This is a genomic window from Bacillus sp. AFS012607 (genome assembly GCF_002558005.1).
GTDB classification, from domain to species: domain Bacteria; phylum Bacillota; class Bacilli; order Bacillales; family Bacillaceae_G; genus Bacillus_A; species Bacillus_A thuringiensis_S.
The window spans coordinates 1-115,343 of the sequence record NZ_NTVM01000006.1; the positions used below are offsets into that span (position 1 = coordinate 1).

The following is a 115,343-nucleotide window of genomic DNA, read 5'->3' on the forward strand; positions in this document are numbered from 1 at the left end:
CTTAGCTTGATAGCGATGTGTATTGCCCCCATAATTAAATTACCTATAATTTTTGATTTTTCTCTCTGCATAACGTTCTCCTTCTAAATATATTTATATAAGATTATAAACCGGACGGTTCGGTCCGGAACCTAATGATACTATAAGTTTCTAGTTTTTTAAACCCTTTTTATAAAGTATTAACAAAATCCAAATGGAAAAAAAGCAAATATATTTATATCTCAGTTTCTTTGGTACAATTTAATTCCAGTAATCATTAATGATTACCCTTTTATAGAATGAAGTGAAAGTGGGGATAGTTCAAACACTTTAGCTAAACATATTAATCAAAATTATATATAATAATCATATGTCTATACGTTAAATTTAACTATATATTTTTACACCTACTACGAAGTTAGGTGAAATTAGTTGTATAACATGACTGAATTAAATAATTGGTCATGTTAATTTTGACAGAAAATTCATTTGAATGATATAGATAATACAATTTGATTAATCTCTTTTCAAACTGTATTGTTTGAGGTTCACATAATATAGGGGTTGATAAGATATTTTCGCTTCAAACTTCTTTATACTTACAAAAAAATTCAAGAAAATAGATGGTAAATATCACCTGGAATATTAAGCTCGTTTTTATTAGGAGGATTACAAAGCATGACTAAAGTTGATAAGGTTAAAGAAAAAATTATTGAAACATCTTTATATTTATTTAATACTAATGGGATAACTCGCACATCCATCCAGGATATAATGACAGCTACTGAACTACCTAAAGGATCTATTTATCGTAGATTCAAAAGTAAAGAAGAAATTGTCCTTGCTGCCTACGACAAAAGTGGTGAGATTATGTGGAGTCATTTTCATAAAGCAATGGAAAATAAAAAGACAGCAATCGATAAAATCCTTGCAATTTTCCTTGTATATCAAGATGCAGCTAATAATCCTCCTATTGCTGGAGGCTGTCCATTACTTAATAGCGCAATTGAAAGTACTGGAGTATTTCCAGAATTACAAAAAGCAGCAGCAAAAGGTTATGATGATACAGTAATGTTAATGGCTTCTCTCATAAAAGAAGGAATAGAGAAACAAGAACTTAAAGAAGATATAGAGGTTATATCACTTGCTTCCTTTCTTGCATCTTCAATGGAGGGGGCTATTATGGCAAGTCGAGTATCTAACGATAATATACACCATCATTATTTTATTGAACAAATAAAACATCATCTTTTCACTTATTCTAAATAAGTGGGAACTTGCATTGTTTTCATCCAATTTTTATAAAATTAAATTGAATACATACCCCTTATAACCAGTATCTTCTGTTTATAAGGGGTATTTGAATAGTTTTTAGACGATGGTTTATGTTTCTTATTGAACGGTTTCATTGTATATAATAAGTGGAATATAAGTTCAGTTAGATAAAATTCGGTAGTCGAATTTTTTTGCATAAAGCTGTATAATGCTTGTAACGAAAGGGAAATACAGGAAGGGATTTGTAATGAGTTACTATGGAAAAAGATAAACAACAATTAAGCGTTGAAGTTGCAAGATTATATTATCAATCAGATTATAGTCAGCAAGAAATTGCTAACAAATTAAATATTTCAAGACCGACGATTTCTAGATTGTTAAAGTACGCGAAAGAAAAAGGGTTTGTTCAAATTAGCATCGCCGATCCATTTGCGGATTTAGATAACGTTGGGAATTTACTAAAAGAAAAGTACAACTTGTTAGAGGCACATGTTGTGTTTTCTCCAGTGCCAGAATATGCAACGATTACAGAGTATATTAGTAAATATGCAGCTGAGTATATGGAAAAGACGGTTAAAAATGGTGATATCGTTGGTGTAAGCTGGGGAATGACAATGTATGAAATCGCTAGAAAAATCGTACCGCAACATGTAAAAGGGATAGAGGTTGTCCAGCTAAAAGGTGGCATTAGTCATTCGAGTGTAAATACATATGCGAATGAGACGATAGCTTTATTTGCAGATGCTTTTCAAACGACGCCAAGAAATCTACCTCTTCCAGTTATATTTGATAATGCAGTGACAAAAGAATTAGTAGAGCAGGATCGACATATTCATCACATTATCGAAATGGGGAAGCAAGCGAATATTGCAATTTTTACTGTAGGAACAGTGCGAGATGAAGCGCTATTATTCCGATTAGGTTATTTCGATAAGGAGGAAACAAGTTTACTCAAAAAACAATCGGTCGGTGACATTTGTTCACGTTTCTTTGATGGAGACGGAAATATTAGTAGTGAAGAAATTAATAAGCGGACCATTGGAATTGAGTTAGAGGAACTGAAATTAAAGAAACGCTCTATTTTAGTTGCAGGTGGTAATAGAAAAATAAAAGCAATTGATGGTGCGTTACGTGGCGGGTATGCAAATGTATTAATTATCGATCAGCATACAGCAAAAGAATTGTTACATTATCAAAAAGATTAGAAATAAAAGGCGTTCTCAAANNTTTGAGAACGCCTTTTATTTTGTTATGTATGAATGATAGGTGTTTTTTTGAACACAAATTGCCTTTTTAAAAATAATTATGGATATGGAGATACATACTACCATTGTTAATATAAAAGTTTTGATTTTAAATAGGAATTGTTTCTTAGTTAGAATGCGCTTTATTTACTACAAGAAAATTCCTTTTAAAAAAGAATGAACAAAATTTCAAAAGTGTATTTACATTTGTTCAACTAAGAGTTAGAATGAAGTTGTTAAAAGATATGAGGAGTGAAGATAATGAACATTGCAAAGTTAATTGACCATACAATTTTAAAAGCTAATACTACTAAAGAAGATGTTATGAAAGTAATCGAAGAAGCAAAGGAATATAAATTCGCTTCTGTTTGTATTAACCCAACATGGGTAAAATTAGCGGCTGATGAACTAGCTGGACATGATGTAGACGTTTGTACTGTAATCGGTTTCCCATTAGGAGCAAGCACTACTGAAACAAAAGCATTTGAAACAAAAGATGCTATCGCAAAAGGTGCAACTGAAGTTGATATGGTAATCAACGTAGGCGCTTTAAAAGATGGCGACAACGAACTTGTTGAAAAAGATATTTATGAAGTAGTACAAGCAGCAAAAGGAAAAGCTCTTGTAAAAGTAATCATTGAAACTTGTCTATTAACAGATGAAGAAAAAGTACGCGCTTGTGAATTATCAGTAAAAGCTGGTGCTGACTTCGTAAAAACTTCAACTGGATTCTCAACTGGCGGAGCAACTGCTGAAGATATCGCATTAATGCGTAAAACAGTAGGACCAAACGTTGGTGTAAAAGCATCTGGCGGTGTTCGTACACGTGAAGATGCAGATAAAATGGTAGCTGCTGGAGCTTCTCGCGTTGGAGCAAGTGCTAGTGTTGCAATCGTATTAAATGATGCAAAAGGTGCTACAGATAACTACTAATCGATAAAAGGTTAAAGCAATAGATATACGTTTAAAGTATATCTATTGCTTTAACAATTAAAGAAAATGTAAGCGGATACGAATGGGAGGAAACGGCTTATGAAATACTTAATCGGTGTTTTTGGCCTCGTATTGATTTTAGGTATCGCTTGGCTTGCTAGTAATGATAGAAAGAAAGTCAAATATCGTCCAATCATAACGATGGTTATATTACAATTCATTTTGGGGTTTCTATTATTAAATACAAGTATAGGGAATATATTAATTAGCGGAATAGCAGATGGTTTTGGAGAGTTATTAAAATATGCCGCTGACGGTGTGAATTTCGTATTTGGTGGATTAGTAAATCAAAAAGAGTTTTCGTTCTTTTTAAGTGTATTAATGCCAATCGTATTTATATCAGCCTTAATCGGTATTTTGCAACATATTAAAGTATTACCTATTATTGTGAAATCTATCGGTCTAGCATTAAGTAAAGTAAATGGAATGGGGAAACTAGAATCATATAATGCTGTTGCTTCTGCGATTTTAGGACAATCTGAAGTATTTATATCAGTTAAGAAACAACTAGGGTTATTGCCAGAGAAAAGAATGTATACATTATGTGCATCGGCAATGTCTACAGTTTCTATGTCTATCGTTGGATCATATATGGTGTTATTAAAACCACAATATGTTGTAACCGCTTTAGTGCTTAACTTATTCGGTGGCTTCATCATCGCTTCTATCATTAACCCGTATGAAGTTACTGAGGAAGAAGATATGTTAGAAGTACAAGAAGAAGAGAAAAAGACCTTCTTTGAAGTATTAGGGGAATACATTATTGATGGATTTAAAGTTGCGATTACAGTAGCAGCTATGTTAGTCGGTTTCGTTGCTCTTATCGCATTTATTAATGCAGTATTTAAAGGTGTAATCGGTATTTCATTCCAAGAAATTCTTGGTTATGCATTTGCACCATTTGCATTTATTATGGGTGTACCTTGGCATGAAGCAGTTAATGCCGGAAATATTATGGCAACAAAATTAGTATCAAATGAATTTGTCGCAATGACAGATTTAGCACAAGGAAACTTTAATTTCTCAGATAGAACGACAGCAATTATATCTGTATTCTTAGTTTCATTTGCAAACTTCTCTTCAATTGGAATTATTGCAGGTGCAGTTAAGAGCTTAAATGAAAAGCAAGGGAATGTAGTCGCAAGATTTGGTTTGAAATTACTATTCGGTGCAACGTTAGTAAGTTTCTTATCAGCAACAATCGTTGGCTTATTATTTTAATAGATTCATATAATATAAAAAGGAATGGTGATTGTAATGAGAATGGTAGATATTATCGCAAAAAAACGTGACGGCAAAGAACTAACGACTGAAGAAATCAAATTCTTTATTAATGGATATACAGACGGAAGTATTCCTGATTATCAAGTGAGTGCGCTTGCAATGGCAATCTTCTTTAAAGATATGACAGATCGCGAACGTGCAGATTTAACGATGGCGATGGTTGAGTCTGGAGAAACGATCGACTTATCAGCAATTGAAGGAATTAAAGTAGACAAACATTCAACTGGCGGTGTTGGTGATACAACAACTTTAGTATTAGGACCATTAGTTGCTGCTTTAGATGTACCAGTAGCAAAAATGTCTGGTCGTGGTTTAGGACATACAGGCGGAACAATTGATAAATTAGAAGCGGTAGAAGGATTCCACGTTGAAATTACGAAAGAACAATTCATTGATATTGTAAACCGTGACAAAGTAGCTGTTATTGGACAAACAGGAAACTTAACACCTGCAGATAAAAAGATTTATGCATTACGCGACGTAACAGGAACTGTTAACTCAATTCCTTTAATCGCAAGTTCAATTATGAGTAAAAAAATTGCAGCTGGTGCTGACGCAATTGTACTTGATGTAAAAACAGGTGCTGGTGCATTTATGAAAACAGAAGAAGATGCAAAAGAATTAGCACATGCAATGGTACGTATCGGAAATAATGTAGGACGTCAAACTATGGCTGTTATTTCGGACATGTCACAACCGCTTGGTTTTGCGATTGGTAACGCTCTAGAAGTAAAAGAAGCGATTGACACGTTAAAAGGTGAAGGTCCAGAAGATTTAACAGAATTAGTACTTGTATTAGGTAGCCAAATGGTCGTACTTGCGAAAAAAGCAAATACGTTAGAAGAAGCTCGTGAAATGCTAATTGAAGTGATGAAAAACGGAAAAGCAACTGAGAAATTTAAAGAGTTCTTAAGCAATCAAGGCGGAGATAGCTCAATTGTAGACAATCCAGAAAAAATGCCACAAGCGAAGTATGTAATTGATGTACCTGCAAAAACTTCAGGTGTTATTTCTAACATTGTTGCAGATGAAATCGGTATCGCAGCTATGTTACTAGGTGCTGGCCGCGCGACAAAAGAAGATGAAATCGATTTAGCGGTAGGATTAATGTTACGTAAAAAAGTTGGCGATGCAGTAAAAGAAGGCGAGCCATTCGTAACAATCTATGCAAACCGTGAAAATGTAGAAGATGTAAAAGCAAAAATCTATGAGAACATTTCTATCGCTGAAACAGCAGTGGCTCCTAAATTAGTTCATACAGTTATTACTGACTAATCATCATTACATTATTTTAAGGGGGAAATAATATGGATAAGAAAAAATATATTGAAGAAGCAAATAAGATGTTAGCAAAAGCATATATTCCGTATTCAAAATTTCCTGTTGGTGCAGCATTAGTTACGAAAGAAGGTAAAATCTATACTGGTTGTAATATAGAAAATGCTTCTTACGGTCTATGTAACTGCGCAGAAAGAACAGCGATCTTTAAAGCAGTATCAGAAGGGGAGCGTGACTTTAGTTACTTAGTTATTACAGGCGAAACAGACGGACCGATTTCACCATGTGGTGCTTGTAGACAAGTAATTGCTGAATTCTGTGAACCGAAAATGCAAGTTTTACTAACGAATGTAAAAGGTGATGAAAAGGAAGTGACTGTTGAGCAATTACTTCCAGGTGCTTTCTCAATAGAAGATTTAAAATAAGTTGAAAAGTGAACTGCACCTCCAGTTGTTAGACACGAATAACAATTGGAGGTGCAGTTTTTTACTTTATATTGCGGTGAATTATTTACTGATATTTCGTCCCCTTTTTCATCAATTTATTATTTTACCACATGTGAAATTTTAAAAAATAAATATTAAATATTAATGTAGTGTAAGTACAATATAAATTCCCAATTAATATTAAAAGATGATAGGCTATTTTTATAATTGAATTACCTTTCGTACTCTAAAAAACGCCCTACCAACTGAAGTGAAGTGAAGTGAACCCGAATAATGGTACATGAAAAAAACACCTCCTGAATTCGCATACTAAGTATGCAAATTCAATGGAGGTGTTTTTGGTTTGAAGACAAGAGTTCATTACCCAGAAGAAATAAAGTGGAAAGTGATTGAAATGAAAAAGGATGGATATTCCAATCGGACCATTATGGAGAAGTTTGGAATTAAAAATGTTTCCCAAATTAAGACATGGATGAAGTGGTATCGTACCAGTCAAACGTACCGTTTTCAACAACCTGTAGGAAAGCAATATTCTTATGGAAAAGGGCCAAAAGAGTTAAATGCATTGGAACAGCTACGGTTAGAAAATAAACAGTTAAAAACAAAATTACTGATATGGGGAAAGTATCTGGAAATCGAAAGGAGTTGAACCTGGAAACTGTAGTTACTTTATGGACCGATTTCAAAACAAAACTAACGGTAAAAGAATTGTGTAATGTATTAGAATTACCCCGGTCTACATTTTATCGTTGGTTACAACGAACAGTGGACCTAAGAGATGAGATAGAAGAGAAAATAAAGGATGCTTGTCTTCGGCATAAATTACGATATGGATATCGAAGAGTGACCGCAACTCTTCGGAAAATGGGACTGTGTGTGAATCATAAAAAAGTATTACGAATCATGAGACAAAATCAGATTCTCTCAAAAGTTCGTCGAAAGAAAAAGAAATATATCAGTGGTGCGGAGCCAGTAGTAGCCCCTCATCGATTGGAACGCCAATTCGATGCATCCGCACCAAATGAAAAGTGGTTTACGGATGTGACGTATCTATTATTTGGAGAGCGTACCTTGTATGTATCAACGATTATGGATGCCTTTAATCGTGAAATTATTAGTTATGTCATCAGCGAGTCCCAAGCACTGCCATTAGCAATGAAGACATTAAAACAAGCAATGAGAGGGCGAAAAGTAAAAGATGTCCTTCTTCACTCAGATCAAGGAAGTATTTATACAGCGAAGGAATTTCAAGCATATGCCAAAGAAAATGGCATTATCACCAGCATGTCCCGGAGAGGAAATTGCCATGATAATGCCGTCATGGAAAGCTTCTTTGGTCATTTGAAAAGTGAAGCCTTCTATTCACAAGAGATAACAAAAGTATCCAACACAACTGTGCGAAAGATTGTGCTAGAATACATTCATTACTACAATTGTGTGCGAATTCAAGAAAAATTAAACCACCTATCCCCTAAAGAATTTAGGGAACAAGTGGTTTAGGTGTTTTGATAGGTGCCCCGTTTTCAGGGTTCACTTCAAACAAAGGTTCTCTATCAATATAAAAATCTATACTAATATGGTATAATTTTCATGCTCTATTAAGTATAGAAGGGGTTTATACGATGGGACAATTTCAAAGTAATTTTCAAAGCGCTACACAAATCGCAACGCAAATGAGGGCAGCTTCAGATACAATCCAAAACGCAACAAATCGTTCTATAAAAAAGGCGACACGTACTACGCTTTCAGTTAATTCAAAAGCACAAGAAGCGAACCAACAAGTTTTAGATTTGACGAAACAATTTTCCACCGTCTTTCAACAAGCGGTCGATAATATTCATTCGGTAGCCAAAGAGTTTGAGAGAATGGATCACGAGCTTCACAATACTTTCCGCTAATATGACCACCTTCGTAAAGATAAAACGGTAGGAGGAAAAAATGGATCGAGATATCAAAAACCAAATTAAACAGTTAAATCAAAAATTACGAAGTGTATTTGAAGAACAGGACCGAAATCAATCCGCGCTTCGAACTCAGGAACAAGCGGAAGCTGATTTTCACGAATTGAAAAATCGAAGCAACCGCTTATTTAACCGTATTTTAGAAACTTGGCACAACGATAAAGAGTTATCTCATTTCTTTATAAATATCCGTCAAGAAGCACAACACATTGAGCGAAAACTTACATTTAAATTAGAAAATCAAAAAGAAACATTACTTAAAGAAAGACGAGACCTTAGTGATTCAGAAAACGACCTATCCTACCAGCAACAACAATTAGCAAGGGAGGTCAATGCATGAGTTTAAATATGTATTTGGGAGAAGTACAAAGCCAAACTCAAAGCATGAATGCTGTATGTACAGCTACCATTCAAGGTATGGAACAAGCCATTCAATCGATTGATGCTTTTACAAGTGATACCGTTCTACAAGGGCAAACTTACGATAGTGCAAAAGCATTTTTCGCAGAAACCTTTCGCCCTTTAGCACAAGGAATCATATACTTATGTGAAGAATTAATCCGTCAGAACGATGCATTTCCAAGTCAATTTCAATCACAAGTAGCTCAGGCAGATGTAATTGAACAAGAAATATTAGAACAAATTCGAGAGATTGACCGAATGAAAGCAAGTATGGAAGCCATTACTCAAACTATGCCAATACCAGGTATAGACGCTATGGCAAATCTTTTTACTGTCATGAGGAAAAAACTTCAAGAAAAGTTAGACCATCTACATGAATTTAATCAAACGTCTAGCAATAACTATGCTACAGCAATTCAATTAGCTACTAGTATTGCTACAGGTCTTGCAGAAGTACAAAGTGGAAAAGGTTTTAGTCCTGCAAGTGGTATATTTAGTACACAAGGATTGAATATGGAGTGGACGACTTCTATCCAGGCGATTACAGAAGATAGGAATCGTCAGGCTGATAATTCAATTGAAGAAGGTGCAATGTGCGGTAAAATTTCGCCTAAATCTGACTTCGAAAAGGCTTGGGAAAGAGAGAAAAAGGATCTAAGTGATGCATGGACTGGTATTTCTACAGGTTTTGTAGATGGTGCTGTAGATGCATGGGAAGGATTCGTAGCTTTAGGCGATAAAGAAACGTGGTTAAACATGCGAGATGCAATTATTAATTATAAAGAAACACTTCCTGCTGCATGGAATACTTTATCAGATTCATTCATTAATGATTTCTGGAACGGAGATATGGAAAGTAGAGAGCACTATGCTGCCTATGGTGTAGCATCATTATTAACAGGTTTTATTGGTGATAAAGGTCTTAGTAAAGCAGGACAAGCAGGGAAGTTAGCAATCGCTGGCAACCTAGCAAAAGGAAAGTCGTTTATGACTAATTCTGCTGCATATAGAAATGTATTAACTGATTTTAAGTTGAACACTGGAAACCGTTTGGCTTATGCTGATGTTGGAGGAAGTTCTATAAAATATGAACTTGGTGGGGCATACCAAGAAGCGAAAGACTTATTAAATCAATTTGCGGTTTCAAAAGAGGAATATAAAGATTTAAGAAAGAGAACACCCAATAATAGGATAAGAAAAAGCGTAAATACAGATGTACCCAAAATTGACCCTGTATATGGTTATGAAGTGGAAAAACTTGAAGCTGACCACATTGTTTCAATGAAAGAAATAACGGACATGGAAGGTTTTGACCTATTACCGAGAGAACAACAAATAGAAGTGCTTAATATGGATGTAAACTTTGTTGGACTTGGAAAACCAACAAATGCTTCTAAGAATGCAAAAGATTGGAGTACATGGCCGGGGCACCCTAAATACGGTAAGGTTCCGGAAATTATAAGACTAGAAATGTTAGAACGTGAAGCAGTGGCTAGAGAAGCTTTGAAAAAATCAATAAAAGAGAGGTTACAACCCATTGAAAACAATAGTTAAAAATATAGGTGGTAAAAAGATAATAGCTACAGCAGAAGAACATTTAGGCCCCCAGATAGAAAAGTTATTGTATTTGCTAACTAAAGTAGAAGATAATAAATTAGTTGATAGATTTTCTATGCAAGTTGGTTGGTCTATTTTTGTTCTATCCAAACGTGAAGATGGGTATCACATTATTGCCCCAGATTATACAAAAAATCCATTTAAGGATACTACAGATGATCTAACAATTGCTTTATGGGTGCAATTAGAACAAGTACATTGTTTACGTCAGTTAAATATTGACGGTGAAACAATAAAGTTTAGCGATAAAATAGTGACTTCAAAAAATGTGTTACAACTAGATGAGGTTTATTTACAAAGAGCTAGGGATTGTGATAAAGGTGATTCTGGTTGGTATATCGGTCCTGTCGATGAAACAGAAGAAACTGACGGTGAATTAGAAGCATATTACGCATATCAGCTACTAAAAATTAGACCTTCAATTATTCAAGTTTTAGCCTTACCTTATGAATATCTGGTAGTTTTTGAGAAAGATAAAATCAAAGCCATTTTAGATGATAATGATGTCGATGTTTGGAATGGAGTTGCAAACTGAGATTAGTTAAGTTCTAAAATAATTGAGAGGGCTTAACCGCATGAACTCAAAAATCCCGGAAATTCTAGGAATATTAGACGGTTATGAGAAAAGGGTAATTTTAGTAATTATAGAAACTGAAGCAATGGTTTAAATTAAACTAGAAACTTACAGGATGGAAAATAATCAATAATGAATAAATTATAAAAGAGCATCCCACCATTAAAAACTGCACCTCCAATTGTTAGACACAGTCTAACAATTGGAGGTGCAGTTTTTCTATGGTTAAATTCACAACTGATGAAAAAATATACATCGTTCAACGTTATTTGAACGGAAATGAAAGTTACCGAGAAATTAGTAAAGCTATTGATATAAGAGACACCGTAATTTTGAAATGGGTAAACCAATATAAACAAAATGGTTTTTTATTTGAAAATAGGATGTAATATTTTATTCATATTCCGTTCATAAACTTTCCGTAAAATGATTGTAGCGAATATGGAAAGTTTACAATAGGAGGAATAAAATGAAGAATTTATATAATGCATCATTCATTTACTTAATTATCGGTTTATTATCAGGAGTATTTGCAAGAGAGTATTCGAAAGCACAAGGAATTAAAGGATCCACAATGTTGCAATTAGTACATACACATGTACTAGTGCTTGGTTTCTTATTTTTTTTAATTGCTTTCGCTTTATGTAAAGTGTTTCATGTACAAGAAACAAAGAGCTTTCGTGCATGGTTTATTGTTTATAATGTAGGATTAATTTTTAATATTGCAACAATGCTATTTAGAGGTCTATTACAAGTAAACGGAACTGACTTTAACGGTTTAAGCCATATGGCTGGGGTAGGTCACGTTATTATAAGTGTAGGGCTCATTTGGTTTATGGTTTTGTTAAAAAAGTCATTTAAATAGATAGGAGTGGAAAGTATGATAGCACTTTTATCAAGTGTCGTAGCAGTTTGTATGGCTGTTGGGGTAATGTTTCTACGTTTTAAAGCAGCGAAAAAGCCGGTAACGAAAAAGAAAATTATATTGCCGCCAATTTTTATGAGTACAGGCGCGATGATGTACTTTTTACCAGAGTTTCGATTAACATCGTTAGAAATAGTCGAGGCAATTAGTATAGGGCTTATTTTCTCTATTTTTCTTATTAAAACAACTAAGTTCGAAATAAAAGGCGAACATATATTTATGAAACCGTCAAAAGCATTCATATTCATTTTAGTAGGCTTATTAGCTGTACGCGTGGCATTAAAGTCATATTTAAGCCAATCAATTGATTTGGCAGAGTTAAGCGGAATGTTTTTCTTACTTGCATTTGCGATGATTGTGTCGTGGAGAATTGCGATGTATCGCTCGTTTACTAAATTAGAAAAGACAATAAACAGAGCTGGAATTTCTATATAGGAAATCCAGCTCTGTTTATGTTTTATTAAAATTCTTTAGCGCGGAACTCATTTGCTTAATTTTAAACGTATTTGAGCATCTTGTAATGCGGCTGGTGTAACGTTAAGACCATTTTGATCAACAATTTTTGTGTTTAATAAAATGGAATCTAAGCTTCCACGAAATGTTTGTGTATAGTTTTGACGCAACATTTGTTGTTCTTGTTTTTCATCAACTGTTAATCCAGTTGCTTTTTCTTTTTTTGACAATTCGTTAATACGGAATAAAATGTTTTGCATTTTGTTCACCTCTTATTTAAATTTAAATTAGTAACTTATTAATTTATAGTTATTGTAACTTGTTTAGTTGTCTGTGTCAATACTATCTAAAATTTAGTTAAAAATTGACGAAAAATTATAACAATAATAGAATGAAGTGTATTGAATAATTAGTTTCACAATTATACATAAAACGCTAGGGGGATTATTATGAAATCAACATTTTTTGCTCAAAATAGAGAACGATTAGCAAACACATTACCAGAGGAATCCATTACGATTTTATTTGCTGGACAAGCACCTCATATGTCAGCCGATGCACATTATAAATTTGTACCGAATCGTAATTTTTACTACTTAACGGGAATCGGTGAACCAAATGTTATTTTTATGCTGAAAAAGTTTGGGAATAGTGTAGAAGAGACACTTTTCATTGAAAAATCAGATCCAGTAATGGAAAAATGGGTTGGGAAAACAGTTTCTAACGAAGAAGCAGAGGGAATTTCAGGTATAAAGAAAGTTGTATATTTAGATAGCTTTGAAAAGACAATGTCAAATATACTTTTTACAGAAAATGCGAAGCATCTATATTTAGATATAGAAAGTCGTGAGTGGAATGGTATGGAGACAAAAACATTAGCATTTGCTAAACATGTAAGAGAAAAATTCCCACACGTAACAATTGGTAATGTATATCCGAACATTTGTGAATTACGAGTATTTAAAACAGAAGAAGAAATTGAAATTATTAAAGAAGCGATTGCTATAACGAAAGACGGTATTTACAACGTACTTAAGCATGCAAAAGCAGACATGATGGAGTATGAATTAGAAGCACAATTTGATTTTACACTGAAATCATCTGGCATTAAGCACCATGCATTCAATACAATTTTGGCGAGTGGGAAAAATGCTACAGTTCTTCATTATGAAGATAATGATGCACAAATTCAAAATGGTGATTTAGTATTGCTAGATTTAGGCGCTCAAAAAGACTACTATAACGCTGATATTAGTTATACATTCCCGGCAAATGGAACATTCTCTAGTCGCCAAAAACAAATTTATAATATTGTATTAAAAGCATTAAAAGAAACAACAGAGATTATTAAGCCAGGATTAAAGTTCGCTGCATTAAATGAGCATACAAAAAAGGTACTGGCAGAAGAGTGTAAAGCAATTGGTTTAATTCAAGAAGATGAAGAGTTATCAAAATACTATTATCATGGTGTCAGCCATTTCCTTGGTTTAGATACACATGATGTAGGAACATATAAAGATAGAGTGTTAGAAGAAGGTATGGTTATAACAATTGAACCAGGTCTTTATATTGAGGAAGAGTCAATTGGTATTCGAATAGAAGATGATATTCTTGTAACGAAAGACGGGTATGAAAACTTGTCAAAAGATATCATTAGAGAAGTTGAAGAAATTGAAGAATTTATGAGTATAAATAATGAACATGTAAAAGGAAACCAAGCTGTAGTTAAATAATAAAAAGTCATCACTAATTTATTTGAACTTTATCTCGAATGGCGGACAATTAAAAAATCCATGATTCGGGATAGGGTTCTTTTATCTTCGAAATACTAATCTTTAATTATTAATCCTAATAAAGTTGCAAACTGAACAGCTTGATATGTTGATACTTTACATCCTCTTAAATCGTTCACTGAAACTGTAATCGTATCAAAGCTAGAAGAACTAATATCTATCCCCTTCAGTGATGTCTGATCAAAATTAGCTTCATCAAGACTACATAATTGGAATTCAACTTTTTTAAGTTTACAGTCAAAAAAATCTGCAATATTTAATGAAGTTTCATTGAAGATGATTTTTTCTAGTTTGGAATTTCCAAATGCCGCTAAATTCAAAATTGAATTCTCAAATTTAACATTTCCTAAGCTAGATTCTGTGAAATTTACTCCGATTAATTTACTGTTTTTAAATTCGACTCTGTGAACAGAAGAATTGCTTAAATTAACATTTGATAAATCACAGTTTTCAAAACAAACATCTGTAATATCAATATTGCTAAAGTCTGTATTAGTAAACTTACAGTTTTTTATCACCGCATCATATAATCGTACTCTATCTACAGATTCATTTTCGAAAGTGGAGTCTATAATTTCACACACTTCCAATGTTGGATCTTCTTCATAAAAAATATCTTGAAAATTCTTTGAAGATAACTCTGGTGAAATTTTTGGTCTATCAATTTTCATCGTATATCAATCCTCTTCTATTTGATATATTTGTGTAATTTGAGTCTATTGTCTGTGAAGAACATTAGTTCTTATTATACAAAAATCTAAGTTCTTTTGTGAAGAGCATTTTAGCTACATTTTTCTTATTTAATAATAGAAGTGTTATTGTTTCTTAAGAAATAACGTCAAAACAAATACGAGAACGGCTAATATAGTCGCTACAAGGAAAGCATTTTGTATTTCTAAAATATTCGCCTCTTGTAATGTCTCCACTTTTAGTAATCTTCCAATTAGCTTACGTAAAATCTAATTACATCTCCTTATTTTCTTGAAAATCAACTTCTATAATGATTTTGAAAAAGGAGGGATTTTCCATGAAGCGATTTGTATTAAAAGCTGTTACGGTCTCTGTAATATTTTTAATTGCTGCATGTTCTTTGGCCACAAATACAACAAATGATCATAAAAATATGAAAGATAAAAAAACAATACAGACTGAAACAGCTACAAAACCATTGAAGGTTGAAAAAGGACCAGAAGTTACTTTAATAGCGAAAGAAGAAAAGCAAAAGTTAAGTAACGGTGTTATTGTTCCAGTCTGGACATTTAATGGATCATCTCCTGGTCCAGAAATTCGGGTGAAAAAAGGTGAAAAGGTGAAAGTGACATTAAAAAATGAATTATCTGCACCAGTATCTATTCATTGGCATGGATATCCTGTCCCAAATAACATGGATGGAATTCCAGGCGTGACACAAGATGCAGTTGAACCAGGAAAAAGTTTCACTTACGAATTTGAAGCGAACGTACCAGGAACGTACTGGTATCACTCGCATCAAGATTCTGTAAATCAATTAGATAGAGGTTTGTATGGAGCGCTCATTGTAGAAGATACAAAGGAAAAATATGATAAAGATTACACATTAATGTTGGATGAATGGGTTACAGATAAAGAAGAAATGAATAAGCAGTTAAAAGAAATGACAAAAGGGCAAATAGGTAATAAATCTAAAGGTAATGAAAATGAGGAAAAGAATGATGATAAGAACGGCATGGATCATTCTGGTATGGACGTGGGCAGTGATCAAAAAGACTCTAGTAATATGGAAGGAATGGACCATGGAAATATGAAGATGGAAGGTCATGATATGAGTATGTATGATTTATTCACAATCAATGGAAAAAGCGGTGATTTAGTAGTGCCATTGAAAGTGAATAAGGGAGATAAAGTTCGTTTTCGACTCGTTAATGCTGGTTATCTATCACATGATATACATGTTCACGGTCATGATATAAAAGTAATTGCGACAGATGGTCAACCAATAAACGATCCAAAAGTTATAAAGGATAAAGTAATTTCAATCGCACCGGGCGAACGTTATGATATTGAATTTACTGCTAATAAAACTGGGAAATGGTATGTTGAAGACCATTCGAAAAATAAAGGTGCAAAAGGAATGAAAGCTGTTATTGAATATGATGGCAGCAAAGAGATGAAAGATAAAGCAGACGAAAAAGAAAAATTACCGAAAGTAGATATAATGAAATATGGTACTAAAAAATTAGGTAGTTTCACGTTAAATCAAGAGTATACTGCCACATATAATATGGACTTAAATACGCAAATGAATGGAAATGAAATGGTATATACAATTAACGGAAAGGTATTTCCGGATATTGACCCAATTCAAGTAAAAAAGGGTGATTTAGTAAAAGTGAAGTTGGTAAATCGTTCTAAAATGGATGATCACCCAATGCATTTACACGGGCACTTCTTTCAGGTGTTGAGTAAAGATGGAAAACCGATAAAAGGTTCTCCAATTGTAAAAGATACATTGAACTTAAAACCAGGAGAAGAATATGAAGTAGCCTTTGTAGCAGACAATCCCGGTGAGTGGATGTTCCACTGTCACGACCTACATCATGCTTCAGCAGGGATGGTAACGGAAGTGAACTATACAGATTATAAATCTGACTATGTTCCAAACCAAAATATTCCTAATAAGCCAGAATAATAGGAAGCAGTTATCCTATGGATAGCTGCTTATTCATTTTTGTTGCAAGTACTAATGTATATGTTGATTATGCCCAGGTGCAGGAGTATGATCTGGGAATGTCGCGAATACGGCAACGATAATTACTACACTAATTGAAAGTAATAACAAAAAACGCTGTTGGATAAAAGTAGAAAAGTTCTCCGATAACAATTGAATCACACAGGACATAGTAATCGTTATAGTAAGTAAAAGGCTAATGAACAATATACTATGAGCTTGTTGAGCGTTTAACATTTCTGTAATCATTGCTCCCATCATACTTGCCATTAATCCAGAGAACATTCCTTCTAAAGCAGTATATAGGTGAAAACGTAGACCCACTAAAAAACCGATAAAACCACTAATTAAAATAGCAAGTAAAGTAGAATATAGTAATTCCCCCTTAAAGAGAATGCCTAAATAAAAACCAATACTTAAACCGATACTCATACTAAAAGACATAATAAATACCATATACTCCATTAGGGTACCCTTACGTTTAGAAATATAGGATGTAATAAGAATCGAGGTACAGCAAAGTGTTAAGGTAGTTAACGTATAAGCAAACATTATGATACCTCCTTGTCCTATCGTTCATTTCATCATATGTTTATATGGAGAGTACTTATGCTTATTAATATCTGCATATTATCTGCACAATTTCATAGATGTAAGCAAAGGAACGCTTGATTTTTTAGGGCGTCTTTTTTAATTGTAAGCATGTGAAAGAAATTGTTATATTATGAGTTTCTATTGTGAAGCCATAAAGAATAAGCGTATAATATTATAGGTCTCACATTTGCGAGACAAACCGCGAATGATAAATAAGATTGTTGTTTTATCATCGCTTCTAAACATATATACAATGAAAGTAACACTGGAATACAGATAGGGAGTTATAAAATGAAATTAATTATTGCCGAGAAACCAGATCAAGGGTTGGCTCTTGTTTCACAGTTTAAATATCGCCGGAAAGATGGATATTTAGAAGTAGAAGCGAATGAGTTATTTCCAAATGGAGCGTACTGTACATGGGCAATTGGTCATTTGACGCAGTTATGTAATCCAGAGCATTATCACGCAGAGTGGAAAAAATGGTCACTTAATACGTTACCGATGATTCCAGAGCGTTTTCAATTTGAAGTTACAAAGTCAAAGTATAAGCAATTTAACGTTGTGAAACAGCTGTTACATAATCCACAGGTAACAGAAATTATTCACGCAGGCGATGCTGGGCGTGAAGGGGAACTGATCGTACGAAATATTATTAATCTTTGTAACGTGCAAAAGCCTATGAAGCGTCTATGGATTTCGTCTTTAACGAAGCAAGCTATTTATCAAGGGTTTAAAAATTTACTTGATGAATCAGATACAATTAATACGTATTACGAAGCATACACAAGATCTTGTGCTGACTGGGTTGTTGGCATGAATGCATCACGTGTGTTTAGTATTTTGTTAAAGAAAAAAGGAATGAATGATGTATTTTCTGCTGGTCGTGTCCAAACACCAACGTTAGCATTGATTGTAAAGCGTGAGAAAGAAATTGAAAACTTTAAGTCAGAGCCTTTCTGGGAAGTGTTTGCAACCTTTAATATAGAAGGAAAGAAATATGACGGGAAATGGGAGAAGGATAATGAATCCCGCTTAAAAGACCCTGATATGGCGAATAAAATTGCGGCATTTTGCCAAGGGAAACCGGCTGTTGTGAAGGAAATGAAAACGGAGCGTAAAGAGTTTCAGCCGCCGCTTTTATTCAACTTATCATCACTGCAAGCAACGGCAAATAAAGCCTTTAAGTTTTCACCGAAAAAGACGCTTGATATAACGCAAGCACTCTATCAAAAAGGGATTGTTTCTTATCCACGTTCAGATTCTAACTATGTTACTCAAGGAGAAGCAGCGACTTTCCCTGATATTTTACAGAAGTTAAGTCAGTTTGATGAATATAAAGGTTTATTACCGGCTCCGGTTGAATCCATTATGAACAATAAGCGTTATGTAAATGAAAAGAAAGTAACAGATCACTACGCGATTATTCCGACAGAGCAAGTTACAAACCCAAGCAGACTATCAGGTGATGAAAAGAAAATATACGATATGATCGTAAGAAGGCTTATTGCAGCTCATTATGAAGTTGCAATCTTTGACTATACAACGATTGTAACGCTTGTAGATGAACGTGCTGAATTCATTTCAAAAGGAAAACAGCAAATTCAAGAAGGTTGGCGTAAAGTTATTTTCCAAGACGATAAAGATGACGAAACCATTCTTCCAATTGTAGCTGAAGGTGAAGAAGGAAAAGTTGTAAAGGTGAAAGTGAAAGAAGGAAAAACACAGCCACCGAAGCGTTATACAGAAGGACAACTTATTACGTTAATGAAAACAGCCGGTAAGTATTTAGAGAATGAAGAGCTAGAGAAGGTATTGAAGAAAACAGAAGGTTTAGGTACGGAAGCGACCCGCGCGGGTATTATTACGATGCTGAAAGACCGTAAATATATAGATGTAAAGAAAAACCAAGTGTATGCGACTGATAAAGGAAAAGTATTAATTACCGCAATTGGTGACAAAATACTAGCTTCACCGGAAATGACTGCGAAATGGGAACAACGTCTTGCGGAAATTGGTGAAGGTACAGCTTCACCAGCTACATTTATGGAACAGACGAAAAAGCTATCAGCTAAAATTATTGAAGACGCAGTGGAAATGTCTGAGAAGTGGGATTTCACGGGACTACATGTTGAATCGATTGAACGAAAAGGATCGAAATTTACAACGGGTAAAAAGGTTGGTAGCTGTAAAAAATGTGATGGCGATGTAATTGATAAGTCAACGTTTTACGGTTGTTCTAACTATAATACAACGCAATGTGATTTCACCATTTCAAAGAAGATATTAAGTAAAACAATTTCGCAAAAGAATATGACAAAGCTCTTAAAAGGTGAAAAGACTGATTTAATTAAAGGCTTTAAAAAGGGCGAGAAAACGTTTGATGCGAAATTAGAGTGGAAAGATAATAAGATTAATTTTGTATTTGAGAATTAATTTGTTAAAAGAGCATGACAGTTTTATGTCATGCTCTTTTGTTTTTTCTTTTATATAAAATTTAACGATAAAAAAAATCCTTTAAATAATAATTTTTTATTGTAAAACGATAAATTTTGTATTAAAATCAAAATCATAATAAATGAGTGAGGTGCTTTTGTTAAAAGGTAACAACCTTATTTTTAAAATTAGAGGAGGTATAACTATGAACATTAACAATTTGATTGTTAAACATATGGATAACCCCCATGAGTTGGAGAAGATGTATAGAAAAGATCCGAAAGCTTTTAAAAAAGCATTCTCACAAGCATGGGACCAAAACCCTGATTCTCAAATTCTAGGTGCTTGGTATGAAAGGTTGCATTTTAAGGAGAAAGTAAATAAAGAAAAAACATCTTTGTTTCAAAAAGGTTTCTTATTCATGGGCCTTTTAGCTATTCTGGCCGGCATAAGCACTAGAATCATTTTCCACTTTGTTGAGCAGGAAGCAATTGCTCCAATTAATTTGGCTTTTGGTGTAATTCCCTTTATTGCTGCTTATTTTGTTTACAATAATAAGCCGAAAAAAAGTATTATTTATTCCCTTATAGCGTTATTCCTAGTTTCCGGGGTGTATCTTAATACGTTGCCAATAAATTATAAAGACAGTACCATCCTTGCGTATTTACATCTTCCTATATTTTTATGGGTCTTAGTAGGGCTTGCATTTACAGGAAATGAATATTCAAAAGGCAGTACAAGATTAGCCTATATTAAATTTAATTTAGAATATTGTCTTCTCTACGGGAGCATGGCAGTGAGCGGAATGATACTAGCAATATTCACCATGCGTTTATTTAGCTTTGTTGACTTAGATATAGGAGAATTCTATTTTAGTAATGTTGTTTTATTTGGAGCAGCGGCTCTCGCTATTGTGACTGCATACTTAGTATCAATGAATCTTAAGCTTGCTAAAAATATTACACCATACATATCTAAAATTTTTAGTCCTCTCGTCCTGATTACCTTGCTTATCTATCTTATAACGGTAATTTTGGTCGGGAAAAATCCATTCTTGGATCGCAATTTCCTAATGGCCTTCAACGGAATACTGCTTGGTGTATTGGCTGTTACTATATTTTCTATCGTTGAGAGTGACTCAGACGAGAAAAAGAGTATTTCAGATTATATAAATTTTGCCTTAATTGTTCTGGCACTTATTATTGATATTGTTGCATTGTCAGCCATCGTATTTAGACTTTCTTCTTACGGGATTACACCTAATAGACTAGCTGTTTTAGGTGTAAACATACTGATCTGGGCAAATCTAATTTGGATTATGTTTTCCTATATGCGTTTCTTGCAAAATAAATCAGGACCAAAAGCTATCCAAGATGCCGTTACGAAGTATTTGCCAATATACGGACTTTGGGCAGCTTTCGTCATATTTACGTTTCCTATCATTTTTAATTAGAAAGGATCTGTTAATGCGGGAGTGGTGAGGGCTAATAATCATTGGGGGATGAACAAAACCCCCAATGATTAAAGTTTCACTTTATTATAATTGGTATTATTATGTTTGTAGTTTCGGTAATTTCATTTGTAATGATAAATAAGAAATAAGTGTTGTATGTAATCTTTCCATAATAAAAAACGTCCCAAAATGGGACGTTTTTTATTATGCGTATTGCCGTTTTTTCTTAATAAGCAACAAAACTTGTGACACACCAGCTAGTACTGGTAACTCAATCAATGGTCCAATAACGAGTGCAAGTGCGATAAGAGGCTCATCTGGAAAAGCGGTCACAGCGATAGCGAGTGCAACAGGTGAGTTTCTTGCTAACGTTGTTAAGCTTAGACTTACTGTATCTTTGTAAGATAAATGCATCATGCGCCCGATAAATTGTCCTAGTAAAAAATTAATGATGAAGAACAATAGAACAGGAACGAGTAATAATAAAACGACATTCATATTTTGCAGTAAATATTTACCTTGTGATGCAAACATCGCTACTATTGCTAAACTTAAAAATACAATTTGAGCAGAGCTGAAAAACGGAATGAGTTTATTCTCGAGAGTTTCAGCTTTTTTCATTTTATTCATAATGAATTTTGTAGCGTGTGCAAGTATAAATGGTAAGACGATTACGATAACAATACTTTCTACTAAAACAAAAACCGCTACAGTTTTCATGACACCAGCAAATAAAAATAAATAAATTGGAAGGAGTAGAACTTGCAAAATTAAATTTACAGGTAAAATTGCAGTAGAAAGTGCTACATTTCCTTTCGCTATTTCAGTAAAGATTAAGTACCAATCTGTGCATGGAGTAACCATTAACATTATAAATCCAACCCAAAGTGCTGGATGATCTGAAAGAAATAGTGCCCCTAACCCCCAAGCGAGTAAAGGTGTCCATAAGAAGTTAATAGTAAGACTTGTTCCAGCAAATTTTAAATTGCGAAATCCGTTTTTTATTTCTTTTAATGGGATGCTGAGGAATAATCCATATAGCATAAAAAATAAGAAGGGAACAATAAACTTGTCTGAATACGTATGTATCATATTAAATTGTCCGAGTACGATGCCGCATGTAACAGCAAAAAGAATAATAAAAGTTTGAATCTTTTCTATAGTGCTCATGAATAAATCCTTTCTATATATGAATTTTCCTCTCTAAGTTTATTATACAAGTAATAAAGATGTATTTGGTGTTCAATTGTATTTTAGTTAATATTTTTAAATTGAGATTTTGTTTTTTATTAAAAGTTACTTGACTAAAGTAAGTTGATATATTACAATCACTTACATAAGGTAATTAAATAACAAAAAGTTTTGATTGGCTTTACTTAAGGTATCAATTGGAACTTTTTATTAGAATAAGAATTTTTATGATGATGAATAATGAATATGATAAGAAAGTTTAGGTGAAGAAAATGGGATTATTTAGCTCGTTATTTGGTAAAAAAGAAGAAAATAAGAATGTAGAGGGGAATAAAAAAATGTCAAAAGTATTATTTGTAAAAGCAAACGATCGTCCAGCGGAGCAAGCAGTTAGTTCAAAAATGTATGAAACATTTGTAAGTACTTATAAAGAAGCAAATCCAAATACAGAAATTACGGAATTAGATTTATTTGCATTAGATCTTCCTTATTACGGAAATATCGCGATTTCAGGTGGATATAAACGTAGCCAAGGCATGGAGTTAACAGCTGAAGAAGAGAAGGCAGTTGCTACAGTAGATCAATATTTAAATCAGTTTTTAGAAGCTGATAAGGTTGTATTTGCATTCCCATTATGGAACTTTACAGTACCAGCACCATTAATCACATATATTTCATACTTATCTCAAGCTGGAAAAACGTTTAAATATACAGCAAATGGCCCAGAAGGTTTAGTTGGTGGTAAAAAAGTAGTTGTGTTAGGTGCTCGTGGTTCAGATTACTCTTCAGAACAAATGGCTCCTATGGAAATGGCAGTTAATTACGTAACAACTGTACTTGGATTCTGGGGAATTACAAATCCAGAGACAGTTGTAATTGAAGGGCACAATCAATATCCAGATCGTTCACAACAAATTGTTGAAGAAGGTCTAGAAAACGTTAAAAAAGTAGCAGCGAAATTTTAATTCATGATAGTAAATGGAAAAACCAACATGGATGACCATGTTGGTTTTTTAGTCTATTTTTCATGTTAAAAAATGTATATTTATAAAATAAAAGAAAAGTTCGAAAATAGTATTGCAAAATATTATATAGCAAACTATAATGAGTTCAAGAATAGTTGATACTTAAATTAAATATTCAGAAAATTCAATTAGTTAAAATTGGAAAATGAGATAAGGAAATTTGAATGGGGGTTATATTATGGCGAATAAAGTACCGTTTTCGTTCATAGTAGTTATTGGATTAATGTTATTTGCACTATTTTTTGGAGCGGGAAATTTAATTTTCCCAGCGATGCTTGGTCAATCAGCAGGAGAGAATGTATGGATTGCTAACGCTGGATTTTTAGTAACTGGTGTTGGACTACCATTACTAGGTGTACTAGCATTTGGTTTTTCAGGTAAAGATGATTTGCAGTCATTAGCAAGTCGCGCTCACCCAGTGTTCGGGATTGTGTTTACAACAGTTTTATACTTAGCGATCGGTCCGTTATTTGCAATACCGAGAACAGGAAATGTATCTTATGAAATTGGTCTTAAGCCGTTTATGCCAGAGGGAGTAGGTTCTACACCTTTAATTCTTTTCACAATTATATTCTTTAGCATCACTTGTTTTTTTTCGCTAAATCCCGCGAAAATTGTCGATATTGTTGGAAAAATTTTAACGCCAATTAAGTTGACTTTCATCGGTATTTTAGTAATCGTTGCTTTTATACATCCGATTGGAGATATGCAAGCACCAGTGGAAGCTTATACATCACATGCATTCTTTAAAGGATTCCAAGAAGGATACTTAACGATGGATACGCTCGCATCATTCGTATTCGGGATTATTATCATTAATGCAATTAAAGAAAAAGGTGCAAAAACGAAAACACAAATTATGGTCGTTTGTGCAAAAGCGACCATAATTGCAGCATCTATTTTAGCAATTATCTATACAGCTCTTTCTTATATGGGTGCTTCAAGTGTTGCAAAGCTTGGACATTTAGAGAACGGTGGAGAAGTATTAGCGAAAGTTTCTAACTACTATTTTGGATCATACGGCGGAGTATTATTAGGATTAATGATTACAGTAGCGTGTTTAACAACTAGTGTGGGACTTGTATCAGCATGTTCTTCATTCTTCCATAAGTTATTCCCAAATGTTCCTTACAAAGCAATTGCAATCACGCTCTGTGTATTTAGTGCCATTGTTGCAAACGTAGGATTAACACAATTAATCGCAGTTTCTGTTCCAGTATTAACAGCAATTTATCCACTAGCAATCGTATTGATTTTCTTAACATTCTTCCATTCATTATTTAAAGGAAGAGCGGAAGTTTATCAAGTAAGCTTGATCGTAACATTTATCATCAGCTTATTCGATGGATTAAGTGCAGCTGGAGTTAACATTGAAGTAGTAAGCCAAGTGTTCACTAAATTCCTTCCGATGCAGGAAGTAGGACTAGGCTGGATCTTCCCAGCGATTATCGGTGGATTTATCGGATATGGCATTAGCATTTTAAAAGTGAAAAACCAAGTTCAACCAGCAACTAGAGCAGATAAGAAAATAGGTTAAATAAAAAAAGTTATAGACTTGTTTCTATAGCTTTTTTTGTTACTATTAATAATGAGAAAAAATAAAGTAGTAGGGGAAATAAAATGAAAAAAACAATTGATCATATCGGAATCGCAGTTCGTGATATAGATAGTACGATACGTTTTTATGAAAATGTGTTACTAGGAACTTTAATAGATCGTTACGTAAGTGAAGCTCCTGGTGTGGAAAGCGAAGTAGCCATTCTTGAAGTAGATGGAGATAGAATTGAATTACTTGCACCGACGAATAATACGACATCTCCAATTGCCCGTTTTATTAAACAAAAAGGTAAAGGTGTTCATCACGTTGCGTATCGAGTAGATGATTTAGATGTGGCTTTAGAGGAATTGAAAGAACAAGGTATTCGAACGTTAAAGCATACACTTCGAATTAATAAACACGGCAGAAGATTAATCTATCTTAACCCAGCGGATACAGAGGGAACAATCATAGAGTATTGTGATTATCCGGAAGAGAAATAGAAGAGGGATATTTTTTTAAAGGTGTTACGTAATAACGTAATACCTTTTTATTTATGTATTTCACACTTTCTTCACAAATGATTCACGATAACTTTTCTTCTTCAGGAACTTACGTAAATATATTTTATGATATAATAACAATCGACTTTAAAAATGTAAGTAGTATCTATGAAGGTAGTTACTATTATATTGGAAGTTTAGAGGTGAGAGAGAAATAAATAGTTATACTGTATAGAAGATTATATTTAATAAGGTTAATATTTCGCCCGATAATCAAACTTGGAAAGTTAAAGGAATGGAAGTATAGCGATGAGTAAGAAAGAAGTGAAGTGATTGTGAAAGTAATGAGAAAGTTAGTGCCATGGTTATTAATTGCATGTGTGCTTATCATATCGATACCGAAAAGTACATCTGCTCATGCGTACGTTGTGAAATCAAACCCTGTTGAAAATGAAACTTTGAAGAAGGCACCATCTGTTGTGAAAATCGAATTCGATGAGGACATACAAGTTTCAAGTTTTAATACATTGTACGTGAGGGATACATCAGGTAAAAGGGTCGATTTGAAAGATGCTCATATTGATAAAAAAAACAAAAAACTATTAGAAGCAGGGTTAAAAGAAAATCTGAAAAACGGACTCTACTCTATTCAGTGGAAAGTGATTTCAGCTGATGGACATCCAATGCAAGGAGTTATTCCGTTCCGAATTGGGTCAGCGGAAGCGGGAGCAGATGATGTACAAGTAGAAGAGATGGGGTATGTCCCGCAAATAGATATGATTATGGAACGTGGGGTTCTATATACAAGTTTCTCACTATTTATAGGAGTGCTATTCTTTAATCTTATTATGTATAAAGGGAATGCAACCTCGGTTCGATCAAGGAGTAAGAACATAATATGGATTTCCTTATTTGGGATATTTATTAGCTTGTTATTCAATCTACCACTACAAGCAAAAATAAATGCAGATGTTTCATGGCTAGAAGCATTCAATCCTTTACTCTTAAAAGAAACGTTACAGCTTTCTGTTTTTGGATATGTATGGATTACTCAAATGGTTCTTATTAGTTCACTTATAATTGTTACGTATTTTGCGATGAAGTGTGGGAAGCTATCGTCGTTTAAAGTATGGAGTATTCCAATAGTATTGTTTATCGGGATACTTGTTATGAAAGCCTTTAATAGTCATGCATATGGTTTGAAGTTTAAAGAGATTGCTGTCGTTATGGATTTTCTGCATTTATTTGCAGCTTCATTATGGATTGGCGGTCTATCATCCATTATTCTTCTTTTACGTAAAGAGGATGACAAGTGGAGTATGTATTGGGATATGATTAAGCGTTTTTCACCGTGGGCAACAGGTGCTGTCATCGTGATTTTAATAACAGGTCTTTTTAACAGTACATTTTTTATTCCAACAATCCACTCTTTATTTGATACGAAGTATGGATTAGCTTTATTAGCAAAAATACTTTTATTCATTTTCATGGGGATATTGGGAATTGTACATTATGTGAAAGGGAAAATGAGAGCGCAGAAGGGATTAGGCGCTACGGTGAAAGTAGAGTTTATCATCGGAATTATCATTTTTGTCATCGTAGCTTTTATGACAAACGTACAAACACCACCGATGCCTCCTACTGGACCTTTTACAGAAAGTAAGCAACTGGATAATGGGTATGAACTTACTTTACATGTAAGTCCTAATAAAGTAGGACAAAATACATTTCATATTACTTTAAAGGATGAAAACGGACAACCTGTTACTGATATGGAGCAAATTATTTTAACTACTCAATCATTAGATATGAATATGGGAAAAGGTTCATTTAAAGTTTCAGCAGTTTCACCGGGAGAATATGAAGCAGAAGGTATGTATATTAACATGACAGGAAACTGGAATATACATGTTCATGGATTAACAAAATCTCTGGATAGCTTCGATACAGATTATAAATTTATTGTAGGTGGCAGATAAAGAGGCGTTATAGATGAAAGGGAGTTAATAGAAAATGAAACGTATAAAAAAATTAGGAACAACAATGATCGCAACAATAATTGTAATGGGAATCTTTTCGTTACCTGTTAGTGCTCATGTGACGGTAAAGCCAGAAACTTCTGATGTTAATTCATGGGAGACTTACACAATAAAGGTACCAGTTGAAAAAAATATAGCAACAACAAAAGTCACACTAAAAATACCGTCTGGCGTTGAGTTTCAACAGTATGAGCCAGTGCCAGGGTGGAAAGTGGAAGCGCAAAAAGATAGTGCTGGAAAAGTGAAAACTGTAGTATGGGAAGCGACAGGAGAAGGGATTTTAACCGGTCAATTCCAACGATTTACTTTCGTCGCTAAAAATCCGGATAAAGAGCAAAAAATAGCTTGGGACGCATATCAACAATATAAAGATGGAGAAATTGTTGAATGGACAGGCGATGAAAAAGCTGAAAAACCACATTCACTTACTACAATTGCAAAAGGTACGTCATTAACAGGAGAACATGGTGAAGTGTCTAGTGTAGAAAAGAATGAAGGCACTAGTAATATGCAAGTAATAGCGATTGTCTTATCTATTTTGGCGATTGTATCGTCGGTTGGTGCGTGTGTTTTTGTAGTACGTCGTAAAAAGTAAGACGTAAGAAAGAGCCTACAAACAGTAGGCTCTTTCTTACGTTTATTTCAATTCAACTTGCTGCCTTATAGCAAGTGCTTTTGGTTTTATATTTACAAAACAAATGCTCACAACAATAAATAATAGCCCAATAAATAAGCTCATTGTAATGGCCTCATGTAAGAAAATTGAACTTACAATAATAGCGATTAGTGGAATGAGGAATGTATAAGCCCCAACTTTACTTGCTTCACCAGCTCCAACAAGTGTGAAGTATGCAAGCCACCCCATTGCAATAACGAAGAACGAAATAAAGAGAAGTACGCTAACAAATGGTATACTCCAAGCGATACTAGACCAGCTTTCAAACTCTGAACCAAATCCAATTAAGCAAAGCCCGCCAATAATGAGCTGAAGTGTTACCATCCAAATGGAATTAACGCGGTGCCCAGTCTTCTTAATAAATACTGTTCCAAGTGCCCAGCCAATAGCGCATCCTATCGCGAGAAGGATTCCGATAATAGAGATATGTCCAGTTAAACTACTAGAGCTAATGACACCCACGCCAATAAATCCAAGAACAAGCCCAAAAATTTTTAAGCCGTACATAGATTCTTCAAGCCAAATCCATGAGAAAACGCCGAGTAAAACAGGTTGTAGAAATACAATGGCGGAAAATAACCCAGCTGGCATATATTGAAGGCCTACAGTTTGTAATCCGTAAAATATAATGATGTTAAGTAAAGAAGAAATAACGTATAAATGCCAAGTTTCTTTTAAGTGTAACTCTTTGTATTTCGGTAATGCGAAAAGGAGTAAAATGAATCCTCCAATTAAAGTTCGAACGCCTGCAAATAAAACGGGTGGTGTATAATGCAGGGCAAACTTAGATAAAGGCCAATTGATTCCCCACATGAAAACGAGAAAGGTAAGGATTATGGCCGTCTTAGTTCGAGAAAGCTGTGTCACGGTAAGACCTCCTTGTTGTTATTCATTTCACTATGATATGATATCGACTGTAATAAATAAAATGAATCTTTTTTATGGGGAGTATAAGTGATTAGTTATGACCATTACACAACTGCAAGTATTAATAAAAACCGTTGAGTTAGGTAGTTTTACGAAGGCAGCTCGGGTGTTAAATATGACGCAGCCAGCTGTTAGTCATGCGATTTCAAGTATTGAGTCAGAGATAGGAGTTACGATTCTTATACGTGATAAACGAAAAGGATTAATTGTTACGGATGTAGGAAACAGAATTCTTGTACATATTAGAGAGATTTTGAACGGTGTAGAGAAGATTGAACAAGAAGTTGCGATGGAGAAAGGGCACGAAGTTGGGACGATTCGAATTGGGAGTTTTCCGAGCGCTTCTGCACATTTCTTACCCAAAATGATAAACCTTTTTAAGGAGAAGTATCCGAACTTAGAAGTCGTTCTTTGTGAAGGAACGATTAAAGAAGTTGAAGATTGGTTAGTATCGAGGGTTATTGATATAGGAATTGTTATTTTGCCTAATAAAGATATGGAGATTGTTCCATTAACGAAGGGGAAAATGGTTGTTATCTTAAGAGAGGATCATCCTCTCTGTAAGAAGGACGCTCTTACAATTTGTGATTTAGAGAATGAACCGATCATATTATGTAAGGGTGGATACGAACCACCCATTATTGATATGTTTAAACAAGCAAACGTACCACTTCGGGCTGAATATGTAATTTCGACAGTTACTACAGCTTTAAATATGATTCAAGAAGGATTGGGCATTGCAATATTAGCTGAATTATCTTTAACGAATTTACCAAAAAATGTGCAAACGAGAGAATTGGAACCACAAGTATGGAGAGAAATTGCTTTAGCTGTTCCTTCATTAAAGGATTCTTCAATCGCTGTGCAGCTATTTATTGAAGAATTTCAATCGCTATTTGCAGAATAAAAAGAGGTGTCTCATATATCATAATGGGACACTTTTTAATTTACTTATAAAAAATCTATGAAAAGGATTGACTTATTTTTTAGTTGTAACTATAATGATTACATCGAGGTGGTGATTACGATGAAAATTAGTAGCCGCTTTTCCATAGCTGTTCATATTTTATCTATTTTGAAAAACAATCCATCTTCACTTTGTACTTCAGACTATATGGCTGAGAGTGTCAATACAAATCCAGTAGTCATTCGTAAAATCATGTCGTACTTGAAACAAGCTGGCTTTGTTTACGTAAATCGTGGACCGGGTGGCGCGGGATTACTAAAGGATTTATATGAAATCACATTGTTAGATGTGTATCATGCAGTGAACGTAGTCGAAGAAGACAAGCTATTTCATATTCACGAGCAACCGAATCCAGATTGTCCAATTGGGGCGAATATTCAAGCGGTGTTAGAAATTATTTTAATTCAAGCACAATCCGCGATGGAAGAAGTTTTGAGAAATATTACAATGGGGCAGTTGTTTGAAACTTTGCAAGAAAAAATGAATGCTTAAATCCTATTTATATTTTTTTGTCATTAATGTAACTGATTTGATTACAACAATAAAGGTAAGGTGTAAAAGTTATGACTGTAAAAATGAAAGTATACTCAGATTTTATATGTCCGTTTTGTTTTTTAGCAAAAGGTCCATTAGATGAGGTAGCGAAAGAGAAAGATGTAGAGATTGAATGGATGCCATTTGAATTACGTCCAAGTCCATATTCAAAAATAGATCCATGGAATGAACCAGAAAAATTAGGTTCATGGGATGCTTTCATTCTTCCGACAGCGAAGAAGTTAGGAATTGATATGCGCTTGCCACGTGTTTCACCACATCCATATACACATTTAGCTTTCGAAGGATGTCAATTTGCGAAAGAACGTGGACTAGGTAATGAGTATCATCACCGCGTATTCACAGCATTTTTCCAAGAAGAGCAAAACATTGAAGATATTGATGTGTTAACAAAATTAGCGGTAGAAGTAGGACTTCCTGAGGCGGAATTTAAAGATGCTTTAGTAACTCGTAAATATAAAGAAAAGCATCAAGAAGCAATTCAACACGCATATGATGAAGCGAATATTATGGCTGTTCCAACTGTCATGATTGGAGATGAAGTCATTCAAGGGCTTGCTAGTAAAGAAACACTAGAAAGGGTCATTGATAAAGAAATTGAAAAGGATAAAACAAATTCATTTGAAGGTATGCAATGTAATACCGATGGATATTGCTAATTCGCTTGTTATGAAATAACAAAATAAATTATAAAACAAACATTTGGAGGAATTAAAATGTCAGCAACTACAACAAACTTAAAAGAAGCAATTGTGAATCGCCGTTCAATTCGTAAAGTAGCAAAAAACGATGCAATTACGAAAGAAAGAATTGAAGAAGTGTTAAAAACAGCTTTACACGCACCAACATCTTTCAATATGCAAAGTGGTCGTATGGTTGTATTAATGGATGGAGAGCATGAAAAGTTTTGGGATATTGTTAAAGAAACACTAAGAGCTCGCGTACCAGCAGAAAACTTTGAAGCGACTGTAGAAAGACTAAAAGGCTTCCATGCAGGTGTAGGAACAGTTCTATTCTTTGAAGATCAAGCAACTGTACAAAAAATGCAAGAAAATGCGCCATTATATAAAGATCAGTTCCCATTCTGGTCTCATCAAGGAAATGCGATGTTACAACATACTGTGTGGATGCTATTATCTGCTGAAGGAATTGGAGCGTCATTACAACATTACAACCCAATCGTAGATGCTGAAGTGAAAGAAACTTGGAACATTCCAGCAGAGTGGAGCTTAGTAGGTCAAATGCCATTTGGTGAACCAAACGAACAACCAGCAGAAAGAACGTTCTTGCCTACTGAAGATGTAGTGAAATTTTATTAAGAAATACAATATGTAACGAGAAGGAAGCTGTGCTTAAAAACAGCTTCCTTTTTTGTAGTGGTGTTAATTTATGTGCATTTAGGGAAGAAATATAAGAAATAATCCGGTGAGAAGGGAATTAGAAAAATGAATGATGAGAAAAAATATACAGTGGTAGGTACTGATGTTGAGGAAGTAAAGCGTTTAAATAAAAATTCAGGGTTAACGTATAATCAAGTGAAAGAAATGTTAGCAAAGCAAATGCAAAAAAGAAGTAATTAGATTGAAATCTTTCATTTTTTCATTTAGCATTTTGATTGGAGAGAGTTAAGTAAAAGGTAACTCTCTTTTTCGTGTAACGAAGCACCTTATAGAGTGGAGGAAGCAACATGAAGAAATGGGTAAAGGTAACGCTGTCTATCGCTGGAGGCATTGTCTTATTAGCGTGTGTCGGCGGATATTACGTGTATAAAAATTATTTTCCAAAGGAACCTGAGCGTATTGTATATGATAAAGAAAGAGTGCTACAACCGATACATAATCAGCTTAAAGGAATCAATATAGAAAATGTAAAAATAAAAGAAAAAGAAGTCGTAAATGCGACTGTAGATGAGCTTCAAAAAATGATTGATGATGGAAAGTTGTCATATGAAGAATTAACGAGCATTTATCTCTTTAGAATACAAGAACATGATCAAAATGGAATAACATTAAATTCTGTTACAGAGATAAATCCTAATGCGATGGAAGAAGCAAGAAAGTTAGATCAAGAGCGGGGTAGAAACAAAAATTCGAATTTATATGGTATTCCTGTCGTTGTAAAAGATAATGTACAGACGGAAAAAGTGATGCCGACTAGTGCAGGAACTTATGTATTAAAAGATTGGATTGCAGATCAAGACGCAACAATTGTGAAGCAGTTGAAAGAAGAAGGAGCATTTGTTTTAGGAAAAGCGAATATGTCTGAGTGGGCGAACTATTTATCTTTTACAATGCCAAGCGGGTATAGCGGGAAGAAAGGACAAAATTTAAACCCGTACGGTCCGATTACATTCGATACTTCAGGATCAAGTTCAGGATCTGCTACAGTAGTTGCGGCAGATTTTGCGCCGCTTGCAATTGGAACAGAAACGACGGGATCGATTGTTGCACCAGCGGCGCAGCAATCAGTAGTTGGGTTACGTCCATCTTTAGGTATGGTAAGTAGAACAGGAATTATTCCATTAGCTGAAACTCTTGATACAGCAGGACCTATGGCAAGAACAGTAAAAGATGCAGCAACGTTATTTAATGCAATGATAGGTTATGACGAAAAAGATGTTATGACAGAAAAAATGAAAGATAAAGAAAGAATTGATTATACAAAGGATTTATCAATAGATGGATTAAAAGGGAAAAAGATAGGGCTTCTTTTTTCTGTAGACCAACAAGATGAAAATAGAAAAACAGTAGCAGAAAAAATTAGAAAAGACCTTCAAGATGCAGGTGCGATATTAGCTGATAATATCCAGTTAAGTGCTGAGGGTGTAGATAATTTGCAAACATTAGAATATGAGTTCAAGCATAATGTAAACGACTATTTTTCACAGCAAAAAAATATACCGGTAAAATCGTTAGAAGAGATTATAGCGTTTAATAAAAAGGATAGTAAAAGACGAATAAAATACGGACAAACATTAATTGAGGGGTCTGAAAAATCTGCTATAACGAAAGAAGAGTTCGAAAACGTAGTACAAACGAGTCAAGCAAATGCAAAAAAAGAGCTAGATAGGTATTTAGTAGAAAAAGGTTTGGATGCTCTAGTTATGATTAATAACGATGAAATTCTTCTATCAGCTGTAGCTGGTTATCCGGAATTAGCGGTTCCTGCTGGATATGATAAAAATGGAGAACCAATCGGTGTAGTGTTTGTAGGGAAACAGTTTGGTGAAAGAGAGCTTTTCAATATGGGATATGCGTATGAACAGCAGTCTAAAAATAGAAAATCACCTAGTTTATAAAAAGATTATATGAAAAATAACTGGAGTCCACCGAAATATGTTGGTGGATTCCAGTTAAACGAATCTAACAATATGAAAAGAAAAAAAGGATTCTTCTCAATTAGTAAGAAAGATTGTCTATAGGAGTTCATAAAATGTAATAGGTTCAATTTCCATCCATTGGAGGGGGAGGTTAATTCTTAATGAATGAAGTAAAGAGTTTTTTTCGAAGTAGAGGGTTTCAACGGTTTCTCGTTTTAATAATAGTAGCGCTTGTATTATATGCATTAAAAAGTATGATCAATTTAATATTAATTACGTTTATACTGACGTTTTTAATGGATCGATTTCAACGTTTTATTTCAAGGGAATTGAAAGTAAACCGGAAAATTGTTATTGCATGTTTGTATATAATACTAGTTTCCTTTATAGGCACAACGTTATATAAATATTTACCTGTGCTGACGATACAAATTTCACAATTAATTTATCAATTTAAACTATTTTTTCAAAATCCACCTGATAATGAAATCGTTAAATATGTACTTTCGACAATTAATGGGATGGAAGTATCAAAATATATAGAACAAGGTGTAGATGTTATATATCAATCAATAGCAAATATAGGGAAGGTAAGTTTACAAATATTATTATCTCTAATTTTAAGCTTATTTTTCTTATTAGAAAAAGAGCGTATTATTACATTTACATCTAAGTTTAAAGATAGTAAGTTAAAAATCTTTTATGAGGAAATTGCATATTTTGGTGAAAGATTTGCAAGATCGTTCGGAAAAGTAATTGAAGCTCAGTTTTTAATTGCCGTTGTAAATTGTATTCTTACTGTCATTGCATTAATTGTTTTAGGATTTCCACAGCTACTTGTATTAGCTGTTATGGTTTTCTTACTAGGGTTGATTCCTGTTGCAGGTGTGATTATTTCTTTGTTTCCACTTTGTATCATTGCTTACAACGTAGGCGGAGTTATGTACGTAGTATACATACTCGTGTTCATAACAGTAATCCACGCTCTTGAAAGTTATTTTTTAAATCCGAAGTTTATGTCTGCAAAAACAAATTTACCAATCTTTTATACATTTATGATTCTCATCTTCTCAGAGCATTTCCTCGGAATATGGGGGCTTATTATCGGGATACCAATCTTTATCTTTTTATTAGATGTACTTGATATAAATAATGAGGATGCGACTAAAAAATAAGAAATGATAGAAAATCATTAAAAGGTCATAGGGGATAATTAAGATAAAAAAGCAANNTTGCTTTTTTATCTTAATTAAAGAACCGGAGCCATTGTTTCTTTTAATACTTGAACAGAGTGATCGAATTTTAATTCTTCTTCTTCACTTAATTCAACCTCTAAAATTTCACGAACACCGCCGCGATTTAAAACAGCAGGCACCCCGATATAAACATCTTTTTGACCATATTGACCTTCTAAGTAAGCTGATACAGTTAATACACTATTTTCGTCGTTTAAAATTGCTTTTGTAACACGTAGAAGTGACATACCGATACCATAATAAGTTGCGCCTTTACGCTCAATAATATGGTAAGCTGCATCACGGACGTTTATGAAAATTTTGTCTAAATCTTCTTGATTATACGTGTTGTCTTTTTCAAGCAGTGTTTGTAGTTTTTGGATACCAACGGAAACATGACTCCAAACAGGAAGTTCAGTATCGCCGTGTTCTCCGATAATATAAGCGTGAATGTTGTGTGGACCAATATCGAAGTACTCACCTAACATATAGCGGAAACGAGCAGAATCAAGCGTTGTACCAGAACCGATTACACGTTCTTTCGGTAAACCAGATTCTTTCCAAGTTACGTAAGTTAAAATATCTACAGGGTTTGTTGCGATTAAGAAGATGCCATCAAATCCGCTATCCATAATACTGCGAACGATTTGTTTAAAGATTTTAGCGTTTTTCTCAACTAAATCTAAACGTGTTTCGCCTGGTTTTTGTGGTAATCCAGCTGTAATAACTACAAGGTCAGCATCTTTACAATCTTCGTAGCTGCCTTTCCATACTCTAGTTGGAGCTGGTGCGAATGGAACAGCATGACTTAAATCCATTGCCTCCCCTTCAGCTTTTGCCTCATTTACATCGACTAAAACAAATTCTTCAGCTACGGCTTGGTTAATCATGCAGTAAGCATAACTACATCCAACTGCTCCTGTTCCTACTAATACAACACGGTTAATACCTTTTTTCATTTCAAAATTCCTCGCAATTTCATTGATTTTATTATGTAAGATAATACGTCTTACTTCTATAGAGTCATATCTAGTTTATTACATTTTATAAAAGATATTCAAGTATTTGAAAATGTATCCGTGCAAATCCGCGAACAAAACATAGGAATTCAGTGAACCGAATATAATTCAGTAAAATCCTTTGTAAAAGGGGAAATGGCATGGGGAACCCATTAGCAATGGAAGAAATGCTTCATATTATTCATGCAGGGCTTGTCAAAAAGAATAACCCAAAACGGATTACGATTGCAGGTGCAGGGATTTCTGGATTAGTTGCAGGTTCTTTATTAAAAGAGGCTGGGCACGAAGTAACGATTATAGAAGCAAATAACAGAATAGGTGGCAGGGTGTATACGATTCGGGAACCATTTAGTGTGGGTTTATATTTTAATGCGGGACCGATGAGAATCCCTGACACCCATAAGTTAACCTTAGCGTATATTCATAAATTTAAACTACCTTTAAACCTTTTTATAAATAAAACTTTTGCAGATATCATTTATACGAATAACATTCAAACGAGATTGAATGTGTTTGAAAATGATCCAAGTGTACTTGAATATCCGGTTTTGGATAAAGAAAGAGGAAAAACGGCAGAAGAGCTAATGATTGAGGTATTAGAACCAATACTAAATTATATTAAGAAGGATCCTGATAAAAACTGGCTTATCGTTGAAAAAAAGTATAAAACGTATTCGCTTGGTTTATTTTTAATGGAGTATTATTCAGATGGTGCAATAGATATGATTGGGGTACTTCTTGATATGGAAGCTTATATGGGAATGTCCTTAATTGAAGTATTACGTGAAATGATTTTCTTTACTTCAACGACGAAATATTATGAAATAACTGGTGGAATGGATAAGTTATCGAATGCATTCTTACCACAATTAAGAGAACATATTTTAATGCCATATAAGGTTGATAAAATTATACAAGAAGATAATAAAGTAATGTTACAAGGAAATCATGAACAAACGTTAGAGCAATTTACAATAACAAGTGATTTTGCTATTATTACAATTCCATTTTCAGCGTTAAGATTTGTAGAAGTTCAGCCATACTATTTATTCTCTTATTTTAAAAAAAGAGCAATTCGTGAATTAAATTATATTGCTGCAACTAAAATTGCAATAGAGTTTAAAAGTAGATTTTGGGAGAAAGCGGGACAGTGTGGCGGTAAATCTATTACTGATTTACCGATACGGTTTACATACTATCCGAGTTATGGCATTCATACTCCAGGACCAGCTATCGTAATAGCAAGTTATACGTGGGCAGATGAGGCGTTAACATGGGATAGTCTCCCGCAAAGAGATCGTATTCGTTACGCATTAAAAAATTTAGCGGAAATATACGGTGACATCGTCTATAGTGAGTTTGTCACTGGAACATCTTTTAGCTGGAGTAAAAATCCGTATTCTTGCGGTGCATTTACAGCTTTCGAACCAGGCCAAGAGCTCGAGTTATTTCCGTATATTACACCACCATCTGGAAAAGTACATTTTGCAGGAGAGCATACGACATTAACACATGGATGGATGCAAGGGGCAATTGAGTCTGGAGTAAGAGTTGCATATGAAGTAAATGAACAGTGAATCTCTTATATTTACAAATGGTCATTCTTTTAATAAAATGATAAATATAAATCGTAATTATTACGCTTTGAATACATTTGAAGTAAAGAAATGGATGGTCGGTTGAATGAATAAAGTGGAGATTCATATATTAGGTGGTTTTTTAGGTAGTGGAAAATCAACATTATTACAAAATTTATTGTTAGCAGAGAAAAAGAAGAATAGAAAAGTTGCAGTATTAATGAATGAAATTGGTGAATACTCGGTAGATACAGATATTATTGGAAAAGAGAATGTTTTAAGAGAACTTCTTAAAGGCTGTATTTGTTGTACGTTAAAAGAAGAGCTTGAAATACAATTACATTCGTTATACCAACAAGAAAGACCAGATGTCATTTATATAGAAACGACAGGTGTTGCGCATCCAATTGAAGTGTTAGACGCGTGTGTCTCGCCAATTTTAGCTCCTTTCCTGGAAGTGAAATCAATTGTAGTCGTTTTAGATGCAGTAAGGTGGTTAAACAAAAGTATATTAAGTGCAAATGTACAACAGCTATTGCATGAGCAACTGAAATTTGGTAGTCACATTCTTGTTAATAAAGCAGATTTACTAACAGATGAAGATAAGAACATAGTACTTGAAGAAGTAAAGACAATAAATGATCATGCGAAAATGTATGAGACAAAGTATTGTAATATATCTTTAAAAGATATAGAAGAAGCAGAATTTCCAAATGATGAGGAACATGAGACACTACACGTTAAACAGCATTTACATATACAAACAATGACGTATCAATTTACGAAACCGATTGATCAAGACAAATTATATGAATGGCTTTCGAATTTACCAGATAGTATTTATCGAGTGAAAGGCTTTGTGAAATTCCATGGAGATAAATACCCTCACCTATTCCAATATTCGTTCGGAGTACCGACTTTACTGGAACAAGATTTCGGTTTCCCAACAAACTTAGTAGTAATTGGAGAAGGAATAGATAAGAAACGATTGGCTGAAGGGTTAGAGAAAGTAGAACTTAACTCTAATTAAGGTGAAAAGACTAACTTAAAAAATAAGTTAGTCTTTTTGTATGGCCATTACTAAAATGAAACAGTATTTTCAATTGGATTGCAGAATATATATTGATTGTATGTCCGTTTCCATTACATAGGAAGGTGATTATATATTTGTGCCGAATGTAGAGGGTACTACAAGAGTTTTCCATTATCTATCGTATTAGTTAGTCATGATTACGGACAGGGGATTTTGGCGTGTTTGATTCTATCAGAAAGTAAAGTATGGGGAGGATCACAATGTCGATGAAAAAACGTAAGTGGCTAAAGACAATGTTTACTGGTTGTGTTTTAGGTTCGTTATTAATAACGGCAGCTTGTTCAGGAAAGAAAACAAGTACAGAAGATGAAAAAACGATTAAGGTAGGAGTCCTTGCTTCTTTAACAGGACCGCTAGAATCGTATGGAAAACAAACAGTGAACGGATTTGAATTAGGGTTAGACTATGCAACTGGTGGGACTGGGAAAGTAGATGGGAAAAAGATTAAGTTTGTTGTAGAAGATACAGAAACGAAAGCGGATGTAGCAGTGAAGAAAGCTACGAAGTTATTAGAAGAAGAGAAAGTTGATTTTTTAGTTGGATCGTCTAGTTCAAGTGATACGTTAGCGGTTTTACCACTGGCAGAAGAATATGAAAAGATTATGGTTGTAGAACCGGCAGTTGCGGATAGTATTACCGGGAAGAACTGGAATAAATATATTTTTAGAACTGGAAGAAGTTCCTCACAAGATGCGATTGCAGGAGCAGCAGCAATTGCGAAAAAAGATGTAAAGATTGCGACATTTGCCCCAGATAACGCTTTTGGTCGTGAAGGGATTGCTGCATTTAAAGCGGGTGCGAAAAAATTAGGTGCGAACATTGTGAATGAGCAATACGCGGATACAAATTCAACAGATTTTACAGCGAATATTCAAAATATCATTAGTTCAAAACCAGATTATTTATTTATCGTTTGGGCAGGGGCAAATTCACCTTGGAAACAGTTGAAAGATATGAATGTGGAAGCGCAAGGTATTAAAATTTCTACAGGTGCGCCAGATATACCAGCATTAAAAACAATGGATGCATTAGTAGGTATGCAAGGTTTTTCTGTATATTATCACACACTTCCAAAAAATAAAGTGAATGATTGGCTAGTTGAAGAGCATAAAAAACGTTTTAATGGTGCAGTGCCAGATTTGTTTACAGCGGGAGGAATGTCAGCAGCAATTTCTATTGTAGAAGCCTTAAAGAAAACAAAAGGTGATACAGATGTAGATACCTTGATTAAGAAAATGGAAGGAATGGAATTTGATACACCAAAAGGAAAGATGAAGTTTAGAGAGAAGGATCACCAAGCGATGCAGACACTGTATTCTATCACATTGAAAAAGCAAGACGGTGTTGATTATCCGGTGCCAGTGTTAGAGCGAGAATTAACGATGAAAGAAACAGAACCACCAGTTCAAAATAAATAGACTGAATTTTCTGTTGTTTTTGTATAAAGAGGGGGGACCCTCTTTATACATATTTCTTTCATACTCACGGCTTTAAAGGGAGGGGATTTCGTGACACATTTGTTAGAGACGAAAAATCTTAGCGTATCTTTTGGTGAAGATCATGTTATTAAAGATGTAAATTTAACTGTCCAAAAAGGAAAACTCATTTCTATTATCGGGCCAAATGGTGCGGGGAAGACAACATTATTTAATTTACTAAGTGGACAGATTTCACCCACAACAGGTGAAGTGTATTTTAAAGGGCAAGATATTACAAAACTATCGATTTCAGATCGAACACGCTTAGGAATCGGTCGCTCTTTTCAGCTTACAAACATATTCCCAGAATTAACGGTACTTGAAAATGTCCGTTTAAGTGTTCAATCATTCGTACAAGATTACTATAGTTTTTTCCCGAGTCCAGCAAAATTAAAGCAACAAGTTGGAGAGGCGAGACGTTTCTTAAAAACAGTATTACTTCACGAGAAAGAGAACGTATTAGCGAAAGATTTGGCACATGGAGAGAAAAGAAAGCTAGAACTTGCGATGTTATTAGCTTTAAAAACGGATGTGTTATTACTTGATGAGCCGACGGCAGGTATTTCGGTTGAGGAAGTCCCTGCTATATTACAAGTGATTGAAAATATTAAGAAACATCCAGAGAGCACAATTGTACTTATCGAACACAAAATGGATATGATACTAGGTTTGTCAGATCATCTTATCGTTTTATTTCATGGAGAGTTATTGGCTGAAGGATTGCCAGAAGAAATTATAAAAGATGAGCGTGTACAAAGTGCTTATTTAGGGGGATTATATAGTGGCACTATTACAAGTGAATAATATAGAAACGTATTTAGATCAGTTTCATATTTTGCAAGGAGTATCTCTTACTGTTGAGAAAGGGACGATTACTGTACTGTTTGGTAGAAACGGGGCAGGGAAAACAACGACATTACGCTCAGTTATGGGGTTTCACCGGATTGCAGATGGTGAAATTTATTATGATAGTGCAAAAGTAAGTGGATTACCTACACATTTAATTTCAAGGAAAGGAATAGGGTATGTACCAGAAAATCAAGGTATTTTTCATGATTTGACAGTAGAAGAAACATTCGCTCTTGCTAGGGGGAAAGGTGAAGAAGTAGAAGGGAAAATAGAGTGGATGCTGGAACTATTTCCGGATTTAAAGCAGTTTTGGAATAAGAAAAGTGGGCTCTTGAGCGGAGGGCAAAAGCAAATGTTGGCTATTTCAAGAGCGTTTATTAATAGTGATGGATTATTACTTATTGATGAACCGAGCAAAGGGCTATCCCCGATAATGGTGGAGAAATTAATGGTAGCTATTTTGAAGATGAAAGAGAAAACAACAGTTTTACTTGTTGAGCAAAATTTTATGATGGCTAGTCAAATTGGCGATTATTTTTACATTATGGATAACGGACGAATTGTTCATAACGGTTTTATGAATGAATTAAAAAAGGATAAGGAAATGTGTCATAAATATTTAGGAATCTCTTAACATGAACCCGAGGTGAAAAGGATGGATGTGTTAATAAATTTATTTGTAAATGGGATTTCAACAGGGATGCTCATTTTTTTGTTAGCATCAGGTCTTTCACTTATTTTCGGTCTAATGAGCGTTTTAAACTTTGCACACGGTGGTTTATTTGCGTGGGGAGCATTTACAGGTGTTTGGTTATTTAATATGACAGGAAGTTATATATTAGCTTTAGTTGGAGCAGTAGCTATGGGAATGTTCCTAGGATTTATTTTAGAAAGGTTTCTTATTAGACCAGTATATGGAAATCATGTTCGACAGCTGCTCGTTACGCTTGGAGGAATGCTCGTTCTTAGTGAGTGTATTAAAATATTTTGGGGGCCAAACCCTATTAGTGCAAAATTACCGTTATGGTTACAAGGAAGTTTTACATCCGGAGGTATTATATTAATTAAATATCGTCTATTCGTTATTTTGATTGGGATAATTATTTACATTGCACTACTATTATTACTCAAAAAGACGAAGATAGGTCTTATGATCCGTGCTGGTGTAATGGATAAAGAAATGGTTCAAGCGCTTGGTATTAATGTAAAAGCGATATTTTCTTTCGTCTTTTTATTAGGAGCAGGGATGGCAGCTTTGGGAGGATTCTTATTAGCACCGTATTCGGGCGTTATTTTCGCCGAGATGGGCATGCAGTATGCAATTTTAGCATTTATAGTAGTAATTATCGGTGGATTAGGAAGCGTACAAGGTTCAGCTATTGCTTCTTTAATTGTCGGATTAGCTGGTGCTTTTACAGCGTATTTTATACCAGATTTATCACTTGCAATTAATATGTTAATGTTACTATTTTTCTTAATAGTGAAGCCAACTGGACTTGTTGGTGAAAAGGGGTGAAATGGTGAACAACACATCGGACCGAATTAAAGTATACTCCGGAGTATGTATGCTCATTTGTTTAAGTGTATTTCCGTTCGTAAATGATTCACGGAGCCTGTTAATTTTGTTCACTCAAATCTTCATCTTTGCTATTTTTGCAATGAGTTTTGATGTATTGCTTGGGTATACAGGAATTGTATCGTTCGGTCATTGTATGTTCTTTGGGATAGGAGCATATGGGGTAGCGCTTTTATTTGATCGACAAGGCGTATCAATAACGAACTTTTTAATTGGAATAGTAGCTGCAATTATCGTTTCAGCAATCGTTAGTTATATAATTGGTTTGCTTTCTTTACGATTGAAAAGTCATTTTTATGCAATGTTAACACTTGCTATTTCACAGTTGTTTTTCGTACTTGCTGAAAAATGGCGTGGGCTTACTCACGGAGGAGATGGTTTTACATTTGGGGTACCAGAAATATTCCGTGATCGTTTTACTTTTTATTATGTATCACTTGTATGTTTATGCTTCATTTTTATTCTATTACGTCTTTTTACAAAGTCTTCTATTGGGAAAGTATTAAAGGCAATTTCACAAAATGAACAACGTGTTGAAGCACTTGGATATAAAGTCCTCCATTATAAAATAATCGCAAGTGTAGTCGCAGGAATAGTAGCTGCAATTAGCGGTGGTTTATTTGTTATTACATTACGCTTTGTCAATACGACTGTATTTTCAATTGAAATGACACTAAATGCACTCTTAATGACAATGATTGGAGGAGTCGGAACATTAATTGGAGCTATTGCTGGGTCTGGGATTATTGAATCACTAAAATATTATTTATCAGAACTAGCGACGGAATATCCGATTTTTGAAAGATGGACGATTATTCTAGGTTTATTGTATATTATCGTGCTACTCGTTTTTCCGAAAGGATTGGTTGGGACGGTTAAGAAATTGAAGAGTTTTAAAAGGAATAAAAAGGAGAAAAGTACAGAAGTGGAGCAAAACGTGTGAAAAATCAATTGTATACAAAATAAAAATCCCTCTTGTATATTCGTTAAAGAGGGATTTTTATTTTGAAAAAAGTTTGTAATCAAAGTCATTTTATTAATCAAATAGTTCATCAGGGATATGCTTGATAAAGGTTTGATTCGTAAAAAAATGAACAGCTAAATTCTCAAGGGGAACATCTTCAATTATTACTAATGTATCATTTTTAATCGGTAAAAAAGCTATTCCTTTTCCATCAGCAATAAACTCTTCCATAAGCGAATAAGAATCCAACTGTTGAAGTTGTCGCTGAGATAGATTGTTTTCTTTTAGAAATTGTATTGTCTTATTCCTAAAAGGGCACTTTTTGTCATTGCTAACGAAGAAAATTTCTTTTGAATAATCAATGGTACATTTTTCTTTCGCTTTTAATAAGCCTACAGAAATTGAGGTTGTGAACACTTTTTTAAACGATGCGTCAGGATAATCCTCATAAGTTATGACCATATCAACTTTTTGTTGCTGCAGTAATTTTTGCAAATGACTACTACTTTCTACATATATTTGATAATTTCTGAAATTTACTTTAATACGCTTACTTAAATAATTTGTCAAAATAGATTGTGACGTCGCTATTATATAAGAAGAACCACTCGTTTTAATTTCATCTTTTACTTCTTCTAATAGAGTTAATATTTTATTCGTGTAATCTAATAAAATGTCACCAGCAGGTAACAAGGAAACACCTTTGTTATCTCTATGTAGTAAAGGCGTTTCTAATTCTTGTTCTAATTTTTTGATTCGCTCAGTTACGTTCGGTTGAACATATCCTAACTCTTTAGCAGCTTTACTAATAGAACCCTCACTGGCCACAGTTTTGAATATAATAAGATCATTTATTTCCATGTATCTCAGCCCCTTATGCACTATCATTATAAATGATACCAAACATAATTTATACCTATTTTACGTTAGCCGCTTATCGATTTATCATAATGTATATAAGATTGAAAGCGAGTGATAAACATGATTGGAATGCAATATAAGGTCATTTTTCCAAAGGATTATGACATGGAAATTATTAAGAAAAGGGTAAAGGATAATGGCTATAAAACTGATGGTTTCCAAGAACTAAATTTTAAAGCTTATTTAATTACGGAAACGGAGAAAGACGGGAATTTTTATAACTGCTATGCACCTTTATATATTTGGAATGGTCATGAAGGGATGAATAAATTTATCTTTGAAGGGTATTACGATAACATTTTACAATCTTTTGGATGGCAACAAATACATATAGGTGTTCCATTAGTGGTTAATCTAAGTGATGGATTTAAGAAAAGTAGATATGTTGTTGAATATGCAGGAAGTATTTCTCAAAGTAAAACGTTGATTGGGACTCAATTAAACACGATAAATGAAAATGTACAAAACAATGAAAAGTGTTTAGGGAATGTAATCGTTTATAATCCGGATAAATGGGGATACAGTAGGTTTGAGTTTTATGAAGAGAAGCCTGAAATGGTAACAAATAAAGGTGTTACAGTATATGAGATTTTGCACATTTCACGATGAAAACTTGTTGAAATTAAATTAAGAAAAAGGAATGAAAATGTATGCCTTTTGTGAACGTTTATTATCATGAAAATATATTAAATAAAGAAGAGCTGAAAAAGATAGGTGAATGTATTCATCTGTCATTAATTGAACATTTTAACATCCCTGAAAATGATTTTTTTCAAATGTTTTTACCTTATCAACAAAATCACTTTTTATATAATCCATATTATTTATTAGAAAGAGGAGAAAAGAGAACGGAGAATATGATTTATGTTTCTATTACATGTGGACCGGAAAGAACGATAAAACAAAAAAGGAATTTATATCAGTCGATATCCTTGAAGGTTTCTAAATGCTCGGGGATAAAAAGTGCAGATATTTTTATTACGCTAAATGAGACATCTGCTGAAAATTGGTCATTTGGTCAAGGATTGGCACAATTGGTAAAAGTGAAGGGTGAGTGAAATGATGAATGAATCAATTGAATATTGTATTCAAGAGAAAATGAGAGAAAAGGCACCTGCATTTGCTCATTATAGTGAAGAGATATTGTTTGAGGAAGTGTGGCGGGATGATACTTTAACATTAAGAGAAAGAAGTTTATGTACAGTGTCGGCATTAATCAGTCTTGGTCATACAGAACAATTATTATTTCATTTGCAGTTGGCCAAACAAAATGGAATTGCAGAAAATGAAATGATTGCATTAATAACGCATATGGCTTTTTATGTTGGCTGGCCCAAAGCAGTAACAGCTTTAAATATAGTAATGAATGAAATGAAAAGTTAAGAATAATGATAAGTAAGAATTNNAATTCTTACTTATCATTATTTATGCAATACTCTATCGCTATATTTATTACATTTTATCTTGCTTTTTTATCACTTGCGTAGTAAATTGATAGTAAGATGAACGCTAGGAAGTGATGAAACATGCGTGATAATACGATAGGATCATTAATATGGTTACGTTTAATACGATTTACGAACCAAAGTAATCAAATGTCAAATGAGTTTTTAAAACGTTTTGATTTAACGACAGCTCAATTTGATGTGCTTTTGCAAATACGTACGTATCAACCACTAACACAAATGGAGTTAGCTGAAAAGGTAACTGTTACACAAGGTGGCATTTCTCGAATGTTAACTCGTCTTGAAAAAGAAGGATATATTGTACGAAAACAAGATTGGAAAACGAAAACAATTAGTCTTACAGAGCAAGGAGAAGCAGCTTTAGAGAGAGCATTGCCAGAGCAACTTGCATTTCAATCTTCGTTTTTTGATGATGTATTAAATGAAGAAGAGCAGAAAATATTATACGAGCTGATGACGAAAGTTCATAAGCATAGCGAAAAAAAAGAATTACCGCAAGAGTAATTTTTTTTACATCATCAATTGACTAATCAAGTGATGAGATAGGTAATACGGAGATATACTTGACTTACCAACGTTTTTAGAAGAGAAACTAATATTACTTCATTAAAGGAGAGAGTAACTATGGAAAAATACCGTATAGATACAAGAAAAGGAATTGAGTTTGGATTATATTCAATTGGTGATCATGTTTTAAATCCACATAATGGGGAGAAAATTACGCCAGAGAAAAGAATTCACGAACTAATTGAAACAGCTAAGTTAGCAGATGAGGCAGGGCTTGATGTGTTTGCTGTAGGTGAAAGTCATCAAACGCATTTTACAACGCAAGCTCATACAGTTATTTTAGGTGCGGTCGCGCAAGCTACGAAAAATATAAAAATTGCAAGTTCCGCAACGATATTAAGTACATCTGACCCAGTTCGAGTATATGAGGATTTCGCTACCATTGACTTGATTTCTAATGGTCGTGCTGAAATCGTAGCTGGTCGTGGATCTCGTATTGGAGGATATAGTTTACTTGGTTATGACGTGAATGATTATGAAGAATTATTTGAAGAGAAGATGGATCTTTTATTAAAAATTAATAACGAGGAACATGTAACATGGAATGGACAGTTCAGAGCACCGCTCGCACATGCATCGGTTATTCCAAGAGCGAAAAATAATAACTTACCAATTTGGCGTGCAGTTGGAGGTCCACCAGCTAGTGCAATTAAAGCAGGACGTGCAGGTGTGCCAATGATGATAACAACACTTGGTGGTCCAGCAATTAACTTTAAAGTGTCAGTAGATGCTTACCGCGAGGCTGCTCAGCAAAGTGGATTTGATCCAGCTAGTTTACCAGTTGCGACAACGAGTTTATTTTATACGGCAAAAAATTCACAAGATGCACTTAGTGAATATTATCCTCACATTAATGCTGGTATGCTTACACTGCGCGGTGGTGGGTATCCGAAACAGCAATTTACAAATGCAATAGATTACCGTGATGCTTTAATGGTTGGTAGCCCACAACAAATCATTGAGAAAATGCTTTACCAATATGAATTGTTTGGCCAACAACGCTTTATGGCACAAATTGATTTTGGCGGTGTACCATTTGATAAAATTGAGAAAAATATTGAATTAATTGCTACTGAAATATTACCAGCCGTTAGAAAACATACAGCAAAATAAATAAAAAAACTGGGAGTCTAATTGACTCTCAGTTTTTTATTTGTTATGGAAAAATGACAAAAAAATGAACTTTTAGTCGAGGGAGAGGGAAGTTGTTTTCTATTTTTGAATAACATTATTTCGAGTTTGAATTTTGAAAATACATTTTTCTCTTGACAAAAAATAAGCATTTATCGAGGGTAGTTTCGAGGACATTTTTTCGGTTGAAAGTCAAGTGTATGAAGAAAAAACGATTGTTTTATAGATATAAAAGTAAGAAGTATATTGAAAAAACACATTTTGCTAATGAAAAAAATCTGATTCAAAAAAATGACAAAAGACATATTTCAGACAAAATGATGTCAATAATACGTCAAAAATAACCTGAATTTACTATGCAGGTATATTATACAATTCGATTAACGAATAAAACACTACAGAAATAGTGAAAAGGTAAAAATTAGCATTGCAATAGTTTGAAAAACTGAAACTTCATATTTTTCGACAATACATACAAAATGTTTTTGTCTTTTCGTATTTCTTAATAATTGAGTTTGATAAGATTGCTCAATTAACTTTTATTATAAAAACTATGAAGGAAGTGATTTTAGTATGGAAACGCTCGAATTGGCACGAATACAGTTCGCATCAACAACGATTTTCCATTACTTTTTTGTTCCGCTGTCAATTGGTTTAGCTTTTATTATTGCGATCATGCAAACGTTGTATGTGGTAAAAGGGCAAGAAGTATATAAGAAGATGGCAAAGTTTTGGACGCAATTATTCCTTATTAACTTTGCAGTAGGTGTAGTAACAGGTATTTTACAAGAATTTCAGTTTGGTATGAACTGGTCAACGTATTCACGTTTTGTAGGTGATGTATTTGGTCCCTCGCTTGCAATTGAAGGATTACTGGCATTTTTCATTGAGTCTACATTCCTAGGTTTATGGGTATTCGGTGAGGATAAATTACCGAAGCGAATTCACTTAATGTGTATTTGGCTCCTTTCAATTGGAACGATGTTATCAGCATTCTGGATTTTAACTGCAAGTGCATTTATGCAGTCACCTGTCGGGTATGAAATGGCAGCTGATGGTCGTGCACAAATGAATGATTTCTTAGCCATTATTCAAAACCCACAACTATGGGTACAATTCCCGCATACAATTACAGCAGCAATTGCAACAGGTGCATTCTTTATTGCGGGTGTAAGTGCATGGAAAATTACAAAAGGACAAGAAACTGTAGTATTTAAAAAATCTTTCCGCATTTCTATCATTGTTGGAACAATTACAACGGCGCTTGTATTATTCTTCGGTCATGCACAAGCGCAACAATTAATTAAGACACATCCAATGAAGATGGCGGCAGCTGAAGCACTATGGAATACAAGTGAGGATCCAGCGCCATTTACAGTATTTTCGAAAATTGATACAGAGAAGAAAGAAAATTCGTTTGAAATTCAAATCCCTTATATGCTAAGTCTATTATCGTATGATAAGTTTAGCGGTCAAGTTGAAGGGATGAATCAAATTCAAAAACAATATGAAGAAAAATATGGACCTGGGGATTATATTCCTCCAGTGCATACAATGTTTTGGAGTTTTAGAGCGATGGTAATGAGTGGAACATTCATGCTTCTTCTAGGAGCTTACGGATGGTTCTTATCAAGAAAAGATCGTTTAGCTGAAAAAACGTGGTATTTAAAATTAATGGTGTATGCAATTTCTCTTCCATTCATCGGTAATACAGTAGGGTGGATTATGACTGAAATGGGTCGTCAACCTTGGGTTGTATTTGGTGTAATGAAAACAGAAGATGCTGTATCACCAAATGTAACATTCGGTGAAGTATTATTCTCACTTATTTCATTCACATCAATGTATTTAATTATGGGTGGAATTTGTGTGTACTTATTTGTTCGTACCATTAAGGGCCACACGAATAAGAAAACGAAAAAGGATTATCAAAGCCATGATCCATTTGATAAGGAGGAAGAGTATGTTATCTCTTAATGAGTTATGGTTTTTAGTTATTGCAATCTTATTTGTTGGATTCTTCGTACTGGAAGGTTTCGACTTTGGGGTAGGAATGGTTTCGAGGTTTTTAGGAAAGAATGATTTTGAAAAACGAGTTTACTTAAATACAATAGGACCGTTCTGGCACGCGAATGAAGTATGGCTTGTTTGTGCTGGTGGAGCCATGTTTGCGGCATTTCCGCACTGGTATGCAACTTTATTTAGTGGTTTTTATATTCCGTTTGTATTTATGCTTCTTGCTTTAATTTTAAGAGGTGTTTCCTTTAAATTTCGTGCGAAAATAGATAATCATAAATGGAAGAGTGCGTGGGATTGGGGGATGTTTATTGGAAGTATGTTACCTCCTATCCTTTGGGGAGTTGCGATTGCAAACTTTATGGTAGGTGTACCTATTGATGAGAGTAAAAATGTTGTAGGTGGATTCCTGCAATTACTTCATCCATTTGCGTTACTTGGGGGAGTAATGTTTCTCCTACTATGTATTGTTCACGGATTACAATTTCTTACGATACGTACAACTGGTAAATTGAGAGAACGTGCACGAATTGCTGCAATAAAAATTGCACCATTTTCATTAATTACACTTCTTGTTTTTGCTGGTGTGGGGTTATGGAAAACCGACATTTTCACTGCTCATGGAACAGAATGGATTATGGTACCAATCGGAGCTTTTGTAGCACTATTAGTGTCCACTTTATTAAATAAAAGAAGAAGAGATGGTTGGGCTTTCTTTATGACGAGTTTAACAATCATTTTACTAAGTGCGAGTGTATTTATCGGTATGTTCCCACGTGTTATGATTAGCTCTTTAGGAGCAATGAATGATTTGACAATTTACAACGCAGCATCAGGAGCTTATGCATTAAAACTTATGACTTACTTTGCGATTGCTATTTTGCCTTTCGTTATCGGAAGTCAAATATGGAGTTATTATGTATTTAGACAACCTGTTAAGTCAGACAACGATTTGGAGTACTAATGAAAAGAAAAAGAGGACTTCCGTCTTATCCCGGTAGCCGTATTTTATATGTAGCGTTAACGATTATTAGTATTTTAGAAGCTTTTAGTATTATTGCGCAAACAATCTTTTTAGCACGAGCTATTACGTTTTTATTTCATGGAGAGACAGTACAAACAATATTAAGTGAAATTGTTTATTTTGGTATCGCGTTTGCAGCGCGTCACATAGTAGTTCGAACATCACAAATATTAGTGGAACGTTTTGCCGAAAAAACAGGGTCGTTACTAAGAAAACAATTGATAGAGGCATATTTCACATTAGGTCCAAGGTATGTTCAAACGGTTGGAACTGGTCATCTGGTTACCTTATCAATTGAGGGGATTGAGAAATTTAAAACATATATTGAATTAACGATTCCTAAAATGATTAGAAGCAGTATCGTTCCAGGTCTAATTGTACTATATGTTTTTACGCTAGATATTGAGTCTGGAATCATTTTAGTTGTAACGATTCCTATCGTGATCATATTTATGATTCTTCTCGGATTAGCAGCGCAAAAAATGGCAGATAGTCAGTATGAGATATATCGTGTACTTTCGAACCATTTTGTAGATACGTTAAAAGGTTTAGAAACATTAAAGTATTTAGGGAAAAGTGAACAGCACGAAGGAAAGATTGAAAAAGTAAGTAAAAGATATAGAAAAGCAACGATGCGTACTTTGCGAGTTGCTTTTCTTTCTTCTTTTGCATTAGATTTCTTTACGAGTTTATCAATCGCGTTTGTGGCAGTTGGATTAGGGATACGCTTAATAGATGGAACGATTATACTATTACCAGCCCTTACAATTTTGATTTTAGCTCCGGAATATTTTCTGCCGATTAAACAAGTGGGAGCAAATTATCATGCGACATTAGATGGACAAATTGCGATGGAGCAAATAGAAGAGATTTTGCAACAACAAAAAGGAATAGAAAAGAAAGATTTAAATGAAGATATAGTATGGAATGCCTCTAGTAGCTTGAAATTACAAGATATCAAAGTTAATAATACTGAATCTGAGAAGGCTATATTAGAAAGGATTAATTTTACTTGGGAAGGTAACGGTGCTATTGGTGTTATTGGTGAAAGTGGTGCGGGGAAATCGACGTTAATCGACGTATTAGCCGGGTTTTTATCTCCTTCGAGTGGAAAGATGTTAGTAAATGGTCTAGAAGTTGATGGATCTACTCGTGAAGATTGGCAAAAAAATATTGCTTACATTCCGCAGCAACCTTATATTTTTCCGCTTTCATTAAAGGATAACATTCGTTTTTATGAAACAAAAGCAACAGATGAAGAAGTTGAAAGAGTTATTAATGAAGTCGGCCTTCGTTCACTCGTTACATCACTTCCAAATGGGATGCACGAAAGAATTGGGGAAGGTGGACGTATGCTAAGTGGCGGACAAGAACAGCGTGTTGCTATGGCGCGTGCACTTTTAAGTAAAAAACCAATCATTTTATTAGATGAGCCTACGGCACATCTTGATATTGAAACCGAATTTGAAATAAAGCAAGCGATGTTACGTCTATTTAATGGAAAGTTAGTATTTTTAGCAACTCACCGTCTACATTGGATGAAACAAATGGACCATATCCTTATTTTAAATAAAGGGGAAATGAAAGAAAGTGGGACGTATGAAGAACTTTTAGAGAGTGAGACATTACATTTTCATAGGGAAGAGAGGGGAGAGAAATGAGTAACTGGGTTAAACCTTATATAAAACAAAATAAAGGTAGAATGACTTTAACTATTTTCCTTGGTCTTCTTGGAGTTAGTTCAGGAGCGATGTTACTTTTTATTTCAGGTTATTTAATCTCAAAATCTGCCCTTAGACCAGAAAATGTAATGGCTGTATATGTTCCTATTGTTGCAACAAGAGCGTTTAGTATAGGGCAAGCTGTGTTTCATTATATAGAGCGCTTAGTCGGACATGATGTCGTACTACGTATATTAGAAAAAATGAGAACGAAGCTATATAGAATAGTAGAACCACAGGCGTTATTTTTCCGTTCTCGATTTCAAACGGGTGATATGTTAGGAGTGTTATCCGAAGATATAGAGCATTTGCAAAACCTATATTTACGTACAATATTTCCTAGTATATTAGCGCTAGTTGTTTATAGTATCTTCGTACTTGTTATCGGTGCATTTGACCTTGTGTTTGCACTTATTGTAGGTTGTATGTTAGCTATTATCGTGTTTCTTCTTCCATTTGTATCATTACTTTTGATGAAGAAACACCATGTTACTTTAAAGCAAGGCAGAAGCCGTTTGTATCAACAACTGACGGATGCTGTTTTTGGATTATCTGATTGGCAGGCAAGTGGTCGTAAAGGTGAATTTATTAATGAGTATGTAAAACAAAATGATCAGTTGTTAAAAATCGAAAAGAGAGTGAAACGCTGGTATCATATTCGGGACAGTATCATTCAATCAGTAGTAGGTATTGTAGTTATTTCGATGATTATATGGACTGGAAATGAAGCGGCAAGTGAGCAAATTGCTCCTACAGTTATCGCAGCTTTCGTATTAATGACTTTATCTGTAACGAATGCGCTTATTCCTATTGCAGATGCCATCGATCGAATCCCGTCGTATGTAGAATCTACCCATCGTCTTAATGGCGTAGAAAGTGATATTGTTTTACATGATAAAATGGATTTGTATGGAGATAATGATTACGTTGAACCAAGACATGTAGATATTGAACTGAATCACGTATCGTATAGTTATCCAGATAGTAATGAGATTGTATTAAAAGACGTATCATTACAAATAAAAGCAGGGAAGAAAATTGCTATTTTAGGCAGAAGTGGGACAGGGAAATCTACTTTACTAAAATTGTTAACAGGGGCGTTAAGCCCAGTAAACGGCCAAGTTGTATTGAATGGTGAACGAGCTCATACGAATCTTTTATCTAAATATATTTCTGTATTAAATCAAAAGCCCCATTTGTTTGATACGACAATTGGAAATAATGTACGAATTGGCAAACCAGAGGCGACGGATGAAGAGATATGGAAAGCTTTAGAGAAAGCACAATTAGCTTCACATATTACTTCTCTTCCGGACGGATTACAAACAAAAATGCATGAAATGGGAAAGCGGTTTTCTGGTGGTGAAAGACAAAGGGTTGCTTTTGCTAGAACTCTTATGCAAGAAACACCCATCATTGTACTTGATGAACCGACTATCGGTTTAGATCCGAAAACAGAATTGTCTTTAATTGAAACAATGTTTTCTGCAACGGAAGAAAAGACGGTTATTTGGATTACGCACCATCTTGTAGGAATAGAACATGTAGACGAAGTTATATTCCTTGATCGTGGCCAAATTGTCATGCAAGGTAGTCATAAACAACTTCTGAAAGAAAATGAAAAGTATCGTAAACTTTATGAGTTAGATAAAGGAATATGATTTGAATAAGCAATAATTGTAAAAATAGCTACGCCTAATGGTGGAGCTATTTTTTTGTTAGATTGCAGGTGTATATGATTGTTACGAATTAAAAATGAATTTCATATTATACATATAATGGAGGGGATGTACATGAAGGAGCAGTATAAAATCATTGTTTTAAGTGATGAATTATCCGGGGAGAGGATTCGAAATACATTAGACAAAAATAAATGTAAAACAATAGTTCATGTTGTAGACGTTTCAGATGTTGTTCGAATAGAAAATTCTTTTCAATATATAGTCATTTGGAGAGTGGAAGCAGAAAAACTTACAAATGACTTGATAAATAGGGGCGTGCAAAGTTCAAAAATTATTAATTTAACAAAATACATGTATGAATGGAAGGATAAATTAATTTCTATCTATCAAATAAATCCAGAGCTTATGTCTTTATACATTTCTATGAAAAAAGCAAAGAGTGATCCGACGTATGAATTGTTTGCTACCGGTTTGTCTTATCCACATTGTGGCATAAGTACGGAGCTCCTCTCAAAAAAGTCAATAAAATTAACACTTCCATCGCAAGATCTATACTATGATTATTTAATAGCGTCACAACTTCTATCAAACACTCATTCATTTCAATATTGTTTAATAGGAATAGCCTATTTTTCATTTTTCTTTGATATGTCGTTATCATCTGAATCATATAGAATTCACAAAGTATATTATCCATTGTTTCAAGATGGTCATCATACTGTAGTTCATTCTCCTCTACCCACTGATGGATTCTCACATCTAAATACTCCGAAACCACTTCTTTCTATTTTTAATTTGCATTTTGAATATATTTTATTAGATGAACTAAAAGATGAATCATTGGTACTGCCTTGGATAAATGCTGAATGGAATACTACTCCTCTTTACATTCCTTTTGAAGAACACGGGAAAATAAGAGCAGCTTCACACGCTAAATTGGCGTATCCTCATACTTTAGTTGAAAATAAAATGATTTTTAAGAAATATTTAGAATTACTATTAAAAAACGATATAAAGCCATTAATTGTTGTATTCCCTGTTACTTCACATTATTTCAATTGTAGTAGTAAGAAATTAAAAGAAGATTTTTATAAAGTTATAAATGAGTTTCAAACTCAATATTCTTTTCAAATCATAGATCTATTTGATTCGCCATTATTTTGTGAGGATGATTTTTATGATAGTGATCATATGAATAAAAAAGGTGCAAATAAAATGTCCGCGTTATTAAATATGTTTATTCAGGAACGAAAAGTATGATATTTTGTTTCATGTTTGCATAAAAGTATATAGGCTCCATACAGTTAAAGTAATGTGATTTTTGTGTCGCGTATATAAATAATATGCGAAGAGGTGAGAGAGTTAAAATGAGAAATCGTATTGAAAGAATTGAAGAGGTCGTAGAGCAACTTCCGTTGGTAAGTGTGTTAATTCCTACGTATAATCGTCCTCGCTACTTTGAAAAGGCGTTATGTAGTGTGTTAGAACAAACGTACCCTAATATAGAAATTATAGTTGGAGATGACAGCACGAATGACGAAACAGAAAAGGTGTTACAAAAATATTTATGTGATCATTTAAATATTATTTATATAAAAAACAGATCAACTCTCGGACAATTTGAAAATGCGCTAATGTTATTTCATGAAGCGAACGGTGAGTATATAAATTTTTTAATGGATGATGATATATTTCATGTGAATAAAATTGAAAAGATGATGAAGTATTTTTTCAATGATCTAGATAATGAAATTAAGCTAGTAACATCTCATCGTCAAGTAATTGATGATAAAGGGAAAGAACTACGACATATTTATTCAACTGTCCGTTTATTTGAAGAGGATACGATTATAGAGGGAATAGAATTAGGAAATAAGGTAATTGTGGATCAAAAAAATTATATTGGAGAACCAACAACAGTTTTATTTCGTAAAAATGAGTTACAAGAACCGTATGGGATTTTTGATAAGAGGCGGTATTTATGTAATGTAGATATAGCTTCATGGTTATCTTTATTAAGTGAAGGAAAAGCAGTATATATAGCAGAGACACTTAGTTACTTTCGATTACATCCAGATCAACAGTTAAATGAATCTAATAAAATGATGGATGGGTTAGAAGATTTTTCACACAGTATTATAGCGGGAGAAAAATATGGTTTCTTATCCAACGAAAAAGATTTAGACAAAGCGATAACTAATTTTCTAGATTATGCAAGAAGGATAGTTCCATCATCGATATTATATACATTAGACTATTACCAAAAAATTAGAGGAAAGAAAATAAATATAGAAAAGAAAAAACAGCATATAAATAATAATTCTTCTTTACCGAAAGTAAGTATACTTATTCCTGCATACAATAGACCTTATTACTTGGAATTAGCGCTCAACAGTGCTCTGAATCAAACATATGAAAATATAGAAATTATTATTTCTGACGACAGTACAAATAATGAAGTCAATGTTATGATTCAACCGTACTTACGTGAATATGAGTGTATTACATATGTTGAAAATGAAACGCCATTAGTTGCTGAAAACTTTAATAAGTGTATAGAACTTGCGAATGGGGATTATATAAACTTTTTATTAGATGATGACTTATTTCATCATGAAAAGATCGAGAGAATGATGAAATACTTTTTGGCATTAGAAAACATTTCATTTGTGACGTCATATCGTGAACTGATTGATGAGAATGGAGAGATATTACCACCTTCAACATTGAATATGAAAATCGCGAAAGAAACAACACTTTTTGAAGGAAAAGAATTAGGGAATTATATGTTAAAAAACTTAAAAAATATAGTTGGTGAGCCGACAACTGTTTTGTTTAATCGGGATTTGTTTGAAGGTAAGTTTGGGTATTTTAAAGGAAAGGCTTATTCTGCTATTAATGATATTGCAACTTGGATAGATATGATGAGAAAAGGAAAAGTAGTTTATATACAAGAACCTCTTAGTTATTTTAGACAACATAGTGGACAAAATCAAAAACAAATGCATTTTATGTTAATGACAATTGAAGAGTGGATTGAATTAATTATAGATGCATATAATAGTGGATTTTTAAGTTCTGAAAGTGAGTATAAAGAGAGTTTATCTTATTGTTTAGAAAATGCGGGATTTATAGTTAAGGATGCAGTAAGAAACGGCGAAATAGATCAAATTTATAATGAAAAGATAAAAAAAGGGTTACACAAATTAGTTGCTCACATGTTTGAGAAAGAATTCTGTTATTGTCAATATTGCAATCAACAATTTGAAAAATTTTCACCTTGGCCAGCACATTATGATTTTCCGAAATATAAATTTGAGATGTGGAATAAAGATACAGGGATATGTCCAGTTTGTAATTCGATGGATCGTGAAAGATTGTATCGTACATACATTGAAACGGAAACAGACTTGTTAAATAGAAACTATACTATGCTTCATATTGCACCTGAAGCGAAGTTAAGAGATTGGTTTAACGAGTATAAAAATATTACGTACGTATGTGGTGACTTAGAACCAAAGGATCCATTAATGAAGGAAATTGATGTTACAAGGATTACATATGATAGTAATACCTTTGATGTAATATTATGTAGCCATGTGTTAGAACACGTTCCTGATGATGACAAAGCAATGCGAGAGTTATATAGAGTGTTAAAGCCAAATGGATGGGGAATTATTCAAGTACCAATCGTAATGAATGTAGATTTTATTGTAGAGAATGAATTAATTGTAACACCACAATTGAGGAAATTAGCTTTTGGTCAAGAAGATCATGTGAGAATTTATAATCAATCGGGATTTATTCAACGATTAATGAATGCAGGATTTAAGGTGGAATTATATAACATAGCGGAAAAACAAGGAATGAAAAGTGCTAGGAGATTTGGATTATCTGAAACGGATATGCTCTATATTGTCCGAAAATGATAGGAAGGAATAGATAGATATGGAGAATATTCCTTTTTTACGTGCTTCAACTGTACCTGTAATTGAGTATTTGGACGAATTGAAGGAAATTGATACATCTCACATATATACGAATTATGGACCTATAAATCAACGTTTTGAGGAAACAATTATGTCGGTATTTTTTCAAAACAGGGGAGCTGTTACAACAGTAGCAAACGCAACGTTAGGGTTAATGGCGGCTATTCAACTAAAGAAAAGAAGAAAGGGAAAGTATGCTCTCATGCCTAGCTTTACATTCCCTGCGACTGCCTTAGCCGCTATTTGGTGTGGATTGGAACCTTACTTTATTGATATTTCAATAGATGATTGGTATATGGATAAAACCGTACTTTTGGATAAGATAGAAGAATTAAAAGAAGAGGTTGCGATTGTTGTCCCGTACGCCACTTTTGGATCATGGATGAACTTAGAAGAATATGAAGAATTAGAGAAGAAGGGGATTCCGGTTGTCGTAGATGCGGCACCGGGATTTGGATTAATGAATAGAGGGATGCATTACGGTCAAGATTTTAGTGGAATGATCGTATATAGCTTTCATGCAACAAAGCCTTTCGGAATTGGTGAAGGAGGGCTCATATATAGTAAAAACGAAGAAGATATACAACGTATTAAAAGAATGGGGAATTTCGGATTTGATAAAAATCGTGAATGCACGATGATGGGGTTTAATTGCAAAATGTCTGAATACGCAGCGGCTATTGGGATTGCGACTATAAAAAAGTGGGATCAAAAATTAAAAGAACGAACCCGTATTTCTAAATGGTATAAACAGTTGTTACAAAGTACTGGGTTAATGAAAAAAGGGTGGGGAGTTCAAAAGACAGAAGCAGTTATTCACCAATTTATGCCTATCATTTGTCCAGAAGAAGTTCACAACATACAAGTAATAGAAGAGCTGAAAAAACAGAAAATAGAAGCTAGATTATACTTTTCACCATCTTGCCACCAACAAGTTCTTTTTAGAAAATATAAGTCTACAGATTTAACAAAAACGAATAAAATAGCAAAACGAATCGTAAGTTTACCTTTATGGGAAGGAATGACGAAAGAACTAGTAGAGCAAATTGTAATCTGTTTAGAGCAGAAGGTGGTGTCGGTAGATGAATAGTTTTTATAGTCAAGAAGAGCTAAAGAAAATTGGGTTTTTATCTGTTGGGAAAAATGTATTGATTAGTAAAAAAGCAAGTATATATAATCCGGGTGCTATATCAATTGGTAATCATGTAAGAATTGATGATTTTTGCATTTTAAGTGGCAAAATCACAATTGGAAGTTATTCGCACATATCAGCGTATACAGCGTTATATGGAGGGGAAGTTGGGATTGAAATGCATGATTTTGCAAACATCTCAGCTAAAACAATTGTATATGCAGTACTTGATGATTTCAGTGGAAATACATTAATGGGGCCAACCGTCCCGAATCAATATAGGGATGTGAAAGCAGAAAAAGTTATTTTAAAAAAACATGTGATTATTGGTGCTAATTCTATTGTTTTTCCAAATGTAACTGTAGGAGAAGGTACGGCAGTCGGCGCGATGAGTATGGTAAAAGAGAGTTTAGATGATTGGTATATTTACGCTGGAGTTCCCGTAAGGAAAGTAAAACCTCGTCAAAAAAAGATGCTAGAGTTAGAAATTGATTTTTTAAAAAGCATTCATTCTTAACAAAAAAGAATGAATGCTTTTTATTTTTATCCCGCTATTTGCCGGTAAAGATTCGACTGGTGAGGGCTAATTAAAGTTTCACTTTATGATAGAGCAGAGTGTATCTTAACTTATTATGTTTTAAATTTTGCTGACCAAGGCAATACTGAGCCATAGTGAATGTAAAGTTGGAGGGCGAGCGTATATGTTTGATGAGGATGGGATTGTATTAATTATGGAACCAGCTGATGAAAGAAACTTGAGGAGATTTATTTTTTCAGTGCCAAAGTCAGTGTATGAAAAGAAGGGGCTTACATTACACTATGGAACAGCTATAGGACAAGGATATATGGATATAATTGAAGATATTATAAGCGTACATATAGAAATAGATGTTGTAACGATAATAGGGCATGTAAGAGGATAAATAGCTATTTGAAAAAGGTTATAAACAATTTAGCTAGAAGTTATGTATAGAGAAAACTACAGACAATTATAAAGACGAAGGGAGTCTAAAATGAAAATAAAATCAATTTTATTAGTATTTATAGTTTCAATTGGTTTAATGGGATGTTCAATAGTGGAGGAAGGAAAGAACTCGATAGATTATGCTCAAAAGGCGACAGACTATGTAAATGAAATAAGTGCATTTGCAAATGATGCACCAGCATTAGCAGAAAAGGCCGTTAATGATAGTGAGGCTCGAAAAGAATTAGAAACGAAGCTTAGTGAAATTAAACAAGATATACCCGCATTCAATGAATTAACGCCACCTGATGTAGCAAAGGATCTTCATCAACAAATCGTCGGATATAACGAAAAGTTAAATACGTTAATTGATACGGCGATGACAAAGATAGAAGAAGGGAAAGTGGATGTAGAGCAATTTAAAAACTCAGAGCTTATGCAGACGGTAGATCAAGTTCGAGATTTGAAAGATAAGGTGCAAAATTTAGGTCAATAGTAAAAAGCTCCGTTTGTGATAAACGGAGCTTTTTACTATTGGATACAATAAACGATTACACCAACGATAATAATCATGTTACCGATGAGTTTACGTTTCGTTATTTTTTCCCCTAGGAAATACCAACCGAAAATTAATATGATGATATAACTTAAGGATTCTAATGCTGATGCTTGTTTTAATTCCATGCCCTTCATGGCGATTACATTTAATCCAGCGTTAAGTACAAATAAAGAGTAGCCGATAATAACATAAGGATTCACATATTCTTTTATTCTAGAATCGTATTGTTGTAAAGTAGCTTTTTTTAATAATATTTGTGAGTAATTAGCTAAAATTATCCCGAAAATAAATAATAACATATAACTATTCATCTTTTGTCACCACCACAATTCCGACGATAATAATAGCTGCACCAAGTAAATGATTCCACTGAATCGTATCTCCAAATAGAAATACTGACCAAAGCATTGACCATAGTATAATAATCCCGCGATGTGAATATGCTTTTGAAATTTCGAAATGTTTAATTACTTGTTGCCATAAAATTGCATATCCGAATAAAAGTACAACTAGTCCGAAATAAGCAATAAAAAATGAGATTGAAGCAATTGGAAATTGAGCTGCCCATTTCATGTAAACCATAATGATAGAATATATCAAAAAAGCTACATGTAAAAATACATAATTTTTAATAGTTGGTTTCATTTATTCACTCTCTTTTGCATATAAATATATATTTATACCTAATTTTTCTAATGATAGATATTGGAACGTATTTTGTTTAATCTTTCACATTCCAAAGTATATAGTATCATGGCTTTTATTGTAAAACAATAGAAGCCATGCATTCATTTTTTCCAAGGTTCTACAATATGTATCGTTTTATTTGTTGCATCTAACTCTACTTGAACACCGATAGGCATGGTAATCATTGGATGTGTATGACAACAATCGAAGTCGGCTAGAAAAGGAATTCTTTGATTTTGAAGTACTTCTAATAGTATTTCAAAAGGTTTTCAATTTGTACCACAATCATCAAATTGCTCATGTTTTCCAAGAATGATACCTGAAATTTTATCGAATACACCGTTAATTTTAAGGAATGAAAAGCTTCTTTCGATAGTAGCTGCATCTTTTGAACTGTCCTCAATAAAGAGAATATCGCCCTCTTGAATATGTGGCATATAGGGGCTACCAAAAATTCCTTGTATCGTGTTTAAATTCCCGCCAATAATACGCCCAGTAGCTTTTCCATCAATTACTGAAATCCAATTGTTTGGTCGAAGTTCTTTCTCCTTCGTCTTTTTTTCCCAATTAATAAATTCATCTGACCAAAATAATGGTTGTTTTATATGATAAGGAAGAGATTGATCATGTAGTAAAGTTTCTGCAAAATATTTGTATGTGCAATTAACAAAAGGTTCAAATTCGCCAAAGGAAGGGACGAGAGCTGGCCCATAAAATGTAGGAATTCCTGTTTTAACATAAATTCCTAGTAATAAAGCAGTTGCATCTGAATATCCAATCATTATTTTAGGGTTATTTAGAAAAGCATCATAATCAATATAAGGTAATAGTGAATTTGAATTCATCCCACCAATTGTTGACATAATACAAGAAATATTAGGATTTCTTATCAAGGCATTTAGTTCCTCAGCGCGCTCTTGTATACTACCAGAACGATAAAAATCATATCGACCTGTTAATGAACCTTCTAATATATGAAACCCTTTCTGTTGTAAGTAAGATTTTGCTCGTTCAAATCTTTTTAGAGAAGTGTAAGTTACTGGTGAAGAAGGGGAATAGATCCCAATTGTGTCTCCGTATTGCAATGATTTTGGAAGTAGCATTTGAATGAATCCCTTCTATTAAATAGTTTATTTACAAGATTTTATTGTTGAATATTCTTATATTTCAGTATTATAAGTGAAACATAAACAAATTAAAATAATAATTACTGTATATGAATAAATATACTTTTTACCTTGACTGTATAAAGGAATTGTTGTTAAGGTTAAATGTGAGTGTATAAAAGGTTTGCTAAAGGAGTTTTGAAATGAATCGGTTAAAATGGGGAAGGATGACAGTCCTATTAGTCATTATTTTAGGGATATGTTGGTTCTTATTCCAAGGAAATCAAAAGAGCGTAGCGAATGTAGAAGGACAACCTTTGCAAGTGGCAGAACTACCTAAAGCAGGATTTACTGAAAAAGTAGTCCCGCCAAAGTACATCCCACCAGAAATTAACGCAAAAGCGGCTATGATTATCGATGCGAGTGATGGAGATATTATTTATCAATATAATGAAAATGAAGCTTTTGCACCGGCTAGTATGTCTAAGATGATGACAGCGTATCTCCTACTAGAGAGTATACATAACGGGAAAGTTCGCTGGGAAGATCCAGTTAAAATGAGTGCGAAGGCGGCACAAACAGAGGGAGCGAGAATCCCAGTACAAGTTAATGACACATTAACTGTTAAAGATTTATATCATGCATTAATGATTGAGTCAGCTAATAATTCAGCTGTGGCTTTAGCAGAACATATGGCAAAATCGGAGAAAGATTTCGTTCAGCTTATGGATGCAAAAGCGAAACAGTTAAAAATGTCGGAACATGCTAAATTTGCAAATGCTTCTGGATTACAAGAGCCAGATGGAAGTGAAACAAAAATGACGGCTGCTGATGTAGCACAATTGGCGTATCATCTTATAAAAGATTATCCGGAAATATTAGAAGTGACTCACTTGCGTCAAAGTCAGCTAGCATTTAATAATATTAATGTTATAAGCACAAACGACATGTTAAACAAAAATAATAAAAGTTTATATATAGAAGGAATGGACGGACTAAAAACAGGATTTACAGATAGTGCAGGATATTGTTTTACTGGGACTGCCAAGCAAGGTGATAACAGAATGATTACAGTAGTCATGGGGACCTCAAGTAAAACAAAACGTTTTACAGAGACGAATAAGTTAATGTCGTATGCATTTGGATTAGTTAATTAAGTAAGTAAAATACCAATCTAGATCGCTACATAAGTAAGGCTGTTTGTTGTTACTAATTTTAGATAACAATAAACAGTCTTTTTATTTTAACTTTAAAAAGGAAAAAGATTCTAAATACAAGTGTTATCATTTGAGTTTATTTGTTGCTGTGATATTATAAAGTTATAAGCTTATTAATAATAAGTTTGAGGGGCGTAATATGATGTATACATATGAAATAGCCTCAATTGAAAATTGGAGGGAATTATGATGGCAAAAGATTTTTACTCAGCAATTGAAGACAGAAGATCTATTTATGCAATTAGTAAAGAGCAAGTAGTTTCTGATGAGAAAATTCAAGAAGTGATTTATCATGCTGTAAAACATACACCTTCAGCTTTTAATTCTCAAAGTGCTCGTGTTGTTGTTTTATTAGGAGAACAACATGATAAATTATGGGATATTACGAAAGAAACGTTAAGAAAAATTGTACCTGAAAATAACTTTGCACCTACTGAAGAAAAAATGAATGCATTTAAAAGTGGTTATGGAACGGTTTTATATTTTGAAGACAGTGAAGTAGTGGAAGGCCTTCAAGCAAACTTTGCATTATATAAAGATAATTTCCCAACTTGGTCTCAGCAATCATCAGGAATGTTACAATTTGCAATTTGGACAGCTTTAGAAATTGAAGGGTTTGGTGCTACGTTACAGCATTACAATCCGCTAATTGATGAAAAAGTGAGAAAAGAGTGGGATATTCCAGAAAATTGGAGACTAACTGCGCAAATGCCATTTGGTAAACCGGTAGTACAGGCTGGTGAAAAAGAATTCCAACCGTTAGAAAACCGTGTGAAAATTTATAAATAATTTGATAAAAGGTGAACAGGAATATAACCTGTTCACCTTTTATAAGTAGTAAGGGTTTTTTTGTTCGGCATTTTTCATCTGATTCTTTAATTCATTTTTACGTGTTTCAATTGCTGATACTTTTTGTAATGTTATCATTGAAACGAATTGAATAAAAGCATAGTATAGCTCTATATTTTTTTGTATTGGATCATCTATTATATTTCTCACAAATATGCCTCCTCTTTTTATTCAAATAAAACTCCGCATTAATGGGCAACCCGAGTGGTGAGGGTTAATAATTAGCGGAGGATGTATAAACCCCTTACTGATTAAAGTTTCATTTTATAAGGGAATGAAACTTTAATCAGTTCGCTAAAATTCTTTTTTATTAAGATATGTATATAATACTATAAACGTCCTGTAAATTCGATTATTGGAAAAAGAGAACAGTTGATATAGTGTGTGTTTTCTTTAAAGGAGAAATGACTTTTGTGAAATAAATCTTACAATTCGTCAAATTATTTCAAAATTGTAGATAGTATAGAAAATTAGTTTTCTAAAAATATTATACTATTGATAAATAGAGTGATTTTTGTCATGATGAAAGTATACTTCATGTAAGGAGCTTTATAAGGAAATACATACTTTAGTTTGTATTAGGTTAATAGAATTTTTTGTAATAGATAGAAAAGGGATATTTTATATTAAAATATTAAATAGAATGTCGAATTTTCATGCGATATATAAGAAATTTGAAAAAACCATTGCAAAAACACTATATTTAATGATAAAGTTCACATGAAGTTCACGCGGATTTCACTTTGTTCATTTAAAATGAACTCTGTGTGAAAAATAAAACTCTTGCTAAAAAATGGAACTGGATGAATATTTTACTTTGATAATATTGTAAAGTATTAAAGTTTTAAGTTTTTTTTAAGAGGATAGTAGGGAAAGGAAGTAAAGACAACTTATGAAAAAAGTAATTGCAGGTTTAGCAGCAGCTTCTGTAGCTGGCGTTGCAGTTCCAGGAATGGATTCTGCTCATGCACAAGTTTCAAATGAAGCGCTAAAAGAAATTAATGGACAAACTCAAACTCAAACTCAAACGACTGTAACTGAAACAAAAACTGTAGAAACAACTTCTGAATTAAAATACACAGTAACTGCTGATGTATTAAATGTTCGTTCAGGTGCTGGTACAGGACATAACGTTATTTCTAAAGTGAAATCAGGTCAAGTGCTACAAGTAGTTGGACAAGAAAATGGTTGGTTCAAAGTAAACGTAAATGGTCAAACAGGTTATGTAAGTGGTGACTTCGTAACGACTGGTGGCAAAACAGGAACGACTGTTCAACAAGGAACAGGTACTTACACAGTAAACGTTTCTTCACTTAACGTACGTACAGGCCCAAGTACATCTCATACAGTATTAGGTTCTGTAAACAAAGGTAAAACAGTACAAGTTGTAGGTGAAGTACAAGATTGGTTTAAAATCAACTTCAATGGTGGAACTGGATACGTAAGCAAAGACTTCGTAACAAAAGGTGGTTCTGCTGTATCTAACGAAACACAACAACCAACTACAAACAACAATACTACAACAGTTCAAACTGGTGGTTCTTATGTTGTTAACACTGGTGCTTTAAAAGTACGTACAGGCCCAGCTACATACAACGCTGTAATCGGTGGAGTAACAAATGGTAAAGTATTAAACGTTACTGGTGCTGAAAATGGCTGGTACAAAATTAACCATAACGGCCGCACGGGTTACGTAAGTGCAGACTTCGTTAAGTTTGTAAAAGGTGGAGTAAACAACGTTACAAATAACGTTCAAAAACCAACAACAGGTGGAGATACATCTTCAATCGTTGGATTCGCTAGATCTTTAGATCATTCAAAATATGTATTCGGTGGTGAAACTCCTGATGGTTTCGATTGCAGTGGATTCATTCACTACGTATTAAATCAAACTGGTCATAAAGGCGCTCGTCAAACAGTTGCTGGATACTGGAGCTCTAAAACAAAAACTAGCAATCCACAACCAGGTGATTTAGTATACTTCTCTAATACTTATAAAAAAGGTCTTTCTCACATGGGTATTTATTTAGGAAATGGTCAGTTCATTAGTGCGGAGAATGACCAAGTTGGTGTAAGAATTAGTTCAATTAATAACTCTTACTGGGCTAAACATCTAACTGGTTACACAAAAGCATATTAAGAAAAAGTAGTTTATATACTTTTCGTATAGAGAAAAGGCTTTCCAAGGAAACTTGGGAAGCCTTTTTATAGTTGAATGAATTGGAAGTTTAATAGTTTTTATTTTAACTTTCCATTTAAAAATCGATCATATAAGTCGTGGAAATAGTTAGGACGAAATAAGTTAGCTGCATGTCCTGCTAAAGGTATTTCCTTGTATAGAACGTTAGGTAAAATAGATTTCAAATCAAATAGACAAGATTTATAGAGATGATCATGCTCTCCCATTACCCATAGTATAGGGTGAGGAAGTGATTTTAATTTAGACTTTAAATCGAATTCTAACCGATGTCGTAATGACTGGGCGATAATGGATGAATGTAATTGTAATCCGAAACGGTAGTAAATATTTCTTGAAATGACTGCAAACGGATTTGATTTTAGTATACCACTTGGAAAAATAGTATTTGCGTATTGAGAGAGCCATTTAGAGTATTCATCTCCTCGTTTCTCCCAAAATTTTTGGAATACGTTATATAAGCGAGAAGGGTTATTGTAATGTCCTCCAATATGACAAATACTTAATACTTTTTCTGGATGCATTTGTGCAAAAATTGTAGAAATGTAACAGCCGTAACTTAGCGCACAAATATGAGCTTTTTTAATACCTTCTTGTTCATATAAGTTTAATAATTGATCTACGAGGCGCTGTAATGAAAAGTCGATTGCTTCTCCTTTATCATCACCGTGACCTAATAAGTCATAAGTTATAATGTTGTAGGAGGCAGAAAATCGTTTTTGCTCCTTTTTGAAGGCGCGACGATTGCCAACTAATCCATGAATAAAAATAATTGTTTCCTTTTCAGAATGTATATTTGTTTGCAAAAAGGATACTCCTTTCACTAACTGGAGATTTATATCGTGTTGTAAATTATTTATAATTTACATAGAATAATATTAAGTACCAGGTAATAATATCAGATGTTTATATCTGTTGTAAAGATGAGTTTTTATGTATATTTTGTAAAAATAGAAAAAGTGTGTTTACATTCAGTTTACATTTGTATCGTATTCTAATTTTAGAAAGAACAGATTTGTTTAACACGAGGAGATGAACAGGAATGGAAGTTAGAAATGAAATGAAGAAAAAAGGGAGTTGGAGGCAGTTTTTACGCCTTATTCAAGATACAAATCCTCCGAAAGGAATTTTAGTTTTTGCATTATTAATGAGTTTGCTTTCTACGGGAGCGAGTTTATTTATTCCCATGCTAACAAAAGGATTAGTAGATAATTTTTCGCTTTCTTCAATTAGTGCAGGACAAATTGTTGGGTTAGTTGCTTTCTTTGTAATGCAAACTATTGCGGCAGGGTTATCTATATATTTACTAAATTACATCGGTCAGAAGATTGTAGCGGGACTAAGAGAACGTTTGTGGAAAAAGGTACTTATCTTGCCGGTATCTTATTACGATCAAAATAGAACAGGTGATACGATTAGCCGTATGACGAATGATACAGGTGTTGTGAAAACGTTAATTTCTGAGCATTTGTCAAACTTATTAACAGGTGGTATTTCAATTGTTGGATCGTTAATTGTATTATTTGTGTTAGATTGGAAAATGACTGCGTTACTTTTAACGGTTATTCCGTTGTCTGTATTAATTTTAGTTCCACTTGGACGAAAAATGTATAAGATTTCAAAAGCGCTTCAAGATGAAACGGCATCTTTTACAAGTGTGTTAACGCAAGTGTTATCAGAAATTCGTTTAGTGAAATCTTCAAATACAGAAAAAAGAGAATATGAAACGGGTAATACAGGTATACAAAAGTTATTACAATTTGGTTTGAAAGAAGGAAAAGTGCAAGCATTAATTTCGCCAGTTATGTCGTTTGTTTTAATGGCACTACTTGTTATTATCGTAGGATATGGCGGGATGAGAGTTTCTAGCGGTGCATTAACAACTGGTGAACTTGTAGCGTTTATTTTATATTTAGTTCAAATTATAATGCCGATGAGTCAATTATCTATGTTCTTTACACAATTTCAAAAGGCAATTGGTGCAACTGAAAGAATTAGTACGATTTTAGAATATGAAGTAGAAGATCATGAAACTGGTGTGAAAGTGACAAATGCTAAGCAGCCGATCGTTCTTGAAAATGTACATTTTGAGTATAACGAAGAAGAGCAAGTTTTGAAAAATATTGATTTCACAATTGAATCTGGAAAAGTGACAGCGATTGTAGGACCAAGTGGTAGTGGGAAAACAACGTTATTCTCATTACTGGAACGTTTTTATGAGCCAACTAGCGGTGCCATTAAATTAGGAAAAGAATCAATTACGAGTTATTCATTACAGTCATGGCGACGTCAAATTGGTTACGTATCACAAGATAGTCCGTTAATCGATGGAACGATTCGTGATAATATTTGTTACGGCGTTGAAGGCGAAGTAACGGATGAAGAAATTGAAAAAGTAGCAGCAATGGCATATGTTGATGCATTTATTCATGACTTACCAAACGGTTATGCAACAGAAGTTGGAGAACGCGGTGTGAAGCTTTCTGGTGGACAAAGACAGCGAATTGCCATTGCCCGGGCGTTACTTCGAAATCCGCAAATTCTTATGCTCGATGAGGCAACTTCAAGCTTAGATAGTAAATCTGAGTCTGTCGTTCAAAAAGCGTTAAATAACTTAATGAAAGGCAGAACAACGTTAGTGATCGCGCATAGACTTTCTACTGTTGTAGATGCAGATAAAATTATCTTTATTGAAAAAGGGAATCTTACAGGTAGTGGTACGCATGATGAATTATTACAGACGCATGATATGTATCGCGAGTTTGCAACGCAACAATTGAAAATTAAAGAGGGTGCATTATAAAATGAATCATCAGTGGGATTTTACTCCACTGATGATTCATTTAAAAAAATATATTAGATGCTAAGTAGAAAGGAAATGGTTCCTTTGATACCTAAAATTTTAATAGTAGACGACGATCCACACATTAGGGAACTCGTTTCTGTATTTTTAGAACGAGAAGGTTTTCAAACATATGAGGCAATCGATGGAGTAGATGCACTTCGGAAAATGGATGACGTAAAAATCGATATGGTTATTCTTGATATCATGATGCCAAATATGGATGGATTTGATGTGTGTTTTGAATTAAGAAAATACTATGATATCCCGGTTCTGATGCTAACTGCCAAAGGGGAAACATCACAAAAAGTAAAAGGATTTCACCTTGGGACAGATGATTATCTTGTAAAGCCATTTGACCCTATAGAACTAGTAGTGAGAGTACAGGCATTATTGAAACGTTACCAAATTACAGTTTCACAATTGATTCAAGTTGGAAATGTATTATTAAATCGTAAAACATTCGAAGTTACATCTGGAGAACAAACGGTTACGTTACCGTTAAAAGAATTTGAGCTGCTCTTTACTTTAGGGTCTAAATCGGGAAGAACTTGTTCGAGAGAGCAATTAATTGAAGAAATATGGGGATATGATTTTGAAGGGAATGAACGTACACTAGACGTTCATATTAATCGGTTACGTGAGAAGTTTCAAGAAGAGCAGTCGAAATTTAGTATTAAAACAATAAGAGGATTAGGGTATCGCTTAGAGGTAAGTAAATGAGAAAAGGAAAACGAATGAGTAAGTTGAAGATGCTGAAAGTATTTGGAGCGGTATTAGCGCTCTTTTCTTTTCTTACTATCATTCGGTCTATCGCATTTTATGTAGCAACTAGTATATTGAATGCTTTTGACGTAAACGTATCGCCGTTTGTTGCCTTTCTAATTAGTGATATGGTCGGTTTTGTATTTATTATTCTTATTTGGACATTAATTGGAATATTAATGAGGCCAAAACGAGAGGCAATGATTTGGACTATTATTGAACCGATACAAAAAATTGCAAAAGGAGATTTCTCCGTAAAAATACGAAATGAAGAAAAGTATGATGGAGAAATTGGCGTGCTCGTAAAAAGTATAAATGATATGACAGATGAACTGAATACGATGGAGAAAATGAGACAAGAATTTGTATCGAATGTTTCTCATGAAATACAGTCACCATTAACTTCTATAAAAGGGTTTGCTAGAGCACTACAAGACGATAATCTTTCTGAGAAAAAAAGAAAGCATTATCTTACCATTATTGAAACTGAAACAACGAGATTAGCTAAACTAAGTCAAAACTTATTAAAGCTAACTCTTTTAGAATCAGAAGAGTATATACCAGAAAGAGTGAGTTATCGATTAGATCAGCAGTTAAAGCAAATTGTGTTAAATAGTGAACCACTCTGGGCTGAAAAAGAAATTGAGTTAGAACTAGATTTAGAAAAAGTACATGTTATTGCTGATCAAGAAAGTATGAGTCAAGTGTGGATTAATTTAATTCATAATAGTATTAAATTTACTCCAAGCGGTGGTACGATTATTATTCAGTTAAAGGAACATGAAACAGTAGTGGAAGTGCGTATCCGTGATTCAGGAATTGGTATATCTGAAGAACAGAAACAACATATTTTTGAGCGTTTTTATAAAGCGGATTCTTCACGAAATCGTGCCTATGGAGGAAGTGGCTTAGGTTTAGCTATTGTAAAGAAAGTACTCGACCTTCATCAAGGAGAGATAAAAGTGGAGAGTGAGGAAGGAAAAGGTACTGAATTTATTGTGCGTATTCCTAATTATGAAGAAAAATAGTGTAGTGATAAAGAACCATTTTTTATTTCATACGCAGACACTCTTTTATGAGGAGGGTGTCTTTATTTTGCATGAATAATGATAAATACGTGCAATGAATGCATAGTAATTTTCTATAGTTACCTAAAAGTAACCTACGCACATGAAAGTGCATCATTGCCTTTTTACATAAACATAGATACAATTTTAATATAATACATAACTGAGATGATTAAGGAGTGTTATACTTGGCAGAATTATTACAAGGCAAAAATGCTTTAATTACAGGAGCAGGTAGAGGGATTGGTCGCGCTGTCGCAATTGCATTAGCGAAAGAAGGCGTAAATGTAGGCCTATTAGCTCGTTCAGAAGAAAACTTAAAAGCTGTAGCGAAAGAAGTAGAAGCAGAAGGCGTAAAAGCTGTTATTGCAACTGCTGATGTTTCTTCATACGAAGAAGTGACTACTGCGATTGAAACGTTAAAAAATGGTTTAGGATTTATCGATATTTTAATTAATAACGCTGGTATTTCTAAGTTTGGTAAGTTTTTAGAACTAGACGTTGCTGATTGGGAAAAAATCATTCAAGTAAACTTAATGGGTGTATACTATGCAACTCGTGCTGCTTTACCGAGCATGATTGAACAACAATCTGGTGATATCATTAACATTTCATCTACAGCAGGACAAAAAGGTGCACCTGTAACAAGTGCATATAGTGCTTCTAAATTTGGTGTTCTTGGTTTAACTGAATCGTTAGCGATGGAAGTTCGTAAGCATAACATTCGTGTAACGGCTTTAACACCAAGTACAGTAGCAACAGATATGGCTGTTGATTTAGGATTAACTGATGGAAACCCTGATAAAGTAATGCAAGCAGAAGATATTGCAGAATTTATCGTAGCGCAGCTAAAATTAAATAAACGTACATTTATTAAATCTGCTGGGCTTTGGTCTACTAATCCATAGGAATTAAATTTAACTTTAAAAGAAGGGATATCTATTCTGTAAGGGGGAGATGTCCCTTCTTTACTTTTTGTATTCGAGACAGAATTTTCGGTATAATTAAAAGTGAATGGTAGAAAGCATTGGGAAATTGAAAGGGATGGTATTTACATGAGTACAATTGAGAAATGGACGGCTGTTGATCAATATATGAGTGATGTATTAATACCGAAAGATTCTACATTAGAAAGGGTCCTTCAAGCGAATGCTGCAGCTAATTTACCGGCACATGATGTATCGCCAACGCAAGGGAAGTTTTTACAACTATTAGTACAAATTCAAGGAGCTCGAAACATTTTGGAAATTGGTACTCCAGGCGGATATAGCACGATATGGATTGCAAGGGGCTTACCATCTGGAGGCCAAGTTGTTACATTGGAAGCAAATGAAAAACATGCAGAAATTGCACGTAGCAATATTGAACGTGCTAATTTGAATGATAAAATTGAAATACGAACAGGATTAGCGTTAGATTCTTTACAACAAATAGAAAACGAGAAGTATGAACCGTTTGATTTTATCCCGTATTAACGGGCAGTAAGACTCCCACCTCAAAGGTCGGCTGGAGCAAAGAAGTTAGGTGGGAGATCAACTGCCCGTAAACGCCCGATTGGTTCAACTAATAATCAGTGGGGATGCCCCCCACTGATTAAAGTTTCACTTTATTTTCATAGATGCTGATAAACAAAATAATCCGACTTATTTTTGAATGGGCACTGAAACTATCACGCCCTGGTACCGTAATTATTGGAGATAATGTAGTACGTGAAGGAGAAGTTATTAATGATACTAGTAACTATCCTCGTGTACAAGGGATACGTCGTTTCTATGAATTAATAGCTGCAGAGCCACGTGTTAGTGCTACAGCGCTTCAAACTGTCGGAAGTAAGGGATACGATGGATTTGTAATGGCAATCGTAAAAGAATGATGTAAGGAGACAGATGGAATGAAAAAGATGTTTGAAAAATTATAACTTGTATCGTGTATAACGAGATTAGCTCGTGGCCCTCCAGTATAGCACTATATTATATATTAAAAAATTGGAGGTTGTGAGTAGATGAGAACTGAAAAAGAAATGCTAGACTTAATTATTAATACAGCAAAAGAGGATGGAAGAATTCGAGCAGTTATCATGAATGGATCGCGTGTAAATCCAAATGTGAAAAGAGATTGTTTTCAAGACTATGATATTATGTATGTTGTAAATGATATACAATCTTTTACGTCTAATCATAATTGGATTCATAGATTTGGAGAAATAATGATAGTACAAATGCCAGAAGAAATGTCGTTAGTTCAACCAGATGAAGATGGGAAGTTTCCGTATTTGATGCAGTTCATGGATGGGAATCGGATTGATTTAACGCTAGTTCCAGTTGAGTTAATAAAAAAGTTCGTTGGACAAGATAGTTTAAGTAAATTACTTCTCAATAAAGATAATTGTATGGAAGGATTCCCGCCAGCAAGCGATAAAGATTACTTAATAAAAAAGCCTACAGAAAAAGAGTTTTTGGATTGCTGTAATGAATTTTGGTGGTGTAGTACGAATGTAGGGAAAGGACTATGGAGAGAAGAACTTTCTTATGCGAAAGGGATGCTTGATGGTCCAGTACGAGATATGTTCATCGTAATGCTAGAATGGCATGTTGGTATGAAAACAGATTTTACAGTTAATGCAGGTAAGTTTGGAAAGCATTTCGAGCAATATATTGAAGAAGATATGTGGGTGCAATTTAAAAGAACATTTTCTAATGCAGAATATGAAAACATATGGGAGTCATTCTTTGTCATGGGTGATTTATTTAGGGAAGTGGCGAATGAAATTGCTAACACATATGGATATCAATATCCGCAAGATGATGATGATGATAAAGTGACGAACTATTTAAAACATGTGAAAGCTTTGCCAAAAGATAGTACATCGATTTATTAATAATATAAAGCAGTAAGACTGTCCTGTTAACGGACAGTCTTATTTTTGCTTATGAATAACAATTTCTCTAACAAAGTGCAGATGAATCACATATGAAAATTTAGGGAGGTTTTTATCATGTATTATTTTTATTCGCCAGAAATGTTCGTTCCATATCAATGGGGACTAGAACGAGATGTTTCGTATGCTTATATGCCATATAACTCATTTTATTATGGAGACTATAAAAGCTCATTACCTTACGTATATACCCCTCAAAATTATGAAGTATCAATGAAAGCATATGAGCGTGGATCATGGACACCATTTTCGTGGGTCGAAAAATATGCGTATGCATTTTCAGGTTCTTACAATAAAGCGGAAGTAGCCCTTACATTTGATGATGGGCCAGATTTAGTCTTTACGCCAAAAATATTAGATAAGTTAAAACAACATAATGTGAAAGCGACTTTCTTCCTGCTTGGTGAAAACGCAGAAAAGTATCCAAACGTAGTAAAGCGTATTGCAAATGAAGGGCATGTAATTGGTAATCATACGTATAGTCATCCAAATTTAGCGAAAGTAAATGAGGATGAGTACCGTAATCAAATTATAAAAACAGAAGAAATATTAAATCGTTTAGCTGGTTATGCACCAAAGTTTATACGTCCGCCATACGGTGAAATACTTGAAAATCAATTGAAGTGGGCGACAGAGCAAAATTTTATGATTGTACAGTGGAGTGTTGATACAGTTGATTGGAAAGGTGTAAGCGCTGATACGATTACAAATAATGTATTAGGGAATTCATTTCCAGGAAGTGTCATCCTTCAGCATTCAACACCAGGTGGGCATCTACAAGGATCTGTAGATGCACTAGACAAAATCATTCCGCAGTTAAAAACGAAAGGGGCACGTTTTGTAACACTTCCGAGTATGTTCCAGACATCAAAAGAAAGAAATTGAAGGTGTTATAAATTGGAAAAAAAGGGGTCGTGTCGTATAATGAGGGTGTAAGTTAGGGGGGGTATAATTGATCTATGCATTAGTAAACGTAGGAATAAGCATATTGATCGGTGTTATATTTATACTTGCTGCAATTATCCTTCAAAAAAATCCACCAACGGATATTAACGCAGCATATGGTTATCGTACGAAACGATCCATGAAAAATAAGGAATTATGGGATGCGGGTAATAGGTATAGTGCAGAAGTGATGAAGCAAAACGGATTCATCATGATGTTAATTGGAAGTATTATTAGTATACTGTTTAGATATCCACATACAACAGCAGTGATTATGGCGGTCATGGTATTGTTAATCATTCACTTATTTAGGCGAGTAGAGAAGAGATTAAAGACAATTGAACAATGATGATAAGGAAAATAGGACTCTCAGTCAACGATAGATAGGAGTCCTATTATATTTACAAACTATTATTTTTTAGTAGTTCTTTTCCTTGTTCAACAACAAATTCATAGTATGCAAGATCATACGGATAAATATCTTCAAATGTTATCGTAATCGGTTTATTGTTTAGGACTGAAATCGTCGTTAAAGATGAAATCTCTCCTTTTAATAGTTGTAGAAAAGGAGTTGTATGTACTTTCATCACATCGTCTACTTCTTCACCTGGTGCGAATGGAAGTGGATTGTTGACATTGTGAAAATACATATGACAAAATTCACGATCAGTAAGATTTGAAATTTCATAATCTATTTTAAAGATGCCTTTGTATATTAAATCAGTAGTTTGAAAGGAAAGCCCCAATTCTTCTTCGATTTCACGAAGGCCACCAATTTGTACATCTTCATCATGCATAATATGTCCAGCTGAAGTAATATCCCATATACATGGAGCTTCTTTTTTATTTTTAGAGCGTAATTGGAAATATAAGAACATATCTTCATTATCTTTTTCTACAAACCAACAATGAAATGTTTCGTGCCAATCACCGTCACGATGCACTTCGTCACGTAATTTCTTCCCAAGTGTATTTCTTTCAGGATCAAATATTGTTAACCACTCTGTCATTTTAATTCCCCTTTCCTCAAATTTTATTATACAATATTGGTATTGAATTTTGGGAAAATAAAGAAAAAGGAGTGGTTATAAGTGGAGATAGAGCGTATGGAAATAAAATCGATTATTTCAACAGAGGAAGAGTTACGGAAAATATTGGGGCAACCAAGTGAGCGAGCATTGAAAAAAGTTATTTCATCATTAGACCACCATTGCATAGATTTTCTTTCTAAATCTCCTTTTCTAGTATTATCTACTGCAAATAAGTTGGGGGAGTGTGACGCCTCGCCGAGAGGAGACGCACCTGGATTTGTTTACATATTAAATAATAGTAAAATTATTATTCCGGAAAGACCAGGAAACCGCCGTATAGACTCCATTTTGAATATTATTTCCAATCCAAGTGTAGGATTAATCTTTTTTATTCCAGGTCTTGGGGAGACACTCAGAATAAATGGCCGAGCGTATATTACAAACGACGAAGAAGTTTTGAAAGAAATGCAGGCGAATGGACGTAATCCATTGCTTGGAATTGTTGTTGAAATAGAAGAGTGTTATATTCATTGTGCAAAAGCTTTTATTCGTTCTAAGATGTGGGATCCAGAATCTTGGTTAAATAAAAAAGAGTTACCTTCAGCAGCAAAAATGTTACTGGAGCATGCGAAAGTGAATACTTCAGAAGAAGATGTTGCACGTTCTTTAGAAGAAAGTTATACAAAAAGATTGTATTAAAAATTTTATTGATATAGTTTTGTGGAGCGGATATGTACGGGTTTTAGAATGGGGAATTTATATACGAACCGTTGATTTACAAACTGGAGAAATAACAAAATAGATAAATTGAGTGGCAGTTGCATAATGCTATTGTGAAATATAATAAAAAAATTTCTTAAAAATAGTTAGTAAAAATAGGCTTGCTTTTTAAAAAGTTGATAACTATAATAAGTTAACAAATAGACATGAACGAAAAAGTAACGATAAGGACATGGAATCATTTTTACGGTTTACAGAGAGGGAAGCCAAGGGTGTGAGCTTCCTAACACGAGAAATGATTTTACCACCTTTGAACTTCAATAGTGAACGAGTAATCTAGTAATTATTGACGGAATCAGCCGTTATCTGAACTTGAGCAATCTAGGGAGAAATACGCCTAGGTTGGAACAAGGGTGGAACCACGAAAACACATTCGTCCCTTTCCTAGGGATGAGTGTGTTTTTTATTACTTTGAAGGGAGGTGCGGTAACATGAAACTATTTATACGTATGGAAATAACCACCACCTGCATAATTAAAAAGCAGAGCAAGGTGATTGATAGAGATAAATAATAAAATTGTAGGAGGAGATTAGAAGATGAATAACGTTATAAATGTTGGGGTATTAGGTTTAGGTACGGTCGGAAGTGGTGTTGTTCATATTTTGAAAGAACATTATAAAAAAATCGCTCTTGATACAGGATACGAAGTGAAAGCGAAAACAGTCGTTGTACGTGATTTAGAAAAAGAACGCGATGTTTGTATTGATGGAATTGCAGTAACAAGCCATGTAGATGAAGTTCTAAATGATTCGAATATTGATATTGTAGTAGAGGTAATGGGTGGAATTGAAGAAGCAAAACAGCATATTGTTAAGGCTTTACGAAATAAGAAACATGTCGTAACAGCAAATAAAGATTTAATGGCTGTATACGGTGCAGAGCTTCTCAAATTAGCGAACGAAAATGATTGTGATCTATGTTATGAAGCAAGTGTAGCGGGTGGTATTCCAGTGTTAAGAGGATTAACTGACGGGCTAGCATCAGATCAAATTGAAAAAATAATGGGAATTGTAAATGGTACAACAAATTATATGTTAACAAAAATGAGTCAAAATGGGTGGTCTTATGAAGAGGCTTTACAGGAAGCGCAAAAATTAGGTTTTGCAGAATCGGATCCGACAGCAGATGTAGATGGACTAGATGCGGCGAGAAAGGTAGCAATTCTTGCAAACTTAGGTTTTTCGATGAATGTTTCATTAGATGATGTGCAAGTAAGAGGGATTCGAAAGGTCGAAAAAGAAGATTTACAAATGGCTGAAAAGTTAGGATTTACTATGAAGTTAATTGGTAAGGCAGAAAAACAAGGACCAGCCATTCATTTAAGTGTAGAACCGACGCTTTTACCGAGACGGCATCCATTATCGAATGTAAATAATGAATTTAATGCAGTATATGTTCATGGTCAAGCGGTAGGAGAAGTAATGTTTTACGGACCTGGAGCTGGAAAGTTGCCAACTGGTTCTGCCGTAGTAAGTGATATTATTTCCATCGTTAAAAATATGAATCAAGTTCCGAAAAATAAAAGTGCATTAAAAGAACCAGTTCCTTATGAATTACAAGGTGATGAAGAAGTAGTTTCGAAATATTTCTTGCGTATTTCATTACGAGATGAGCCTGGGATGTTGCAAAAAATAACAGAATGTTTCGTTAATTACTCTGTAAGTTTAAAAGAAGTTATTCAATTACCTTTAAACCGTGAACTGGCAGAAGTTGTTGTTGTGACACATCGAACTTCCAAGTATCAATTCGAACGAGTTTTAGGAGCGATAGAAGCTGTCGCAAGTGAAATAAACAGTTACTACATTATTGAGGAGGAAAAACAATATGTATAAAGGACTATTAAAACAGTATGCTTCTTATTTACCGGTGAATGAAAAAACACCTGATGTGAGCTTAATGGAAGGAAACACACCTCTTATTCCGTTATTAAATATATCAAAGCAATTAGGGGTTCAGCTATATGGTAAGTACGAAGGAGCGAATCCGACAGGTTCTTTTAAAGATCGTGGTATGGTGATGGCAGTTGCTAAGGCGAAAGAAGAAGGTTCAGAAGCAATCATTTGTGCATCAACAGGTAATACATCAGCATCAGCTGCAGCATATGCGGCACGTCTTGGGATGAAATGTATAATCGTCATACCTGAAGGAAAGATTGCACATGGGAAATTAGCGCAAGCGGTCGCTTATGGAGCTGAAATTATTTCAATAGAAGGGAATTTCGATGATGCACTTAAGGCTGTAAGAAATATTGCTGCAGAAGAGCCGATTACGTTAGTAAACTCAGTAAATCCTTATCGAATTGAGGGGCAAAAAACGGCAGCATTTGAAATTTGTGACCAATTGCGAAATGCACCAGATGTTCTAGCTATCCCTGTTGGGAACGCAGGAAATATTACAGCATATTGGAAAGGTTTCTGTGAATATGAGAAAGAAAAAGGTTATAAGAAGCCAAGAATTCATGGCTTTGAAGCGGAAGGAGCAGCTGCAATTGTAAAAGGGCATGTAATTGAAGAGCCTGAAACAATTGCAACAGCGATTCGAATCGGTAACCCGGCAAGTTGGTCATACGCAGTAGAGGCTGCCGAGCAGTCTTGTGGTGAAATAGATATGGTATCAGATGAAGAAATTTTATATGCGTATAGGTTATTAGCAAAAACTGAAGGAGTTTTCGCTGAACCAGGATCAAATGCTTCATTAGCCGGCGTAATTAAACATGTTCAATCTGGAAAAATAAAAGAGGGAGAAACAGTTGTTGCGGTATTAACTGGAAGTGGTTTGAAGGATCCGGATATTGCTATTTCTTCAAATCAACTAGACATCGCAAGTGTGTCAAATGATATAGAACAAATTAAAAATCATATTAAAGGGGTGATTATGTCGTGATACCATTAAGCGTTCGTGTCCCTGCTAGTACGGCGAATGTTGGTCCTGGATTTGATTCAGTTGGAATAGCTTTGTCATTGTATTTAGATGTGGTGGTTAAAGAAAAAGCTGATAAGTGGCAAGTAATCCATTCCTTTGAAGAATCAATTCCGACAGACGATAAAAATTTAATCGTTAGCACGGCATGTAAAGTATGTCCTTCTATATCACCCCATATAATAGAAGTTACTAGCAATATCCCATTAACGAGAGGGCTAGGAAGTAGTGCATCAGCGATTGTAGCTGGGATAGAGCTTGCGAATCAACTAGGTGATTTGAACTTAACTGCTGATCAAAAAGTTCAAATTGCTACAAATTTTGAAGGACATCCTGATAATGTTGCTGCTTCTATATTAGGTGGAACTGTAATCGGAGCACTTGATGGAAAGGATATTTCCGTCGTAAGAATTGAGAGCAAGGAATTAGGGGTAATTTCTCTTATTCCGAATGAAGAATTAAATACAGATGAAAGTCGATCTGTATTACCAAAGATGTTTCCGTTTCATGAGGCAGTTAAAGCTAGTGCGATAAGTAACGTATTAGTAGCTGCATTATGTCAAAAGCGGTGGGAAGTTGTAGGTGAAATGATGGAGAGAGACCATTTTCACGAGCCATATCGTTTAGAACTCGTACCGTTATTACCATCTATTCGTAAATGCGCAAAAGAATTTGGTGCGTACGGCACAGCACTTAGCGGTGCGGGACCATCTATTTTTATATTAACGCCATATGAGAAACGTCAAGAAATCGCTGAGCAATTAGCGAGAGTATTTACAGATATGAAAGTATGTGAGCTTGAAATCGACCATAAAGGTATTATTGTAAATAAGGAAGAGCATATTGGATTATAAAGAAAGCTGGCATGGCTAGCTTTCTTTACGTTGCAAACCTATTTTAAATTGGGTTTTTTCGGAAAAAAATATAAAACAAATGTTGATTTTGAATAATGTAAGTAAAGAGTGCATTCATTTTGGAGGTGATTAAATGAATAAAGAGTCACCAGAAGAAAAAAGAGAGCGTATGAGACAAAGTGAATTAAAAAGTAATCCTACGGGTTCTTTACATGACGGACTCAATAGAGCGGAAACAGGTAGTTCAGTTGATATAGCAGGTGGTATGAATTGGAAAGGTACAGGGATAATCATTTTAGTACTACTTTTAGGATACATTGTATACACTTATTTTTTCAGTTAAAGAATGCTTGTTAAAATTTTGATTTGTTTAGTTTCATAATTGTTGAGAAAAAATGCAGTTACTGTATTACATATCTTCTAAGCGAATTATAGTTGTTCATATCAACTTTTAATACTCCAAATAGAGCTAGCAAAATGCTAGCTCTATTATTTTTTGCCACATTTCTGTAACAAACCACCTGTATATTCATTGGTGGAGGTGCAGAGGATGAAAAAAATGATAGCGATATGTCTTCTAACAACTATGCCATTTTCGACTTTAGTCGGTTGTGACGTAAAAGGTAGTAATGCTGTACAAGAGTCTAAAATAAAGAAAGCGACGTATAAAGATTTTACTTATGATGTAAATCCAGAAACATTCACAGTAACTGTAGAACATGAGGGTGTAAAGGAACAGGCATCACAACCCCTACCGAAAATGAAGGTATCGAATGTAAAAAAAGAAAAGGATCGTACATCGTGGGAATATCCAGATCAAAAAGTAAAAATAAAATTAGAAAAGAAAAAAGACCACTTAAACATTGAAGTGGAATCGACTGGTGCAGAAAGTTTTACATGGCCGAAAGTAGAAGCTGAAAATTATACACTTCCGTTATGGGAGGGTAAGCAAATTCCGAGCAATGATGAGAATTGGAAGAAGTTTTTAAAGGATGATGCATATTCATTTGCTGAATCATTTTCTATGAAGTTTTTCGCATTAAATGGTTCGAAATATTCAATTGTATATATTGCAAACAATATGTTTAATAATGAATTGAAATTTCATTCGGATCCGAAAATAGGATTTGATTTTACACATGAATTTCCGAGCATAAATAAAAATAAAACATATGGATTTCAATTATATGTGACAAATAATGATGCGGTAAGCATTGCTAAACTGTATAAGGATGATATTGTTCGAAAAGGTGAATTTAAAACATTACAAGAAAAGGCTAGAAAAAATAAAGAAATCGAAAAGTTATATGGAGCGGCGCATTTTTATTTTTGGAATCAAAATGGTTTATCAGAAAGTAATATAAATTGGCCAAAACTAAGAGAGCAAATAAATAGCCCGCTGTTTAGCCATATAAAAGAACTTATTCAAAAGAACAGTTCAGAGCCTGGGGAACTGAATGTATTAGATCAAGTAAGTAAACAAGATTTCATTGATAAGTATCAAAAAAATGTTATTTTACGTTATATAAACGAAGTATTATCTATGAAGGAATTTTATAAAGAGGATATTTTTCAAAACGTTGATCAGGAAGCTAGTGTGCTATTAAAGAAAGGTGTAGGTCACTTAACGAATACAGAATTGTATAGCTTAAATAAGCATTCATTAAAGTCGCTACTTGGTGATGCGGTTGAAGAGGTAAGTAAATGGGGTAATGCAGATGGAACGGATATACTAAAGGAAATGAAAGAGGCAGGAATAGAAAAAGCGTGGATTGGTCTGCCGAACTGGGAACAAGGATTTATGCAACCTAATTTCGTGACAAAAGCTAAGGAAATGGGGTATTTAGTTGGTCCGTATGATTCATATCATTCCATTCACGAAAAAAGTGATAAAAATTGGAACACAGCATCCTTTAATGACCCGTCATTATATGAAGAGGCTACTGTAACGAAGAAAAACGGAGAAAAGGTGCAAGGCTTTTTAGGAAGAGGTCGCAAGTTAAATCCGACTTTATCGCTGCCTAGTGTAAAGGAACGCATGAATGATATATTACAAAATGGTCCTAAATATAATTCATGGTTTATTGATTGTGATGCGACAGGTGAAATTTACGATGACTATTCAGCGAAACATATAACGACGCAAGAGCAAGATTTAAAAGCACGTTTAAAACGAATGGACTACATTGCGCAAGAAAAGGGTATGGTCGTTGGTTCTGAAGGCGGAAATGATTTTGCTAGTAGTACGATTGCATTTGCACATGGAATTGAAACACCTGTTATTAAATGGGACGATGAAGATATGCGGAAAAATAAAACAAGTCCGTATTATGTCGGTGGATATTGGTCACCAAATCAAAATGTGCCTGAAAAATATGCAAAACAAGTACCATTGAAAGAAGAATATAAACAAGTATATTTAAACCCAGTATATTCGGTACCATTATATAAATTAGTATACAATGATTCCGTTATTACAACGCATCATTGGGAATGGGGAAGTTTAAAGGTAAAAGATGAAGTTGGAAATCGAATGCTGTCTGAATTATTGTATAATGTTCCTCCGTTGTACCATTTAGATGAAGTAGAGTGGAATAAGCATAAAAAAGAAATTACAGAGCATCTAAAAGTTTGGAATGAAGTTCATGAAAAAGCAGTAAAAGAAGAGATGACGAATTTTGCGTATTTGTCAGAAGATAAGCTAGTACAATCTGTTTCTTATGGAAAAGATATTAAAATCATTGTGAACTTCTCAAATGAAGACATGGAAGTAGAAAAAACGAAAATAAAAGCAAAGTCGGCTTACATTGATAATCAGGGGAAGAAAAGCGTGTATACGCCGTTTGAGAAATAATAACGTCAAATATACTGTATTCATAGAGATTTTATAATTAGCTGGATTCTTTATTCATATCGTTTGTTAAGAAAAAGACATCCTAATTTAAAATGAAAGAGTTAATAAATTTGTAAATTCATATGTTGCGAAGTGCTAAATTTTTAAAATTGGTAAATAGTGACTTGCCAAAAATAAGTACGAGAGTATAATGTGAAATGGAATACGTATTGGGTTTAAGTAGTAACCTTACAAAATTGTAAGGTTAGTGAAAGGAAATTCAATATGAAGATAAATAGACTTACATTATACTTGGTAAAGAGAAAGAGAGGCGAATGGGTATGAGCTCTGAATTAGAACAAAATACGAGAAGTAATAAAAAGCGTTCTAAAAGAAAGTCAATAAAATGGTTCATATTAATTCCATTTTTCCTACTTATTTTTGGAGGAGTAGGATATGGTTCGTTTATATATAATAAAGCAAAAGCAGTTGTAAATGATGCATATGCAAAAATTGAAAAGTCATCAAAGCGTGATAAAGAAGTTGAACCTTTAAAGGATAATATTTCAATATTAATCATGGGTGTAGATGGAAGTGAAATGAGAAAAAGCCAATATGGCGAAGCAGTTCGAACAGATGCACTTTTATTAGCAACAATTAATAAAGATGATAAGTCTGTTAAGCTAGTAAGTATTCCACGTGATTCACGTGTTTATATTCCAACTAGAAAAAAATTAGATAAAATTACTCATGCTCACGTATTTGGTGGCGTAGAAAGCACACGCGATACGGTGGAAAGATTTTTAAATGTCCCTGTTGATTATTATGTGAAGTTTAACTTTGAATCATTCGTACAAATTGTCGATTCAATTGGTGGTATTGATATTGATGTACCAGTTACTTTCACTGAACAAGATAGTAAAGACCAAGCTGGTATGATCCATTTAGAAAAAGGTTACCAACATTTAAATGGAGAACAAGCACTTGCACTTGCAAGAACGCGTAAAATTGATAGTGACGCAATGCGTGGACAGAGACAGCAAATTGTAATAGAAGCAATTGCCAAAAAAGCGATGTCTGTTCAATCAATTAGCAAAATGGGCTCTTTACTAGATGCGGTTGATAAAAATATGAAAACGAACTTAACATTTGACGATATGCTTGCCATTACAAAAAATATGGCAGGAACTAATTTGGAAATGGAAAAAATGCAAATAGAAGGTACAGATAAACGTATCGGTGGTATTTATTATTACATTCCAAATGAAAAAAATATAAAAGATATTTCAAAAAAATTAAATGATCATTTAGGTGTAACGCCAAAATCAGTTCGAAACGAATAATAAAAAAAGATTGGCTTTTGCCAATCTTTTTTTTGAAGTGGATTAGCAACTTTTTAATAACGTTTTTTTGTTCTAGAAAAATTATACTAAAATCATTTTAATTTATATAAACAAAAGGTGTAATTATACGATATACTAGAGGGGACTATTTGGAAATTAGCTCCTAAAGTTGAAGGAAAGGAAATTCAATTTATCACTATTTATAGAACAATTGAATTGGTGGAAATTGAAACAGGTTAAAGAAAGACTGTTCAAAATGCAATTACATATTCATACACATTGAAGCGATTAAGGTGAAAGATGAAGAGATAGTAATTGCGAAAGATCATTTATCATATATTGACCAGCTATTTTGCCAGATTAATAATTATGTAATAGGTGAAAATATGGTTTAGCTATCGTCAAAAAATGGTGGATCTTCATGGAGATACGTTGAGTCTTATAAGCACATGGAACAATACTTTTGATAAAACTCCCAGTATAATACAAAAAAATCTGTTTACATGGTGAAATAAAAATAAATAGATGTATAATTATATTGGGCGATTTATATATAAGATTAATAGGGAGAGGAATTCGATAGAATGGAAAAAGCTTTAAAAATTAAACAAATAGTAGTCGTTTTAATAGCGATTGCCGCAGTAGCTATTGGGTATTACATGTTCCAATCAATTACTTCACCAGCAAAAGCTGTTGCGAAACAAGAAAATGTAGTGCAGCTTGCAAGTGAACAGCCGAAAGTTGAAATGAATAAAACGGCACCAAGTCGTTTTAATGGAAAAGAAAGAAAAGTTGCTTATCTTACATTTGACGATGGGCCAGGGAAATATACGGCTGAATTATTAAATACGCTAAAACAACATGATGCGAAGGCGACGTTCTTTTTAATTGGAGCGAATGTCAAAGAATTTCCTGATTTAGTGAAACGTGAAAATGCTGAGGGTCATTATGTAGGCATGCATAGTATGACACATAATTTCGCAAAGTTATATAAAAATGGCGAGTATGTAAATGAGATGAAAGAAGATCAAGGTTTAATCGCTAATATTATTGGGAAATCACCTAAATTAACACGTCCTCCATATGGTTCGATGCCTGGATTGAATGAAGGTCTTCGAAATAAAGTGGTAGAAAGCGGATTTAAAGTATGGGATTGGACAATTGATTCATCAGATTGGAAATACAATAAAATGCCAATTGATGCAGCTGCAGCACAAATTGCTCAAAATGTATTAACAAACGCAACAAAACCACAAGAAGTAATTTTAATGCATGATATTCACCCGCAATCAGTTGCTGCTGTGCCAGCAATTTTAAAGGGGCTAAAAGAAAAGGGTTATGAGTTTGAAGCTTATCATGAAGAGAATCACTTCCCAGTGAACCTCTGGCATGATAACCGTATGTAATGGAGGAATGAACGTTGAAGTATGGAAAAGTAGCAGTAGTAGGAGTATTATCAGTAGGACTTTTAACAGGTTGTTTCGGTGAAAAGCCAGAAGAAAATCTATATACAGCTTTTGAAACAGCAGCAACACAAGAAAAATCTTTAGTGGATGAAGCAAAAAAATTAGATCAGTTAGAGAAACAAGGGCAAGAATTATATGCTCAAATTTTGCAAGAAGGTAAAGATCATAATGAAGCAGTTGTGAAGAAAATAGAGCAAGCTACTGCAAATGTAGATGATCGTGAAAAAGTATTGAAAAGTGAAAAAGAAATGTTAGAAAAAGCACAGAAGGAAACAAAATCTGTTCAAAGTAATATAGAGAAGATTGAAGATAAGAAGTTACAAAAACAAGCAAAAGCAGTAGAAGAGTCGTATAAAAACCGTTATGATGCATTCAAAAAGATGAATGAAAATTACACGAAAGTGTTAGCGACTGAAAAAGAACTGTATGAAAAATTAAAAGTAAAAGAAACGAAATTAAAAGAAATCGGTGAAAAAGTTAAAACTGTTAATGAATTAAATGTGGAAGCACAAAAATCGAAAGAGCAGTTTAACAAATTTACAAAAGAGTATAATGACAGTAAATTAGCATTCTACAAAGATGCAGAGATTAAGATTAAAGATCAGAAATAAAGAAGAATCTTAAGCATAATAAAAAGCCGGAGAAACATCGTTACAAATGTTTTTTCGGTTTTTTATGTTGAATGAATAGAAAAGACTGGAATTGATATCATAAAAGAGTTATAGTGAATTATTCCAAGGGAAATATTGTAAAGTAAGGAGAATGGAAATATGTCATATGAATTTTTACTCAAATTAGGTTTAGCACTCTTTTTAGGATTATTCATCGGGATAGATAGGCAGCTAAAGAATAAACCGCTTGGTGTGAAAACAAGTATGGTTATTTCTGTAGCAAGTTGTTTAATTACGATGGTTTCAATTGAAGCCGTACATGTATATTCTGTTCCAGGGCATACAAATATGGATCCAATGCGTCTAGCTGCTCAAATTGTGAGTGGGATTGGTTTTCTTGGGGCAGGTGTTATTTTACGAAGAAGTAATGATGTTATTTCTGGATTAACGACAGCTTCTATGGTGTGGGCTGCTTCAGCTTTAGGTATAGCAATTGGGGCAGGCTTTTATTTACAAGCGACGGTTGCTATGATTTTAATTATTTTAGCAATTAACGTACTTCCACAACTTGTGAAAATTGCAGGTCCGTATTCATTACGACAAAAGGATTTATCTATAAAAATTACTGTAAAAGAGCATCATGAGTTAGATGGTATATTTAAGCAAATTAAAAATTTAGGTATGCATGTGAAACGAGTGAAAATTAAAGATATAGATAGTGGAGCATTTCAGCAATTGGAAATGGTTATTTTAGCTCCAGAAGATTTATATACAACAGAATTATATAGCTCCCTGAAAGAGATTGATCGTGTTGTTTCAGTGGAAGTGGAAAGTAGATAATTATGATAAAAAAGAGTGAAGTGCATTCGCTCTTTTTTTATTTGGATTTTTAAGGAAATAAATTGATATAATGATGAATAACAAGGGGGAGAAATGATGGAAATACATATTAGAAGAGCTATAAAAGATGATATACGAGGTATAGCAAAGGTGCATGTTGATAGCTGGAAAACAACGTATAAAGGTATATTTGCTGACGAATTTTTAGAAAATATAACATATGAGCAACGAGAAAAACAATGGGAAAACATTTTTCAACAAGAAGATACATGCCAATATAGATTTGTAGCAGAGACGTTAAATGGAACGATAGTCGGATTTATTGATGGGGGAGTTGAAAGAAGCGGTGCATATAATTGTGATGGGGAATTATATGCAATCTATCTTTTACAACAGTATCAAGGATTGAAAATAGGCCAAAAGTTATTTCAAGCGTTACTATCAGAATGTGTAAAGAATGATATGCAATCTCTTTTAGTTTGGGTCGTTACGAATAATCCTTCTAAAAAGTTTTATGAAAAATTCAACCCTGAAAAAATTGATACGAAATTTTTAGAGAGAGTAAAGGTAGAAGAAACAGCGTATTGTTGGAGAGATTTGAATTTGTTACAAAAACAAACAGCTATATAGATTGATGCATATAATAGTATTATGTAAACATATCATAAGGAAAGGTATACCTCATTTGGTGTACCTTTTTATTAATCCATCAAAAAATGGATTAATAAAAGTAGGTAATTAGTTTGAAAACAAGAATTTTTCTAGTGTACTTTTAACTAGATTAAAGAAAAGAAAGAAAAAAAGAAAAATTTTATTTGATAAAAAAATTCTGAAATATACTCTTGAATTGAATATCATTATCAATTAGAATCATAATTGATAACGACATTCAATTATCGTTTATTATATAAAATTTCGATAGCTTTAATATAAAGAGGAGGACCAACATGCAGCATGCGAAACAAATCGCAGAACATGCAACATTACAAAGCTTTTTAAACTGTTATTTAAGAGAAACAGGGAGTGGAGAATGGATTACAGAGGATGAAAGAATGAAGAGTATCTTCAGTAATACGTTGAATAGAGATACAGTCCCCACATATTTATGTTGTCGGCTATCGGCACAGAACGTTACTTTGTATGGAGAAGTTATATATAAATCATCAACAGATCGCCATTTGTTTGGAGAAAAATTTTATTATCAAATTGGAGATAGTAATTCTGTTATTAAAGCAGATTACGTTACAGTTATTACATTTTTAATAAAAGAGATGTCTATCAACTACGGAGAAGGAACGAATCCTGCGGAACTTATGCTTCGAGTCATTCGTAGTTGTCAAAATATTGAGGAATTTATAAAAGAGAGAATAGAAGATACATCCGCATTATACGGTTTCCATACAACTTTTATAGAAGCGGAGCAGTCTTTATTATTTGGGCATTTAACTCATCCTACACCAAAGAGTAGACAGGGGATATTGGATTGGAAAAGTGAAATGTATTCTCCAGAATTAAAAGGAGAATGTCAGCTTCATTATTTTCGGGCACATAAAAGTATAGTAAATGAAAAATCATTATTATCAGCTTCTACAACAACGATTATAAAAGAAGAATTAAGTAATGATGAGATGGTTAGTAAGGAATTTATAGCGAAGTACTGTAAGGAAGATCAATATGCATTAATTCCAATTCATCCGCTTCAGGCAGAATGGCTCTTGCATCAAGCTTACGTACAGGATTGGATATTTCAAGAATTGCTTGAGTATATTGGACCTGTAGGTAAGTATTTTATGGCAACATCATCACTAAGGACGCTGTATCATCCCGATTCGAAGTATATGCTTAAGTTTTCATTTCCGGTGAAAGTAACGAATTCAATGCGTATTAATAAACTGAAAGAACTTGAGAGTGGTCTTGAAGGGAAGGAAATGTTAAATACGGCTATTGGTGAAGTACGAGAAAGATTTCCAGGCTTTGATTTTATTTGTGATCCAGCCTATATTACATTAAATTATGGAACACAAGAATCTGGATTTGAAGTGATTATTCGCGAGAACCCTTTTTATAGTGAACATGCAAACGACGCAACATTAATTGCTGGGCTAGTTCAAGATGCTATACCTGGAGAGCGTACGCGGTTATCGAATATTATTCATCGCCTAGCAGATTTAGAAAGTAAAAGCTGTGAAGAAGTAAGCTTAGAGTGGTTTAGAAGATATATGAATATTTCTTTAAAGCCAATGGTATGGATGTATTTACAGTATGGTGTTGCATTAGAAGCTCATCAGCAAAATAGCGTTGTTCAGCTAAAAGATGGTTATCCGGTCAAATATTATTTCCGTGATAATCAAGGATTTTATTTCTGTAATTCAATGAAAGAGATGCTTAATAATGAATTAGCTGGTATTGGAGAACGTACTGGAAATTTATATGACGACTATATTGTGGATGAGAGATTTCGTTACTACTTAATTTTCAATCATATGTTTGGCCTCATTAATGGTTTTGGCACAGCAGGATTAATTAAGGAGGAAATTCTTCTCTCGGAATTAAGGTCTGTACTTGAATCATTCCTTCCGTATAACCGGGAACCTTCAACATTTTTAAGAGAATTATTGGACGAAGATAAGTTAGCGTGTAAAGCAAATTTACTAACGAGATTTTTCGATGTCGATGAGTTAAGTAATCCATTAGAGCAAGCAATTTATGTGCAAGTACATAATCCGCTCGTTAGAGAAGTGGCTGTTCGTTCATAAATAGCGTTAAAATTTCACGTAATACAAATAATGGTATTTTGTCATAAGGTGGAGGGTTTTATGAGAGTGGACATGTATCATACGAAAGTATTGAAGGCGCTCGAATCAGAAGATTACATTTCAGTACGAAGAAGAGTGCTACGTCAATTAGTAGAATCGTTAATTTATGAGGGGATTATTACACCGGTTCGCATAGAAAAAGAAGAACAAATTCTTTTTATAATACAAGGACTTGATGAAGAAGACAAAAGTGTCACGTACAAATGCTATGGCAGGGAACGGATGACATTTGGACGTATTTCTTTAGACTCATTAATAGTAAGAGTCCAAGATGAACAGCAAGAAATACAATCTGTCTCGCAATTTCTAGAAGAAGTTTTTCGAGTTGCTAGTGTAGAACAAGCCAAATTAGATTCTTTTATGCACGAATTAGAACAAACAATATTTAAAGACACGATTGCACAATATGAAAGAAATAATAAGAAAGAATACAATCAAAAATCTTACGATGAGTTTGAAAGCCATTTAATAGACGGCCATCCATATCACCCTAGTTATAAAGCTCGTATTGGATTTCAATATCGTGACAATTTTCAATATGGATATGAATTTATGCAGCCAATAAAACTCATATGGATTGCAGCGCATAAAAAATACTCCAGTGAAGGGTATGAGAATGAAGTAATTTATGACGAAATTTTAATAGAGGAGATTGGTGAGCGTAAATTAGAAGAGTTTATGGAGCGAATTTGTAATCGGGGATGTAATCCAAAACAGTACGTGTTTATACCTGTTCATCCTTGGCAGTGGGAGAATTTCATCATTTCAAATTATGCGGATCATATACAGGGTAAATTTATTATTTATTTAGGAACATCAGAGGATGAGTATTGCGCACAACAGTCAATGAGAACGGTAAGAAATATTACGAATCCAAAGAAACCGTACGTTAAATTATCGATGAATTTACTCAACACTTCAACACTCCGTACGTTGAAACCGTATTCTGTTGTGAGTGCACCAGCAATATCAAATTGGTTAAGTGATGTTGTAAGTAATGACGCCTATTTAAGCGATGAAGCACGTTTAATCTTGTTAAAGGAGTTTTCCAGTGTAACGTATGACACAAATAAGAAAGCTATATATGGTTCATTAGGATGTATTTGGCGCGAAAGCGTTCACAAGTATTTAGATGCACAAGAGGACGCAATTCCTTTTAATGGTTTATACGCTAAAGAGAAAGATGGTACACCAATTATTGATGCATGGTTGAACAAATATGGAATGAAGGATTGGCTACAATTACTTATTCAAAAAGCGATAATACCAGTTATACATCTTGTTGTAGAGCATGGCATCGCACTGGAATCACATGGACAAAATATGATTCTAGTCCATAAAGAAGGGGTGCCTGTTCGTATTGCGTTAAAGGATTTTCATGAAGGGCTTGAGTTTTATCGTCCATATTTGAAAGAAGTTGATAAATGTCCCGACTTTACTAAAATGCATAGAACATATGCGAATGGAAAAATGAATGATTTCTTTGAAATGGATCGCATCGAATGTTTGCAAGAGATGGTATTAGATGCACTTTTCCTGTTTAATTTAGGAGAATTAGCGTTCGTACTTGCGGATGAATATGGATTGAAAGAAGAACGTTTTTGGATAATGGTTGTTGAAGAAATTGAAAATCATTTAAGAATATATCCACATTTGAAAGGTAGATTTGAAAATATTCAATTATATGCACCTACATTCTATGCTGAACAATTAACGAAACGTCGATTATATATGGATGTGGAATCGCTTGTTCATGAAGTTCCAAATCCATTGTATAGAGTAAGACAACTTATGAAACAAAAATCAGTTGTTACAGGGGGAAATTATGCTAATCGTTAATAAACAAGAGTATAGCAAAAGTGATTTTGAATTGAGATTACAAGTTTATGCAGAAATGGAACAATTTCAAAAAGCAGAAGGAAATAGATTTGCACTTTGTCTGAAAGATCCATTCGATATTATTACGCTTGTGTTTTTCTTAAAAGAAAAGAAATCATCAGTATTACTTATACATGAAGATACGCCAAAAGAAACAGCTATTGAAATGGCAAAGCGTGCAAATTGTGTAGGAATTTTATATGGAGAATATGGGGATTTTACAAAATTAGAAGTAGGGAACTTTTTACTAGAAGAGCCTTCTTTATTGCAATATAGTTCTGGAACTACAGGGGAACCGAAATTGATTCGTAGAGCATGGACAGAAGTTGATACGGAAATTACCGCTTATAATGAAGCTTTAAACTGTGGAGTAGATGAAGTGCCAATCGTTATGGCTCCTGTTTCACATTCATACGGACTAATATGTGGTACGTTATCAGCAATTAAGAGGGGGAGCAAGCCTGTAATCATTACGAACAAAAATCCTAAATTCGCATTAAATATAGTTCGTAATACAGAAAAACATATCATATATGCAGTGCCACTTATGTTACACATTATGGGGAGTTTTCCATTAGGAACGTTTCGGTTTCATAAAATTATGACATCCGGATCGCCTTTGCCAGAAGCACTATTTTATAAACTAAAAGAAATGACAACATTTATGATGCAGCAATATGGTTGTTCTGAAGCAGGTTGTATTAGTATATGTCATGATATGACAAGCCATTTAGATTTAGGGAACCCTCTACCTCATGCGAGTATAAGCATAGGTTCAGATGAAAATGCACCGGAAGAAATCGTCGTGAAAATGAACGATAAGGAAATTTTCACGAAAGATTTAGGGTATAAATCTGAGCGCGGCCTTCATTTTATGGGGCGTATGGATGATGTAATTAACGTTTCAGGATTAAAAGTCTTTCCTATAGAGGTAGAAGAAACAATGCTTCGATTGGAAGGTGTTCAAGAGGCAATTGTATATCGAGGGAAACATCCTGTGATGGGCGAAATAGTTAAAGCGAAAGTGATCTCTCATCTTGATCCAGTGCAAATAAGAGGATGGTGTATTCAGCACTTACCTTCTTATAAAGTTCCGCATGAAATTGAAAGTGTAAATGAAATTCCTAAAAATAAAACGGGAAAAGTAAGTAGAAAGTTACTAGAGATGGGAGAGGTTACAACATGAGACGGGAAGCGTTAAAGAATGCCGTGTTAAAAATTATGATAGAAAAAATGGAACTGAAAAATGTAACGCATTTAGAAGAAACGATGCGCTTAAATCAAGATTTATATATAGATTCGGTAATGATGTTACAGCTTATTGTATACATAGAAATGGATTTAAAGCTATGCGTTCCAGAGGATGAGGTAGATCCAAAAGCATTTCTTACTGTAGGATCTTTGCTTGATTTTATGGAGGAGTTACAGCCGTTACAGGAAGTAAATGTGAATAACTAACCTTTAGGAAAGTGGATGAGAGTATGACTTCAATTAAAGTGCACTGTTTAGTGAGTTGTTTTTGTGAAATTATAAAAAGGCGTAGCGACATTGATTTTCGTCCATTTTATTTTGGACTATGGGATGGAGATTTTGATATAACAGAAGGCGGAATTATTTCATATCACTCTGAAAACATTAACCATGATCATTATTTACTTTGGTTTGAAAAATTGTACGGTATTAAAGTAAACGAATGGTATGATCATGCAAAAGATAAAGATAGCAATGTAGAAATGTTTTTAGAATTAGTAGAAAACAAGCCGGAAAATCGTTATATCATTGTAATGGTTGATATGTCTTTATTGCCAGAGAGGGAAAATAAATTTCATCAAAAACCGTTTCCGCATTATTTAATGATATCAAAAACAGAGAAAGAAGAAGAGTGGTTCATGCTAGATCCTGATTTTCGTTGGGAAGGGAGTATGGAAAGAGAAAAAGTACTTCACTCTGTTCAAGATAACCCATTTGGTGGAGGGTATTTCATTGATATAGAAAGAATTGGGGAGCCAACGCAAGAAACAGTAGCTAGTTATTTCACAGAAACATTCAAAAAGAACGACAATGAACTGACTATGGAACTAAAAAATGTAATTGTAAAAATGGCAAATGAGGAAGAAGGGTATACGCTTTCTGGACTTGTAGCAGCAGTAAAACAAATACCAGTACTTGCAATTCGTAAATATAGTTATGAGCATGCCTTTGCATACTTCCGTGAAACGTTGCAATATTCGGAGCAAGAATTTGATTATTGGTGTGATCGGGTAGAGGATATTGTACAAGGATTTACAAATGTACAGTATCGTGCAATTAAAATGGCAATGACGAATAATAAAGGTATGCTAGTATCGATTATTGAAAAACTGGATGAAATGAATGCAATTGAACTGCAAATTAAGAAGGAATTAGAGAGACAGTTTCTATCATGGAAAGGTATGAAAACAAATCAGTCTGTCGTAACTCTTTAATAAGCTAACTGAATTTAAGATAGGGGAGTTTAATGCTATGAAATATTCGCTATGTACCATTTCATTTCGTCATCAATTAATTTCATTTACTGATATTGTTCAATTTGCATATGAAAACGGTTTTGAAGGAATTGAATTATGGGGGACGCATGCACAAAATTTGTACATGCAAGAACGTGAAACGACAGAACGAGAATTGAATTTTCTAAAGGATAAAAACTTAGAAATTACGATGATAAGTGATTACTTAGATATATCATTATCAGCAGATTTTGAAAAAACGATAGAGAAAAGTGAACAACTTGTAGTACTAGCTAATTGGTTTAATACGAATAAAATTCGCACGTTTGCTGGGCAAAAAGGGAGCGAGGACTTCTCGGAACAAGAGAGAAAAGAGTATGTGAAGCGAATACATAAGATTTGTGATGTGTTTGCTCAGCACAATATGTATGTGCTGTTAGAAACACATCCCAATACACTAACGGACACATTGCCTGCTACTATAGAACTATTAGAAGAAGTAAATCATCCGAATTTAAAAATAAATCTTGATTTTCTTCATATATGGGAGTCTGGCGCAGATCCAATAGACAGTTTCCATCAATTAAAGCCGTGGACATTACATTACCATTTTAAGAATATATCTTCAGCGAATTATTTGCATGTGTTTGAACCTAATAATGTATATGCTGCAGCAGGAAGTCGTATTGGTATGGTTCCGTTATTTGAAGGTATTGTAAATTATGATGAGATTATTCAGGAAGTGAGGGATACGAATCTTTTTGCTTCTTTAGAATGGTTTGGACATAACTCAAAGGAGATATTAAAAGAAGAAATGAAAGTATTAATAAATAGAAATTTAGAAGTAGTAACTTCATAATGTGAAATGATGTGAGAGTCTCGTTTAGAGGCTCTTTTTTTATCGTGAAATAATAACCAAAAATTTCCATGTATTTTAATTTGAATTTTACACAATTTATATATAAATAAGGAGGTGATTGGTAATGGCTAGAAATCGTAATTCTAATCAATTAGCATCACATGGAGCACAAGCGGCTTTAGATCAAATGAAGTATGAAATTGCACAAGAGTTCGGTGTACAACTGGGAGCTGATACTTCTTCACGTGCAAACGGTTCTGTAGGCGGTGAAATCACAAAACGCCTAGTAGCGATGGCAGAACAACAGCTTGGTGGCGGATATACTCGCTAAATGTAGAAGGTTATAGGAGAAAGGAAGGATTCTTCCTTTCTTTTTTTTTCAATTAATTGGTATGGATATATAGCGAACAGAGTTCAAAGAATAGAAGTAATACTATATTTTACCCAATTTCTTTTGTTGTGAATGGGAAGTATTAAAGATGTAATAGCCCTGGTGGAATGAAAATTATGTTCCAGCAGGGCTATTATATGGTAAGAAATATATGATGAAAGGTTCCGAAATCAACATGTTAAAAAAAGAAAACTGTTGTTTAATTGCGCTTGCATCAGTTCCACTTGTCATGACATTAGGGAATTCAATGCTTATTCCAATCTTGCCGACAATTGAAAAGAAATTACATATTTCATCGTTTCAAGTATCCATGATTATTACAATTTACTCTATCGTAGCCATTTTACTTATACCGATTGCTGGTTATTTATCAGATAGATGGGGACGAAAGATGGTAATGGTTCCGAGTTTGCTGATTGCGGCTATAGGAGGAGCGATAACTGGCTGGGTATCTTGGAAAGTTGATAATCCCTACATTTGGATACTAATGGGTAGAGCGATTCAAGGTATTGGTGCTGCTGGTGCAATGCCGGTTGTTATACCGTGTGTTGGTGATTTATACAAAGATGAAAAACAAGTTAGTACAGGTTTGGGAATCATTGAGACATCCAATACATTTGGAAAAGTGCTGAGCCCTATTTTAGGATCTGCTCTTGCTGCCATTGTATGGTTCTTACCATTTTGGGCGATTCCAGTTTTATGTGTCGTATCAATTGTTTTATTGCTGGTATTAGTAAAGGCAAAAAAACAAGAAGGGGAAGTACCACCACTAAAAGAGTTTATTCAATCTATTATCTCTACGTTTCGAGAAAAGGGAAGATGGTTAATTGCCATTTTTGCATTAGGTGCAATTATTATGCTTATTTTATTCGGAATTCTCTTTTATTTGTCGACTATACTGGAATCAAAGTATGACATTCATGGTATATGGAAAGGGTGTGTGCTTGCTATCCCGTTACTTGTACTGTCACTTAGTTCATATATGGCCGGTAAAAAAATTGGAGATAATCAAAATGTTATGAAGAAGTGTATTTATATTGGTTTTTTAATGGCAGCTGCATCAGTCATCATTCCTTTATTTATAAAAGGGATTTATTTACTACTTCTTTGTCTTGTTATTATGGGGATAGGAATTGGTATGGCACTCCCATGTTTAGATGCCCTCATTACACAAGGAATTGAAAAGGAGCAAAGGGGAACGGTTACGTCATTTTATAGTTCAATGCGATTTATCGGTGTAGCAGCTGGACCACCTTTATATTCTTTTTTTATGAAAGGGGCGGACCATGAAGTGTTTTATTTGACAAGTATTTTTGCTGCCATTGGTGCTGTTATAGCAATCATTTGGATTAAACCAGCAAAAGATGAAAAGACGGTAAAACAGAAACCGGAACCTACTTCATAATTTATAAGAGAATTGCATGATGTTTTCAGTAACATGCAATTCTCTTACGTTCATTAAGAATAAATAACTTGTTTTAACATATAAAGCGCGACACCCCATATGATGAGACCAGAAAATTTATTTAATAATAAGATTGCCTTTCCGGTTGAGTCTAGTCTTTTTAGAAATTTCCCCGCTAAAGCTAAGCTTATAAACCAAATCCAAGAAACGATAATAGTTGCAAGTGTGAAAGCCCATTTTTCACTTCCTATGTATTGAATAGAATTTGTTCCAATTACACCGATTGTGTCTAAAATTGCATGTGGATTTAATAATGAGACTGATGCTGCGAAAAGGATTTGCTTTTTTAAGGGCATACTTTTTTCTTGTTTTACATCGTTGGAAGGGTTACTTCTCCAAATAACAAAGCCCATATATAGGAGAAAGAAAAATCCAATTATATATAACGAGTTAGTTAGCCAAGAAAAAGTAAGGAGTACAAGGGAGACACCTTGCACCGCAATCAATATGAGTAACGTATCACATATAGAGGCAGTTAATACTACAGGGGCTGCCCTCCAAATGTTTGGTTGGCTCGCACCTTGGTTAAAGACAAAAACATTTTGTACACCTAATGGAATGATAAGTCCAAATGCAAGAATGATACCATGAATAATTGCTTCACTCATCATATTACCTCCTATTTTAATTCATTATGATAGTGTATATTGTATAGAAGAAATGAAAATTTGTATCCATCCATATGGTTGGGGAGGTTACCAACCAAAAAGAATATAAGGTGATATGATGGAAAGATTCGTTTGGAAACCGAATATGTCTCTAGCGACGCCGCTGTATAAACAAATAGAAACGTATATAAAAGAAAGGATCGTTAATGGAGAATGGACCGTTGGAACAAAATTACCTTCACAAAGAGATTTGGCCCATACATTTGGTGTGAATCGAAGCACAATTGTAATGGCTTTCGATGAACTAGTTGCGAAGGGATATATTGAAGGGAATGGCAGGAAAGGAACAATTGTTGTAAATAATAATGAGAATGCTTCAACTTACGCACCCCCGCCTAATTGGCAGTCTTATGTAGAAACAGGAGTTCATTATCCGAATCTCCCAGCTATTCAAGAGATTAATCAAGCTGAATTTTATCCACATGTAATTCGGTTAGGAACAGGTGAGCTCGCGCCGAGTCTCTTACCTGAGACAAAGATGAAAGAAATTATGAATAAGCTTTTAAAGTCAAATGTGACGCTTGGGTATGAAGAGCCGAAAGGAAATCTTTATTTAAGGGAAAAGATTTCCGAATACTTAAAGGGGCATGGTGTATATGTATCTCCTGACTCTATATTAATTGTTTCGGGAGCAATTCAAGCGCTGCAACTTATTTCTATGGGGCTTCTTTCGAAAGGGGCATCAATCTTATTAGAGAAACCATCCTATTTATATTCACTTAATGTTTTTCAATCAGCAGGAATACGTTTAATTGGAATCCCAATGGATGAGAGTGGCTTACATCCATCATTTATTGAGAAATATAAGAAGCAATTTAATGCCTCTATTTTATATACAATTCCGTCTTTTCATAATCCGACGAATTTTAGTATGGATACTAAGAGGCGAAAAGAAATAATGGAAGTATGTAATGAAATTGGATTACCTATTATAGAGGACGCAGTGTATCAAGACTTATGGTTTGATGCACCTTGTTCAAAACCTTTAAAAGCCTATGATAAAAATGGAATCGTATTACATATTGGAAGCATGTCCAAAGTAATTAGTCCAGGTTTAAGAATTGGATGGATTGTTGGACCCGAGCCAGTAATTCAAAGATTGTCAGACATAAAAATGCAAACAGATTATGGTTCAAGCTCTATATCCCAGCAAATTGCAGCAGAGTGGTTTACAAATGGTCTATATGATGAGCATTTACGATTTGTAAGAAGTGAATTGAAAAAACGAAGAGATTTTATGTTACTAATGTTAGATAAATATCTTCGTGAAATAGCAACTTGGCATGAATCAACAGGTGGGTTTTATATATGGGTACATATAAAAGTACCCATTTCATATCGTAGTTTATTTGATAAAGCTCTGCGAGAAAAGGTTTTATTAAACCCAGGTACTTTGTATGATAGAAGTGCAAATCAATTTTTGCGCCTATCATATTCATATGCAACGTTAGAAGAAATTGAAATAGGTATAAAAAAACTTGCACAACTAATGAAAAAGTAAGAGGAGAAAGTCATGAAACAATATGTAATTTGCCAAATGATTGGTGGACATAAATACTTAGCTGCTTATGCGGAGACGAAGCAAGAGGCGATTGAAAAAGCAGAACTGTTAGGATTAAGAACGGGAAATCGTTACATAGTTATTACTGCAGAAGAAGCCGAAGGGTTAACGTATCCTTAAACAATGTACGAGATTATATAGGAAGTAAATAAGCCTAGTAATATAAGAAATTACTAGGCTTATTTACTATTAGGTTGTTAAACGTTCTCGTATTTATATGCAAAGTAATAATATTATGAGTCAAGTTGACGGAAGAATCGATTTGTCTTTCGGTCTTGATTCCCTTTTCTATATTCATCAATATATTGCCTAAAGTTCCAAGCTTGTAAAAATTTATTAGCAGAGTTATAGCCAGAATTGTAAAGCCATTCTTTTTCTTCCTTTGTCAGTTCAAAATTAGTACTTGTAATCGTTCCTGTTGGAATTGTAATGGTTCTTGCTTTTGATTCCTTATCTAAATGACGTAAATCATGGGCTTGCATCATTGTTTTAAATAGTCCTTTGAACATGGAAATAGGCTCGTTATAGCGAGCAGGGTCAGCTTGAATTTCATCCTTTACAAAATGAAATCCGAAAGTCGGCCAGCGAGGAGCGGTAGGTGAATCGAAGATCCAAATTGGATAATTACTTAGAATTCCTCCATCAACCATATAACAAGGCTGCTTCCATTTTGGAGTTCTCCATTTTACGGGTTCAAAGAAGAAGGGGATTGTACTACTCATTCTTACCGCTTTAGCAATAGAGAAGCGATAATTTAAAAATCCGTAGTTTGGTAAGTCGTCAGGAAAGACAACCATTTTACCATTACTAATATCAGAGGCGATGATTTTGAGTTTGTTTAGATCTGGTAAATCAGTAAATAAATGAACACCTTTTTTTCGAAGTAATTCTTCAATCCATTCTTCTATAAATACATTAGAGTATATACCTAGAGTAGTCCATGCACTTAGTCCCTTACCGATAAAAGGAATTCTATCAATAAAAGTTCTTTTCATAAATTTATTATAATCAATATCAGTTATAATCGTTTTTAACTCTGAACAAGAATATCCTGCCGCTAGGAGCGCTGCAATAATCGAACCAGCCGATGTACCAGCTACACGTTCCCATTCATAACCTTTTTCGGCTAACGCGCAAATTGCCCCAACATGCGCAATACCGCGCACACCGCCTCCTTCAAAAACACCATCAATCTTCATTAAACATACTTCCTTTCGAATAAAAGATTTGGAAATGGCAAAAAAGCACGTATTGTACGTGCTTTTTTGCAATAGTTTTTAAGTTTACTAGCAGCCTACAAAGCCGCCCCAACAACTAGCTCCGATGATGATTAGAAGGATAAATAAAACGATTAATAAAGCGAAACCTCCGTAACCACAACCGCCGCCACCACCGTATCCGTAACCACAGCAACTATATCCGTAACCCATGTGGAATTCCTCCTTATATTTAAAAATGAACGAGGGGAAAATGTACTGGAAGAACTAAAGAATTATCGTGTTTGTAGGAACAATGTATAGTATGCTTATTTAAACTTGTTCGCGTACGAAGGATAAGCCCGTTTTTTGGAGGCTTGTTGATTTTGTAAAGAATGAAGTATAATCTTTGTACTAAGATACAAATAAGTATGTAAATGTAAGGAGAATTTATGAATAAAAAAATTGAAGTATTAATTGATAAATATGAACTAACACACTTGAAAGAGGAACTTATTAATACTATATTTCCTTGTATAAAAGTTGTGCCAAAGCAGCAGGAAACTGTTGCGATAGGTAGTTCGAAAATGGGGGGATTTCCAGATTTACCAGCTTTATTTGAATATCCAAAGCATAAAGGAAATCCACTACAATTTATCGCGCAATTTAACTTAAGTGATTTACAAAATGTTGGTATGGATCACAATCTTCCTAAAACGGGGATGCTGTATTTCTTTTGCATTGAAAATTATTTTGAAGAAAATGTGAACCTAACAGAAGCTGGGCATGTACTTTATTATGATATTCCTGTAGAGCAATTACGAAGAGAAAATCAAATACAAGCGAAATATAACCAGTGTGCAATTACTTTTGAACTGACATACAAATTACCAGAACTTTTCATTGAAGATGAGGCTGATTCAGATCATTTCTTGCAATTACTTGAAGAGCTAATTCCGGATAACTACGATAACCATCAAATGTTTGGTGAGCCATTCTCTGTACAAGAAGAAGTGTTATATGAGACAGGAGAATATATGGGAGTAGACCCGCAGCAAATGACTCTTTTATTCCAAATTGATTCAGATCATAAAAATTGTAATATGGTTTGGGGAGAACTAGGAATGCTATATTTCTGCATTAGTAATGAAGATTTGAAAAATCGACGTTTTGAAAATACATGCTGCGTATTACAAACTTGCTAATTCACATAAAAAGGTTGTTCTTTTTAAAAGAACAACCTTTTTATGTGAATTAGTTAATATGCATAATCTCATATGACCTATACGAAAAAGTATTGTATACTCTGAAACTATACGATACTTTTTCGTATAGTTATAGAATATAAGGAGTGACAAGATGGGAAAGACAAGTAAGTATGTGACAGCTGCCGCACTTTGTTCAACTATAGTAATGGGAGGCTTACAAGCGTCATCTGTATCTTATGCAGCTACAAATCCGACTACAGTGACAGCACAATCAGATGTAAAGTTATTAGATGATTTCAGAAAAGAATTAAAAAAACAGATTGATAATCGAGAAGAAAATATTACAATCACATATAAAACAAAAGATAGAAATGCTAGAAATATTATGGATCAATTGTATGGTGAGTTTAATAAAATTGTAGATGCTGATGAGTATGTAAAATATAATGTAGCGTCTACTAGATATTCTATTAAAGGAATGCCAGGGGACTATACGTTTACACTGCAAGTAAAATACCGTGAATCAAAAGAACAAACTCAATATGTAAAAGCTCAGACGAAAGCAATTGTTGGATCAATTGTAAAACCAGGGATGGATGAGCATGAGAAAGTAAAAGCTATTCACGATTACGTTGTTAAGCATGTGTCTTATGATACGTCTTATCAAGCGTATACGGCATATGAAGCATTAGCGAATCGTTCTGCCGTTTGCCAAGGATATACACTATTAACGTATGAGTTGTTAAAAGAGGCAGGTATTCAAAATCATATTGTAACAGGCACAGGAAACGGACAAGCTCACGCGTGGAATTTAGTAAACATTGAAAACAAATGGTATCACCTAGATACTACATTTGATGATCCAGTACCAGATAAAGCAGGGCGTGTAACTTACTCATATTTTAATATGTCTGACGAACAGTTAAGTAAAGATCACGACTGGGATCGTAGTAAATATCCAGCAGCAACTACAAGTTATTTTGGTGAATTAACAAATAAAATAAAAGCTGGTAGCTCAAAAACTGTCGTATATGAGCAAATGTTAAAAGAAACAAATTTACAATACTTATCTGCGGAATACGGAGCAGAAAATTATAATGAATTTAAGAAAAAGTTACAGCAACAGTTTGCAGCCAAACCAGAAAAAGTAGAAGTACGATATAAGCAGTCCATGGATGGAGCGATGCAAGATATAAAGAAAGTATTAAATGAAATAAATTGGCCAAAAGGTGCAAAGCGTGTGTCTTATCAAGTAGCACCATATAGTGCAATGGCCGGTTATTCATTAGCGACAATTACATTTACGTATTAAGTAATGAGAAAGAGCATCTGTAAAAGATGCTCTTTTTATATTTGTTGTTTAATTTAAAAAATTGTTAATTATGTGATAAAATAAAAAGGAGAAGATGTGAATGCTGAATGAACTTGTTCGAAAGTAATATATTTACATTGATATATACTTGTTTAGTAATCAGACTTATCGTTTTGTTTTTCATATCATTTACTTTGTTTATTAGAAGAGTATTACAAAGCAGCGCTGCAAAGAAACACTATGTAATTAATATGAACCAGAAGCTAGATCGAATTATTGAGTTGCTTGAAAAAGATAAGAAATAGTGATAGAAGTATGAAAAGGGGAAAGAGAATGGCCAACTATATAAAAGAATTACGTGAAAAAGTAGGGCATGATTATGTTTTCTTAAATTTTGCCGGTGGTTGTGTATTTAATAAAGAGGGAGAAGTATTATTGCAAAAAAGAGGAGACTTTAACGCTTGGGGATTTCCAGGTGGCGCAATGGAGATAGGAGAATCGGCTGCGGAAACTGCGATTCGAGAAATAAAAGAAGAAACCGGGTATGATGTAGAAATAAATGAGCTTATTGGAGTGTATACAAAATATTTTCAATCATATCCAAATGGAGATAAGGCACAGTCAATTGTGATGTGTTTTTCATGCTCAATAGTTGGAGGCGACAAAAAAGTAGATGGTGATGAAACGTTAGATTTGAAGTTTTTCCCGTTAGACGACATGCCACCGTTATTTTGTAAACAACATGAAGATTGCTTGCAAGATTTATTGGAGAAAAGAGTAGGGGTATATCGCTAACATAAAAAAAGAAGCTAAAAGATTAGCTTCTTTTTTTATGTTCTATTTCCACCAATCATCAAACATTGACGCTGGTACTTGTCTTTTATGCTCACTTACTGTGTAACGTTTTTCAATTTTCTCTGCAACGTCAGCTGGAACTGCTTTACCTTCTAAATAATCATCTAATTGATCATAAGTAATACCTAACTCTGTTTCATCAGCTTGACCCGGTTTTTCATCTAATAAATCAGCTGTTGGCATTTTTAAGTACAGTCGCTCGTCTGCACCTAACTCTTGTAATAATGCACGTCCCTGGCGCTTCGTTAATCCCGTTAATGGTAATAAATCTGCACCACCATCTCCGAATTTTGTAAAGAACCCTGTTACAGCTTCTGCAGCGTGATCTGTTCCGATAACAAGTAGCCCTTTTTGTCCACCAATTGCATATTGTGTAACCATACGGATACGAGCTTTCACGTTACCTTTATTGAAATCAGTTAATGATTCACCTAATAAGTTCTCGTATTGATTTGAAAAAGCATCAACGGTTGAAGCGATATCAAATGCAGTTGATTGATCAGCTTGAATAAATTGTAACGCTAATTGTGCGTCATCTTCATCCTTTTGTACTTTATAAGGAAGACGTACAGCGATAAACGTTGCGTTACCACCTTCGTTACGAATTTCTTCAACTGCAAGTTGTGCTAAGCGTCCTGCTAATGTAGAGTCTTGGCCGCCGCTAATCCCAAGTACAAATCCTTTTGCACCTGTTTTTTTTACATAATCTTTTAAGAAATCAACTCGTTTACGAATTTCAACTTTTGGATCAATTACAGGCTGAACATGTAATGCTTTCATAATCTGTTCTTGTAATGTCATTATATTTTCCTCCTATTCATATTAAAGCGGTAAAAAAAATTATGTATTATATTGGTACATACTTCTATCCTTTATTATTTCGCAAAACTAACGAATATACAATAGGATGTGTGTATGAATATGAATGTAGTCATTATAAATAAAGTACTACGCATAATCAATTTTTTTAAACCTTTCAAAAATGTAAGGTTTTTGTCATTTGAATCGATGGAAGGTATTTCCGTACTTTACTAATATAAAAACATAGTTAGTAGAAAGAAGGGCGGAGAAGTAATATGAACATTAGAGAACTCGCATATCGGAATGTAACGCGAAATAGACGGACATACTCAGCCTATTTTTTAAGTAGTGCATTTGCAATTATGGCCTTTTTTGTGTATTCATTTTTTGCGTTTCATCCGGCATTAAGTGCAGGAGAATTGGGGCAGTACGTATTCGTAAGTATGTCTTTTGCACAGTCTATTATTTACTTATTTACATTCTTCTTTATTTTATATTCGATGGGAATGTTTTTAAAAACGAGAAAGCGTGAGCTAGGAATTTTAATGATGCTAGGTATGACGAAATATCAATTAAAGCGTCTTATCTTTTTTGAAAATATTATGATTGGAATAGGGGCAATTATTTTTGGTATTCTTTCAGGTATGTTATTTTCAGGGGTATTACTATTTGTCGCCCCGATGATATTAAAACTAGATATCTCCTTATCCTATTACATACCGATGAAAGCAATTGTTGTAACGAGTATTATGTTTTTCATATTATTTATGATCATATCATTGTTTAGTGCAGGAATGATTCGTAAAAATAAAATTATGAAGTTGTTTAGAGGATCAGCAGAGGCAAAACCGGAACCGAAAGCATCAATCATTTCTTCAATATTAGCAGTAGTGTTGCTTAGTGCTGGCTATATAGGAGCTCTTCTATCGCATGGCGCAATGGTATTTATTATGATGATTCCTGTTACAACGGTAGTTACTATTGGGACGTATTTGTTGTACAAGCAGCTGAGTGTCTTTATTATTCGATTATGTAAAAAAAGTAAACGTTTCTATTGGACACAGACTAATATTATTACGTTATCAGATTTAGCGTATCGCATGAGAGATAACGCAAGAATGTTCTTTATTGTAACCATTATTTCTACTGTAGCATTTTCAGCAATAGGGACATTAGTTGGCTTCGCATCCATGACGAAAGGGATAATGGAGAGACCAATTGCGTTTCATTACCATTCTAAGCAAGGGAATAGTAACGAATCACAACATATACAAATGATTGACAAAGGATTAAAGAAACATAATATAGCAGCTTCAAAAACTAATATTTCGACAAAGAAAACGGAGGAACAGTCGTTAAGAAGCGCCACTTTTATAAAAGAATCAGACTATAAGGAATATGCAAAGTTAACAGGAGAACCATTTAATACTGTAGCAAATAAAGAGGTTGTATTTTTGTCAGCTAATATACCAGGGCCGGCGATGAAAGAAAGAAAAGAAATTACTTTACCCAATATGAATGAACATTTAAAGGTGAAAAAAGTTACTTCATCTTCATTGGGGAAAATATTAAGAGGAAATGTTTATGTAATCTCTAATAATCAATATGATTCATTACAAGATGGATTTATAGAGACAAAAGATTATATGTATAAAACTGAAAGAATGAAAGATGAGATTGAAATTGGTAAAGAGCTTACGCATCAAATTAAACCGCATCAAGAACATTCAACGTTTAGTGCGGAAGAGTACGAACAAAACCAAAGTTTACAAATTGCAGGACCGATTTTATTTGTAGGTTTCTTTATTGGTATAGTATTTTTCGTTTGCGCAGGAAGTTTCCTTTACTTCCGTTTATTCTCCGATTTGGAGGATGATGTTCGCTTGTTCGAAATGATTCGAAAAGTTGGATTGACGAGTGGGGAATTATCGAAGGTAGTTACAATTCGATTGGCGCTTTTATTCTTCGTTCCAATTGGTGTTGCAACATTACATGGGGCAGTAGCCTTAACGGCGTTAGGGCAAATGTTTGAGTACTCATTGTTTAAAGAAAATACAGTTGTATTAAGTATTTTCATAGGTATTCAAGTTGTATACTTCTTACTTATAAGATCCCGTTATGTAAAACAATTGAAAGAGAGATTACGTATGCATTAAATGTGTTTTTTTAACTCGAGTACAAAATTTTCTAAAAAGAGGCAAGTATTGTCAAAAAGTGATAAAATGGAAAAAGCGAGGTGGAAAAATTAATAGAGAGTAAGGGGGGAGAACTATGAAAGCAACAGGAGTTATTCGAAAAGTAGACGAATTAGGACGAATTGTTATCCCTAAAGAATTACGCGATGTATTGGGAATACAAATCAAATCACCGCTTGAAATTTTTGTAGAAGCAGATAAAATCATTTTGCAAAAATATCAACCTTACAATGCTTGCCAAATCACAGGTGATGTTTCAGAACAGAACATATCATTAGCAAATGGAAATATTACTGTTGGGATAGAGGGAGCGGAATATTTAGTAAAAGAAATAGAAAAGTTTTTAAACAAGAGTGAGGTTTAGTCTTAATTTATATTATTTTTCAAATTACATATCATTTTTTTAAAAGACTGTAAGAGGACCATTAATTGGTCCTCTTATTTTGGTTATTAGTTGAACGACACGGGCTGTTACTTCCTACAAATCATAGGGGAAATAAAAAAGTAGTATAGAGTTAGTTAATGATGTTGAGAAATATTTGAAAAGAAGGAAAACAAAAAGAATAAAACGAATGTTACATTTACAAGTATTCAAAAGTGGTCTGAAATGAAAATAATACATTTTCAGGAGGGATTACGATGAGTAGTACAGTGAATAAGCAAAAAGGTATACAATTGATTCCGTTTACCGTAAATAAGGTGGTAGAGCAAGTAAATGAAATTCCACCAGGTGTACAACTGATTCACGCTCCACAAGTATGGGAAAAGAGTGTGAAGGGGCAAGATGTAGTCGTTGCCGTATTAGATACAGGGTGTGATACCAATCATATAGATTTAAAGGATCGTATTATCGGCGGAAGAAATTTCACAAAAGATTATGAAGCTGATCCAAATGTGTATCTTGATAATAACGGACATGGTACTCATGTAGCGGGCACGATTGCTGCGACTGAAAATGGTGTCGGTGTATTGGGAGTTGCACCACTTGCTAAAATGTTAGTATTAAAAGTTTTAGCGGGAGATGGTTCTGGAAGTTATGAGCAAATTATTGAGGCAATTCATTATGCTGTAAATTGGAGAGGGCCGAATCAAGAGAAAGTGAGAATTATTTCAATGTCACTTGGTGGTCCGCAAGATGTTCCAGAATTACATGAAGCAATTCAAAATGCGGTAAATCAGGATGTTCTCGTTGTATGTGCTGCTGGAAATAATGGAGATTGCGATGATGAAACAGAGGAATTAGATTTCCCAGGTGCTTATTCTGAGGTAATTGAAGTTGGTGCTGTTAATTTAGAGCGGAAGATTACATGTTTTAGTAATTCAAATCAAGAAATTGATCTAGTAGCGCCAGGTGATGAAATATTATCTACGTATCCAGATGGGAAATATGCTGTGTTAAGTGGAACTTCCATGGCGACGCCGCATGTTGCTGGAGCGCTCGCCTTGCTCATTAAACAGTGTGAGAAAGAATATGGTCGAAAGTTATCGGAGCCGGAAATATATGCACAACTCATTAAAAGAACTGTACCTTTAGGGTACGAACGTACATCTGAAGGAAATGGATTAATAGATTTATTAAAAGAATAGCCATATTAAAAAACATCTCATATTCATATGAGATGTTTTTTAATATGGCTCTGTCGCATGTAATACAACTTGTAACAAACCTGGGAATCTAGCATTTAAATCTTCTTCACGAATTGAAATGAAACGTTGTGTTCCTTCAAGGCGCGTGTACATAACACCTGACTCACGTAAAACTTTGAAATGGTGAGATAAAGTTGATTTCGCAATAGGAATGTTTAAAGCTCCACAAGATTGTTCGTTTTTCTCTAGTAACATATTTACAATTTGTAAACGAATTTGATCGCTAAGTGCATATAAGACAGAAGAAAATTGAATTTCTTCTCGATTTGGATGATAGAGTGTACGCATATTTCACCTGCTTGTATAAGTTGAGATATTTGCACTATAACATATAAAGTGGTATATTTCTATTGTTCGAATATATTAGAACAATAGAAATATAGGGGGAGAAGAAATGAAGTATACAAAATTGCAAAAGGCAGGATTAAATATTTCAAAGTTGGGTTTAGGTACAAATGCAGTAGGGGGACATAATTTATATGCTGATGTGAATGAAGAAGAAGGAAAGCAATTAGTAGAAGAAGCTATTCAGCAAGGGATTACATTTTTTGATACAGCAGATTCATATGGTGTCGGTAGATCTGAGGAAATGGTAGGAGAAGTATTAAAGGGAAAACGCCATAAGCTTATACTTGCTACAAAAGGTGGAATTCAACCGTTATTAAATGGAGAAACTTATATTAACAATGAACCAAGTTATTTAAGAAATGCTGTGGAGAATAGCTTAAGAAGGTTACAGACTGATTATATTGATTTATATTATTTGCATTTTACAAATTCTGAAACAAGTTACATAGATTCAATCGGAGAGCTTACTCGTTTAAAAGAAGAAGGGAAAATTCGTTCAATTGGAATATCGAACGTAAACATAGAACAATTAAAAGAAGCGAACCAACATGGTCATATAGATGTTGTACAATCTCCGTACAATATGTTAGAACGTACGGCTGAGGAAGAACTGTTGCCGTATTGTATAGAAGCGGGTATTTCATTTATTCCATATGGGCCTCTTGCTTTTGGAATATTAGGCGGAAAATATACAGAAGATTTTAAATTGAACAAAGTCGATTGGCGCCAAAATGTAAATCTATTTGAAGAAAATACATATAAGAGTAATTTTAAGAAAGTGGAAAAGTTAAAAGGGCTAGCTAAAGAAAATCATATTGAAGTGTCTCATTTAGCGTTAGCATGGTTATTAAATAAAGAAGGAATTGATACAGTTATACCTGGTGGAAAGCGGGCAGAGCAAATAAGAGAAAGTGTGAAAGCGGTAGACGTTTCATTGAATAAAAGAGTCATGAAAGAAATCCAATCTATTTTAGAAGATTAGTGAAACAGAGGGATAGTACCCTCTGTTTATATAAGGAGAAGGTCTAAATGAATAGAGTACTAGCTGTATTTTTCACGATAATGTTTATGATCGGTACAGATACTTTCTTAATTTCACCACTGTTGCCGACATTACAACAGGTGTATCATGTTTCAACCGAGTTGTCAGGATGGATGGTGAGTTCGTATGCTTTAGGGTATGCTGGATTTGCGCTTATTGCTGGTCCTATATCAGATGGATTAAACAGAAAAAAAGTGATGGTACTAGGTATGAGTTTTTTTGCAATAAGTACGTTTTTGTGTGGAATTGCACCGAGTTTTTTATGGATGCTAACATTTAGATTTTTAGCAGGTGTAAGTGCAGCTTTTGTATCTCCACAAGTGTGGGCATCCATTCCGCTCCTTATAGAGAAAAAGCAAATTGTGAAAGCAATTGGGGTTGCAACAGCAGGGTTATCAATCTCTCAAATTTTAGGGCTGCCAATGGGAGCTTATTTAGCAACGATACATTATACGATGCCATTCTACTTCATTGGTATATTATCAGCACTACTTGTCATTCTTATTTATGTTGTATTACCAGAAATACAACCGGTTTATATAAGTGGAAATAAAAAATCTATCTTAAAGCGTTATAAACAATTACTTACAGATTCAAAGGTTTCACTTTCCTATTTTGCCTACTTTATTTTTCAAACCGGAAATTTTGCTGCATTTTCATTCTTTGGTGTATGGCTTTTCGTTCAATTTGGGTTACAGGTTCATGAAGTAGGTACGGCTATGCTTGTACTAGGATTAGGAAATTTAGCTGGTAATATTTTGGGCCCTAGACTCGTAAATAAAATTGGTTACAATTTTTCTTTCTATGGTGGAATTGTATTTACAGCAGTGTTATATGTAATACTCCCTTATTTAAAGAGTATTATATTTGTTGAATTATTTTTCTTTGTTTTATTTTTTGTGACAGGAATTTTGTTTGTATTAATGATGGGACACTTACAAAACATGTCTACTATAGCAAGAGGAACAGGTGCTGCTCTTGCAAATGCCTCGATGTACATTGGCCAAATGATTGGTGCGGCAATAGCAGGAATGTTATTTGCAACATCTCATAATTTTATATTAGTAGGTAGCTTTACTGCGTTATTATATGTTTTAGCTTTATTTCTGTTTAGAAAAAGTGAAAACATTAATAAAGATAATGAAAAAGGAATTGCATCATAAAGTTTTAGTAAATCAAAAAGCACTTTTTGGGTTAAGTCTAAAAGGTACTTTTCTTTTTGATTGCATAGTTGCTGCATTTTCATTATGTATACCTGCATCTTTAATAATTCGTTGTTCAGCTATATTATTGAAAAAGAATTGTAATAAAATTATGGGAAAATAAAAAATCCCTATGGTGATAGGGATTTATATATCGGCATATAGCTCCTCGGAAAAGGATATACCTAGTTTAACATATAGAAGTACTTATATTTGTGAAATAGATGTGAAAGTAATGTGAAAAATATTGTAACAAAAAGCACTGTTTTAGCTAATGTAACTAAAACAGTGCTTTTCTTTTTGATTGAACAGTTGCTGCATTTTCATCATGTATACCTGCATCTTTAATAATTCGTTGTTTTGCTTTATTTAATAGATGGTTCACTGCTTCACCAAAATAGTTAGCTTCGCTTTTTGTGCGGGCTTCTCGTAAACATTTATAGTTTTCTAGCAGTTCCTCTTTTTCGGAGTTTGTTAAGAAATCTTCTATTTTCTTTTTTGTCATACGAAACACCCTTTCTCCTGACAAACGACGCAATAGAAAATATTTATTTCTCATTATAACAATAATTTTAAAAGAAAGTATACACTAACGTCGCAATAATTTGTCAATTTCTTGAATCTTCTCATCAGCTTTCCCAATTTGCGTATTTTTAGCCTGTTCGCCACCAAGAGCTTGATGTAGTAAGAAAGTTTGACCGGAAATAGCAGTTACAATGGATACTTTTATAATTTCTTTTATTGCGGTGACATCGAATAAAACGAGTCCGAGAAGTGCGGCTAGGCTACCGGTAAAAATATCAGTTAAAAATCCAAAATGAAAAAATGTTTTCAAACGGCGTGGAAGCAATAACTTACCTTGGTTATTGATTAGATGGGAAACGAAGCCAGTAATGCCACCAACGAGAACAGCGGTTAGCCATTGATACATTTCCATCGAATCCACTCCTTTTAGTGAATAAGATTCGATTATTTTATATTGATTCCTTTTAATATTTCATATAAGCATATTGAGAAAGTTTGTTTGGGTATATTTTGTATTCAATTTAATTATAACAGAAAATTCCGATAGATTTCAGTCTATTATATGAATCATTTTTACAATAATATGAATGCAGAAAGGGGTGCGTGATATGAATATAGATTATCGAATAAGAAGTGTAGATGGTTATACAAAAAAAATAGGGGAATTAGTAAGCATGCTTGAGCATACGAGAGCTGTAACATTAGGCGAAGTAAGAAATTTATCAGTTGAGCAATTAGATTTAATTATGCAGAGTAGCGGGAATTCAATTGGTGCCTTATTAAAACATATAGCAGCTATTGAAAAAGTTCATCAGCTTATTTCATTTCAAGATCGTGACTTTACAAAAGAAGAATTAGAAATATGGGAAGATGCACTGTATTTAGGGGAAGCGGGTAGAGCAATCCGTGGTCATGAAATACAGTATTATGTACAACTTCTACAAAGTGTTCGAGAAGAATCTCTGAAGTATTTAAGTGAACAAGGTGATGAGTGGCTCATGTCAGAAAGAAAGTGGCCTAACGGTGTAGTATATAACCAGCACTATCTTTGGTTTCATGTGCTAGAAGATGAAATTAGTCACTGAGGACAAATTAGAATGCTCAAAAACAAGTTATTTGAAAATTACGTTAAATGATGTAGCTTTTTATAGGAGAATTCCATATAATGAGAGTAATTAAAATAAGAACGGGGTGATGTGTTATGGCGAAAATAACTTATATGAATAATAAACCAAATACAAAGGTGGATGGAAAGGGCGAAACGATATAAGTGAGCGCACTATCCTTCCACTTAGCTAAAACTAGGGAGGATATCAATTTGAATCAAAATATTTTAGAATCGTATGGCTGGGATTCTTTTTTTGAGGAACAAGCTGTAGAGAAATTTGAAGTAGGTCGTATTTTACTTGAGCATAAGCATATATATCGCATTATTTGTAACGATGGTGAATATATGGCAGAACTGTCTGGGAAGTTTCGGCATGAAGCAGTAACGAAGGGAGATTATCCAGCTGTTGGTGATTGGGTGTATATAAAGAAAATAGAGAATGAAAAGAAAGCTATCATTCATAGTATTTTTCCGAGAAGAAGCTCTTTTTCTAGACAAGAGGCTGGTACTCGAACGGAAGAACAAGTAATAGCAGCGAATGTAGATTATCTATTTTTAGTGAATGCACTTAACCATGATTTTAATGTAAGAAGAATGGAACGTTATTTACTTTTAGCGTATGAAAGCGGTGCAATGCCTGTAATTGTTTTAACAAAGAGTAGTTTATGTGAGGACATGGAACAGAAAATTGTTGAAACGGAAGCTGTGGCAATTGGTGTTCCAATCTTCGTCGTTGATAGTTTAGAGCATACTGGTATTGAATCGTTGCAGCAATTTGTTTCTTCAGGGAAAACAATTGCTTTAGTCGGATCATCCGGTGTTGGGAAATCCACTTTGTTAAATGCACTTATAGGAATTGAAGTAGCAAAAACGGGAGATATTCGTGAGGAAGATAGTAAAGGAAGACATACGACAACTCATCGTGAATTGTTCCGATTACCGAGTGGTAGTTTAGTTATTGATACTCCCGGCATGAGGGAATTGCAACTTTGGGAAGGAAGCGAAGCGATTCAAACAACATTCTCTGATATTGAAAAACTCGCGACAACATGCCGTTTTCGTGATTGTAAGCATGAGAATGAACCAGGATGCGCGGTGCATAGTGCAATTGATAACGGACTTATTACGATAGATCGTTTGAAAAGCTATAAAAAATTACAAAGAGAACTGGCGTATTTTATGAGAAGACAAGATGCAATCCTTGCCAGAGCAGAGCGTGATAAGTGGAAAAAGCTTTCTAAACAACATAAAAAAATGTAAAAACCAAAGGGTGCCCTTTGGTTTTTTCTATTTGTAAATTTTATAATAATATTATTTATATATATAGACAAAGAGAAATTAATTGTTTAAACTTTACAAAGTATTCATCATAA

112 protein-coding genes, 4 pseudogenes and 1 other annotated feature are annotated in these 115,343 nt (G+C 34.0%); of the genes and pseudogenes, 96 read left to right on the forward strand and 20 right to left on the reverse strand.

Annotated features, from left to right (window positions below; genetic code table 11):
• The first annotated feature begins 657 nt into the window (after positions 1-657).
• The 14 genes and pseudogenes from CN409_RS04645 (at position 658) to CN409_RS04710 (ending at position 12,413) form a co-directional block, all read left to right on the forward strand.
• A complete protein-coding gene (locus tag CN409_RS04645) occupies positions 658-1,248 on the forward strand; it encodes a TetR/AcrR family transcriptional regulator (RefSeq protein ID WP_000169651.1) in 591 nt (196 codons plus the stop codon).
• A 263-nt stretch (positions 1,249-1,511) separates the two neighbouring features.
• Positions 1,512-2,459: a sugar-binding transcriptional regulator gene (locus tag CN409_RS04650; RefSeq protein WP_000409779.1), complete on the forward strand. Its 948-nt coding sequence runs from the start codon at positions 1,512-1,514 to the stop codon at positions 2,457-2,459.
• A 300-nt stretch (positions 2,460-2,759) separates the two neighbouring features.
• A complete protein-coding gene (gene deoC / locus CN409_RS04655) occupies positions 2,760-3,431 on the forward strand; it encodes a deoxyribose-phosphate aldolase (RefSeq protein ID WP_001017441.1) in 672 nt (223 codons plus the stop codon).
• Positions 3,432-3,530: 99 nt separating this feature from the next.
• Complete coding sequence (locus CN409_RS04660) at positions 3,531-4,712, forward strand: NupC/NupG family nucleoside CNT transporter (RefSeq protein WP_000876177.1); 1,182 nt, start codon at positions 3,531-3,533, stop codon at positions 4,710-4,712.
• A 36-nt stretch (positions 4,713-4,748) separates the two neighbouring features.
• Positions 4,749-6,050 carry a pyrimidine-nucleoside phosphorylase gene (locus CN409_RS04665; protein WP_001983022.1) on the forward strand — a complete coding sequence of 434 codons (1,302 nt, stop codon included), beginning with the start codon at positions 4,749-4,751 and terminating at the stop codon, positions 6,048-6,050.
• A 32-nt stretch (positions 6,051-6,082) separates the two neighbouring features.
• On the forward strand, positions 6,083-6,478 hold the full coding sequence (locus tag CN409_RS04670) for a cytidine deaminase (protein WP_079245343.1): 396 nt from the start codon (positions 6,083-6,085) through the stop codon (positions 6,476-6,478).
• 364 nt (positions 6,479-6,842) lie between these two features.
• Positions 6,843-7,999 (forward strand): IS3 family transposase gene (locus CN409_RS04675; protein ID WP_097980832.1). Its coding sequence is split into 2 segments (ribosomal slippage): positions 6,843-7,092 and positions 7,092-7,999, totalling 1,158 coding nucleotides; the frame shifts between segments, so codons are not numbered across the junction.
• 122 nt (positions 8,000-8,121) lie between these two features.
• Positions 8,122-8,397: a TIGR04197 family type VII secretion effector gene (locus tag CN409_RS04680; RefSeq protein WP_016082052.1), complete on the forward strand. Its 276-nt coding sequence runs from the start codon at positions 8,122-8,124 to the stop codon at positions 8,395-8,397.
• 40 nt (positions 8,398-8,437) lie between these two features.
• Entirely contained in the window at positions 8,438-8,800 is a 363-nt protein-coding gene (locus CN409_RS04685; RefSeq protein WP_063675222.1) for a DUF3958 family protein, read from the forward strand.
• A complete protein-coding gene (locus tag CN409_RS04690) occupies positions 8,797-10,416 on the forward strand; it encodes a T7SS effector LXG polymorphic toxin (RefSeq protein WP_000056137.1) in 1,620 nt (539 codons plus the stop codon). Before CN409_RS04685 ends, CN409_RS04690 begins: the two co-directional genes overlap by 4 nt.
• Positions 10,400-11,014 carry an immunity protein Imm33 domain-containing protein gene (locus CN409_RS04695; RefSeq protein WP_000849723.1) on the forward strand — a complete coding sequence of 205 codons (615 nt, stop codon included), beginning with the start codon at positions 10,400-10,402 and terminating at the stop codon, positions 11,012-11,014. The genes CN409_RS04690 and CN409_RS04695 overlap by 17 nt, the downstream gene beginning before the upstream one ends.
• Positions 11,015-11,274: 260 nt before the next feature.
• Positions 11,275-11,418 (forward strand): annotated as a pseudogene (locus tag CN409_RS04700) (transposase); the annotation flags it as partial.
• 104 nt (positions 11,419-11,522) lie between these two features.
• Entirely contained in the window at positions 11,523-11,918 is a 396-nt protein-coding gene (locus CN409_RS04705) for a DUF2871 domain-containing protein (RefSeq protein ID WP_000794056.1), read from the forward strand.
• Positions 11,919-11,933: 15 nt separating this feature from the next.
• Positions 11,934-12,413 carry a CcdC family protein gene (locus tag CN409_RS04710; protein WP_000561074.1) on the forward strand — a complete coding sequence of 160 codons (480 nt, stop codon included), beginning with the start codon at positions 11,934-11,936 and terminating at the stop codon, positions 12,411-12,413.
• Positions 12,414-12,460: 47 nt separating this feature from the next.
• Here CN409_RS04710 and CN409_RS04715 read toward each other — a convergent pair whose 3' ends face one another.
• Positions 12,461-12,691, reverse strand: coding sequence for a DUF896 domain-containing protein (locus CN409_RS04715; RefSeq protein ID WP_001179614.1), 231 nt, complete (start codon positions 12,689-12,691; stop codon positions 12,461-12,463).
• Between the two features lie 189 nt (positions 12,692-12,880).
• Between CN409_RS04715 and CN409_RS04720 the strand changes: the two genes are divergently transcribed.
• A complete protein-coding gene (locus CN409_RS04720) occupies positions 12,881-14,164 on the forward strand; it encodes an aminopeptidase P family protein (RefSeq protein WP_097980833.1) in 1,284 nt (427 codons plus the stop codon).
• Between the two features lie 95 nt (positions 14,165-14,259).
• On the opposite strand, the gene CN409_RS04725 is transcribed toward CN409_RS04720, so the two are convergent.
• Positions 14,260-14,895, reverse strand: a complete 636-nt coding sequence (locus CN409_RS04725; protein ID WP_097980834.1) for a pentapeptide repeat-containing protein — start codon at positions 14,893-14,895, stop codon at positions 14,260-14,262.
• 356 nt (positions 14,896-15,251) lie between these two features.
• Here CN409_RS04725 and CN409_RS04730 point away from each other — a divergent pair, with 356 nt between their 5' ends.
• The gene (locus CN409_RS04730; RefSeq protein ID WP_000820011.1) at positions 15,252-16,892 is read left to right on the forward strand and encodes a multicopper oxidase family protein; all 1,641 of its coding nucleotides are present in this window, start codon (positions 15,252-15,254) and stop codon (positions 16,890-16,892) included.
• A gap of 51 nt (positions 16,893-16,943) precedes the next feature.
• Here the strand turns inward: CN409_RS04730 and CN409_RS04735 are convergent, their stop codons facing one another.
• Entirely contained in the window at positions 16,944-17,483 is a 540-nt protein-coding gene (locus tag CN409_RS04735) for a hypothetical protein (protein WP_000458542.1), read from the reverse strand.
• A gap of 333 nt (positions 17,484-17,816) precedes the next feature.
• Between CN409_RS04735 and topB the strand changes: the two genes are divergently transcribed.
• Positions 17,817-19,961 (forward strand): DNA topoisomerase III, encoded by a 2,145-nt coding sequence (gene topB / locus CN409_RS04745; RefSeq protein ID WP_000766771.1) that lies wholly within the window; start codon positions 17,817-17,819, stop codon positions 19,959-19,961.
• A gap of 205 nt (positions 19,962-20,166) precedes the next feature.
• Entirely contained in the window at positions 20,167-21,414 is a 1,248-nt protein-coding gene (locus tag CN409_RS04750; RefSeq protein WP_097980835.1) for a DUF4153 domain-containing protein, read from the forward strand.
• A gap of 204 nt (positions 21,415-21,618) precedes the next feature.
• On the opposite strand, the gene CN409_RS04755 is transcribed toward CN409_RS04750, so the two are convergent.
• Entirely contained in the window at positions 21,619-22,584 is a 966-nt protein-coding gene (locus tag CN409_RS04755; protein WP_000103813.1) for an arsenic resistance protein, read from the reverse strand.
• 293 nt (positions 22,585-22,877) lie between these two features.
• On the opposite strand from CN409_RS04755, the gene CN409_RS04760 reads away from it, so the two are divergent.
• From CN409_RS04760 to CN409_RS04780, 5 genes are all read left to right on the forward strand, one after another.
• Positions 22,878-23,570 carry an FMN-dependent NADH-azoreductase gene (locus CN409_RS04760; RefSeq protein WP_000522502.1) on the forward strand — a complete coding sequence of 231 codons (693 nt, stop codon included), beginning with the start codon at positions 22,878-22,880 and terminating at the stop codon, positions 23,568-23,570.
• Between the two features lie 238 nt (positions 23,571-23,808).
• Complete coding sequence (gene brnQ, locus CN409_RS04765) at positions 23,809-25,167, forward strand: branched-chain amino acid transport system II carrier protein (RefSeq protein ID WP_001284783.1); 1,359 nt, start codon at positions 23,809-23,811, stop codon at positions 25,165-25,167.
• A gap of 83 nt (positions 25,168-25,250) precedes the next feature.
• Positions 25,251-25,670 carry a VOC family protein gene (locus CN409_RS04770; RefSeq protein WP_000750851.1) on the forward strand — a complete coding sequence of 140 codons (420 nt, stop codon included), beginning with the start codon at positions 25,251-25,253 and terminating at the stop codon, positions 25,668-25,670.
• A 329-nt stretch (positions 25,671-25,999) separates the two neighbouring features.
• Complete coding sequence (locus CN409_RS04775; protein WP_141527684.1) at positions 26,000-27,649, forward strand: copper resistance CopC/CopD family protein; 1,650 nt, start codon at positions 26,000-26,002, stop codon at positions 27,647-27,649.
• Between the two features lie 34 nt (positions 27,650-27,683).
• Positions 27,684-28,304, forward strand: a complete 621-nt coding sequence (locus CN409_RS04780) for a YcnI family copper-binding membrane protein (protein WP_097980836.1) — start codon at positions 27,684-27,686, stop codon at positions 28,302-28,304.
• 42 nt (positions 28,305-28,346) lie between these two features.
• Here CN409_RS04780 and CN409_RS04785 read toward each other — a convergent pair whose 3' ends face one another.
• Positions 28,347-29,252, reverse strand: coding sequence for a DMT family transporter (locus tag CN409_RS04785; protein ID WP_000192819.1), 906 nt, complete (start codon positions 29,250-29,252; stop codon positions 28,347-28,349).
• A 97-nt stretch (positions 29,253-29,349) separates the two neighbouring features.
• Between CN409_RS04785 and CN409_RS04790 the strand changes: the two genes are divergently transcribed.
• The 7 genes from CN409_RS04790 (at position 29,350) to CN409_RS04820 (ending at position 35,328) form a co-directional block, all read left to right on the forward strand.
• Complete coding sequence (locus CN409_RS04790; protein WP_097980837.1) at positions 29,350-30,219, forward strand: LysR family transcriptional regulator; 870 nt, start codon at positions 29,350-29,352, stop codon at positions 30,217-30,219.
• A gap of 120 nt (positions 30,220-30,339) precedes the next feature.
• Complete coding sequence (locus CN409_RS04795; protein ID WP_000704085.1) at positions 30,340-30,771, forward strand: Rrf2 family transcriptional regulator; 432 nt, start codon at positions 30,340-30,342, stop codon at positions 30,769-30,771.
• A gap of 71 nt (positions 30,772-30,842) precedes the next feature.
• Positions 30,843-31,493 carry a DsbA family oxidoreductase gene (locus CN409_RS04800; protein WP_000216673.1) on the forward strand — a complete coding sequence of 217 codons (651 nt, stop codon included), beginning with the start codon at positions 30,843-30,845 and terminating at the stop codon, positions 31,491-31,493.
• Positions 31,494-31,550: 57 nt separating this feature from the next.
• A complete protein-coding gene (locus CN409_RS04805) occupies positions 31,551-32,153 on the forward strand; it encodes a nitroreductase family protein (RefSeq protein ID WP_001277013.1) in 603 nt (200 codons plus the stop codon).
• 126 nt (positions 32,154-32,279) lie between these two features.
• Positions 32,280-32,414, forward strand: coding sequence for a hypothetical protein (locus tag CN409_RS32520; RefSeq protein WP_000997346.1), 135 nt, complete (start codon positions 32,280-32,282; stop codon positions 32,412-32,414).
• A gap of 107 nt (positions 32,415-32,521) precedes the next feature.
• Positions 32,522-34,132, forward strand: a complete 1,611-nt coding sequence (locus CN409_RS04815) for an amidase family protein (protein WP_000759451.1) — start codon at positions 32,522-32,524, stop codon at positions 34,130-34,132.
• Between the two features lie 182 nt (positions 34,133-34,314).
• On the forward strand, positions 34,315-35,328 hold the full coding sequence (locus tag CN409_RS04820; RefSeq protein WP_001006594.1) for an AI-2E family transporter: 1,014 nt from the start codon (positions 34,315-34,317) through the stop codon (positions 35,326-35,328).
• A gap of 74 nt (positions 35,329-35,402) precedes the next feature.
• Here the strand turns inward: CN409_RS04820 and CN409_RS04825 are convergent, their stop codons facing one another.
• Positions 35,403-36,347 (reverse strand): L-lactate dehydrogenase, encoded by a 945-nt coding sequence (locus CN409_RS04825; protein WP_000715322.1) that lies wholly within the window; start codon positions 36,345-36,347, stop codon positions 35,403-35,405.
• Between the two features lie 200 nt (positions 36,348-36,547).
• Here CN409_RS04825 and CN409_RS04830 point away from each other — a divergent pair, with 200 nt between their 5' ends.
• From CN409_RS04830 to CN409_RS04865, 7 genes are all read left to right on the forward strand, one after another.
• Complete coding sequence (locus CN409_RS04830) at positions 36,548-37,984, forward strand: flavin monoamine oxidase family protein (protein ID WP_000527999.1); 1,437 nt, start codon at positions 36,548-36,550, stop codon at positions 37,982-37,984.
• A 106-nt stretch (positions 37,985-38,090) separates the two neighbouring features.
• Positions 38,091-39,014 (forward strand): CobW family GTP-binding protein, encoded by a 924-nt coding sequence (locus CN409_RS04840; RefSeq protein ID WP_001044926.1) that lies wholly within the window; start codon positions 38,091-38,093, stop codon positions 39,012-39,014.
• A 263-nt stretch (positions 39,015-39,277) separates the two neighbouring features.
• A complete protein-coding gene (locus CN409_RS04845) occupies positions 39,278-40,495 on the forward strand; it encodes a substrate-binding domain-containing protein (RefSeq protein WP_000061996.1) in 1,218 nt (405 codons plus the stop codon).
• Between the two features lie 90 nt (positions 40,496-40,585).
• A complete protein-coding gene (locus tag CN409_RS04850) occupies positions 40,586-41,359 on the forward strand; it encodes an ABC transporter ATP-binding protein (RefSeq protein WP_000149310.1) in 774 nt (257 codons plus the stop codon).
• The gene (locus CN409_RS04855) at positions 41,337-42,038 is read left to right on the forward strand and encodes an ABC transporter ATP-binding protein (RefSeq protein ID WP_001196709.1); all 702 of its coding nucleotides are present in this window, start codon (positions 41,337-41,339) and stop codon (positions 42,036-42,038) included. The genes CN409_RS04850 and CN409_RS04855 overlap by 23 nt, the downstream gene beginning before the upstream one ends.
• Before the next feature lie 21 nt (positions 42,039-42,059).
• The gene (locus CN409_RS04860; protein ID WP_000382788.1) at positions 42,060-42,920 is read left to right on the forward strand and encodes a branched-chain amino acid ABC transporter permease; all 861 of its coding nucleotides are present in this window, start codon (positions 42,060-42,062) and stop codon (positions 42,918-42,920) included.
• Between the two features lie 49 nt (positions 42,921-42,969).
• The gene (locus tag CN409_RS04865) at positions 42,970-43,923 is read left to right on the forward strand and encodes a branched-chain amino acid ABC transporter permease (protein WP_002083259.1); all 954 of its coding nucleotides are present in this window, start codon (positions 42,970-42,972) and stop codon (positions 43,921-43,923) included.
• A 93-nt stretch (positions 43,924-44,016) separates the two neighbouring features.
• Here CN409_RS04865 and CN409_RS04870 read toward each other — a convergent pair whose 3' ends face one another.
• Positions 44,017-44,805, reverse strand: a complete 789-nt coding sequence (locus tag CN409_RS04870; protein ID WP_000404994.1) for a LysR family transcriptional regulator — start codon at positions 44,803-44,805, stop codon at positions 44,017-44,019.
• A 120-nt stretch (positions 44,806-44,925) separates the two neighbouring features.
• On the opposite strand from CN409_RS04870, the gene CN409_RS04875 reads away from it, so the two are divergent.
• The 15 genes from CN409_RS04875 to CN409_RS04945 all read left to right on the forward strand — a co-directional run bounded on the left by CN409_RS04875 (position 44,926) and on the right by CN409_RS04945 (position 61,053).
• Positions 44,926-45,474 (forward strand): DUF4865 family protein, encoded by a 549-nt coding sequence (locus CN409_RS04875; RefSeq protein ID WP_000579873.1) that lies wholly within the window; start codon positions 44,926-44,928, stop codon positions 45,472-45,474.
• A gap of 41 nt (positions 45,475-45,515) precedes the next feature.
• On the forward strand, positions 45,516-45,923 hold the full coding sequence (locus tag CN409_RS04880; protein ID WP_001117255.1) for a tautomerase family protein: 408 nt from the start codon (positions 45,516-45,518) through the stop codon (positions 45,921-45,923).
• 1 nt (position 45,924) lies between these two features.
• The gene (locus tag CN409_RS04885; protein ID WP_000980843.1) at positions 45,925-46,248 is read left to right on the forward strand and encodes a carboxymuconolactone decarboxylase family protein; all 324 of its coding nucleotides are present in this window, start codon (positions 45,925-45,927) and stop codon (positions 46,246-46,248) included.
• Positions 46,249-46,391: 143 nt separating this feature from the next.
• A complete protein-coding gene (locus tag CN409_RS04890; RefSeq protein WP_001205523.1) occupies positions 46,392-46,835 on the forward strand; it encodes a MarR family winged helix-turn-helix transcriptional regulator in 444 nt (147 codons plus the stop codon).
• A gap of 120 nt (positions 46,836-46,955) precedes the next feature.
• Complete coding sequence (locus CN409_RS04895; RefSeq protein ID WP_000417550.1) at positions 46,956-48,011, forward strand: LLM class flavin-dependent oxidoreductase; 1,056 nt, start codon at positions 46,956-46,958, stop codon at positions 48,009-48,011.
• 591 nt (positions 48,012-48,602) lie between these two features.
• The gene (cydA, locus tag CN409_RS04900; RefSeq protein ID WP_000448870.1) at positions 48,603-50,006 is read left to right on the forward strand and encodes a cytochrome ubiquinol oxidase subunit I; all 1,404 of its coding nucleotides are present in this window, start codon (positions 48,603-48,605) and stop codon (positions 50,004-50,006) included.
• Positions 49,993-51,009: a cytochrome d ubiquinol oxidase subunit II gene (gene cydB / locus CN409_RS04905; protein ID WP_000950083.1), complete on the forward strand. Its 1,017-nt coding sequence runs from the start codon at positions 49,993-49,995 to the stop codon at positions 51,007-51,009. The genes cydA and cydB overlap by 14 nt, the downstream gene beginning before the upstream one ends.
• Positions 51,009-52,730, forward strand: coding sequence for a thiol reductant ABC exporter subunit CydD (gene cydD, locus CN409_RS04910; protein WP_000824019.1), 1,722 nt, complete (start codon positions 51,009-51,011; stop codon positions 52,728-52,730). The genes cydB and cydD overlap by 1 nt, the downstream gene beginning before the upstream one ends.
• Positions 52,727-54,451, forward strand: coding sequence for a thiol reductant ABC exporter subunit CydC (gene cydC, locus CN409_RS04915; RefSeq protein ID WP_000073640.1), 1,725 nt, complete (start codon positions 52,727-52,729; stop codon positions 54,449-54,451). The genes cydD and cydC overlap by 4 nt, the downstream gene beginning before the upstream one ends.
• Before the next feature lie 132 nt (positions 54,452-54,583).
• Positions 54,584-55,732 carry a hypothetical protein gene (locus CN409_RS04920; RefSeq protein ID WP_000664257.1) on the forward strand — a complete coding sequence of 383 codons (1,149 nt, stop codon included), beginning with the start codon at positions 54,584-54,586 and terminating at the stop codon, positions 55,730-55,732.
• 107 nt (positions 55,733-55,839) lie between these two features.
• On the forward strand, positions 55,840-58,401 hold the full coding sequence (locus CN409_RS04925; protein ID WP_086397421.1) for a glycosyltransferase: 2,562 nt from the start codon (positions 55,840-55,842) through the stop codon (positions 58,399-58,401).
• A 19-nt stretch (positions 58,402-58,420) separates the two neighbouring features.
• Positions 58,421-59,551 (forward strand): aminotransferase class I/II-fold pyridoxal phosphate-dependent enzyme, encoded by a 1,131-nt coding sequence (locus CN409_RS04930; RefSeq protein ID WP_086397420.1) that lies wholly within the window; start codon positions 58,421-58,423, stop codon positions 59,549-59,551.
• Complete coding sequence (locus tag CN409_RS04935) at positions 59,544-60,110, forward strand: acyltransferase (protein ID WP_001084172.1); 567 nt, start codon at positions 59,544-59,546, stop codon at positions 60,108-60,110. The genes CN409_RS04930 and CN409_RS04935 overlap by 8 nt, the downstream gene beginning before the upstream one ends.
• A gap of 184 nt (positions 60,111-60,294) precedes the next feature.
• Entirely contained in the window at positions 60,295-60,516 is a 222-nt protein-coding gene (locus tag CN409_RS04940) for a hypothetical protein (RefSeq protein ID WP_000459099.1), read from the forward strand.
• Positions 60,517-60,606: 90 nt separating this feature from the next.
• Positions 60,607-61,053 (forward strand): DUF6376 family protein, encoded by a 447-nt coding sequence (locus tag CN409_RS04945; RefSeq protein WP_000695203.1) that lies wholly within the window; start codon positions 60,607-60,609, stop codon positions 61,051-61,053.
• Between the two features lie 35 nt (positions 61,054-61,088).
• Here the strand turns inward: CN409_RS04945 and CN409_RS04950 are convergent, their stop codons facing one another.
• From CN409_RS04950 to CN409_RS04960, 3 genes and pseudogenes are all read right to left on the reverse strand, one after another.
• Positions 61,089-61,427 carry an EamA family transporter gene (locus CN409_RS04950; RefSeq protein ID WP_001089874.1) on the reverse strand — a complete coding sequence of 113 codons (339 nt, stop codon included), beginning with the start codon at positions 61,425-61,427 and terminating at the stop codon, positions 61,089-61,091.
• Positions 61,420-61,761 (reverse strand): EamA family transporter, encoded by a 342-nt coding sequence (locus CN409_RS04955; RefSeq protein WP_000805128.1) that lies wholly within the window; start codon positions 61,759-61,761, stop codon positions 61,420-61,422. The genes CN409_RS04950 and CN409_RS04955 overlap by 8 nt, the downstream gene beginning before the upstream one ends.
• A gap of 143 nt (positions 61,762-61,904) precedes the next feature.
• Positions 61,905-62,906: pseudogene (locus CN409_RS04960) on the reverse strand (S66 family peptidase).
• 206 nt (positions 62,907-63,112) lie between these two features.
• On the opposite strand from CN409_RS04960, the gene CN409_RS04965 reads away from it, so the two are divergent.
• Both CN409_RS04965 and CN409_RS04970 read left to right on the forward strand, forming a co-directional pair.
• Positions 63,113-64,066 (forward strand): D-alanyl-D-alanine carboxypeptidase family protein, encoded by a 954-nt coding sequence (locus CN409_RS04965; RefSeq protein ID WP_086389931.1) that lies wholly within the window; start codon positions 63,113-63,115, stop codon positions 64,064-64,066.
• Between the two features lie 246 nt (positions 64,067-64,312).
• Positions 64,313-64,915 carry a nitroreductase family protein gene (locus CN409_RS04970; RefSeq protein WP_170955779.1) on the forward strand — a complete coding sequence of 201 codons (603 nt, stop codon included), beginning with the start codon at positions 64,313-64,315 and terminating at the stop codon, positions 64,913-64,915.
• Positions 64,916-64,954: 39 nt separating this feature from the next.
• Here CN409_RS04970 and CN409_RS04975 read toward each other — a convergent pair whose 3' ends face one another.
• Entirely contained in the window at positions 64,955-65,125 is a 171-nt protein-coding gene (locus tag CN409_RS04975; protein WP_029442033.1) for a hypothetical protein, read from the reverse strand.
• A gap of 742 nt (positions 65,126-65,867) precedes the next feature.
• Between CN409_RS04975 and entFM the strand changes: the two genes are divergently transcribed.
• Positions 65,868-67,115 carry an enterotoxin EntFM gene (gene entFM / locus CN409_RS04980; protein ID WP_086389933.1) on the forward strand — a complete coding sequence of 416 codons (1,248 nt, stop codon included), beginning with the start codon at positions 65,868-65,870 and terminating at the stop codon, positions 67,113-67,115.
• A gap of 98 nt (positions 67,116-67,213) precedes the next feature.
• On the opposite strand, the gene CN409_RS04985 is transcribed toward entFM, so the two are convergent.
• Positions 67,214-67,978, reverse strand: a complete 765-nt coding sequence (locus tag CN409_RS04985) for an alpha/beta fold hydrolase (protein WP_001194305.1) — start codon at positions 67,976-67,978, stop codon at positions 67,214-67,216.
• A 236-nt stretch (positions 67,979-68,214) separates the two neighbouring features.
• On the opposite strand from CN409_RS04985, the gene CN409_RS04990 reads away from it, so the two are divergent.
• The 9 genes and pseudogenes from CN409_RS04990 (at position 68,215) to CN409_RS05030 (ending at position 76,078) form a co-directional block, all read left to right on the forward strand.
• Positions 68,215-69,975 (forward strand): ABC transporter ATP-binding protein, encoded by a 1,761-nt coding sequence (locus CN409_RS04990; protein ID WP_079245452.1) that lies wholly within the window; start codon positions 68,215-68,217, stop codon positions 69,973-69,975.
• 84 nt (positions 69,976-70,059) lie between these two features.
• A complete protein-coding gene (gene hitR / locus CN409_RS04995) occupies positions 70,060-70,737 on the forward strand; it encodes an envelope stress response regulator transcription factor HitR (protein WP_140159798.1) in 678 nt (225 codons plus the stop codon).
• Complete coding sequence (gene hitS, locus CN409_RS05000) at positions 70,734-71,807, forward strand: envelope stress sensor histidine kinase HitS (protein ID WP_141527685.1); 1,074 nt, start codon at positions 70,734-70,736, stop codon at positions 71,805-71,807. The genes hitR and hitS overlap by 4 nt, the downstream gene beginning before the upstream one ends.
• A gap of 227 nt (positions 71,808-72,034) precedes the next feature.
• Positions 72,035-72,754: a 3-ketoacyl-ACP reductase gene (locus CN409_RS05005; RefSeq protein ID WP_140159796.1), complete on the forward strand. Its 720-nt coding sequence runs from the start codon at positions 72,035-72,037 to the stop codon at positions 72,752-72,754.
• A gap of 147 nt (positions 72,755-72,901) precedes the next feature.
• Positions 72,902-73,306: pseudogene (locus tag CN409_RS05010) on the forward strand (O-methyltransferase); the annotation flags it as partial.
• Between the two features lie 145 nt (positions 73,307-73,451).
• Positions 73,452-73,719 (forward strand): annotated as a pseudogene (locus CN409_RS05015) (O-methyltransferase); the annotation flags it as partial.
• 129 nt (positions 73,720-73,848) lie between these two features.
• Positions 73,849-74,724, forward strand: coding sequence for an aminoglycoside 6-adenylyltransferase (locus CN409_RS05020; protein ID WP_097980838.1), 876 nt, complete (start codon positions 73,849-73,851; stop codon positions 74,722-74,724).
• A 117-nt stretch (positions 74,725-74,841) separates the two neighbouring features.
• Positions 74,842-75,669, forward strand: coding sequence for a peptidoglycan-N-acetylglucosamine deacetylase (locus CN409_RS05025; protein WP_086389938.1), 828 nt, complete (start codon positions 74,842-74,844; stop codon positions 75,667-75,669).
• A 70-nt stretch (positions 75,670-75,739) separates the two neighbouring features.
• Entirely contained in the window at positions 75,740-76,078 is a 339-nt protein-coding gene (locus CN409_RS05030; RefSeq protein WP_025989011.1) for an SdpI family protein, read from the forward strand.
• Between the two features lie 52 nt (positions 76,079-76,130).
• On the opposite strand, the gene CN409_RS05035 is transcribed toward CN409_RS05030, so the two are convergent.
• Positions 76,131-76,739 (reverse strand): NUDIX hydrolase, encoded by a 609-nt coding sequence (locus CN409_RS05035; RefSeq protein ID WP_000141355.1) that lies wholly within the window; start codon positions 76,737-76,739, stop codon positions 76,131-76,133.
• A gap of 81 nt (positions 76,740-76,820) precedes the next feature.
• On the opposite strand from CN409_RS05035, the gene CN409_RS05040 reads away from it, so the two are divergent.
• The 19 genes from CN409_RS05040 to bcbE all read left to right on the forward strand — a co-directional run bounded on the left by CN409_RS05040 (position 76,821) and on the right by bcbE (position 98,242).
• The gene (locus CN409_RS05040) at positions 76,821-77,459 is read left to right on the forward strand and encodes a pyridoxamine 5'-phosphate oxidase family protein (RefSeq protein WP_017763042.1); all 639 of its coding nucleotides are present in this window, start codon (positions 76,821-76,823) and stop codon (positions 77,457-77,459) included.
• A gap of 233 nt (positions 77,460-77,692) precedes the next feature.
• Positions 77,693-77,924 (forward strand) — a binding site (T-box leader).
• A 153-nt stretch (positions 77,925-78,077) separates the two neighbouring features.
• On the forward strand, positions 78,078-79,373 hold the full coding sequence (locus CN409_RS05045; protein WP_017763043.1) for a homoserine dehydrogenase: 1,296 nt from the start codon (positions 78,078-78,080) through the stop codon (positions 79,371-79,373).
• Complete coding sequence (gene thrC / locus CN409_RS05050) at positions 79,366-80,424, forward strand: threonine synthase (protein WP_097980839.1); 1,059 nt, start codon at positions 79,366-79,368, stop codon at positions 80,422-80,424. The genes CN409_RS05045 and thrC overlap by 8 nt, the downstream gene beginning before the upstream one ends.
• Positions 80,421-81,314 carry a homoserine kinase gene (gene thrB / locus CN409_RS05055; protein ID WP_086391071.1) on the forward strand — a complete coding sequence of 298 codons (894 nt, stop codon included), beginning with the start codon at positions 80,421-80,423 and terminating at the stop codon, positions 81,312-81,314. Before thrC ends, thrB begins: the two co-directional genes overlap by 4 nt.
• Positions 81,315-81,447: 133 nt before the next feature.
• Complete coding sequence (locus CN409_RS05060) at positions 81,448-81,657, forward strand: DUF6366 family protein (RefSeq protein ID WP_001031480.1); 210 nt, start codon at positions 81,448-81,450, stop codon at positions 81,655-81,657.
• Positions 81,658-81,864: 207 nt separating this feature from the next.
• Complete coding sequence (locus CN409_RS05065) at positions 81,865-84,168, forward strand: glycoside hydrolase (protein ID WP_086391070.1); 2,304 nt, start codon at positions 81,865-81,867, stop codon at positions 84,166-84,168.
• A gap of 320 nt (positions 84,169-84,488) precedes the next feature.
• Positions 84,489-85,490 (forward strand): LCP family protein, encoded by a 1,002-nt coding sequence (locus CN409_RS05070; protein ID WP_086391076.1) that lies wholly within the window; start codon positions 84,489-84,491, stop codon positions 85,488-85,490.
• A gap of 584 nt (positions 85,491-86,074) precedes the next feature.
• Positions 86,075-86,896, forward strand: coding sequence for a peptidoglycan-N-acetylglucosamine deacetylase (locus CN409_RS05075; RefSeq protein WP_000409486.1), 822 nt, complete (start codon positions 86,075-86,077; stop codon positions 86,894-86,896).
• Positions 86,897-86,910: 14 nt separating this feature from the next.
• The gene (locus CN409_RS05080) at positions 86,911-87,567 is read left to right on the forward strand and encodes a YkyA family protein (RefSeq protein ID WP_086391069.1); all 657 of its coding nucleotides are present in this window, start codon (positions 86,911-86,913) and stop codon (positions 87,565-87,567) included.
• Positions 87,568-87,726: 159 nt separating this feature from the next.
• Positions 87,727-88,407 carry an MgtC/SapB family protein gene (locus tag CN409_RS05085; RefSeq protein ID WP_000119503.1) on the forward strand — a complete coding sequence of 227 codons (681 nt, stop codon included), beginning with the start codon at positions 87,727-87,729 and terminating at the stop codon, positions 88,405-88,407.
• A 96-nt stretch (positions 88,408-88,503) separates the two neighbouring features.
• Positions 88,504-89,037 (forward strand): GNAT family N-acetyltransferase, encoded by a 534-nt coding sequence (locus tag CN409_RS05090; RefSeq protein WP_000402427.1) that lies wholly within the window; start codon positions 88,504-88,506, stop codon positions 89,035-89,037.
• Between the two features lie 317 nt (positions 89,038-89,354).
• Complete coding sequence (locus CN409_RS05095) at positions 89,355-91,163, forward strand: IucA/IucC family protein (RefSeq protein WP_097980840.1); 1,809 nt, start codon at positions 89,355-89,357, stop codon at positions 91,161-91,163.
• A 60-nt stretch (positions 91,164-91,223) separates the two neighbouring features.
• A complete protein-coding gene (locus CN409_RS05100) occupies positions 91,224-93,062 on the forward strand; it encodes an IucA/IucC family protein (protein ID WP_141527686.1) in 1,839 nt (612 codons plus the stop codon).
• A complete protein-coding gene (locus CN409_RS05105) occupies positions 93,049-94,287 on the forward strand; it encodes an AMP-binding protein (protein ID WP_086391067.1) in 1,239 nt (412 codons plus the stop codon). Before CN409_RS05100 ends, CN409_RS05105 begins: the two co-directional genes overlap by 14 nt.
• Positions 94,284-94,559, forward strand: coding sequence for a petrobactin biosynthesis protein AsbD (gene asbD, locus CN409_RS05110; RefSeq protein ID WP_001250559.1), 276 nt, complete (start codon positions 94,284-94,286; stop codon positions 94,557-94,559). The genes CN409_RS05105 and asbD overlap by 4 nt, the downstream gene beginning before the upstream one ends.
• 23 nt (positions 94,560-94,582) lie before the next feature.
• Entirely contained in the window at positions 94,583-95,566 is a 984-nt protein-coding gene (locus CN409_RS05115; protein ID WP_000200701.1) for a DUF6005 family protein, read from the forward strand.
• A gap of 37 nt (positions 95,567-95,603) precedes the next feature.
• Positions 95,604-96,446 (forward strand): sugar phosphate isomerase/epimerase family protein, encoded by an 843-nt coding sequence (locus CN409_RS05120; protein ID WP_000877677.1) that lies wholly within the window; start codon positions 95,604-95,606, stop codon positions 96,444-96,446.
• Positions 96,447-96,570: 124 nt separating this feature from the next.
• Positions 96,571-96,777 carry an alpha/beta-type small acid-soluble spore protein gene (locus tag CN409_RS05125; protein WP_000113545.1) on the forward strand — a complete coding sequence of 69 codons (207 nt, stop codon included), beginning with the start codon at positions 96,571-96,573 and terminating at the stop codon, positions 96,775-96,777.
• Positions 96,778-97,012: 235 nt separating this feature from the next.
• The gene (gene bcbE, locus CN409_RS05130; protein ID WP_002083274.1) at positions 97,013-98,242 is read left to right on the forward strand and encodes a bacillibactin exporter BcbE; all 1,230 of its coding nucleotides are present in this window, start codon (positions 97,013-97,015) and stop codon (positions 98,240-98,242) included.
• Between the two features lie 53 nt (positions 98,243-98,295).
• Here bcbE and CN409_RS05135 read toward each other — a convergent pair whose 3' ends face one another.
• On the reverse strand, positions 98,296-98,910 hold the full coding sequence (locus CN409_RS05135; protein WP_001287302.1) for a LysE/ArgO family amino acid transporter: 615 nt from the start codon (positions 98,908-98,910) through the stop codon (positions 98,296-98,298).
• Positions 98,911-99,028: 118 nt separating this feature from the next.
• Between CN409_RS05135 and CN409_RS05140 the strand changes: the two genes are divergently transcribed.
• Positions 99,029-100,471 (forward strand): aminotransferase-like domain-containing protein, encoded by a 1,443-nt coding sequence (locus CN409_RS05140; RefSeq protein WP_086391066.1) that lies wholly within the window; start codon positions 99,029-99,031, stop codon positions 100,469-100,471.
• A 12-nt stretch (positions 100,472-100,483) separates the two neighbouring features.
• The gene (locus CN409_RS05145; RefSeq protein WP_000816388.1) at positions 100,484-100,651 is read left to right on the forward strand and encodes a DUF3933 family protein; all 168 of its coding nucleotides are present in this window, start codon (positions 100,484-100,486) and stop codon (positions 100,649-100,651) included.
• Positions 100,652-100,764: 113 nt separating this feature from the next.
• On the opposite strand, the gene CN409_RS05150 is transcribed toward CN409_RS05145, so the two are convergent.
• The gene (locus tag CN409_RS05150; RefSeq protein ID WP_000686798.1) at positions 100,765-101,730 is read right to left on the reverse strand and encodes a patatin-like phospholipase family protein; all 966 of its coding nucleotides are present in this window, start codon (positions 101,728-101,730) and stop codon (positions 100,765-100,767) included.
• 87 nt (positions 101,731-101,817) lie between these two features.
• Entirely contained in the window at positions 101,818-101,961 is a 144-nt protein-coding gene (locus CN409_RS05155) for a YjcZ family sporulation protein (protein WP_000540420.1), read from the reverse strand.
• 218 nt (positions 101,962-102,179) lie between these two features.
• Between CN409_RS05155 and CN409_RS05160 the strand changes: the two genes are divergently transcribed.
• The 4 genes from CN409_RS05160 (at position 102,180) to CN409_RS05175 (ending at position 105,042) form a co-directional block, all read left to right on the forward strand.
• Entirely contained in the window at positions 102,180-102,932 is a 753-nt protein-coding gene (locus CN409_RS05160; RefSeq protein ID WP_001034829.1) for a YwqG family protein, read from the forward strand.
• A gap of 154 nt (positions 102,933-103,086) precedes the next feature.
• Complete coding sequence (locus CN409_RS05165; RefSeq protein ID WP_086391065.1) at positions 103,087-104,247, forward strand: transglutaminase domain-containing protein; 1,161 nt, start codon at positions 103,087-103,089, stop codon at positions 104,245-104,247.
• A gap of 107 nt (positions 104,248-104,354) precedes the next feature.
• Positions 104,355-104,552 (forward strand): DUF4083 domain-containing protein, encoded by a 198-nt coding sequence (locus CN409_RS05170; protein ID WP_014894789.1) that lies wholly within the window; start codon positions 104,355-104,357, stop codon positions 104,550-104,552.
• Between the two features lie 28 nt (positions 104,553-104,580).
• Positions 104,581-105,042: an NUDIX hydrolase gene (locus CN409_RS05175; RefSeq protein WP_000024996.1), complete on the forward strand. Its 462-nt coding sequence runs from the start codon at positions 104,581-104,583 to the stop codon at positions 105,040-105,042.
• A 42-nt stretch (positions 105,043-105,084) separates the two neighbouring features.
• Here the strand turns inward: CN409_RS05175 and nadE are convergent, their stop codons facing one another.
• On the reverse strand, positions 105,085-105,903 hold the full coding sequence (gene nadE / locus CN409_RS05180; RefSeq protein WP_000174897.1) for an ammonia-dependent NAD(+) synthetase: 819 nt from the start codon (positions 105,901-105,903) through the stop codon (positions 105,085-105,087).
• Between the two features lie 275 nt (positions 105,904-106,178).
• Between nadE and CN409_RS05185 the strand changes: the two genes are divergently transcribed.
• The 3 genes from CN409_RS05185 (at position 106,179) to CN409_RS05195 (ending at position 109,685) form a co-directional block, all read left to right on the forward strand.
• Entirely contained in the window at positions 106,179-108,059 is a 1,881-nt protein-coding gene (locus tag CN409_RS05185; RefSeq protein WP_001025994.1) for an ABC transporter permease, read from the forward strand.
• Positions 108,060-108,174: 115 nt separating this feature from the next.
• Complete coding sequence (locus tag CN409_RS05190; protein WP_000648324.1) at positions 108,175-108,462, forward strand: AbrB/MazE/SpoVT family DNA-binding domain-containing protein; 288 nt, start codon at positions 108,175-108,177, stop codon at positions 108,460-108,462.
• A gap of 275 nt (positions 108,463-108,737) precedes the next feature.
• On the forward strand, positions 108,738-109,685 hold the full coding sequence (locus CN409_RS05195; RefSeq protein WP_000099758.1) for a serine protease: 948 nt from the start codon (positions 108,738-108,740) through the stop codon (positions 109,683-109,685).
• A 39-nt stretch (positions 109,686-109,724) separates the two neighbouring features.
• Here the strand turns inward: CN409_RS05195 and CN409_RS05200 are convergent, their stop codons facing one another.
• Positions 109,725-110,033, reverse strand: coding sequence for an ArsR/SmtB family transcription factor (locus CN409_RS05200; RefSeq protein ID WP_001259903.1), 309 nt, complete (start codon positions 110,031-110,033; stop codon positions 109,725-109,727).
• 106 nt (positions 110,034-110,139) lie between these two features.
• Between CN409_RS05200 and CN409_RS05205 the strand changes: the two genes are divergently transcribed.
• Positions 110,140-111,075 (forward strand): aldo/keto reductase, encoded by a 936-nt coding sequence (locus CN409_RS05205; RefSeq protein ID WP_000877951.1) that lies wholly within the window; start codon positions 110,140-110,142, stop codon positions 111,073-111,075.
• Positions 111,076-111,122: 47 nt separating this feature from the next.
• On the forward strand, positions 111,123-112,298 hold the full coding sequence (locus CN409_RS05210) for an MFS transporter (protein WP_001082500.1): 1,176 nt from the start codon (positions 111,123-111,125) through the stop codon (positions 112,296-112,298).
• A gap of 319 nt (positions 112,299-112,617) precedes the next feature.
• Here the strand turns inward: CN409_RS05210 and CN409_RS05220 are convergent, their stop codons facing one another.
• Both CN409_RS05220 and CN409_RS05225 read right to left on the reverse strand, forming a co-directional pair.
• Entirely contained in the window at positions 112,618-112,842 is a 225-nt protein-coding gene (locus CN409_RS05220) for a hypothetical protein (RefSeq protein ID WP_000162602.1), read from the reverse strand.
• An 84-nt stretch (positions 112,843-112,926) separates the two neighbouring features.
• Positions 112,927-113,274, reverse strand: coding sequence for a DUF4257 domain-containing protein (locus CN409_RS05225; protein WP_000426317.1), 348 nt, complete (start codon positions 113,272-113,274; stop codon positions 112,927-112,929).
• Between the two features lie 196 nt (positions 113,275-113,470).
• On the opposite strand from CN409_RS05225, the gene CN409_RS05230 reads away from it, so the two are divergent.
• Both CN409_RS05230 and rsgA read left to right on the forward strand, forming a co-directional pair.
• Complete coding sequence (locus tag CN409_RS05230; protein WP_001018103.1) at positions 113,471-113,947, forward strand: mycothiol transferase; 477 nt, start codon at positions 113,471-113,473, stop codon at positions 113,945-113,947.
• Positions 113,948-114,180: 233 nt separating this feature from the next.
• Positions 114,181-115,230 (forward strand): ribosome small subunit-dependent GTPase A, encoded by a 1,050-nt coding sequence (gene rsgA, locus CN409_RS05235; RefSeq protein WP_001073085.1) that lies wholly within the window; start codon positions 114,181-114,183, stop codon positions 115,228-115,230.
• Positions 115,231-115,343 lie beyond the last annotated feature (113 nt).

Bases quoted from the DNA above. Each gene is read 5' to 3' on its own strand.
- CN409_RS04895 (WP_000417550.1), top strand. From the start codon at position 46,956: ATGGAAAAATACCGTATAGATACAAGAAAAGGAATTGAGTTTGGATTA.
- CN409_RS04710 (WP_000561074.1), top strand. From the start codon at position 11,934: ATGATAGCACTTTTATCAAGTGTCGTAGCAGTTTGTATGGCTGTTGGG.
- CN409_RS04965 (WP_086389931.1), top strand. From the start codon at position 63,113: ATGAATCGGTTAAAATGGGGAAGGATGACAGTCCTATTAGTCATTATT.
- CN409_RS04880 (WP_001117255.1), top strand. From the start codon at position 45,516: ATGCCTTTTGTGAACGTTTATTATCATGAAAATATATTAAATAAAGAA.
- CN409_RS04650 (WP_000409779.1), top strand. From the start codon at position 1,512: ATGGAAAAAGATAAACAACAATTAAGCGTTGAAGTTGCAAGATTATAT.
- CN409_RS04805 (WP_001277013.1), top strand. From the start codon at position 31,551: ATGTCAGCAACTACAACAAACTTAAAAGAAGCAATTGTGAATCGCCGT.
- CN409_RS04945 (WP_000695203.1), top strand. From the start codon at position 60,607: ATGAAAATAAAATCAATTTTATTAGTATTTATAGTTTCAATTGGTTTA.
- CN409_RS05035 (WP_000141355.1), bottom strand. From the start codon at position 76,739: ATGACAGAGTGGTTAACAATATTTGATCCTGAAAGAAATACACTTGGG.
- CN409_RS05175 (WP_000024996.1), top strand. From the start codon at position 104,581: ATGGCCAACTATATAAAAGAATTACGTGAAAAAGTAGGGCATGATTAT.
- CN409_RS04860 (WP_000382788.1), top strand. From the start codon at position 42,060: ATGGATGTGTTAATAAATTTATTTGTAAATGGGATTTCAACAGGGATG.
- CN409_RS05075 (WP_000409486.1), top strand. From the start codon at position 86,075: ATGGAAAAAGCTTTAAAAATTAAACAAATAGTAGTCGTTTTAATAGCG.
- CN409_RS05230 (WP_001018103.1), top strand. From the start codon at position 113,471: ATGAATATAGATTATCGAATAAGAAGTGTAGATGGTTATACAAAAAAA.
- CN409_RS04885 (WP_000980843.1), top strand. From the start codon at position 45,925: ATGATGAATGAATCAATTGAATATTGTATTCAAGAGAAAATGAGAGAA.
- CN409_RS04875 (WP_000579873.1), top strand. From the start codon at position 44,926: ATGATTGGAATGCAATATAAGGTCATTTTTCCAAAGGATTATGACATG.
- CN409_RS04685 (WP_063675222.1), top strand. From the start codon at position 8,438: ATGGATCGAGATATCAAAAACCAAATTAAACAGTTAAATCAAAAATTA.
- CN409_RS04670 (WP_079245343.1), top strand. From the start codon at position 6,083: ATGGATAAGAAAAAATATATTGAAGAAGCAAATAAGATGTTAGCAAAA.
- CN409_RS04925 (WP_086397421.1), top strand. From the start codon at position 55,840: ATGAGAAATCGTATTGAAAGAATTGAAGAGGTCGTAGAGCAACTTCCG.
- CN409_RS04735 (WP_000458542.1), bottom strand. From the start codon at position 17,483: ATGTTTGCTTATACGTTAACTACCTTAACACTTTGCTGTACCTCGATT.
- CN409_RS04770 (WP_000750851.1), top strand. From the start codon at position 25,251: ATGAAAAAAACAATTGATCATATCGGAATCGCAGTTCGTGATATAGAT.
- CN409_RS04940 (WP_000459099.1), top strand. From the start codon at position 60,295: ATGTTTGATGAGGATGGGATTGTATTAATTATGGAACCAGCTGATGAA.
- CN409_RS05225 (WP_000426317.1), bottom strand. From the start codon at position 113,274: ATGGAAATGTATCAATGGCTAACCGCTGTTCTCGTTGGTGGCATTACT.
- hitS (WP_141527685.1), top strand. From the start codon at position 70,734: ATGAGAAAAGGAAAACGAATGAGTAAGTTGAAGATGCTGAAAGTATTT.
- entFM (WP_086389933.1), top strand. From the start codon at position 65,868: ATGAAAAAAGTAATTGCAGGTTTAGCAGCAGCTTCTGTAGCTGGCGTT.
- CN409_RS04705 (WP_000794056.1), top strand. From the start codon at position 11,523: ATGAAGAATTTATATAATGCATCATTCATTTACTTAATTATCGGTTTA.
- CN409_RS04680 (WP_016082052.1), top strand. From the start codon at position 8,122: ATGGGACAATTTCAAAGTAATTTTCAAAGCGCTACACAAATCGCAACG.
- CN409_RS04690 (WP_000056137.1), top strand. From the start codon at position 8,797: ATGAGTTTAAATATGTATTTGGGAGAAGTACAAAGCCAAACTCAAAGC.
- asbD (WP_001250559.1), top strand. From the start codon at position 94,284: ATGAGACGGGAAGCGTTAAAGAATGCCGTGTTAAAAATTATGATAGAA.
- CN409_RS05125 (WP_000113545.1), top strand. From the start codon at position 96,571: ATGGCTAGAAATCGTAATTCTAATCAATTAGCATCACATGGAGCACAA.
- CN409_RS05210 (WP_001082500.1), top strand. From the start codon at position 111,123: ATGAATAGAGTACTAGCTGTATTTTTCACGATAATGTTTATGATCGGT.
- thrC (WP_097980839.1), top strand. From the start codon at position 79,366: ATGTATAAAGGACTATTAAAACAGTATGCTTCTTATTTACCGGTGAAT.
- CN409_RS05100 (WP_141527686.1), top strand. From the start codon at position 91,224: ATGAGAGTGGACATGTATCATACGAAAGTATTGAAGGCGCTCGAATCA.
- CN409_RS05190 (WP_000648324.1), top strand. From the start codon at position 108,175: ATGAAAGCAACAGGAGTTATTCGAAAAGTAGACGAATTAGGACGAATT.
- CN409_RS04750 (WP_097980835.1), top strand. From the start codon at position 20,167: ATGAACATTAACAATTTGATTGTTAAACATATGGATAACCCCCATGAG.
- CN409_RS05155 (WP_000540420.1), bottom strand. From the start codon at position 101,961: ATGGGTTACGGATATAGTTGCTGTGGTTACGGATACGGTGGTGGCGGC.
- CN409_RS04845 (WP_000061996.1), top strand. From the start codon at position 39,278: ATGTCGATGAAAAAACGTAAGTGGCTAAAGACAATGTTTACTGGTTGT.
- cydC (WP_000073640.1), top strand. From the start codon at position 52,727: ATGAGTAACTGGGTTAAACCTTATATAAAACAAAATAAAGGTAGAATG.
- CN409_RS04950 (WP_001089874.1), bottom strand. From the start codon at position 61,427: ATGAATAGTTATATGTTATTATTTATTTTCGGGATAATTTTAGCTAAT.
- cydD (WP_000824019.1), top strand. From the start codon at position 51,009: ATGAAAAGAAAAAGAGGACTTCCGTCTTATCCCGGTAGCCGTATTTTA.
- CN409_RS05145 (WP_000816388.1), top strand. From the start codon at position 100,484: ATGAAACAATATGTAATTTGCCAAATGATTGGTGGACATAAATACTTA.
- CN409_RS04725 (WP_097980834.1), bottom strand. From the start codon at position 14,895: ATGAAAATTGATAGACCAAAAATTTCACCAGAGTTATCTTCAAAGAAT.
- CN409_RS04800 (WP_000216673.1), top strand. From the start codon at position 30,843: ATGACTGTAAAAATGAAAGTATACTCAGATTTTATATGTCCGTTTTGT.
- bcbE (WP_002083274.1), top strand. From the start codon at position 97,013: ATGTTAAAAAAAGAAAACTGTTGTTTAATTGCGCTTGCATCAGTTCCA.
- CN409_RS04730 (WP_000820011.1), top strand. From the start codon at position 15,252: ATGAAGCGATTTGTATTAAAAGCTGTTACGGTCTCTGTAATATTTTTA.
- CN409_RS05135 (WP_001287302.1), bottom strand. From the start codon at position 98,910: ATGAGTGAAGCAATTATTCATGGTATCATTCTTGCATTTGGACTTATC.
- CN409_RS05085 (WP_000119503.1), top strand. From the start codon at position 87,727: ATGTCATATGAATTTTTACTCAAATTAGGTTTAGCACTCTTTTTAGGA.
- CN409_RS04790 (WP_097980837.1), top strand. From the start codon at position 29,350: ATGACCATTACACAACTGCAAGTATTAATAAAAACCGTTGAGTTAGGT.
- CN409_RS04665 (WP_001983022.1), top strand. From the start codon at position 4,749: ATGAGAATGGTAGATATTATCGCAAAAAAACGTGACGGCAAAGAACTA.
- CN409_RS05025 (WP_086389938.1), top strand. From the start codon at position 74,842: ATGTATTATTTTTATTCGCCAGAAATGTTCGTTCCATATCAATGGGGA.
- CN409_RS05020 (WP_097980838.1), top strand. From the start codon at position 73,849: ATGAGAACTGAAAAAGAAATGCTAGACTTAATTATTAATACAGCAAAA.
- CN409_RS05140 (WP_086391066.1), top strand. From the start codon at position 99,029: ATGGAAAGATTCGTTTGGAAACCGAATATGTCTCTAGCGACGCCGCTG.
- CN409_RS05060 (WP_001031480.1), top strand. From the start codon at position 81,448: ATGAATAAAGAGTCACCAGAAGAAAAAAGAGAGCGTATGAGACAAAGT.
- CN409_RS05165 (WP_086391065.1), top strand. From the start codon at position 103,087: ATGGGAAAGACAAGTAAGTATGTGACAGCTGCCGCACTTTGTTCAACT.
- CN409_RS04755 (WP_000103813.1), bottom strand. From the start codon at position 22,584: ATGAGCACTATAGAAAAGATTCAAACTTTTATTATTCTTTTTGCTGTT.
- CN409_RS04840 (WP_001044926.1), top strand. From the start codon at position 38,091: ATGAATAAAGTGGAGATTCATATATTAGGTGGTTTTTTAGGTAGTGGA.
- topB (WP_000766771.1), top strand. From the start codon at position 17,817: ATGAAATTAATTATTGCCGAGAAACCAGATCAAGGGTTGGCTCTTGTT.
- cydB (WP_000950083.1), top strand. From the start codon at position 49,993: ATGTTATCTCTTAATGAGTTATGGTTTTTAGTTATTGCAATCTTATTT.
- cydA (WP_000448870.1), top strand. From the start codon at position 48,603: ATGGAAACGCTCGAATTGGCACGAATACAGTTCGCATCAACAACGATT.
- CN409_RS04780 (WP_097980836.1), top strand. From the start codon at position 27,684: ATGAAACGTATAAAAAAATTAGGAACAACAATGATCGCAACAATAATT.
- CN409_RS05205 (WP_000877951.1), top strand. From the start codon at position 110,140: ATGAAGTATACAAAATTGCAAAAGGCAGGATTAAATATTTCAAAGTTG.
- CN409_RS04715 (WP_001179614.1), bottom strand. From the start codon at position 12,691: ATGCAAAACATTTTATTCCGTATTAACGAATTGTCAAAAAAAGAAAAA.
- nadE (WP_000174897.1), bottom strand. From the start codon at position 105,903: ATGACATTACAAGAACAGATTATGAAAGCATTACATGTTCAGCCTGTA.
- CN409_RS05065 (WP_086391070.1), top strand. From the start codon at position 81,865: ATGAAAAAAATGATAGCGATATGTCTTCTAACAACTATGCCATTTTCG.
- CN409_RS04890 (WP_001205523.1), top strand. From the start codon at position 46,392: ATGCGTGATAATACGATAGGATCATTAATATGGTTACGTTTAATACGA.
- CN409_RS05090 (WP_000402427.1), top strand. From the start codon at position 88,504: ATGGAAATACATATTAGAAGAGCTATAAAAGATGATATACGAGGTATA.
- CN409_RS04870 (WP_000404994.1), bottom strand. From the start codon at position 44,805: ATGGAAATAAATGATCTTATTATATTCAAAACTGTGGCCAGTGAGGGT.
- CN409_RS04865 (WP_002083259.1), top strand. From the start codon at position 42,970: ATGCTCATTTGTTTAAGTGTATTTCCGTTCGTAAATGATTCACGGAGC.
- CN409_RS05045 (WP_017763043.1), top strand. From the start codon at position 78,078: ATGAATAACGTTATAAATGTTGGGGTATTAGGTTTAGGTACGGTCGGA.
- CN409_RS05195 (WP_000099758.1), top strand. From the start codon at position 108,738: ATGAGTAGTACAGTGAATAAGCAAAAAGGTATACAATTGATTCCGTTT.
- CN409_RS05160 (WP_001034829.1), top strand. From the start codon at position 102,180: ATGAATAAAAAAATTGAAGTATTAATTGATAAATATGAACTAACACAC.
- CN409_RS04990 (WP_079245452.1), top strand. From the start codon at position 68,215: ATGGAAGTTAGAAATGAAATGAAGAAAAAAGGGAGTTGGAGGCAGTTT.
- CN409_RS05200 (WP_001259903.1), bottom strand. From the start codon at position 110,033: ATGCGTACACTCTATCATCCAAATCGAGAAGAAATTCAATTTTCTTCT.
- CN409_RS32520 (WP_000997346.1), top strand. From the start codon at position 32,280: ATGAATGATGAGAAAAAATATACAGTGGTAGGTACTGATGTTGAGGAA.
- deoC (WP_001017441.1), top strand. From the start codon at position 2,760: ATGAACATTGCAAAGTTAATTGACCATACAATTTTAAAAGCTAATACT.
- CN409_RS04645 (WP_000169651.1), top strand. From the start codon at position 658: ATGACTAAAGTTGATAAGGTTAAAGAAAAAATTATTGAAACATCTTTA.
- CN409_RS05120 (WP_000877677.1), top strand. From the start codon at position 95,604: ATGAAATATTCGCTATGTACCATTTCATTTCGTCATCAATTAATTTCA.
- CN409_RS04920 (WP_000664257.1), top strand. From the start codon at position 54,584: ATGAAGGAGCAGTATAAAATCATTGTTTTAAGTGATGAATTATCCGGG.
- CN409_RS04820 (WP_001006594.1), top strand. From the start codon at position 34,315: ATGAATGAAGTAAAGAGTTTTTTTCGAAGTAGAGGGTTTCAACGGTTT.
- CN409_RS04815 (WP_000759451.1), top strand. From the start codon at position 32,522: ATGAAGAAATGGGTAAAGGTAACGCTGTCTATCGCTGGAGGCATTGTC.
- CN409_RS05070 (WP_086391076.1), top strand. From the start codon at position 84,489: ATGAGCTCTGAATTAGAACAAAATACGAGAAGTAATAAAAAGCGTTCT.
- CN409_RS04720 (WP_097980833.1), top strand. From the start codon at position 12,881: ATGAAATCAACATTTTTTGCTCAAAATAGAGAACGATTAGCAAACACA.
- CN409_RS04970 (WP_170955779.1), top strand. From the start codon at position 64,313: ATGATGGCAAAAGATTTTTACTCAGCAATTGAAGACAGAAGATCTATT.
- CN409_RS04930 (WP_086397420.1), top strand. From the start codon at position 58,421: ATGGAGAATATTCCTTTTTTACGTGCTTCAACTGTACCTGTAATTGAG.
- CN409_RS04955 (WP_000805128.1), bottom strand. From the start codon at position 61,761: ATGAAACCAACTATTAAAAATTATGTATTTTTACATGTAGCTTTTTTG.
- CN409_RS05095 (WP_097980840.1), top strand. From the start codon at position 89,355: ATGCAGCATGCGAAACAAATCGCAGAACATGCAACATTACAAAGCTTT.
- CN409_RS04830 (WP_000527999.1), top strand. From the start codon at position 36,548: ATGGGGAACCCATTAGCAATGGAAGAAATGCTTCATATTATTCATGCA.
- CN409_RS04760 (WP_000522502.1), top strand. From the start codon at position 22,878: ATGGGATTATTTAGCTCGTTATTTGGTAAAAAAGAAGAAAATAAGAAT.
- CN409_RS05105 (WP_086391067.1), top strand. From the start codon at position 93,049: ATGCTAATCGTTAATAAACAAGAGTATAGCAAAAGTGATTTTGAATTG.
- CN409_RS04935 (WP_001084172.1), top strand. From the start codon at position 59,544: ATGAATAGTTTTTATAGTCAAGAAGAGCTAAAGAAAATTGGGTTTTTA.
- CN409_RS05185 (WP_001025994.1), top strand. From the start codon at position 106,179: ATGAACATTAGAGAACTCGCATATCGGAATGTAACGCGAAATAGACGG.
- CN409_RS05220 (WP_000162602.1), bottom strand. From the start codon at position 112,842: ATGACAAAAAAGAAAATAGAAGATTTCTTAACAAACTCCGAAAAAGAG.
- CN409_RS05115 (WP_000200701.1), top strand. From the start codon at position 94,583: ATGACTTCAATTAAAGTGCACTGTTTAGTGAGTTGTTTTTGTGAAATT.
- CN409_RS04795 (WP_000704085.1), top strand. From the start codon at position 30,340: ATGAAAATTAGTAGCCGCTTTTCCATAGCTGTTCATATTTTATCTATT.
- brnQ (WP_001284783.1), top strand. From the start codon at position 23,809: ATGGCGAATAAAGTACCGTTTTCGTTCATAGTAGTTATTGGATTAATG.
- CN409_RS04660 (WP_000876177.1), top strand. From the start codon at position 3,531: ATGAAATACTTAATCGGTGTTTTTGGCCTCGTATTGATTTTAGGTATC.
- CN409_RS05150 (WP_000686798.1), bottom strand. From the start codon at position 101,730: ATGAAGATTGATGGTGTTTTTGAAGGAGGCGGTGTGCGCGGTATTGCG.
- CN409_RS05170 (WP_014894789.1), top strand. From the start codon at position 104,355: ATGAACTTGTTCGAAAGTAATATATTTACATTGATATATACTTGTTTA.
- CN409_RS04825 (WP_000715322.1), bottom strand. From the start codon at position 36,347: ATGAAAAAAGGTATTAACCGTGTTGTATTAGTAGGAACAGGAGCAGTT.